99 protein-coding genes and 1 tRNA gene (2 of these 100 running past the window's edge) are annotated in these 115,343 nt (G+C 67.7%); 43 read left to right on the top strand and 57 right to left on the bottom strand.

Annotation, left to right across the window (positions count from 1 at the left end):
- Positions 1–27 carry the 3' portion of a superinfection immunity protein gene (locus ACN8ZM_RS19615; protein ID WP_043181370.1) on the top strand. The gene continues 300 nt to the left of window position 1, outside the view, so the window shows 27 of its 327 coding nt (coding positions 301–327); its start codon lies off the left edge, out of view; its stop codon occupies positions 25–27.
- A gap of 15 nt (positions 28–42) precedes the next feature.
- Here the strand turns inward: ACN8ZM_RS19615 and ACN8ZM_RS19610 are convergent, their stop codons facing one another.
- The 7 genes from ACN8ZM_RS19610 to ACN8ZM_RS19580 form a co-directional block, all read right to left on the bottom strand.
- Positions 43–1,218: a cytochrome P450 gene (locus ACN8ZM_RS19610; protein ID WP_420212109.1), complete on the bottom strand. Its 1,176-nt coding sequence runs from the start codon at positions 1,216–1,218 to the stop codon at positions 43–45.
- 101 nt (positions 1,219–1,319) lie between these two features.
- Positions 1,320–1,586: a YodC family protein gene (locus ACN8ZM_RS19605; protein WP_043180082.1), complete on the bottom strand. Its 267-nt coding sequence runs from the start codon at positions 1,584–1,586 to the stop codon at positions 1,320–1,322.
- A gap of 335 nt (positions 1,587–1,921) precedes the next feature.
- The gene (locus ACN8ZM_RS19600; RefSeq protein ID WP_089452232.1) at positions 1,922–2,782 is read right to left on the bottom strand and encodes an isocitrate lyase/PEP mutase family protein; all 861 of its coding nucleotides are present in this window, start codon (positions 2,780–2,782) and stop codon (positions 1,922–1,924) included.
- Between the two features lie 175 nt (positions 2,783–2,957).
- Positions 2,958–4,625 (bottom strand): ankyrin repeat domain-containing protein, encoded by a 1,668-nt coding sequence (locus tag ACN8ZM_RS19595; protein ID WP_420212108.1) that lies wholly within the window; start codon positions 4,623–4,625, stop codon positions 2,958–2,960.
- 192 nt (positions 4,626–4,817) lie between these two features.
- Complete coding sequence (locus ACN8ZM_RS19590; protein ID WP_043180088.1) at positions 4,818–5,246, bottom strand: GNAT family N-acetyltransferase; 429 nt, start codon at positions 5,244–5,246, stop codon at positions 4,818–4,820.
- Between the two features lie 58 nt (positions 5,247–5,304).
- Positions 5,305–6,165, bottom strand: coding sequence for a MurR/RpiR family transcriptional regulator (locus tag ACN8ZM_RS19585; protein ID WP_011354378.1), 861 nt, complete (start codon positions 6,163–6,165; stop codon positions 5,305–5,307).
- A gap of 55 nt (positions 6,166–6,220) precedes the next feature.
- Entirely contained in the window at positions 6,221–6,574 is a 354-nt protein-coding gene (locus ACN8ZM_RS19580; RefSeq protein ID WP_043180091.1) for a YgiW/YdeI family stress tolerance OB fold protein, read from the bottom strand.
- Positions 6,575–6,805: 231 nt separating this feature from the next.
- Between ACN8ZM_RS19580 and ACN8ZM_RS19575 the strand changes: the two genes are divergently transcribed.
- Together ACN8ZM_RS19575 and ACN8ZM_RS19570 are read left to right on the top strand one after the other, a co-directional pair.
- Entirely contained in the window at positions 6,806–7,468 is a 663-nt protein-coding gene (locus ACN8ZM_RS19575; RefSeq protein ID WP_011354376.1) for a response regulator, read from the top strand.
- On the top strand, positions 7,465–8,841 hold the full coding sequence (locus ACN8ZM_RS19570) for an ATP-binding protein (RefSeq protein WP_043180096.1): 1,377 nt from the start codon (positions 7,465–7,467) through the stop codon (positions 8,839–8,841). The genes ACN8ZM_RS19575 and ACN8ZM_RS19570 overlap by 4 nt, the downstream gene beginning before the upstream one ends.
- A 145-nt stretch (positions 8,842–8,986) precedes the next feature.
- Here the strand turns inward: ACN8ZM_RS19570 and ACN8ZM_RS19565 are convergent, their stop codons facing one another.
- The gene (locus ACN8ZM_RS19565; RefSeq protein ID WP_155291824.1) at positions 8,987–9,544 is read right to left on the bottom strand and encodes a hypothetical protein; all 558 of its coding nucleotides are present in this window, start codon (positions 9,542–9,544) and stop codon (positions 8,987–8,989) included.
- Positions 9,545–9,679: 135 nt separating this feature from the next.
- Between ACN8ZM_RS19565 and ACN8ZM_RS19560 the strand changes: the two genes are divergently transcribed.
- From ACN8ZM_RS19560 to ACN8ZM_RS19550, 3 genes are all read left to right on the top strand, one after another.
- Positions 9,680–10,126: a MarR family winged helix-turn-helix transcriptional regulator gene (locus tag ACN8ZM_RS19560; protein ID WP_043180100.1), complete on the top strand. Its 447-nt coding sequence runs from the start codon at positions 9,680–9,682 to the stop codon at positions 10,124–10,126.
- Between the two features lie 34 nt (positions 10,127–10,160).
- Positions 10,161–10,529 (top strand): antibiotic biosynthesis monooxygenase family protein, encoded by a 369-nt coding sequence (locus ACN8ZM_RS19555; protein WP_043180104.1) that lies wholly within the window; start codon positions 10,161–10,163, stop codon positions 10,527–10,529.
- 572 nt (positions 10,530–11,101) lie between these two features.
- Complete coding sequence (locus ACN8ZM_RS19550) at positions 11,102–11,302, top strand: membrane protein (RefSeq protein WP_043180118.1); 201 nt, start codon at positions 11,102–11,104, stop codon at positions 11,300–11,302.
- A 450-nt stretch (positions 11,303–11,752) separates the two neighbouring features.
- On the opposite strand, the gene blaPEN-bcc is transcribed toward ACN8ZM_RS19550, so the two are convergent.
- Entirely contained in the window at positions 11,753–12,700 is a 948-nt protein-coding gene (gene blaPEN-bcc, locus ACN8ZM_RS19545) for a PEN family class A beta-lactamase, Bcc-type (RefSeq protein ID WP_420212107.1), read from the bottom strand.
- A gap of 128 nt (positions 12,701–12,828) precedes the next feature.
- Here blaPEN-bcc and penR point away from each other — a divergent pair, with 128 nt between their 5' ends.
- Positions 12,829–13,719 (top strand): beta-lactamase transcriptional regulator PenR, encoded by an 891-nt coding sequence (gene penR / locus ACN8ZM_RS19540; protein ID WP_043180120.1) that lies wholly within the window; start codon positions 12,829–12,831, stop codon positions 13,717–13,719.
- 498 nt (positions 13,720–14,217) lie between these two features.
- On the opposite strand, the gene ACN8ZM_RS19535 is transcribed toward penR, so the two are convergent.
- The 5 genes from ACN8ZM_RS19535 to ACN8ZM_RS19515 all read right to left on the bottom strand — a co-directional run bounded on the left by ACN8ZM_RS19535 (position 14,218) and on the right by ACN8ZM_RS19515 (position 28,047).
- The gene (locus tag ACN8ZM_RS19535) at positions 14,218–14,469 is read right to left on the bottom strand and encodes a hypothetical protein (protein ID WP_011354368.1); all 252 of its coding nucleotides are present in this window, start codon (positions 14,467–14,469) and stop codon (positions 14,218–14,220) included.
- Between the two features lie 96 nt (positions 14,470–14,565).
- Positions 14,566–16,788 (bottom strand): amylo-alpha-1,6-glucosidase, encoded by a 2,223-nt coding sequence (locus ACN8ZM_RS19530; RefSeq protein ID WP_089452226.1) that lies wholly within the window; start codon positions 16,786–16,788, stop codon positions 14,566–14,568.
- A 152-nt stretch (positions 16,789–16,940) separates the two neighbouring features.
- Positions 16,941–25,547, bottom strand: a complete 8,607-nt coding sequence (locus ACN8ZM_RS19525; RefSeq protein ID WP_420212106.1) for an autotransporter-associated beta strand repeat-containing protein — start codon at positions 25,545–25,547, stop codon at positions 16,941–16,943.
- A 575-nt stretch (positions 25,548–26,122) separates the two neighbouring features.
- Positions 26,123–26,782 carry a YdcF family protein gene (locus ACN8ZM_RS19520; protein ID WP_420212105.1) on the bottom strand — a complete coding sequence of 220 codons (660 nt, stop codon included), beginning with the start codon at positions 26,780–26,782 and terminating at the stop codon, positions 26,123–26,125.
- Positions 26,783–27,012: 230 nt separating this feature from the next.
- Positions 27,013–28,047 carry a rod shape-determining protein gene (locus tag ACN8ZM_RS19515; RefSeq protein ID WP_043180125.1) on the bottom strand — a complete coding sequence of 345 codons (1,035 nt, stop codon included), beginning with the start codon at positions 28,045–28,047 and terminating at the stop codon, positions 27,013–27,015.
- Positions 28,048–28,317: 270 nt separating this feature from the next.
- On the opposite strand from ACN8ZM_RS19515, the gene ACN8ZM_RS19510 reads away from it, so the two are divergent.
- Positions 28,318–30,711: a patatin-like phospholipase family protein gene (locus ACN8ZM_RS19510; protein ID WP_089452184.1), complete on the top strand. Its 2,394-nt coding sequence runs from the start codon at positions 28,318–28,320 to the stop codon at positions 30,709–30,711.
- 60 nt (positions 30,712–30,771) lie between these two features.
- Here the strand turns inward: ACN8ZM_RS19510 and ACN8ZM_RS19505 are convergent, their stop codons facing one another.
- The 3 genes from ACN8ZM_RS19505 to ACN8ZM_RS19495 form a co-directional block, all read right to left on the bottom strand.
- Entirely contained in the window at positions 30,772–31,395 is a 624-nt protein-coding gene (locus ACN8ZM_RS19505) for an FMN-dependent NADH-azoreductase (RefSeq protein ID WP_420212104.1), read from the bottom strand.
- Positions 31,396–31,704: 309 nt separating this feature from the next.
- Positions 31,705–32,835, bottom strand: coding sequence for an ATP-binding protein (locus tag ACN8ZM_RS19500; RefSeq protein WP_420212103.1), 1,131 nt, complete (start codon positions 32,833–32,835; stop codon positions 31,705–31,707).
- A 64-nt stretch (positions 32,836–32,899) separates the two neighbouring features.
- On the bottom strand, positions 32,900–33,610 hold the full coding sequence (locus ACN8ZM_RS19495; RefSeq protein WP_205823712.1) for a response regulator: 711 nt from the start codon (positions 33,608–33,610) through the stop codon (positions 32,900–32,902).
- A 218-nt stretch (positions 33,611–33,828) separates the two neighbouring features.
- Here ACN8ZM_RS19495 and ACN8ZM_RS19490 point away from each other — a divergent pair, with 218 nt between their 5' ends.
- A complete protein-coding gene (locus tag ACN8ZM_RS19490) occupies positions 33,829–34,743 on the top strand; it encodes a glutaminase (protein WP_205823713.1) in 915 nt (304 codons plus the stop codon).
- Positions 34,744–35,040: 297 nt separating this feature from the next.
- Here the strand turns inward: ACN8ZM_RS19490 and ACN8ZM_RS19485 are convergent, their stop codons facing one another.
- From ACN8ZM_RS19485 to ACN8ZM_RS19475, 3 genes are all read right to left on the bottom strand, one after another.
- The gene (locus tag ACN8ZM_RS19485; protein ID WP_420212644.1) at positions 35,041–35,424 is read right to left on the bottom strand and encodes an ATP-dependent protease; all 384 of its coding nucleotides are present in this window, start codon (positions 35,422–35,424) and stop codon (positions 35,041–35,043) included.
- A 388-nt stretch (positions 35,425–35,812) separates the two neighbouring features.
- Positions 35,813–36,310: an AAA family ATPase gene (locus tag ACN8ZM_RS19480; protein ID WP_420212102.1), complete on the bottom strand. Its 498-nt coding sequence runs from the start codon at positions 36,308–36,310 to the stop codon at positions 35,813–35,815.
- Between the two features lie 717 nt (positions 36,311–37,027).
- The gene (locus ACN8ZM_RS19475) at positions 37,028–37,321 is read right to left on the bottom strand and encodes a GYD domain-containing protein (RefSeq protein ID WP_043181372.1); all 294 of its coding nucleotides are present in this window, start codon (positions 37,319–37,321) and stop codon (positions 37,028–37,030) included.
- Positions 37,322–37,601: 280 nt separating this feature from the next.
- Here ACN8ZM_RS19475 and ACN8ZM_RS19470 point away from each other — a divergent pair, with 280 nt between their 5' ends.
- Positions 37,602–37,817: a hypothetical protein gene (locus ACN8ZM_RS19470; protein ID WP_420212101.1), complete on the top strand. Its 216-nt coding sequence runs from the start codon at positions 37,602–37,604 to the stop codon at positions 37,815–37,817.
- 90 nt (positions 37,818–37,907) lie between these two features.
- Here the strand turns inward: ACN8ZM_RS19470 and ACN8ZM_RS19465 are convergent, their stop codons facing one another.
- Both ACN8ZM_RS19465 and ACN8ZM_RS19460 read right to left on the bottom strand, forming a co-directional pair.
- Entirely contained in the window at positions 37,908–39,644 is a 1,737-nt protein-coding gene (locus ACN8ZM_RS19465; protein WP_420212100.1) for a P-loop NTPase fold protein, read from the bottom strand.
- Positions 39,645–39,886: 242 nt separating this feature from the next.
- Entirely contained in the window at positions 39,887–40,321 is a 435-nt protein-coding gene (locus ACN8ZM_RS19460) for a DUF4279 domain-containing protein (RefSeq protein WP_420212099.1), read from the bottom strand.
- Positions 40,322–40,737: 416 nt separating this feature from the next.
- Here ACN8ZM_RS19460 and ACN8ZM_RS19455 point away from each other — a divergent pair, with 416 nt between their 5' ends.
- On the top strand, positions 40,738–41,268 hold the full coding sequence (locus ACN8ZM_RS19455) for a hypothetical protein (RefSeq protein ID WP_420212098.1): 531 nt from the start codon (positions 40,738–40,740) through the stop codon (positions 41,266–41,268).
- A 259-nt stretch (positions 41,269–41,527) separates the two neighbouring features.
- On the opposite strand, the gene ACN8ZM_RS19450 is transcribed toward ACN8ZM_RS19455, so the two are convergent.
- On the bottom strand, positions 41,528–41,914 hold the full coding sequence (locus ACN8ZM_RS19450) for a VOC family protein (protein ID WP_043181377.1): 387 nt from the start codon (positions 41,912–41,914) through the stop codon (positions 41,528–41,530).
- Between the two features lie 334 nt (positions 41,915–42,248).
- Here ACN8ZM_RS19450 and ACN8ZM_RS19445 point away from each other — a divergent pair, with 334 nt between their 5' ends.
- Entirely contained in the window at positions 42,249–42,884 is a 636-nt protein-coding gene (locus tag ACN8ZM_RS19445; protein ID WP_420212097.1) for an isochorismatase family cysteine hydrolase, read from the top strand.
- 197 nt (positions 42,885–43,081) lie between these two features.
- Here ACN8ZM_RS19445 and ACN8ZM_RS19440 read toward each other — a convergent pair whose 3' ends face one another.
- The 3 genes from ACN8ZM_RS19440 to ACN8ZM_RS19430 form a co-directional block, all read right to left on the bottom strand.
- Positions 43,082–43,813: a ribonuclease T2 gene (locus tag ACN8ZM_RS19440; protein ID WP_205823718.1), complete on the bottom strand. Its 732-nt coding sequence runs from the start codon at positions 43,811–43,813 to the stop codon at positions 43,082–43,084.
- A gap of 204 nt (positions 43,814–44,017) precedes the next feature.
- Positions 44,018–44,596: a hypothetical protein gene (locus ACN8ZM_RS19435; RefSeq protein WP_043180147.1), complete on the bottom strand. Its 579-nt coding sequence runs from the start codon at positions 44,594–44,596 to the stop codon at positions 44,018–44,020.
- A gap of 96 nt (positions 44,597–44,692) precedes the next feature.
- Positions 44,693–46,096: an HdeD family acid-resistance protein gene (locus ACN8ZM_RS19430; RefSeq protein WP_205824776.1), complete on the bottom strand. Its 1,404-nt coding sequence runs from the start codon at positions 46,094–46,096 to the stop codon at positions 44,693–44,695.
- A gap of 344 nt (positions 46,097–46,440) precedes the next feature.
- Here ACN8ZM_RS19430 and ACN8ZM_RS19425 point away from each other — a divergent pair, with 344 nt between their 5' ends.
- From ACN8ZM_RS19425 to ACN8ZM_RS19390, 8 genes are all read left to right on the top strand, one after another.
- Positions 46,441–47,082 (top strand): hypothetical protein, encoded by a 642-nt coding sequence (locus tag ACN8ZM_RS19425; protein ID WP_043180153.1) that lies wholly within the window; start codon positions 46,441–46,443, stop codon positions 47,080–47,082.
- A gap of 53 nt (positions 47,083–47,135) precedes the next feature.
- Positions 47,136–47,702, top strand: coding sequence for a helix-turn-helix domain-containing protein (locus ACN8ZM_RS19420; RefSeq protein WP_420212096.1), 567 nt, complete (start codon positions 47,136–47,138; stop codon positions 47,700–47,702).
- Positions 47,703–47,819: 117 nt separating this feature from the next.
- A complete protein-coding gene (locus ACN8ZM_RS19415) occupies positions 47,820–48,029 on the top strand; it encodes a hypothetical protein (RefSeq protein ID WP_420212095.1) in 210 nt (69 codons plus the stop codon).
- A gap of 108 nt (positions 48,030–48,137) precedes the next feature.
- Entirely contained in the window at positions 48,138–48,719 is a 582-nt protein-coding gene (locus tag ACN8ZM_RS19410) for an HD domain-containing protein (protein ID WP_420212094.1), read from the top strand.
- 72 nt (positions 48,720–48,791) lie between these two features.
- The gene (locus ACN8ZM_RS19405) at positions 48,792–48,989 is read left to right on the top strand and encodes a hypothetical protein (RefSeq protein ID WP_420212093.1); all 198 of its coding nucleotides are present in this window, start codon (positions 48,792–48,794) and stop codon (positions 48,987–48,989) included.
- Positions 48,990–49,285: 296 nt separating this feature from the next.
- Positions 49,286–50,479, top strand: a complete 1,194-nt coding sequence (locus ACN8ZM_RS19400) for an efflux RND transporter periplasmic adaptor subunit (RefSeq protein WP_420212092.1) — start codon at positions 49,286–49,288, stop codon at positions 50,477–50,479.
- Between the two features lie 2 nt (positions 50,480–50,481).
- Positions 50,482–52,539: a MacB family efflux pump subunit gene (locus ACN8ZM_RS19395; RefSeq protein WP_420212091.1), complete on the top strand. Its 2,058-nt coding sequence runs from the start codon at positions 50,482–50,484 to the stop codon at positions 52,537–52,539.
- 13 nt (positions 52,540–52,552) lie between these two features.
- Positions 52,553–53,926 (top strand): efflux transporter outer membrane subunit, encoded by a 1,374-nt coding sequence (locus ACN8ZM_RS19390; protein ID WP_420212090.1) that lies wholly within the window; start codon positions 52,553–52,555, stop codon positions 53,924–53,926.
- A 42-nt stretch (positions 53,927–53,968) separates the two neighbouring features.
- On the opposite strand, the gene ACN8ZM_RS19385 is transcribed toward ACN8ZM_RS19390, so the two are convergent.
- The gene (locus tag ACN8ZM_RS19385) at positions 53,969–55,507 is read right to left on the bottom strand and encodes an MFS transporter (protein WP_301768399.1); all 1,539 of its coding nucleotides are present in this window, start codon (positions 55,505–55,507) and stop codon (positions 53,969–53,971) included.
- 178 nt (positions 55,508–55,685) lie between these two features.
- On the opposite strand from ACN8ZM_RS19385, the gene ACN8ZM_RS19380 reads away from it, so the two are divergent.
- Positions 55,686–56,591: a LysR family transcriptional regulator gene (locus tag ACN8ZM_RS19380; protein ID WP_420212089.1), complete on the top strand. Its 906-nt coding sequence runs from the start codon at positions 55,686–55,688 to the stop codon at positions 56,589–56,591.
- 72 nt (positions 56,592–56,663) lie between these two features.
- Here ACN8ZM_RS19380 and ACN8ZM_RS19375 read toward each other — a convergent pair whose 3' ends face one another.
- The 7 genes from ACN8ZM_RS19375 to ACN8ZM_RS19345 form a co-directional block, all read right to left on the bottom strand.
- On the bottom strand, positions 56,664–57,707 hold the full coding sequence (locus ACN8ZM_RS19375; protein ID WP_420212088.1) for an AbrB family transcriptional regulator: 1,044 nt from the start codon (positions 57,705–57,707) through the stop codon (positions 56,664–56,666).
- Between the two features lie 707 nt (positions 57,708–58,414).
- Positions 58,415–59,554: an enoyl-CoA hydratase/isomerase family protein gene (locus ACN8ZM_RS19370; RefSeq protein ID WP_043180177.1), complete on the bottom strand. Its 1,140-nt coding sequence runs from the start codon at positions 59,552–59,554 to the stop codon at positions 58,415–58,417.
- Positions 59,551–60,342 (bottom strand): enoyl-CoA hydratase, encoded by a 792-nt coding sequence (locus tag ACN8ZM_RS19365; protein ID WP_175022178.1) that lies wholly within the window; start codon positions 60,340–60,342, stop codon positions 59,551–59,553. The genes ACN8ZM_RS19370 and ACN8ZM_RS19365 overlap by 4 nt, the downstream gene beginning before the upstream one ends.
- Positions 60,342–61,241 (bottom strand): 3-hydroxyisobutyrate dehydrogenase, encoded by a 900-nt coding sequence (gene mmsB / locus ACN8ZM_RS19360; RefSeq protein ID WP_011354325.1) that lies wholly within the window; start codon positions 61,239–61,241, stop codon positions 60,342–60,344. The genes ACN8ZM_RS19365 and mmsB overlap by 1 nt, the downstream gene beginning before the upstream one ends.
- 18 nt (positions 61,242–61,259) lie before the next feature.
- Entirely contained in the window at positions 61,260–62,774 is a 1,515-nt protein-coding gene (locus ACN8ZM_RS19355; RefSeq protein WP_205824613.1) for a CoA-acylating methylmalonate-semialdehyde dehydrogenase, read from the bottom strand.
- 110 nt (positions 62,775–62,884) lie between these two features.
- Entirely contained in the window at positions 62,885–64,591 is a 1,707-nt protein-coding gene (locus ACN8ZM_RS19350; RefSeq protein ID WP_420212087.1) for an AMP-binding protein, read from the bottom strand.
- Between the two features lie 154 nt (positions 64,592–64,745).
- Entirely contained in the window at positions 64,746–65,879 is a 1,134-nt protein-coding gene (locus tag ACN8ZM_RS19345) for an acyl-CoA dehydrogenase family protein (protein ID WP_089452448.1), read from the bottom strand.
- Between the two features lie 137 nt (positions 65,880–66,016).
- On the opposite strand from ACN8ZM_RS19345, the gene ACN8ZM_RS19340 reads away from it, so the two are divergent.
- The 10 genes from ACN8ZM_RS19340 to ACN8ZM_RS19295 all read left to right on the top strand — a co-directional run bounded on the left by ACN8ZM_RS19340 (position 66,017) and on the right by ACN8ZM_RS19295 (position 76,454).
- Positions 66,017–67,051, top strand: a complete 1,035-nt coding sequence (locus ACN8ZM_RS19340; RefSeq protein ID WP_043180186.1) for an AraC family transcriptional regulator — start codon at positions 66,017–66,019, stop codon at positions 67,049–67,051.
- Positions 67,052–67,172: 121 nt separating this feature from the next.
- Positions 67,173–68,744, top strand: coding sequence for an NfeD family protein (locus tag ACN8ZM_RS19335; RefSeq protein ID WP_420212086.1), 1,572 nt, complete (start codon positions 67,173–67,175; stop codon positions 68,742–68,744).
- Entirely contained in the window at positions 68,741–69,514 is a 774-nt protein-coding gene (locus ACN8ZM_RS19330) for a slipin family protein (RefSeq protein WP_043180191.1), read from the top strand. Before ACN8ZM_RS19335 ends, ACN8ZM_RS19330 begins: the two co-directional genes overlap by 4 nt.
- A 157-nt stretch (positions 69,515–69,671) precedes the next feature.
- The gene (locus tag ACN8ZM_RS19325; RefSeq protein ID WP_420212085.1) at positions 69,672–70,613 is read left to right on the top strand and encodes an Abi family protein; all 942 of its coding nucleotides are present in this window, start codon (positions 69,672–69,674) and stop codon (positions 70,611–70,613) included.
- 475 nt (positions 70,614–71,088) lie between these two features.
- Positions 71,089–71,988, top strand: coding sequence for a M24 family metallopeptidase (locus tag ACN8ZM_RS19320; RefSeq protein WP_089452116.1), 900 nt, complete (start codon positions 71,089–71,091; stop codon positions 71,986–71,988).
- Between the two features lie 45 nt (positions 71,989–72,033).
- A complete protein-coding gene (locus tag ACN8ZM_RS19315; RefSeq protein ID WP_420212084.1) occupies positions 72,034–73,821 on the top strand; it encodes an SDR family oxidoreductase in 1,788 nt (595 codons plus the stop codon).
- 30 nt (positions 73,822–73,851) lie between these two features.
- Complete coding sequence (locus tag ACN8ZM_RS19310; RefSeq protein WP_043180201.1) at positions 73,852–74,757, top strand: metal-dependent hydrolase; 906 nt, start codon at positions 73,852–73,854, stop codon at positions 74,755–74,757.
- 79 nt (positions 74,758–74,836) lie between these two features.
- Positions 74,837–75,124: a hypothetical protein gene (locus ACN8ZM_RS19305; RefSeq protein WP_043180204.1), complete on the top strand. Its 288-nt coding sequence runs from the start codon at positions 74,837–74,839 to the stop codon at positions 75,122–75,124.
- Between the two features lie 251 nt (positions 75,125–75,375).
- Entirely contained in the window at positions 75,376–75,753 is a 378-nt protein-coding gene (locus tag ACN8ZM_RS19300) for a DUF2917 domain-containing protein (RefSeq protein ID WP_420212083.1), read from the top strand.
- Positions 75,754–76,079: 326 nt separating this feature from the next.
- Positions 76,080–76,454: a DUF2917 domain-containing protein gene (locus ACN8ZM_RS19295; protein ID WP_420212082.1), complete on the top strand. Its 375-nt coding sequence runs from the start codon at positions 76,080–76,082 to the stop codon at positions 76,452–76,454.
- Positions 76,455–76,614: 160 nt separating this feature from the next.
- On the opposite strand, the gene ACN8ZM_RS19290 is transcribed toward ACN8ZM_RS19295, so the two are convergent.
- Complete coding sequence (locus tag ACN8ZM_RS19290; protein ID WP_011354312.1) at positions 76,615–76,893, bottom strand: hypothetical protein; 279 nt, start codon at positions 76,891–76,893, stop codon at positions 76,615–76,617.
- Between the two features lie 790 nt (positions 76,894–77,683).
- Between ACN8ZM_RS19290 and ACN8ZM_RS19285 the strand changes: the two genes are divergently transcribed.
- Positions 77,684–78,985, top strand: coding sequence for an NCS2 family permease (locus ACN8ZM_RS19285; RefSeq protein WP_043180211.1), 1,302 nt, complete (start codon positions 77,684–77,686; stop codon positions 78,983–78,985).
- A 107-nt stretch (positions 78,986–79,092) separates the two neighbouring features.
- Here the strand turns inward: ACN8ZM_RS19285 and ACN8ZM_RS19280 are convergent, their stop codons facing one another.
- The 3 genes from ACN8ZM_RS19280 to ACN8ZM_RS19270 all read right to left on the bottom strand — a co-directional run bounded on the left by ACN8ZM_RS19280 (position 79,093) and on the right by ACN8ZM_RS19270 (position 82,088).
- On the bottom strand, positions 79,093–81,051 hold the full coding sequence (locus tag ACN8ZM_RS19280; protein WP_420212081.1) for a tetratricopeptide repeat protein: 1,959 nt from the start codon (positions 81,049–81,051) through the stop codon (positions 79,093–79,095).
- Between the two features lie 230 nt (positions 81,052–81,281).
- Complete coding sequence (locus ACN8ZM_RS19275; protein WP_039366385.1) at positions 81,282–81,572, bottom strand: DUF1488 domain-containing protein; 291 nt, start codon at positions 81,570–81,572, stop codon at positions 81,282–81,284.
- Between the two features lie 240 nt (positions 81,573–81,812).
- Positions 81,813–82,088, bottom strand: a complete 276-nt coding sequence (locus ACN8ZM_RS19270; RefSeq protein ID WP_342352389.1) for a DUF2964 family protein — start codon at positions 82,086–82,088, stop codon at positions 81,813–81,815.
- Positions 82,089–82,424: 336 nt separating this feature from the next.
- On the opposite strand from ACN8ZM_RS19270, the gene ACN8ZM_RS19265 reads away from it, so the two are divergent.
- From ACN8ZM_RS19265 to ACN8ZM_RS19230, 8 genes are all read left to right on the top strand, one after another.
- A complete protein-coding gene (locus ACN8ZM_RS19265; RefSeq protein WP_420212080.1) occupies positions 82,425–84,347 on the top strand; it encodes a sigma-54-dependent Fis family transcriptional regulator in 1,923 nt (640 codons plus the stop codon).
- 88 nt (positions 84,348–84,435) lie between these two features.
- Positions 84,436–84,738, top strand: coding sequence for a 2Fe-2S iron-sulfur cluster-binding protein (locus ACN8ZM_RS19260; protein ID WP_031398745.1), 303 nt, complete (start codon positions 84,436–84,438; stop codon positions 84,736–84,738).
- Positions 84,739–84,796: 58 nt separating this feature from the next.
- Entirely contained in the window at positions 84,797–85,291 is a 495-nt protein-coding gene (locus tag ACN8ZM_RS19255; RefSeq protein WP_205823504.1) for an SRPBCC family protein, read from the top strand.
- Between the two features lie 92 nt (positions 85,292–85,383).
- Positions 85,384–85,761, top strand: a complete 378-nt coding sequence (locus ACN8ZM_RS19250) for a DUF2946 domain-containing protein (RefSeq protein ID WP_420212079.1) — start codon at positions 85,384–85,386, stop codon at positions 85,759–85,761.
- Positions 85,762–86,063: 302 nt separating this feature from the next.
- Positions 86,064–86,429: a copper homeostasis periplasmic binding protein CopC gene (gene copC / locus ACN8ZM_RS19245; RefSeq protein ID WP_420212078.1), complete on the top strand. Its 366-nt coding sequence runs from the start codon at positions 86,064–86,066 to the stop codon at positions 86,427–86,429.
- Positions 86,430–86,519: 90 nt separating this feature from the next.
- Complete coding sequence (locus ACN8ZM_RS19240) at positions 86,520–86,966, top strand: copper chaperone PCu(A)C (RefSeq protein ID WP_420212077.1); 447 nt, start codon at positions 86,520–86,522, stop codon at positions 86,964–86,966.
- Between the two features lie 31 nt (positions 86,967–86,997).
- Positions 86,998–87,171: a hypothetical protein gene (locus ACN8ZM_RS19235; RefSeq protein ID WP_175021305.1), complete on the top strand. Its 174-nt coding sequence runs from the start codon at positions 86,998–87,000 to the stop codon at positions 87,169–87,171.
- 99 nt (positions 87,172–87,270) lie between these two features.
- On the top strand, positions 87,271–87,900 hold the full coding sequence (locus ACN8ZM_RS19230) for a LysE family translocator (protein WP_420212076.1): 630 nt from the start codon (positions 87,271–87,273) through the stop codon (positions 87,898–87,900).
- Positions 87,901–87,915: 15 nt separating this feature from the next.
- Here the strand turns inward: ACN8ZM_RS19230 and ACN8ZM_RS19225 are convergent, their stop codons facing one another.
- On the bottom strand, positions 87,916–89,241 hold the full coding sequence (locus ACN8ZM_RS19225; RefSeq protein WP_420212643.1) for a leucine-rich repeat-containing protein kinase family protein: 1,326 nt from the start codon (positions 89,239–89,241) through the stop codon (positions 87,916–87,918).
- Between the two features lie 141 nt (positions 89,242–89,382).
- Between ACN8ZM_RS19225 and ACN8ZM_RS19220 the strand changes: the two genes are divergently transcribed.
- Positions 89,383–89,467, top strand: a tRNA-Leu gene (locus ACN8ZM_RS19220).
- Positions 89,468–89,771: 304 nt separating this feature from the next.
- On the opposite strand, the gene ACN8ZM_RS19215 is transcribed toward ACN8ZM_RS19220, so the two are convergent.
- The 8 genes from ACN8ZM_RS19215 to ACN8ZM_RS19180 form a co-directional block, all read right to left on the bottom strand.
- The gene (locus ACN8ZM_RS19215) at positions 89,772–90,191 is read right to left on the bottom strand and encodes an ExbD/TolR family protein (RefSeq protein ID WP_043180240.1); all 420 of its coding nucleotides are present in this window, start codon (positions 90,189–90,191) and stop codon (positions 89,772–89,774) included.
- 9 nt (positions 90,192–90,200) lie between these two features.
- Positions 90,201–90,623, bottom strand: a complete 423-nt coding sequence (locus ACN8ZM_RS19210; RefSeq protein WP_043180242.1) for an ExbD/TolR family protein — start codon at positions 90,621–90,623, stop codon at positions 90,201–90,203.
- Between the two features lie 12 nt (positions 90,624–90,635).
- Positions 90,636–91,535 carry a MotA/TolQ/ExbB proton channel family protein gene (locus ACN8ZM_RS19205; protein ID WP_089452107.1) on the bottom strand — a complete coding sequence of 300 codons (900 nt, stop codon included), beginning with the start codon at positions 91,533–91,535 and terminating at the stop codon, positions 90,636–90,638.
- A 69-nt stretch (positions 91,536–91,604) separates the two neighbouring features.
- Positions 91,605–92,282, bottom strand: coding sequence for an energy transducer TonB (locus tag ACN8ZM_RS19200; protein WP_420212075.1), 678 nt, complete (start codon positions 92,280–92,282; stop codon positions 91,605–91,607).
- Positions 92,283–92,307: 25 nt separating this feature from the next.
- On the bottom strand, positions 92,308–94,644 hold the full coding sequence (locus tag ACN8ZM_RS19195; RefSeq protein WP_420212074.1) for a TonB-dependent receptor: 2,337 nt from the start codon (positions 94,642–94,644) through the stop codon (positions 92,308–92,310).
- 309 nt (positions 94,645–94,953) lie between these two features.
- Complete coding sequence (locus ACN8ZM_RS19190; RefSeq protein ID WP_420212073.1) at positions 94,954–96,270, bottom strand: MFS transporter; 1,317 nt, start codon at positions 96,268–96,270, stop codon at positions 94,954–94,956.
- 171 nt (positions 96,271–96,441) lie between these two features.
- The gene (locus ACN8ZM_RS19185) at positions 96,442–97,917 is read right to left on the bottom strand and encodes a M81 family metallopeptidase (protein ID WP_420212072.1); all 1,476 of its coding nucleotides are present in this window, start codon (positions 97,915–97,917) and stop codon (positions 96,442–96,444) included.
- Between the two features lie 186 nt (positions 97,918–98,103).
- Positions 98,104–99,549: a serine hydrolase domain-containing protein gene (locus ACN8ZM_RS19180; RefSeq protein WP_420212071.1), complete on the bottom strand. Its 1,446-nt coding sequence runs from the start codon at positions 99,547–99,549 to the stop codon at positions 98,104–98,106.
- Between the two features lie 350 nt (positions 99,550–99,899).
- Between ACN8ZM_RS19180 and ACN8ZM_RS19175 the strand changes: the two genes are divergently transcribed.
- The gene (locus ACN8ZM_RS19175; RefSeq protein WP_420212070.1) at positions 99,900–101,078 is read left to right on the top strand and encodes an alpha/beta fold hydrolase; all 1,179 of its coding nucleotides are present in this window, start codon (positions 99,900–99,902) and stop codon (positions 101,076–101,078) included.
- A gap of 17 nt (positions 101,079–101,095) precedes the next feature.
- On the opposite strand, the gene ACN8ZM_RS19170 is transcribed toward ACN8ZM_RS19175, so the two are convergent.
- From ACN8ZM_RS19170 to ACN8ZM_RS19125, 10 genes are all read right to left on the bottom strand, one after another.
- A complete protein-coding gene (locus tag ACN8ZM_RS19170; protein ID WP_175021294.1) occupies positions 101,096–102,169 on the bottom strand; it encodes a helix-turn-helix transcriptional regulator in 1,074 nt (357 codons plus the stop codon).
- A gap of 208 nt (positions 102,170–102,377) precedes the next feature.
- Positions 102,378–103,622: a RhtX/FptX family siderophore transporter gene (locus tag ACN8ZM_RS19165; RefSeq protein WP_420212069.1), complete on the bottom strand. Its 1,245-nt coding sequence runs from the start codon at positions 103,620–103,622 to the stop codon at positions 102,378–102,380.
- A gap of 22 nt (positions 103,623–103,644) precedes the next feature.
- Positions 103,645–105,156, bottom strand: a complete 1,512-nt coding sequence (locus tag ACN8ZM_RS19160; RefSeq protein ID WP_420212068.1) for a PepSY-associated TM helix domain-containing protein — start codon at positions 105,154–105,156, stop codon at positions 103,645–103,647.
- 1 nt (position 105,157) lies between these two features.
- Positions 105,158–105,421: a hypothetical protein gene (locus tag ACN8ZM_RS19155; RefSeq protein ID WP_420212067.1), complete on the bottom strand. Its 264-nt coding sequence runs from the start codon at positions 105,419–105,421 to the stop codon at positions 105,158–105,160.
- Positions 105,421–107,649, bottom strand: coding sequence for a TonB-dependent siderophore receptor (locus tag ACN8ZM_RS19150; protein ID WP_420212066.1), 2,229 nt, complete (start codon positions 107,647–107,649; stop codon positions 105,421–105,423). The genes ACN8ZM_RS19155 and ACN8ZM_RS19150 overlap by 1 nt, the downstream gene beginning before the upstream one ends.
- A gap of 113 nt (positions 107,650–107,762) precedes the next feature.
- Entirely contained in the window at positions 107,763–109,532 is a 1,770-nt protein-coding gene (locus ACN8ZM_RS19145) for an ABC transporter ATP-binding protein (protein ID WP_420212065.1), read from the bottom strand.
- Positions 109,532–111,253, bottom strand: a complete 1,722-nt coding sequence (locus tag ACN8ZM_RS19140) for an ABC transporter ATP-binding protein (protein ID WP_420212064.1) — start codon at positions 111,251–111,253, stop codon at positions 109,532–109,534. The genes ACN8ZM_RS19145 and ACN8ZM_RS19140 overlap by 1 nt, the downstream gene beginning before the upstream one ends.
- A complete protein-coding gene (locus ACN8ZM_RS19135) occupies positions 111,250–111,639 on the bottom strand; it encodes a hypothetical protein (RefSeq protein WP_420212697.1) in 390 nt (129 codons plus the stop codon). The genes ACN8ZM_RS19140 and ACN8ZM_RS19135 overlap by 4 nt, the downstream gene beginning before the upstream one ends.
- Before the next feature lie 123 nt (positions 111,640–111,762).
- Positions 111,763–112,704: a helix-turn-helix transcriptional regulator gene (locus ACN8ZM_RS19130; protein WP_420212063.1), complete on the bottom strand. Its 942-nt coding sequence runs from the start codon at positions 112,702–112,704 to the stop codon at positions 111,763–111,765.
- Between the two features lie 380 nt (positions 112,705–113,084).
- Positions 113,085–113,969 (bottom strand): LysR family transcriptional regulator, encoded by an 885-nt coding sequence (locus tag ACN8ZM_RS19125; protein ID WP_080741481.1) that lies wholly within the window; start codon positions 113,967–113,969, stop codon positions 113,085–113,087.
- Between the two features lie 84 nt (positions 113,970–114,053).
- Here ACN8ZM_RS19125 and ACN8ZM_RS19120 point away from each other — a divergent pair, with 84 nt between their 5' ends.
- Positions 114,054–115,343: the 5' portion of an aspartate aminotransferase family protein gene (locus ACN8ZM_RS19120; RefSeq protein ID WP_420212062.1), read on the top strand. The gene runs 12 nt beyond the window's last position; only the first 1,290 of its 1,302 coding nucleotides appear in the window; the start codon lies at positions 114,054–114,056; its stop codon lies beyond the right edge, outside the window.

Here is a 115,343-nt window from a genome sequence, read left to right as displayed (position 1 = left end):
TGGGCGGAGAAGCAAGGCTGCCGTTAAGTCCCTCTTTCCCCGTTACCGTACCGCGTCGAACTTCGGCATCCTGACATTGGTCGACGCGCGGTAATCCCAAGCCAGCCCGTCGTGCGGCAGCCCGCCGCCCGCACGCAGCCACGCCCCGAACGCCCCCGCCGTCACCGCCCGCGCGATCCGCTCGCCCGGGCAGCCATGCGGCCCCGTGCCGAAGCCGAAATTCGGCCCGGCCGTGCGGCCGGGCATGAACCGGTGCGGATCGCGATGTACCGCAGGGTCGCGGTTCGCCGCGGCGAGCACGACGAGGATCGCGTCGCCGGCTTCGACGGTCACGCCTTCGATCGTCGTGCGCGATGCGACGAAGCGGCGCGTGTTCTGCACCGGTGAATCGAAGCGCCCGACTTCGGCAACGAATGCGTCGAGCGCGGCATCGTCCGGGACGGCGTGCGCGGCGCCCGCTCCCGCTGCCCCGTTCCACGCCACCAGCGCATTGCCGAGCCACGCGGCGGTCGCCTCGCAGGTCTGCGACAGCAGTCCGACGAGATTCGCGACCATTGCGCCGCTCGCCTGCCAGCCCGACGCGCGGGCCGCCTGCTGCACCGCGGCGACGAGCGTGCCGTCGTGCGCATGCGTCTGCGCGACGCGCTCCGTCATCCGGTCGAGCAGTTGCCGCGCGGCGTCGCTCGCGCGGGCCAGTGCGACGGCATCCGACAACGGCGACAGCGCGGCGACGAAATCGACGACCCGCGCCGCGATATCGTCGAGCTGCGTCTCGTCGAAGCCGAGCAGATCGGCAACCGCGCAGACGGGCACCGTCATGCACCATGCGTTCAGCGCGCCGGCATCGCCCGGCGCCGGCAAGCGCCGCGCGGCAAGCTGCGCGGCTCGCTCGCGCAGCGCAGCCGTGTCGATCGGCGCGAACGCGGTGCGCAGCGCCTGCTTCGGCACGTCGTGCCGCAACGCGCCGTCGTTCATGCGCACCAGCTCGCCGAACAGCGCGCCGGCCGTCGTGCCGCGCAACGCGGGCGGCACCGGCGCGTCCAGCGGGCGCACGCGGCAGGCCGGATGGCCGAGCACGGCCGTCACGGCGGCCGCGCGGCTCGCGACCCACAGGCCGAGCGTGGCGTCGAACGCGAGCGGCGGCCCGTCGACGAGCGCCGCATAGTAGGGATAGGGATCGCGGTGCGTGACCGCTGCGATGGGATCGGTCGGGTTCATGCGGACAGTATCGGCGGAGCGCGCCGCCGCATGTTTCGGGCTGGCGTGAAATGTCGCGGCGCGGGCATCACCCGTGGCCGCATCGCGACGACCGGGGAACGTCAGGCCGCCGACCGGTAGCGATGCGACTGCATGCGCATGCGGACGCGCCCGGCCGAAATCGCGCGCGGCTCGGGCACCACCGTGTCGTGATGGAACATTTCCTGCCGGAATTCGCCGTTTTCGTCGAACCACTGGCAGATCAGCCAGTCGCCGTCGTCGAACACGACCGGCCCGGCATAGGTGACGGTCATGCGCGGCCCGCCCGTCTTCAGCGTCACGACATCGCCGACGCGAAGCCGGACGCGTTGATTTTCTCGGATCGTCATCGCTCTCTCAGCATTTTTATATATCGATATTTTCGGCGGCTCACCGACCGTTCTTGCGAAGGTGCCGCAGATTATCAATCAAAAAACCGGCCGGCAACTCCCGCGTAAAAAACTCACGGCGGGGAAAATGCAACAATGCGCGACATCGATGCGCTCGGCGGGCGCCCGCTCGCCCGAGCCGGCGCGGCTTGCGCGCCGGCCCCGGTCGAACGGGCGGAATGCGGAGAATAGACGATGAATTTTGCGTCGTCACCGACGTTTAATTCGGACGCGAAATCGGTTGATTATTGTCAATCAATGTTTCGGCTGGAAACGATCCCACGGTTTATTTGCGCTCATTCCCCGAACAAATCCGGTGAATTATCGGGCGACGCAAACCAGCGGTTGATATCGCGCCCGGGCACGGCTGCTTGCGTGAACGTAAACGTGCCGTCCTGCGCCATCTCCTTCGCGGCGCGCAGGAACGCGCCGAGCGCGGCCCGCGCCAGCGCGCCGCCGACGCTCACGCGCTTCACGCCGAGCGCCGCCAGCGCGTCGAGGCTCAGCAGCCCGCCCTGCAACCCCATCACGACGTTTACGGGCGCGCCGACCGCCTGCGTCACCGCCGCGATTTCGTCCGCATCGGTGATGCCCGGCGCATACAGCACGTCGGCGCCCGCGTCGCGATAGGCAACGAGCCGTGCGATCGTATCGGCGAGGTCGGGCCGGCCATGCAGGTAGTTTTCGCAGCGCGCGGTCAGCGTGAACGGAAACGGCAGCGCGCGCGCCGCGTCGACGGCCGCCGCGATGCGCTCGATCGCCGCTTCGCGCGCGTAGATCGGCGCGTCGGCACGGCCCGTCGCGTCCTCGATCGAGCCGCCGACCGCGCCGGCCTCGGCCGCGAGCCGGATCGTTTCGGCCACCGTGCCGGGCGCGTCGCCGAAGCCGTTCTCGAGATCGGCGCTGACGGGCAGGCCGCCCGCGGCGACGATCTCGGCGATGTGATCGAGCATCGCGTCGCGGTCGATCGCGTTGTCGGGCTGACCTTTCGAAAACGCGTAGCCGGCACTCGTGGTCGCGAGCGCCTCGAAGCCGGCCATCGCGAGCAGGCGCGCGGTGCCGGCGTCCCACGGGTTCGGGATGATGAAGGCGCCGGCGCGTGCATGCAGGGCGCGGAACGCTTCGGCTTGGCGGGCTTGCAGGTCGGAACGGGGCATCGTGGACTCCGGAAGGAAGTTGACGGCTGAGCTTACGCCGGTCGTGCACACGACGTTTCAGTGCTCATCGAAATGTCGTCGCGCGACAGGAAAAAACCGGTGCGCCGACTGCGTGCCAGCAGCCGGCAACGAGCGGGCGGACGCCGCCGTCCGCCCGGTGCCGGCCCGCCGTCGCTTACTTCGCGGCGGCTGCCCCGCCGTCGATGCCGAGCAACACGTCGGTAACGGCCTCGGAGAAACGCATCGCGCGACCGTCGATCAGCACGCCGTCCGGATTCGACGGGTCCCGCGCGGCTTGCGGCACGCCGTGCGCGAGCAGCAGCCGCGCGCACGCCTCCCAGTCGGACGCGCCGACCTGCTCCGGTTCGTTGACGGATGCCCAGGACAAGGTGCCGAGCGCATCGCTCCCGAACCCGTGCAGGTCGCGCCAGTTGGCGCCGTGCGCGAGCAGGAACGCCAGCAAGCCCGCATCGCCGCGGAACACCGCATGATTCAGCGCGCTCGCATCCCAGTCGCCGCCCCGCGCCGCGATCGGCCAGCCCAGTTCGACCATGACCTTCACCGCGTCGCCCGCCCCCCACGCGGCGGCATCCGGCAGCAGCCTCAGCCGCTCGCCGGGCAGCGCACCGGGCAGTTCGGGATGGCGCGCCTGGATGCGCCGCGCCTCGTCGGCATCGGCGCGCGCGCAGGCCGCCACGAACGCGTCTGCCGCGTCGAGCGGCTCGTCCGCGCCGGCCGCCCGCAACAGCGCCGCGACGTCGGACAGCCCGGTCTGCATCGCCAGCCGGTACGCACTGACGCCGGTCGGGGTCCGCGCGCGCGGATCGGCGCCGGCCGCCAGCAGCGCGGCGACATGGCGTGCCGAGCAGCGCACGCCGATCGCCCGCAACAACGGCGCGCCCCAGGTCTGCGCCAGCCCCGCGCCGGGCGGCTCGTTCGGGTCGCCGCCGTGCGCGAGCAGCAGTTCGAGCGCGCCTGCGTCGCGCATGTCGAACGCGCGCCGCAACGCATTCGTGCCGCCCACCCGCGCGCCGTGTTCGAGCAGCAGGCGCGTACAGGCCGGATTTTCCACCGAGTGATACAGCGATTCGCCATCGTTCGGATCGGCGCCGGCTTCCAGCAGCATGGCGGTGAGCACCGGATCGCGATTGACGCCCGCCGCACCGTACAGCGCCGACAGCGGCTCCGCTTCGTCCGGCGCGGCAAGCGACGCCGGCGGAAAGCGGTTGCCGATCCGCTGGTTCGGATCGGCGCCGGCATCGAGCAGAAGACGCGCGCAGGCGCGCAGCCTGGCGGCAAACTCGGGAAGCTGCCCGAGCCGCGAATGCGTAACGGCGACCAGTGGCGGCAGCTTCAGCACGCCACCGGCGCGTGCGATCCAGCCGGGATCGGCGGCCAGCGCCGCCTTCACCGCGTCGAGATCGCCGGCCGCGCATGCGACGGTCGGATCGCCCGCAACGAGATCGGGACGGTCGAGCAGCAGTTGCACGGCAACACGCGGCCGGGGGGCGTCGTAGCCGCCGGTCACGTCGCCGCCGTACGCCAGGTCGAGCCAGCGCCGGATCAGTTGCGACCGCGGTTGCCCCGCCAGCGCATGCGTTTCGACGAACGCGCCGAGATCGGCCCATGACGCAAAACCGTACTCGCGCGCAATGCAGGATTGCGCGTCGTGCAGCCGGAGCCCGAGCGCGAGCGTTTCATCGTGTGTGCGGTGCGCGGCGGCAGGCAGAAACCGGACGAAGCGCGCGACGGCATCGGCGTCGCCCTGCCGGTACAGGCGCAACAATGCCTTGGCCTGCTTTTTCAGATGATCGGAATTGGCCCTGGGGGGCAGCTTTTTCATGCGAATCCTCGTGCAGTATTGGCCGAAGGTCCGCAATACCGCCAGCACAAAGGACAGGTGGAAAGCTGAATTTGCTGCGACAGGTGGGTTCAACCCTTTCCGCGGACCCGGAAGCGACCTGCATCGCTGACCGGTATCCTAGGCGACGGCCGGCGACCTCGTCAACCGCGCCGCGCCATGCGGCGGCGGCGCTCAGCCCGCGGCCAACTTCTTGGTCAGGAAAATGCGCGAGTGTCCGGCTGGATAATCCGGCAGTTCGCCGAAGCGGACATAGCCGCGTTTCTCGTAGAACGGCCGCGCCTGGAAGTCGAACGTGTCGAGCCACGCGCTGTGGCAGCCGCGCGCGACGGCTTCCGCCTCGGCCAGGTCCATGATGCGGGTGCCCGCACCCTGGCCGCGCGCGGCCTCGGGCACCACGAGCAGGTCCACATGCAGCCAGCCGTACGCGGTACTGCCCCACAGGCCACCGACCACCGCGCCTTCGCCATCGGTCACGACCACGGCCAGCGAACGGGCATCGATCGGGCCCGCCTGGCTTTCGTTGAACCGGATGAGCGGCGCGACGATCTGCTTGCGAACGTTCGCGTCGCCCGCGTCCGTCACCTCGTATGTGAACGTCATCGGTTGAATCCGCTTGAATCGAAAATGATAACGAGGCGTTGAAGCCGCACGTACCGCGTCAGACGACGTAAGCGCCCTTCGCGTGCAGTTCCGCTTCCGTGCGTTCGAGCGCGGCGATCGCATCGCTGCCTTCGAGCGCCAGCAACTGCGCGACCAGCGCTTCGGCCATCGCATGCGCGGCCACCAGCGACGGGAAGAACGACGGGCTGTCGTGCGTGAAGATCAGCTGCGCATCCGCGTGCAGCGCGATCGGCGACACCGCGCTGTCGGTGATCGCGACGATCCGGCTGCCCTGCGCCTTCGCGGCCTGCGCGACGCGCGTCGCTTCCGCCGAATACGGCGCGAAGCTGACGACCACGGTCACGCTCTGCTTCGCGATCGTCCGCAGCTCCATCTCGAGCGAACCGGCGACGCCGTTGAGCAGCGACACGGTCGGTCGGAACAGCCGGTAGCCGTACACGAAACCGAACGCGACCGGATAGCACGAGCGAAACCCCGCGACGTGCACATGCGACGCCTTGCGGATCAGTTTCGCGGCATCGGCGAGCGCGTGCTCGTTCTGCGCGGCGGTGGCCGACAGGTTGTGTTGTTGCGCGGCGAGCAGGTCGTGCGCGAGCGACGCCTTCGCGTCGGGCCGCACGAGCGAGCGCGCCCGCTGCGTGAGCGGCTCGGGGCGTGTGCGCACGCGCGCGACGCACAGGTCGCGCAGCTCGTTCCAGCCGGGGAAGCCGAATTGCTGCGCGAGCCGCACGAGCGACGCGGGCTGCACTTGCGCGCGCTGCGCGACCTTGCGCATCGACGAGGTGGCGACTTCGTCGGGATGATCGAGCAGGAAGGCAGCGCCCGCCTGAAATTGCGGGCTCAGCTCGGAAAATTGCGCCCGGATCCGGGACGCGAGTTCGTCGAAATTGGCGGCCATCTTGGTGGGAACGGGAACCGGTCGTCCATGGTATCACCGGCCCCGCGCGCACCGGTCAGCGCAGCACTTCGACGTGATCGGCGTCGACCTTCACGCTGCCCGACCATTTGCGCTCGAATTCGCCGGTCACCTTCACTTCGTTCTTGTCGCTGACGGGCTGGCCGGCCGCCCACAGCTTGTGGTCGATCTCGACGCGGATCGTGCCGGTCGCATCGGCGAATTCGTAATCCTCGCCGCCGACATGCTTGACGATGCGCCCCTGCAACTGCACGTGCTGGTCGTCCTTGCCGTTCGCGAGCAGTTCCTTCACGGTGGTCGTGCTCAACGCGGACGGCCCCGTGTATTGCGCGTAGACGGCGGCGGGCAGCGTGGCGAGTGCAACCGTCAGGATTCTGGCCAGGTGTTTCATGATTTCGTCCTCTTCTTCGATGTGACGCCGCGCCCCGTTGAACGCGACGGCGCCAGATTACGGACCGTAAGATTAAGCAAACCTGAAGGTCGCGCCGAGGCGACACGGTGCCGCATTGGACGAGTACGAAAGCCCGCCGCGCGCCGCCCGCATTTAAGGTCCGCCTAAGGCACGTGCGCTTATCATGGGAACCCCGGGTGCCACGGCGCCCCGTTGAAGAGACACCAATTCATGCGCGTATTGCTCGTCGAGGACGATCCGCTGATCGGCAGCGGGCTCGAACAGGGCCTCAAACAGGAAGGCTTCGCCGTCGACTGGGTGAAGGACGGCGACGCCGCGTCGCTCGCGCTGCGCGCGACCGGCTACGGCCTGCTGCTGCTCGATCTCGGGCTGCCGAACCGCGACGGCCTGTCGGTGCTCGCCGCGCTGCGCCGCCGCGACGAAAACCTGCCCGCGATCATCATCACCGCGCGCGACGGCGTGCCCGACCGCATCGCGGGCCTCGACAGCGGCGCGGACGACTATCTCGTCAAGCCGTTCGAGCTCGACGAACTGCTCGCCCGCATCCGCGCGGTCAACCGCCGCCACGCCGGCCGCGCGCAGACGACGCTCGTGATCGGTCCGCTGCGGCTCGACCCCGTCAAGCACCTGGTCTGGCTCAACGACGACGAAGTGCCGCTGTCGCCGAAGGAGTTCGTGCTGCTGCACGAGCTGATGCGCGACCCGGGCGCGGTGATCTCGCGCGAGCAGTTCGAGGAGCGGCTGTACAGCTGGGGCGAGGAAATCGAGAGCAACGCCGTGCAGGTGCATATCCACAACCTGCGCAAGAAACTCGGCCACGACATGATCCGCACGGTGCGCGGCGTCGGCTACCGGATCGGTGACGGCGCATGACGCACATGCAACGCGCGGTCGTGCGCTGGCGCCGCGCATCGCTGCGGCGGCGCCTGCTGATGTGGCTGCTGCCGGCCGCCTGCGTGATCGGCCTCGTTGCGAGCGCAGGCACCTACTGGGGCGCGCTGCGCGAGCTCGACGACCTGCTGGACGACCAGATGCGCAGCATGTCGAAGCAGATCGTCGTCGGCCCGAACGGCGAGCTGTCGTTCAGCAACCACGCCAACGGCAAGCATGGTTTCGAAGCGAGCGACCCCGACGCCGTGCTGCTGCAGGTCTGGCGCAACGGCACGCTCGTGTATTCGACCGACCGCGATTCGAAACTGCCGCCGCCCGCGCAGAAAGGCATCGCGAGCGTCGACGTCGGCGGCCAGCCGTGGCGCACCTATGTGACCGAGCGCGGCGGCACGACGATCCGGCTCGCGCAGGCACGCCATGCGCGCTGGGAAGCGATCGCGGCCATCGCCGTACACCTGCTGTGGCCGGTGTTCTCGATGCTGCCGCTGCTTGCGATCAGCCTGTGGTTCGGCATCGGCGCGGGGTTGCGGCCGCTGCGCACGATTGCATCCGGCCTCAAACGCAGGAATGCGAATAATCTGGAACCGGTCGACGTCGGTGCGATGCCGAACGAAGTCCGTCCGCTCGCCGAAGCGATCAACGATCTGCTCGCGCGCCTCGACCGCTCGTTCACGCTGCAGCGGCACTTCATCGCCGATGCCGCGCACGAATTGCGCACGCCGATCATGGGGTTGTCGATCCAGTCGCAGTTGCTGCGGCGCGCGTCGACCGCCGAGGAGCGCGAGCACATCCTCGCGCAGATCCAGGCCGGCACGACGCGCCTCGGCCACCTCGCCGAGCAGCTGCTGACGCTCGCGCGCCTCGAACCCGATGCGCAGGCGGCCGCCTCTGCGTCGACGCCCGTCGATCTCGCCGCGCTGTGCCGGTCGGTGGTCTCGGATCGCACGCGCGTCGCCGACGCGCACCGGATCGATCTCGGCGCGATCGTGTCGACGCCCGTGATGACGTCCGGCAATGCCGACACGCTGCGCGTGCTGCTGAACAACCTCGTCGACAACGCGATCCGCTATGCGGGCGACGGCGCGCGTGTCGACGTGTCCGCGCGGATCGACGGCACGACGCCCGTGCTCGAAGTCGCCGACGACGGCCCCGGGATCCCGGAAGCCGAACGCACCGACGTGTGGGAGCGCTTCTATCGCGGCGAGGGCGCGCAGGCCGTCACGTCGTCGGGCAGCGGGCTCGGGCTGTCGATCGTCAAGCGGATCGCCGAACAGCATCGCGCGACGGTCGCGCTCGGCACCACGCGCGGCGGACGCGGGCTGACCGTCACCGTGCGCTTTCCGCTGCCGGCCTGACGCGCGGGCGACGCACGGCTTTTCCACAGATTGTGTTGGCAAGCTTGTGGACAACCTTCCATTAACGGCATCAAGCCATTGATCGGAAAGGGTTTGTCAGGGGTGCGCGGCAAATGCGCCAGCCGGGGGCAGCGCCGCGCCCGGATCAGTTGTCGGTGACGATCCGCTCGACCTGCAGGCCGGTCGACGTTTCGAGGATGCTGGCGTGCTCCCTCACGACGCAGAACAGGCGGCCCTTGGGGTAGTCGTCCGGCCTTTGCCGGGTCCGATCCTCGGTGTGAACGATCACGGTACCGTTGAGCGGATACGCGCCAACATGTTCACCCATGAAATAGAGCTGACCGTTCAGCTGGTAATAGCCATTCCCGAGGTACCAGAACGAATCGCTCCCCGTCGCGATCCGGTCAGCGCCCAGGTAGACCCCGTCGCCCTTCCTGACGATCGGGAAGAACAGCAAACCGATTTTCGATTCGATGATCGTGTAGTGATTGGCGCGGATGTCGTCGATCACCTTGTCGCGCAGTTCGTCTTTCATGCGTTCGGTCTTGCCGAAGTACGCGGTCTCGTACCTGGCCGGGATGCACGCCTGCGCAAGCGTGCCGCATGCCAGCGCCACCCACGTCACGGCGATCGTTTTCCAGATCGTTCTCACTGATTTCTCTCCAGGTTCTTTATTGTCGGCCTGCCATCCGGCGCGGTACATCGCGGTACTTGTTACCGGTGCCGGATCGCGTCGCCAGTTTACCTACCCGCCCTCGTTCAGTGACTTTCATTCCTCACATTGACAACCAGTTGTCCATTACGTAAAGTAGTTGTCAATTCATCACGCATCTCGAACATGACGAAATCCGCCAAGTTGACCGCCGTCGCGCTGTCCGTATTCCGGTTGAACGGCCTGCTGATCGAATGGGGCAACACCTTTGCCGGGCCGCACGGCCTGACCAGTGCGCGCTGGCAGGTGCTGGGCGCCATCTCGCTGGCGCCGGAAACCCCGAACATCCCGCAGATCGCCGACGCGATGGGCATCACGCGGCAGGCCGTGCTGAAACAGATCAACGTGCTGACCGACGAAGGGCTGGTGCAATCACGGCCCAACCCGGCGCACAAGCGCTCCCCTTTGTACGCGCTGACGCCTCGCGGCGAGGCGGCCTATCAGGCCGTGGTCGAGCAGTGGCAACAGCATGTCCGCGACATCGCCGGCGACTTCAGTTCGGCTGACCTGGATGCGGCGATCCGCGTCCTGTCGGCGATGTCCAGCGCGCATGGCGCCGATGCACCGACGTGATGCGCTGAATCCCCCCTCACCCGAAGGAGTTCCCATGCCTCATTTCAAGCCGATGGATCCGGCCTTTCCGATCCAGCAACAGATCGCGATCGACGCGGAGCCGGTCGTCCTCGTCAACGTGTTCACGTTGGCCGCCGCCGACGAAGCGGACTTTCTCGCCGTATGGAAGGACGATGCCGAATTCATGAAGCAGCAGCCGGGATTCATCTCGACCCAGCTGCATCGCGCGCTCGGCGACAGTCCGACCTACCTGAACTACGCGATCTGGGAATCGACCGAAGCGTTTCGCGCGGCCTTCACGCATCCGGCGTTCGTCGCCAAGCTGTCGGCCTATCCGTCGTCCGCGGTCGCGAGCCCGCACCTGTTCCAGAAGGTCGGCGTGGCCGGTATCTGCACTGCGTGAGTGCACGCCCGAAGCGAGGCAACGCGTGGCATTCGCAGGGGTGTTGCGCGTCGCTCGCGCACCCGGACTTCTCCACAGAAAATGTTGGCAAGCTTGTGGATATCCTGCGCACCGCAACGCTAAGCCCTTGATCCGATGGACTTTGGCACGCGTGATGCAGACGAGGCCCCGTTGATGGCCGTCACGGACACCGCGTCGCCGCAGTTCGCGTCACGACGCCACGACGATGCACGCCGCAGTCGACGCACACGTGCCCGCCCTGCGCGGCGCCACTTACCCACAGATTTTGTTGGCAAGCTTGTGGATATCCTGCGCAAGCCTGCGCTAACCCGTTGATCGAGCTACGGTTCATGCGCGGCGTCACGGTTGCGGCAACAGGCGGCCCGGGCAGGCGCGCAGGCGGACGATCCCGCGCAACGGCAGCGCACCACCGTCGCCTTGACGCTCGCGCCCGTCACGCGTCAAGATCACGCGAGCCGCACGCGGCCGCGCATCGCCGGCTGCGCGCGACGGCTCGACGGCCCGGCCGTTCCGCCGGTGCCGCACCACGACACATCACTCCGAGGAAGACCATGGAACACTTCACCGCGTTGCAGTGGGTCGTCTCACTCGTGCTCGTCGCCGTCGTCATCTATCCGTATGTCCGCATCGTGCGGCGTACCGGGCATTCAGGCTGGTGGATCCTGACGATGTTCGTCCCGGTCCTGAACTTCATCATGTTGTGGGTGTTCGCGTTCGCGCGCTGGCCCACCGTCGACGATCGGCAGCCCTGACCGCCACCATCGCGGCCGCGCGGCTTGTCCACAGATTGTGTTGGCAAGCATGTGGATAGCCTGCGCATACCCTGGGCAAGCACTTGATCCGAAAGACTTTGTCCGCGCCGCTTCAAATGCGGCACGCGGCCGGGAAAGTGTTGCTCACACACCCGTTCGCCACGTGACGTCGCACCTTCCGCGCGTGCGAACCGGCTTGTCCACAGATTTTGTTGGCAAGCGTGTGGATAGCCTGCGCATACCGCAGGCAAGCGCTTGATCCGAAAGACTTTGTCCGCGCCGCGCCGAATGCGGCCGCGCACGGGCTTGTCCACAATTTTTGTTGGCAAGCATGTGGATATCCTGAGCATGCGTGACCTAAGTCGTTGATCGCACAACGTTTCGATGCGCCGGTCACGACAGAGTCACGGTGTGCATGCGGATCTCGTCACGCACGCCGCGCCGCCCTGCTCAACCGAACGCCTTGGCCACGATGCGCGCGACCCCGGCAATCACGTCGTCCTTCGACTTCGCATCGGCACGCGCCTGCGTGTAGTACACGACCAGCACGATCGGCGCGCCCGACGTCGGCCAGATGACGCCCGCGTCGTTCGTCGTCCCGTAGTCGCCAGTGCCCGTCTTGTCGCCGACCTTCCACCCGGCAGGCACGCCGGCACGAATCCGCTTGTCGCCGACCTTGTTGCCGCGCATCCACGTGACGAGCTGCGCACGCTGCGCGGCCGGCAGTGCTTCGCCGACCATCAGCTCGCGCATGCTCGCGGCCATCGCGGCGGGCGTCGTCGTGTCGCGCAGGTCGCCCGGCAGCGCGGTATTCAGTTCGGTCTCCCATCGATCGAGCCGGAACGCATCGTCGCCGATCGAGCGCGCGTAGGCGGTCACGGCCGACGGGCCGCCGATCAGCTTCATCAGCAGGTTTGCGGCCGAGTTGTCGCTGTACTGGATCGCGGCCTCGCACAGCGCGGCGACCGTCATGCCCGCATCGACATGCTTCTCCGTCACCGGCGAATAGTTGACGAGGTCGGCCTTTGCGTACGTCACGCGCTGTTGCAGCAATGCCGGACGGTCGACGCTCTGCGCGAGCACCGCCGCACTCAGCATCGCCTTGAACGTGCTGCAGAACGGGAAGCGCTCGTTGACGCGATGCTCCGCGCGCCGGCCGCTCGCGGTATCGATCGCGCACACGCCGAGACGGCCGCCCGCGTCGCGTTCGAGCGCAGCCAGCGCCTCGAACATCTCCGCATCGAGCCAGGCGGCCGTGGCCGCCGCGGCCGCCGCGGTGGCCTCGCTCGCCGGGTCCGGTGCGGCGGTCTGCTGCGCCGCGCACGCGGTGGCGGTCAAAACGAGCGGCGCCGTCGCGGCAGCCAGCAACAGGATTCGACGTTTCGGTGAATGGGTCATGTCGGTTGTCTTGTGGTGGAATGAAGGCGAAAAGGTGGTAAAAACGCCCGGCCGGCGAGACAGCACTATCGACACTTTACGGTTACCTGACAAGCAACGATAATTGAGCGCTGACAATAGAAATTCTTATGACTAAGCTCCGCCCTCATCTTCCGCTCAATGCGCTGCGCGCGTTCGAATCGTCGGCGCGCCACCTGAACTTCACGCGCGCCGGCCTCGAGCTGAGCGTGACCCAGGCCGCGGTCAGCCAGCAGGTGCGTTCGCTCGAGGAGCGGCTCGGCTGTACGCTGTTCATACGGCTGCCGCGCGGCCTCGGGCTCACCGACGAGGGGCGCGCGCTGCTGCCGGTACTGAGCGACGCGTTCAGCCGCATCGAGACGGTGCTCAAGCAGTTCGACGGCGGGCGCTTCCGCGAGGTGTTGACGCTCGGCGTGGTCGGCACCTTTGCCATAGGCTGGCTAATGCCGCGCTTGAAGCAGTTCGGCGATACGCACCCATTTGTCGAGCTGCGGCTGCGAACCAACAACAACGTCGTCGATCTCGCCGCCGAGGGCCTCGACTTCGCGATCCGTTTCGGGGAAGGCAACTGGCCGACGACGCGCAACGAGCGCCTGCTCGACGCGCCGCTCACCGCGCTGTGCGCGCCGGATATCGCGCGGCGCCTCGCGCAGCCGGCCGATCTCGCGAACGAAACGCTGCTGCGCTCGTACCGCACCGACGAATGGCTCGGCTGGTTCGAGGCCGCGCAGCTCGCACCGTGGGCGGTCAACGGTCCCGTGTTCGATTCGTCGCGGCTGATGGTCGAGGCCGCGATGCAGGGCGCGGGCGTCGCGCTCGCGCCGGCGCGCATGTTCGCGCGCGAACTGCAGCTCGGCCTGCTCGCGCGGCCGCTCGACATCGACGTGTGCGCCGGCGGCTACTGGCTCACCTCGCTGAAGTCGAAGCCGCTCACACCGGCCATGACGCTCTTTCGCGACTGGATCGTGGCCGAAGCGGCCGAGACTGCGCAGGCCGAATGACACGGCCCTGCTTGTCCACAGAAAGTGTTGGCAAGGATGTGGATATCCTGGGTATCCGGGACCTAAGCCCTTGATCGCGCACGAATTAGCGTGCCGACGCAGACATCGGGCAGCCCGTGTGCACGGGCTTCGCACGCCGGCCTCCGGCACGCCCGATCCTCAACTGTCACGACGCAATCGATTGCGAGTTATCCACAGAATATGTTGGCAAACCTGTGGATATCATTCCGATGCGGCGCGTAACACCCTGATACAAAAGGGGATTCAATACACGAACCTTACACGGTCAACCGTGTGGCAGCGGACGCGCTTTCGCACGGCCCGCGCCGCGCACCCGGCCGGAGGCCGGCCGGTTCTCCACAGATTGTGTTGGCAAGCTTGTGGATATCCTGCGCATCAGCCGCCTAACTCATTGAGCGCACGGGGTTTTGTGCTTCTTCTGCAGAATCGGGCAGCACCGGCGCAGCCCGTGCGGCAAGCGCCGGCGCCATCCGCGCATCAATGCCGGTCAAGCCCGCCGCGCAATTCGCTCGCCTTGTCGCGCAGCGCCTCGTAGCCGGAGCGTGCATGCTCGGGCAGGTCGGGATCGCCGATCAGCGCGCCGAGCGTTTCGATCAGGCTGAACAGGATGCCCTTCGCCGCGCCGACCGCGATGCTCTGCGATTCGATCGACTTGTGCAGGTGGTCGACCGCCGCTTCCAGATTCTCGAGCTTGTGCTCGCTGTCGTCGGGCCGGTTGTCGGTCGTCATCGTCTACCTCCGCCATCGTTCAAGGGTCATGTCACGATTCTATGCCGCTGCGCGCGAACGTGGCGCGACATCGCGCAACGTTCGCGCAGCACTACGCTACAGCACCGCGACCACCTTCACGCGGCCCGGCTGCTCCGCCGACGCGACCACCTGGCCGTCGACGCGGCGGAACGTGAGCGACACGGTTTCGTCGCCGACGCGCAGCGCGTCGATCCGCAGCCAGTCGACGCCTTCCGGCAGCGCCGGGCGCTCGACCCGCACCTCGTGGCGCGACGCGTCGATGCTCACGCCGAGGCAGGCCTGCAGCATCATGAACGGCGCGCCGGCCGCCCACGCTTGCGGCAGGCAGGCGACCGGATAAGCGGTCGGCGGTTCGCCGCGCCGGCGCGGGAACCCGCAGAACAGCTCGGGCAGGCGCATCTCGAAGCTCACCGCCGCCTCGAACAGCGCGCGCAGCAGGTTCACCGCGGCCGTCTTGTCGCCGTAGCGCGCCAGCCCGCGCGCGATCAGCGCATTGTCGTGCGGCCATACCGAGCCGTTGTGATACGCCATCGGGTTGAAACGCGGCTGGCCGGCCGCGAGCGTGCGGATACCCCAGCCCGTCTGGAACAGTGCCGAGCCGAGCACACCGGCGACCGCCGCGCCGCGTTCGGCATCGGGCAACCCGAACGCGAGCAGGTGGCCCGCGTTCGATGCGAACACGCGGCACAGGTCGCCATGACCGTCGAGCGCGATGCCGTAGAAATCGCCTTCCGGCATCCAGAACAGCGCATCGACCTGCTCGCGCAGCGTCTTCGCGCGTAACGCGTAGCGCGTGGCGTCGGCCGCGTGGCCGCGCCGGTGCGAGCACATCGACATCGCATCGAGCGCCGCGCACGCATACGCCTGCACTTCGACGAGCGCGATCGGCCCGTCCGGGAAGCGGCCGTCCGCGTGGAATACCGAATCGTGGCTGTCCTTCCAGCCCTGGTTCGCGAGGCCGCGCTCCGACGTGCGCTGATAATCGAGCAGTCCGTAAGGATTGCGGTCGCACTTGTCGATCACCCATTGCGCCGCGCGCTCGAGCGCAGGCCACAGCTCGTCGATCAGCGCATCGTCGCCGGTGCGTTCGACATACGCGCCCGCGAGCACGATGAACAGCGGCGTCGTATCGACACCGCCGTAGTACAACGCGAACGGCACTTCGCCCGTCGCGGCCATCTCGCTGCGGCGGAACTCGTGCATGATCTTGCCGGGCTCCGCGTCGCGGAATGCGGACGTCTCGCGCGCCTGGTGCTCGGCCAGGAACCGCAGCACGCCGCGCGCGAGCGACGGCTGCAGCCACAGCATTTGCAGCGACGTGATCACCGCATCGCGGCCGAACGGCGTGGAGAACCACGGAATGCCCGCATACGGGTACGGCCCCGTGTCGAGCTGTGTCGTGAGCAACCCGAGATCCGCGAGCGAACGGTCGAGCCACGCGTCGAACAGCGGATTGCCGGTGTTCACGCGCGCCATCGATTCGCGTCGCGCGCGCATTTCGCGGTGCACGCCGACGAGCGCGGTACGCAGCGCGACCCGGCCGCACCCCGGTGCTTCCGCATGCACCGGGCCGAGCGTCGCATCGACGGTCAGGTAGATCGACACGCAGGCCTGCGCGGCGATCGTCAGCGTGTAGTCGGCACGATCGACCGACAGCGCGTCGGGCGCCGGCGAGAAATGCACGGTCACGTTGCGCTCGACACGGTCGAGGCCGTCGTAGCGCAGCCGCACCGCACCCGCGTCGACGCGCGGAGCAACGACCGTGCCGCGCTTCGGGCGCTGCGTGCCGCGCACCTCGAACATGTCCTTGAAATCGGCCGCGAACGACAGCGACAGTGGCACCTCGGCTTCGCTCGCGCCGTAGTTCGTCAGCGTCAGCGCCTCGTAAAGCACGTCGCCCGCGAGCACGCGCATCCGCTCGATGTGGATCACCCCTTCCGGCGTTTCGTGGCCGCCGAGCGGCGGCAGCGGGCGGTTCGTCAGGTGTGCGGTGAACGATGCGTTGTCGGCGCTCGTCGCACCGGACAGCAGCGACGGCGCGCGGCCGCCGAAGGTCAGGCGCCACGTCGACAGCACGCGCATGTCGTCGACGAACAGGCCGTCGTCGTGACCGCCGATGTCGCCGAGCGCATCGCTGACCACGAACGCGTCACCGGATTTCAGGACGTACTGGTTGTTGCGCGCCAGTGCCTGCGGATCGGCTTCGGGCGCGATGAATGCGGGGACCGACGCTGGGGTCGGGGCAACAGGCGCGGCTTGCGCCGCCTGGGTCGTCGTGGCTTCAGCGTGATTCGGCATCGATGCTCCTGTGTCGGGTCGCAACGCGCGGCGCGTCGCGTGTTTCGCACAGGATAGGACAGAACGGGGGACGTGCGCAGCGACGAAAAAGACGCGATGCCCTGCGACAGGGTCGTCGCCGCAGGGCATCGCGCAGGCACGTCAGGCGCCGGTCAGAACTTCCACAGGATGTTGCCGAGGATCGCGTTGTCGCGCACGCCGCTGCCGTACTGGCCGCTGTACGTGACGCCGAGCGTCAGGCGCTTCGTGATGTTCGCGTCGATGCCGGCCTCGAGGACGGCGCTGTCGCGAGCAATCGGCACGCCCGATACCTGGAACGACGTCCCGCCGTTCGCGAACGTGAACGCCGACGACGGCCGCACGTTGCCGAACGCATGCCGCCAGCCGATCGTCCCGCGCGCGGTGAACGTGCCGCTCGCGATCGCGCCGAGCTGCGACGCCGCGCGCAAACCGAGCGTCGAGAAGCCGACGTGGGTCGTCTCGCCGCCGGCACGCAGCGCGGCCGCGCCACCGGTTTCAGAATAGCCATCGGTATGCAGGTTCACATACGCGAGGCCCGCGAACGGTTCGATCGCCACCGGCCCGACCGGCAGCGCGTAGCCGACTTCGCCGAACACCTGTGCCGAATTCGCGTCGTAGCCGGCCGAGTCGTGATCGGAGAAGCCCGCGAAGCCCGGGGAGCGGTCGCTGTTGATCCGGTACCACGTGTACGACGCGCCGCCGCGCACGCCGAGCGCACCGTACTGCGCGCCGCCGTACAGCGACAGGTAGTAGCTGTTCACCGACGCCGACGAGCTCTGGTCGTTGTCGAGCGAGCTGTGCGTGACACCCGCGGCCAGACCCGCCCGCCACTTGTCGTTGAGCGCCATGTCGGCACCGGCGATGAAGCCGGTCATGCTGCGGTTGATCGTCGACGCGTTGCCGTCGCCGGTGAGCCGGCTGCGGCCGCCGAACGCCTGCCCCCAGACGACCGGCTGGTAAGGCGTACCGCCGTAGCAGCCCTCGCGCGAGCCGATCCGGCGCTCCGGCGGCAGCGTCGGGTCGACCGCGCCGGCCGTGTTGTCGCCGCACAAGGCTGCACCGCCCGACGACAGCGCGGCGAGCGGGCCCGATCCGGGCGCAAGGCCCTGACGGACGCGATCGGTCACCGCGTCGCGCACATAGCGGCTGTCGAGCAGCAGCATGCTCTTCAGGCTCGCCTGCAGTTCGCCGTCGAGCAGCCCGTAGGCGCGGCGTGCGGTGGCCACGTCGGTCGTCAGCACCGCGTCGTACAGCGGGTTGCCGGCGCCGAGCCCGCCGAGCGCGGTCGCGACCGAGCGCTGGTTGGGCGTCGTCGCGACGTCGGGCAGCGACGTGCCGTTCTCGACCAGCCGCAGGTACACGTGATTCGGGTCGTAGCTGAGCGTCGGCGCGAGGAACGCGTAGTTCGCATTCACCTGGCTGAACGCGCCCTGCACGCCCGACGCCGCGGTCACGATCGTGTAGGTCGTGCTCGGCTGGTAGCCGCTCTGGTTCGCGAGCACCTGCACGGTACCGCCGTTCAGCGTCGCCGTGCCGCCCGCCGCGAGGCTGCCGCTTTGCTGCGGCGAGGCCGCGACCTGGAACGTCGAGCCCGGCTGGAACGTGACGTTGCCGCCGACGTTCAGCGCCGCGCCCGGCTGCGGCGCGGCCGCCGTCGCGCCACCCTGCACCACGAGGCCGCCGATCGTGCCGGTGCCCGTGACCGTCGCACCGTTCTGCACGGTCACGGTCGACTGGCCGAGCGAACCATTGACGGCGAGCGTGCCCGCACTGACCGTGGTCGGGCCGCTCAGCGTGCTGGTGCCGGTCAACGTCAGTTGCCCGCTGCCGGCCTGCGTCAGCGAACCCGCACCGGACAGCACGCTTGCCATCGTCACGTTGCCGGATTGATTGACGATCAACGCGCCGTTGTCGACGACATTGCCGGCGACGCTGCCCGACGTGCCGCCGTTGCCGAGTTGCAGCGCGCCACCGGCCGCGATCGTCGTGCCGCCCGTGTAGGTGTTCGCCCCCGTCAGCGTCTGAATACCGGTGCCGGCGATCGTCACGCCGCCCGCCCCGCCGATCGTCCCGCCGAAGCTGCCGTTGCCGCTACCGTTCAACGTCAGCGCATTGGCGCCGAGGTTGACGCTCGCGCCGGCCGCGCCGTTCAACGTGCCGATCGTCTGCGCGCCCGTCGCGCCGCTCACGTCGAACGTCGCCCCCGTGCCCGCGAGATTCACTGCGCTGCCCGATGCCAGGCTGCCGCCCGCGCCGAGTGCCAGCGTGCTGCCGCCGTTGATGGTCGTGCCGCCCGTGTAGGTGTTGGCACCCGTCAGGGTCTGCGTGCCGCTGCCGGCAACCGTCACGCCGCCCGACCCGCCGATCGTCCCGCCGAACGCTGCGCTGCCGCTGCCGTTCAAGGTCAGCGCGTTCGTGCCGAGGTTGACGGTCGTGCCGGCCGCGCCGTTCAACGCGCCGATCGTCTGTGCGCCCGTCGCGCCACTCACGTTGAACGTGGCGCCTGCGCCGGCGAGGTTCACTGCGCTGCCCGACGCGAGGCTGCCACCTGCACCCAGCGCCAGCGTGCTGCCGCCGTTGATCGTCGTGCCGCCCGTGTAGGTGTTCGCGCCCGTCAGCGTCTGCGTGCCCGTGCCCGCGAACGTCACACTGCCCGTGCCGCCGATCGCACCGCCGAACGTGCCGTTGCTACTACCGTTCAGCGTCAGCGCATTCGCGCCCAAGTTCACGTTCGTGCCCGCCGCGCCGTTCAATGCGCCGAGTGTCTGTGCGCCCGTCGCGCCGCTCAGGTTGAACGTGGCGCCCGCGCCGGCGAGATTCACCGCGCTGCCCGATGCGAGGCTGCCGCCCGCGCCCAGCGCCAGCGTGCTGCCGGTGCCGATCGTCGTGCCGCCGGTGTAGGTGTTCGCACCCGTCAGCGTTTGTGTCCCGGTGCCCGCGAACGTCACGCCACCCGTGCCGCCGATCGCACCGCCAAACGTGCCGCTGGCGGTTCCGCTCAAGGTCAGCGCGTTCGCGCCGAGATTCACGTTCGTGCCGGCCGCGCCGTTCAATGCGCCGAGTGTCTGTGCGCCCGATGCGCCGCTCAGGTTGAACGTCGCGCCCGTGCCGGCCAGATTCACCGCGCTGCCCGATGCGAGGCTGCCGCCTGCCCCCAGCGCCAACGTGCTGCCGCCGTTGATCGTCGTGCCGCCCGTGTAGGCGTTCGCGCCCGTCAGCGTCTGCGTGCCCGTGCCCGCGAACGTCACACTGCCCGTGCCGCCGATCGTCCCGCCGAACGTGTTGTTGCCGCTGCCGTTCAACGTCAGCGCATTCGCGCCCAGGTTCACGTTCGTGCCGGCCGCGCCGGTCAGCGCACCGAGCGTCTGCGCGCCCGACGCGCCGCTGAGGTTGAAGGTCGCGCCCGTGCCGGCCAGATTCACCGCGCTGCCCGATGCGAGGCTGCCGCCCGCACCCAGTGCCAACGTACTGCCGCCGTTGATCGTCGTGCCACCGGTGTAAGTGTTCGCGCCCGTCAGCGTCTGCGTGCCCGTGCCCGCGAACGTCACGCCGCCGGTACCGCCGAGCACGCCGCCGAACGTGCCGTTGGTGCTGCCGTTCAGCGTCAGCGCATTCGCACCCAGATTCACGTTCGTGCCAGTGACACCGCTCAGCGTGCCGAGTGTCTGCGCACCCGTCGCCCCGCTCAGGTTGAACGTCGCCCCCACGCCGGCGAGATTCACCGCACTGCCCGACGCGAGGCTGCCGCCCGAGCCGAGTGCGAGCGTACTGCCGGCATCGATCGTCGTGCCGCCCGTGTAGGTATTCGCACCCGTCAGCGTCTGCGTGCCGGTGCCCGCAAACGTTACACCGCCGGTGCCGCCGATCGCGCCGCCAAACGTACCGCTGGCAGTCCCGCTCAACGTCAGCGCATTCGCACCGAGGTTCACGTTCGTCCCGACCGCGCCGTTCAACGCGCCGACCGTCTGCGCGCCCGATGCACCGCTCAGGTTGAACGTCGCGCCCGTGCCCGCGAGATTCACTGCGCCGCCCGACGCGAGGCTGCCGCCTGCCCCCAGCGCCAGCGTGCTGCCGCCGTTGATCGTCGTGCCGCCCGTGTACGTGTTCGCGCCCGTCAGCGTCTGCGTGCCGGTGCCCGCGAACGTCACACCACCGGTGCCGCCGATCGCCCCACCGAACGTGCCGTTGGTGCTGCCGTTCAGCGTCAGCGCATTCGCGCCGAGATTCACGTTCGTGCCGGCGATGCCGCTCAGCGTGCCGAGCGTCTGCGCGCCCGTCGCACCACTCAGGTTGAAGGTCGCGCCCGTGCCGGCAAGATTCACCGCACTGCCCGATGCGAGGCTGCCGCCCGCGCCCAGCGCCAACGTGCTGCCAGCGTCGATCGTCGTGCCGCCCGTGTAGGTGTTCGCGCCCGTCAGTGTTTGCGTGCCGGTGCCTGCGAACGTCACGCCACCGGTACCGCCGATCGCGCCGCCGAACGTGCCGCTGGCGGTTCCACTCAGCGTCAGCCCGTTGCCGCCGAGGTTCACGTTCGTGCTGGCCGCGCCGTTCAACGCGCCAATCGTCTGCGCGCCCGATGCGCCGCTCAGGTTGAAGGTCGCGCCTGCACCTGCGAGATTCACCGCGCCCGTTGCGGCCAGGCTGCCGCCCGCACCGAGCGCGAGCGTCCCGCCGGCACCGACCGTCGTGCCGCCCGTGTACGTGTTCGCGCCCGTCAGCGTCTGCGTGCCCGTGCCCGCGAACGTCACACTGCCCGTGCCGCCGATCACGCCGCCGAACGTGCCGTTGGTGCTGCCGCTCAACGTCAGCGCGTTCGCGCCGAGGCTCACGTTCGTGCCGGCCACCCCGGTCAGCGCGCCGATCGTCTGCGCGCCCGATGCGCCACCCAGGTTGAACGTTGCGCCCGCACCGACGAGGTTCACGGCACCGGTCGCCGCGAGACTGCCGCCCGCGCCGAGTGCCAGCGTGCTGCCGCCGTTGATCGTCGTGCCGCCCGTGTACGTGTTCGTGCCGGACAGCGTCTGCGTGCCCGTGCCGGCCACGGTCAGGCCACCGGTGCCGCCGATCGTCCCGCCGAAATTGCCGCTGGCGGTCCCGCTCAACGTCAGCCCGTTGCCGCCGAGGTTCACAGCGGAGCCAGCGACACCGTTCAGTGCGCCGATCGTCTGCGCCACCATCGCGCCGCTCACGTCGAACGTCGCGCCCGCACCAGCCACGTTCACCGCGCCCGTCACCGCGAGGCTGCCGCCGGCACCGAGCGCCAGCGTGCCCGCGTTGATCGTCGTGCCGCCCGTATACGTGTTCGCGCCCGTCAGCGTCGTCGTCGCCGCGCCGTCCTTCACAAGACCACCCACGCCGGTGATGCTGCCGTTCAGCTTGAGGGCGTTGCTGCCGCCGAGCGTCAGCGTCGCGCCCGTGCCGAGATCGACCACGTTGTTGACCGACAGGCTCGCAGTCGTGTCGAGCGTTGCCGCGCCGCCGACGTTCAGTGCGCCGGAACCGAGCGCCCCGCTGTTGCCGAGCACCAGACCACCGCTGTTCAGGTTCGTGCCGCCCGTATAGACGTTTGCGCCCGTCAGTGTCTGCGTGCCGGTGCCGGCCAGCGTCAGGCTGCCCGCCCCGCCGATCACGCCGCTGAAGGTGCCGCTAGCGGTCCCGCCCAGCGTCAGCCCGTTGCCGCCCATGTTGACGATCGTTCCCGCGACACCCGACAGCGCGCCGAGCGTCTGGGCACTCGTCGCGGTGCTCAGGTCGAGCGCCGCGCCCGCGTTGGCGAGGTTCACCGCGCCCGTCGCCGCCAGGCTGCCGCCCGCGCCCACCGCCAGCGTGCCCGCGTTGATCGTCGTGCCGCCCGTGTACGTGTTCACGCCCGTCAGCGTCGTGGTTGCCGGGCCGTTCTTCACGAGACCGCCCGCGCCGGAAATGGTGCCGCTCAGCGCGAGCGCGTTGCTGCCGCCGAGCGTCAGCGTCGAACCGCTGCCGAGATCGACCGCGTTGGCGACCGACAGGCTCGCGTTCGTGTCGAGCGTTGCCGTGCCTGCGACGTTCAGCGCGCCCGTGCCGAGCGCCGTATTGTTGCCGAGCACCACGCTGCTGCCGGCGTTCAGGTTCGTGCCGCCCGAGTAGGTGCTCGCGCCGTTCAGCGCCTGCGTGCCGGTGCCGGCCAGCGTCAGGCTGCCACTGCCGCCGATCGCGCCGCTGAAGGTGCCGCTCGCGGTGCCGCCGAGCGTCAGCGCATTCGCGCCGAGGCTCACGTTCGTCCCCGCGACACCCGACAGCGCGCCGATCGATTGCGCGCTCGTGGCGGCACTCAGGTCGAGCGCCGCGCCCGCGCCGGCCAGGTTCACCGCGCCCGTCGCCGCAAGACTGCCACCCGCGCCGAGCGCCAGTGTGCCCGCATTGATCGTCGTGCCGCCCGTGTAGGTGTTCGCGGCCGTCAACGTCGTCGTCGCCGCGCCGTTCTTCACGAGACCGCCTGCGCCGGTGATGCCGCCGTTCAGCGTGAGCGCGTTGCTGCCGCCGAGTGTCAGCGTCGAACCGGTGGCGAGGTTGACTCCGTTGTTGACCGACAGGTTCGTGGTCGTATCGAGCGTCGCCGCGCCGCCAACGGTCAGCGCGCCGGTGCCGAGCGCCGCATTGTTGCCGAGGACGAGGCCGCCGGCATTCAGCGTCGTCCCGCCCGTGTAGTTGTTTGCGCCGGACAGCGTCACCGTCGCCGCGCCGTTCTTCACGAGACCACCGCCACCCGAGACTGTACCGCCCAGTCCGAGATTGTTGCTGCCGGCGAGCGTCAGCGTCGTGCCGGTGGCGATGTTGACGCCGTTCGCGAGCGACACGTTGGTGGTCGCATCGAGCGACGCCGGGCCGTTGACGTTCAGCGCGCCAAGGCCAAGCGCCGTATTGCTGCCGACCACGAGGTTGCCGCCGTTCAGGTTCGTGCCGCCCACGTACACGTTCGCGCCGGACAGCGTCTGCGTGCCGGTGCCCGCGAGCGTGACGCCGCCCACACCGCCGATCGTGCCGGCGTACGTCGCATTGCCGCTACCGTCCAGCGTCAGCGAATTGCTACCGAGGTTCACGTTCGTCCCGGCCGCGCCGGCCAGCGCGCCGATCGTCTGCGTGCCCGATGCATTGCTCAGGTCGAACGTCGCGCCGGCACCGCTCAGGTTCACCGTGCCGGTCGCCGCCAGACTGCCGCCCGCGCCGAGCGCCAGCGTGCCGCTGTTGATCGTCGTGTTGCCGGTGTACGTGTTCGCGCCGGTCAGCGTCAGCGTCGCCGCGCCATTCTTCACGAGGCCGCCGTTGCCGTTGATCGAGCCGGCCAGCCCGAGATTGTTGCTGCCGGCGACCGTCAGTGTCGTGCCCGTCGCAAGATTGACGGTGTTGTTGAGCGTGGTGTTCACGCTCGTGTCGAGCGAGGCCGAGCCGTTGACGTTCAATGCGCCCGTGCCGAGCGCCCCGTTGTTGCCGACCACGAGGCCACCGGCGTTCAGGTTCGTGCCGCCCGTGTAGTTGTTCGCGCCCGACAGCGTCAGCGTGCCGCCATCGTTCTTCGTCAGCGCGCCGCCGCCCGACACCGTGCCCGACAGCGTGAGCCCGGTCGAGCCCTGCACCGTCAGGCCGCCCGCGCCGAGGTCCACGTTGTTGCTGACGTTGAGCCCGGCCGTGCCCGCCTGCAGCGCGCCGCCGGTGGCCGTGATGGTGCCGGTGCCGAGCGATGCGTTGTTGCCGATGATCGCGACGCCGCCCGACAAGGTCGCATCCTGCGCGGTCGACGCCCCGTTGATCGTCCAGCTGCCGCTCTGGACGTTCAGGTGATTGAAGTTGATGTAGTTGTTGGCCGCGATCGTGCCGTTCGCGGAGGCGCCCTGCTGCAGCACGAGCGTGTTGTTGCCGCCCGCGCCGCCGTCGACCGTGCCCGTCGTCGCGATGCCGAGCGTGACCGGGCCGATCGTGATGTTGAACCCGCCACCGGTGCCACCCGCCGTGTTGACCGACGAACCCGTCACCGCGGTGAACGAGTTCGTGCTGTTCGCCCCCATCGACACGCTGCCGTTGATGGTGCCCGAGTTGACGAACGAGTTGCCCAGCCCGGGCGTGCCATTCGAACCGAGCGACACGCGGCCGGTGATCGTCCCGCTGTTCGTCACGTTGACCGTGGCGCCACCGTACGCGGCGACCACGGGCGCATCCGCACCGGTGAGGGTCGCGCCGATCAGCGCATTCGAGCCGATCGTGCCGGTGTTGTTGATCGTCGTCATGCCGCCCGTGCCGTTCTGGACCGACAGCGCCATACCGGTCACGCCGCTGATCGCCACGCCGGTCGAGCCGTTCATCGTGCCGTTGTTGGTCACGTTGGTCAGGCTCGCCGCCGCGTTGCCGACCACCGTGCCGCTCGACAGCACGCCGAGGCCGAGGCCGAGCAAGGACGGGTCGATCGTGCCGTTGTTGGTCAGCGTGACGCCGCTACCGGTCAGCGACATCGCGGTGCCGCCGACGCCGAGCATCACGCCGACGCCCGCGCCGGCGTTGACGGTCGCGTTGATGTTGTTTGCGCTGTTCGAGTAGCTCGGCGCAAGCGGGTTCGCGGCGCCGGAGCAGCTCACAGTCGTGCCCGCCGTGACGCAGACCGCATGGGCGGGCACGATACCGGCGCCGGACAGCGCCAGGAAAACGCCCGTCGGCAACAGGATTCTCGGAAACGGCTCGCCGGCTTTTTTTGAACGCGCAAGATTCATGCTTTTCCTCGTTATTGGCTCGTTATTGGAATTGGCATTACCGTGACATCGAACGGCCGGCAGCAGAAAACCTGCGGACAAAAGCGTGCACCCCGGCTGTCGCGATGCGACGTCGGCTTATTCATGGACGAATCGTGAATTGCCCCGGAAGGCAGGCGCGAAACTAGTCGAATGACATGTCGATGGCCCCTGTTTTTCTGCAGCGACTTTCTGGTTGATTTGATTACCGCCCTGCTTTTTGTCAGACAAGGCTAGTTCAAAAAAACAGGCTTTTCCAGTCGATCTTTTCCCCGTCGGGCCGGGGCCTGGCGCGCGTGCACTTTTTACTTATCGACACATTTCAAACAGGTAAATTCTTACGCCTCTTGTCAGCTTATTTAAATCTTTCCCAAAACCAATGTAATTAATTTCCCCGCGAAAACACCGACATAAAATTGATTATCATTCGTGTTTTTGCGGCGCAATATATGCACACCCGGGAAGTATCGGAACAAGATAATCCCCTGGTATTCATCAGACTAAATAAAAAATATCCGGCATTTATCCGATCACGTCGATCGAAACATCGCAGCGCGTTACGAAAACAGGCTCATCAGATAAAGCATCGGCCGGAACGAGACAGGCTTCGCATCGGGATTCACCCACAACCGCACCGCATACACGGCGTAGGCCGGCACTTCGCGCCAGCTCGAATAGATATCGCGCAACTGGAAACGGCCCGGATACGCGGCCGAGATGTTCCCCCGTGCAATGCCGACGCGCTCGAACGCGAGACGCACCCGCGCGAGGTGGTAATACTGGCTGACGATCAGCACGCGCGACAGGCGCTGCGCCTGCAGGTACGCGAGCGTGTGCTGCGCAGTCGCCAGCGTGTTGTCGCCCTGGTCGTCGACGGTGATCCGGTCGGCCGGCACGCCGCGCGCCACGAGATAGTCGCGCATCGCGGTCGCCTCGTTCAGCCCGGGGCCGTCGATCGCGCCGCTGACGAGGAACGCCGGGCACTGCCCGGTGCGGTAGCAGCGCACGCCGACGTCGAGCCGGGCGGCGAGCACGGGCTTCGGCGCGCCGGTCTCGTCGAGCGCGTTGCCGAAAATCACCGCGACATCGGCCGGCTCGCTCGGCATCCGCATTCCGTACGCAACGAGCGCGATGGCCGCGGCAACCCAGAGGCACGCGATGACGGCCAGCAGGCGGCCTGCTCGGGCAAACAAGCCCCGTTTGGTGTGGTTTTTCAAGGTTTTCGGTCTCTCAGGTCGTCGGGTGGATCGGCTTGCCCGGCCCCGCACGGGCGCGTAACGCTAGCACGGTGCGCAATCGGGTGTCCACGCGACGGACCGATGCCGGACGGCAGCCGGCCTTCCGGCAGGTCGACCGGAACAGCGTGCCCGGCGAAGCGGGCAGGCAATACGGAGATCGAAAGAAGATGCATGGCCGCGCCGCGCTGCACGGCCCGGCACGGCCCGAATCAGTCGACCGGGCACATCGCGAGCCGCCCCATCGCCTCGCCGGCGCCGCGCACCGCGCAGGTGGCCGGCTCGTCGGCGATCCGGGCGACGAGCCCCGTCTCGTCGTACAGCAGGCGTTCGAGATCCGCGAGCAGCGCGCCGCCGCCCGTCAGCACCACGCCGCGATGCGCGATGTCGGTCACGAGCTCGGCCGGTGCATTTTCCAGCACCGACTTCACCGCGCCGATCACCTGCTTGAGCGGCGCGGCCAGCGCATCCGCCACATCGTGGTTGGACAGCTCGATCGAGCGCGGCAGGCCGTCGCCGATGCTGCGCCCGACCGCGCGCGTCGAGGTGCGCGGCACCGCGCTGGTGGCCGAGCCGATCGTCTTCTTCACATGCTCGGCCGTCTGCTCGCCGAGCAGCACGCCATACAGGTTGCGGACGTGGTTGACGATCGCCGCGTCGAACTGGTTGCCGCCGACGCGAATCGCCTCGCGGTAGACGATGCCGCCGAGCGCGATCACCGCGACCTCGGTCGTCCCGCCGCCGATATCGACGACCATCGAGCCGACCGGCTCGGTCACCGGCAGGCCTGCGCCGAGCCCGGCCGCCAGCGATTCCTCGATCAGTTCGACCTCCGATACACCCGCCGCGAACGCGGCCTCGCGGAGCGCGCGGCGCTCGACGGGGGTCGCGTCGGACGGCACGCACAACGTGACTTCGACGCGGCGGCCGAAGCGCGAACGCGTGCGCGACATGTCGATGAAGCTGCGAATCATCTGCTCGGCCGCGTGCGCATCGGCGATCACGCCGTGCCGCATCGGCCGCACGGCTTCGAGATGCCCCGGTTCGCGGCCGAGCAGCGCCTTCGCGAGCTCGCCGACGGCCTCGAGCGTCGGCCGCGCATCGGTCGCACCGGCCTTGCGGAAGCAGACGACCGACGGCTGGTTCAGCACCACGCCGCGTTCGTGCGTATAAATCCGCGTACTCGCCGTTCCAGGGTCGATCGCAACGGGTTGCGCAAACAACTTTCCGAACAGCGGTGTCGACATATCAAACCTTTGTAAGCGAACGAACCAGGACAGCCGCGCCGCATTTCCGCAGCGCGTTCATGCAGCCCCATCAAGGCCTTAGCGGCAAATCGTTCCGATACTTTAGGCAATTCCGATGATTATTTCGCGACGAAATTGTCAAAAATGCCGGTCCGGACGCCTCCCGCTACGCAACAGCCTCTCGCATGGTGTCTGTAAAACACGGTAATCTCTCAGTCTTGCCTGCTCCCGGCAGGCCTCAGACGCCCGATCACGCCAGGTATTTCCACCATGACAGCGACCGTTTCCTTCCGCTGGGCGCGGGTGCGCCCGCTTTGCACGACGCTCGTCGCCTTCTGGTGCTGCACGGTCGCAGCACAACCGCTGCCGGCCGCCGAATCCGCCGCCGCCCAGGCCAGCGCCGCCAGCGCGCCGGCCGCCCCGCCCGCCGCATCCGCGCACACCTGCGAGGCCGACGGCGGCCCGGCCGGCCGGCCGTCGATCGGTCTCGTGCTGTCCGGCGGCGGCGCGCGCGGCTACGCACATCTCGGGGTCCTGAAGGTCCTGGAGGACAACCGCATCCCGATCGACTGCATCGCGGGCACCAGCATGGGCGCCGTGGTAGGTGGCCTGTACGCGAGCGGCATGGCTGCCGGCGAGATGCAGAAGCGCCTGTCGGAGGTCAACCTCGCGGACATCGCGTTCGACGTGACGGACCGCGCGGACCTGCCGCAAACCAGCCGGGAAGACGAACGCCTGTACATCAACGGGCTGACGCTCGGCTTCGGCAAGAACGGCGTGAAGGCGCCGGTCGGTCTCGTCCAGGGCAACCGGCTGCAGGCGCTGCTCGCGAACTGGACGGCCGCCGTGCCGACCAACCAGCCGTTCGACCGCCTGCCGATCCCGTACCGCGCGGTCGCGACCGACCTGCAGACGGGCCAGATGGTGGTGCTCGACCACGGCTCGCTGCCGCTCGCGATCCGCGCGAGCATGGCGATGCCGGGCCTGTTCGCGCCCGCCGAGATCAACGGGCGCGCGCTCGTGGACGGCGGGCTCGTCAGCAACCTGCCGGTCGACACCGCGCGGCAGATGGGCGCGAACGTCGTGATCGCGGTGGACATCGGCTCGCAACTGCGCCCGCTCGATGCGCTCGCATCGCCCGCCGACGTGATGCAGCAGATGGTCGGCATCCTGATCCGCCAGAACGTGACCGCGCAGCGCAAGCAGCTCGACGCGCAGGACGTGCTGCTCACGCCGGACCTCGGCTCGCTCGCGTTCACCGACTTCCAGAACGCGAAGCAGGCGATCGCCGCCGGCGCGGCCGCCGCGACCGCGGCGCTGCCGAAACTGCAGCGCTTCGCGCTCACGCCGGAACAGTACGCGGCGTACCGGTCGGCCCACGCGCAGCCGCTGCCGCCACCGATCCGGATCACGCGCATCGAGATCCAGACGAGCGGCGGCGTGCCGAAGCGGGTCGTCAGCAACGCATTGCACGTGAAGCCCGGCGACATCTACGATCCGCAGGAAGTCAGCCAGGACCTGCTCGGGCTGACGACGGGCGGCAACTTCGAAAGCGTCACGCAGCAGATCGTGAGCCACGGCGACGACAACGTGCTCGAAATCAACGCGCGCGAGAAATACTGGGGGCCGAATTTCCTGCTGTTCGGGCTCGGCATGTCGAGCAGTTCGACCGATGAGGGCGGTTTCCGCCTGCACGTCGGCTACCGGCGGCCGTGGCTCACCGATTCGGGGCTCGAATTCCGCGCGGACACGACGATCGGCAGCGACCTGCAATCCGCGCGCATCGAGTTCCGCCAGCCGCTGTCGATGGCCTATGGCGTCTATCTGTCGCCGTACGCGGAATACCAGCGCCGCTACGCGAACCTGTATGACGACAGCGGCAACGTGAAACTGAACCAGTACCTGATGCAGACGACGCGCGCCGGGCTCGATCTCGGCCTGCCGATCGCGCGGCTCGGCGATTTCCGGATCGGTATCGGTTACGTCACCGGGCATGGCTCGCCGACCTACAACCTGCCGTTCGACGACGGCAGCGGCCAGACGCTGCTGTGGCCAAGCTTCACGTCGCAGGCGCTGATCGCGCGCGCGCGGCTCGTCATCGACCAGCTCGACGATCCGTTGTTCCCGCGCAAGGGCTATTTCACCGAGCTGCGTATCGAGCGCTCGCTGGTGTCGCGCAACGGGGGCTCGGCGCAGGCGTTCGACGACAGCATCAACAACGCGCCCTACACCGAGATCTACGGCAAGGCGATGGTGGCGCAGCAGTTCGGCCGGCACAGCGTCAGCGCGACGATCGAAGGCGGCAAGAGCATCGGCGGCACCAACCTGATCAACGCGTTCAACTTCACGCTCGGCGGCTTCCAGCATCTGTCCGCGTATGCGGCCGACCAGTTGAACGGCAACGAGCTCGCGTACGCGCAGGTGACCTACATGAACCAGCTGATGACGTTCAACGCGTCGCCGGTCAAGGCGCTGTCGGTGGGCGCCAGCGCGGAAGTCGGCAACGTCTGGTCGAGCGGCCAGCAGATCGGCGGCGGCGCCCTCAAGCAGAGCTATACGTTCTTCACGAGCCTGTCGACCGCGTTCGGGCCCGTCTACATCGGCGTGGCGCTCGCGCCCGGCGGCCGTCGCAACTTCTACCTGCAGCTCGGCCGCACGTATTGATGAGCGTAAGCGGATGCCGCTTCGGCGGCATCCGCCCATCCGTCGCGCCGCGCGCCCGGATCAGAACGCCGCGGCCATCGCGACCGCCCGGGCTTGCGCCCGCTCGATACTGTCGCTGGCCCGCGCCCCCCACGTGTGTTCGACGGTCAGGCTTCTGACCTCGCTCACGCCAATGAACCTCAACCAGAATTCGATGTAGTCGGCCTGATGCCGGAACCCGGGATTGTCGGCGCCCGCGCCGGCCTCCTGGCTCTGTCCGCGCACATGGATGACCAGCGCGCGCGGAATCTCCAGCAGCGGCGCGTAGGCGTTGCCGTCGAACGTAAACAGCATGTTCCGCTGGCTGACGAGATCGATCAGTTGCTTGAGCTTGTACGGATAGCCGAAATTCCACATCGGCACGCCGACGACGATCCGGTCCGCTTCCTGAAAGCGCTTCACGAGCGACTGGATGCGCCGCCAGATCGACTGTTCCGCCTCATCCATCGGCGCATTTGCGACGCCCTTGTACTTGGCGCCGATCGCGTCGCTGCCAAAATCCGGCAAATCTTCTTCCCAGACATTCAGCGTATCGACGTCGATCGTTGCGCCCGTCTCCCGGTACGCATCGACAAAGGCATTGGCGACCGCGATCGAAGCCGACCTGGCGCCGCGAGGAGAAGACACGATATTCAAAAGCCGCATGATGTATGACCCGGACAGGAATGCATGAACAAGGGGGCGGCCATCATGGCGGCCCCGGCTTCACTGCTGCGTCGCGGGCCACCCGCCTCCGCCTGCACGGACTGGCCCGCCCATATAGTTGCAATTGCAATCGTAATGCAAAGCGCGCTCGCGCTGCAAACGAGTCGTCATGCGACGGCGCGGCGGGAAGGCATCGAGACGGGAAAGGTACGGCGGGACAGGCCGGCGACGCGCCCGAATCCGGCGCGCGCGGCTGTGTGTTGTCGTGCGGTTGCTGCTGTCGACGGTTGGGGCGCGTGCGGCGTAGAACTAGACCGGCCAGCTGATCTCGAAGCGCGCGCCGCCGAGCTCGACCGGATCGACGACCGCGATCCGGCCGTTGTGCGCATGCAGTACCTGCCGCGTGATCGACAGGCCGAGGCCATAGCCGCCGGTACGGCGGTCGAGGCGCACGAATGCGTCGAAGATGCGCTCGCGCTCGCTTTCCGGCACGCCGGGGCCGTCGTCCTCGACGAAGATCCCGATGTTGCCGTGCACGAGCGAGATCCCGACGATGATCCGCGATTTCGCGTACTTGCTCGCGTTGCGCAACAGGTTGCGCATCGCGTACGACATCAGCCGCCGGTCCATCTTCACACGCAGGTCCGACGCGATCGCGATGTGTGCGTCGATCGCCCGTTCCGGATACAGCAGTTGCGCATCGTTGACCTGATGCTCGAACCACGCGACGGGGGCCGTCATCTCGAGGTTCGACTGCAGCGAGCTGTATTCGAGCCGTGCAAACGTGAGGCTCATGTCGATCAGTTCCTCGAGCTCGGTCACGTCCTGCGCGATGCTCTCGAGCGCCGCCTGGTATTCGGCCGCGGAACCCGGCTCGCGCAGCATTTCGAGCGCGAAACGCACGCGCGCGAGCGGCGTGCGCAGTTCGTGCGAGATACCGTTGGTCAGATCGCGCTGCGCGCCGATCAGCCGTTCCATGCGGATCGCGAGCGCATTCAGCGTCCGTGCTAGCGGGCCGATGATCACGCTGTGCGATTCGCGCGCGCGGGTGTTGAAGCGCCCGCCCGTGAAATCGATCGCGCGCTCGCGCACCATCACGAGATCCGACCACACCGGCCGCATCCACCGGTACGCCGCCAGCGCGGGCGCGGCGAATACGAACACGAGCACGATCCAGATGTCGCCAGGCAGCGAGTCGAACGCGTGCCACACGACCTGCGGCGACAATTCGACGCACAACGCGAGCGCCGGCACGAGCGCGGTCAGCAGCACGAGGCCGAGCAGATGCAGGTAAGTGCGCACGTAAAGGCGCGACCAGCTCGGAATGCGGTCGGCGCGCGTGTCGGTCCACGCGCGGCGGAAATGCAGCCAGCGCCATTTGACATAGCGCAGGGTCGGCAGCGGCGGTGCATCGGGGTGCGAACGGGTTCGTCGGATCATCTCGGCTCCCGGCCGGCGGGTGGAATGCCCGCGCGGAACGTGACGGCGTCGCACGAAGGCCGCGTCATTCCCACGCGTGCTTGCTGAATTGATAACCCTTGCTGCGGATCGTCTTGATCCGCTGCGGGTTGCTTGCGTCGTCGCGCAGCTTGCGGCGCAGCTTCGAGATGCGCCCGTCGATCGTGCGGTCGAGGCCGTCGAATTCGACGCCGCGCAACTGCAGCATCAGGTCGTCGCGGCTGACGACTTCGCCCGCATGGCACACGAGCGCCCACAGCAGGTCGAATTCGGCCGACGTCAGGTCGGGCGTGCTGCCGTCGGGCAGCACGACGGAACGGTCGGTGCGGTCGATCGAGAACTTGCCGAACGCGTAGCGCTCGGGTTGCGGCGCAGCGCTCTCGGCCACGCGCGCCGGCGCGCGGCGCAACTGGGCCTTGATCCGCGCGAGCAGGATGCGCGGCTCGACCGGCTTGTGCACGTAGTCGTCCGCGCCGAACTCGAGGCCGAGCAGTTCGTCGAACGGCTCGTCGCGAGCCGTGACCATGATGATCACGCCGTCGTAATGCTTGCGCGCCTCGCGGCAGATTTCGAAGCCGTCCTTGCCCGGCAGGTTCACGTCGAGAATGACGAGATCGGGGCGAATGGACAGGATCGCCGGCACCGCGGCGTCACCATGCAGCACAGTGTCGACTTCATAGTCGTTCTTGCGCAGGTAGCCAGCGATCAGCGTGGACAGGCGGGTGTCGTCTTCGACGAGCAGGATGCGAAAAGACATGGGCAGCGTTCGAATCATCGGGGAAGCCGCGACGGCGCCGGCCGGTGCCGGACGCCGGCCATCGGCCGAAACGTACCGCATGATACTGCGCCCGCCGATTGCCTGTTTAGAGGTCTTGAAAATAAGGGCGCGATAACGGCCGTGCTTGACGAATCGGCGCCGGGACGGTTCCATACGGGCTCGCCTGAATCCGGGCCATGCCCTGCCCGCCTGACTTGATGAATTACCAATCGATCCTCGAACGCATCCACACCGAACTTGCCCCCTGGATTGGCCAGGGGCGGGTCGCCGACTATATTCCCGAGCTCGCGAAAGTGCCCGCCGACAAGTTCGGGATGGCCGTCGTCACGCTGGACGGAAACGTTTGCACGGTCGGCGACGCGCACGAGCGCTTCTCGATCCAGAGCATCTCGAAGCTGTTCGCGTGCACGCTCGCGTTCCAGCTGCTGGGCGACGAACTGTGGGAACGGGTCGGCCGCGAGCCGTCCGGCAACGCGTTCAACTCGCTGGTCCAGCTCGAGAGCGAGCGCGGCAAGCCGCGCAATCCGTTCATCAACGCCGGCGCGCTGGTCGTGACCGACGTGCTGTGCCGCCGCTTCGTGAAGGCCGAGACGGCACTCGTCGAATTCGTGCGGCGGCTGATCGGCACGAACGACATCGACTACGATTCGCGCGTCGCGCAATCCGAGCTGCAGCACGCGGAGCGCAACCGCGCGATGGCGCACTTCATGGCGAGCTTCGGCAACATGCAGATGCCGCCCGACACGGTGATCGACGCGTATTGCCGCCAGTGCGCGATCACGATGAACTGCGTCGAGCTCGCGCGCGCCGCGTTGTTCCTCGCGAACGGCGGCGTAGCGCCGGTCACCGGCGAGCGGATCGTCGATTCGAGTTCCGCGAAGCGGCTGTCCGCGCTGATGCTGACCTGCGGCACCTACGATGCAGCGGGTGACTTCGTGTACCGCGTCGGGCTGCCGGCCAAAAGCGGTGTCGGCGGCGGGATCGTCGCGGTGCTGCCCGGCGAGATGGCCGTGTGCGTGTGGGCGCCGGGGCTCGATGCGAACGGGAACTCGCTGGCGGGCCAGCTGGCGCTGGAGTGGCTGACGACTTATTCGGGGCGGTCGATTTTTTGAGGTGACGAAGGCCAGCGTGCGTCATGTGGCACAACGGCGGCCGATTCGTAGTGGCGCGTGCCGGCGCATTCAATGAGAAATCGGGGCGTCGGCAGCAATCGACCCATTGCTGCCGGTCGAGCCGTTGCACGTCCGAGGGCACGTGTCAGCGCACAACGGTCAAGCGTTCCGGAGATCCGATGGCTTCTGCTCCGTTAGCGGATCGGTTGCAGCAACGGAGCGCCCGGCGCACTGCGTGACTGGTCTGACGCCAGCCCCGCCCCCGGCACGACTCGAACCCCCAATGGCAAGCGATGATCAGAGATCGCCGCGCACTTCACCGGTGCCCAGCGCGCTGCGCTGCCGGTTGACTTCCGCCCACAGCTCGTCGCTGTCGTCATTGCGCAGCACGACCATCCAGTCCAGTTGATCGTCGGTCACGCCGAAGTACTCCAGGATTTCCCGGCGAACCGCATCGACGAACTGCGCGTATTCCGGGGTTGCCTGGGCCTGCGCGTGCAAGGCGTCGTACGCCGCATCGTCCGCGCCGCCGCCGTCCTCGTCGATGTAGCGCGAGATCCACTGATCCAGTTCGCGGTCGTAATCGGCCTCGGCGCGCATCGCTTGCACAGCCGTGTAGAAATCCAGTTGGGCAAACGCGGCGATCGCCGCCGTGGTTGCCTCGTCGAATGGTGTCGTCATTCCATCTCTCATTTCAGTCATCGCACATCGTCGCACGGGCCGCACCCGGGCAGGTGCCGCGAACACGCCGCCTGGCAGCCGGCGTTTGCGCCCCATGCGGGAGGTTCACGCCTTCCCGTGCGTCACGCATCGGGGCCGCCCGGGCGACAGGACACGCATTTTGCTGCACGGCAAGCACGGCGATCAAGACAATCGGGGGCGGTAGACCGCGGAACGAGTTTCGAGCGAATCGCCGCACGCGTCACGCCGACACTCGAGCGCCAATGCGGGCGCCGGTCGAGAATGGCTCATCGTGGCCGGACCGAACGCCGTCGGATACCTCCCCGGTGGTCCGTTGCCGGATCGAAACGACCCGAAGCGGACGCTCACGCTTCCCCAAAGCCGGCCTTTAACAACCGGGGCGGTGATCGCTGATCTGCTGAACGGAATCGAATGCATCGCCGAGAATGACCACTTCACAGAAGCCTTCGCTGAGCGATGGCGGCTCGAAGATTTTGAAGACGTTCTCGACAGCGGCGTCGGGAACTATCTCGTCGATCGGTCGGTTTCTGTTACGGCGAAGCGCGGTCTCCAACTCGACCTTCAGCCACACCGCAGAGATCGGGACCCCGGCTGCTTTTGCAATTGCAATAACGTTCGAGCGGCGATTCGCGGTCGCGAACGTCGAATCAACGTAGATCGTGTCGTTTGATGTCGATACCTGATTCCGGGTCCAGGTTGATTTCCCGGCTCCTTGAACCCCGATCACCATGACTATCCGTCGCCGGTCCGTCAGGAGCGCCGCGGACAAATCCGCGTACAACTGTTCCCATGCCGCAGCGTTACGTTCAATCGTAAAGACCCGGCCGGCATCGGTCTGCAAATAATGGTCCGGATTGAGATGCATCAGATGCCCCTTTTCGATGTCCGTCCGTGATCGGCGATTTTCAACGAAATAGACGCTTCTGTCGAAAGACCGTTCCTGGCCGACTGTCGACCTCCGGAGATGACCCTGATCGCCCCATGGCCGACGGTCGGCTCATCAGACGCACGACGGCGGATATCAGAGCCAAACGGTCGCTCGGTACGGCCACTCGCGGACAAGTATTCGGTGCGGACACCTATCGTCTCGCCGATACGGCGGCGTCTGCGATCGCGTTTCTCGCCAACTCTGGCGAACGTCAGCACGCCAGCACCTGAGCCCACCTGAGCGGCGGCCGATGCGGGCGTGAAAACAGCCCGAGTGCGGGCCGGCAATGGCAACAATGATTAGACGGATGATTGCGAGCGTTTCGTCGCGAGGTGCGCGGATGCCGGCAGTGACCCGGTACCGATGTCGCGCAGGAAAGCTGCCCGCTCATACAAGCTTCCCGTATAAGCGGCGCCGTTCCTTGTCATTGATCGACCACCGGGAGCACAGCAGCGCAGGCATCCGGCTCATGTCGAGGCGCGCGAGCATGGCGTCACGCTACACGCTTGCCGCCCGCATCGTTGGCCTTTGCCTGCGCTATGCGCGTGGCGCGTGAGCCATACCCGTGACGCCACGATGCGACAGCACCCCGCCGGCTTCCAGGACGCCTGCTTCATCTCGGTCGATGGCTGTTGCCTCTCGCGCGTCAAGGCTTCACTTCATGCCGCCGACGATCCTCTCCATTTCCGCCTCGCCGAAAGCACGCATACTGACGGTTCGAACATTGCCTAATTGCGCCACCATCAGTCCCAGCCGCGTCGCGGTTTCGTCGTCGGGCGCATCGAGTGTCGCGACGATGTCGTAAGGCCCGAGCGTCCATTTGAGCGAGCTGACGGTGACCCCCATCGCCTGCGCCCCTTCCTGAAACGATTTCGCTCGCTGGACCGTGTCTTTCACCGACTGCGCGCCCTGGTCGGTCCAATTCATCAATACGATGTATGTCGCCATATTGCCTCCGATGGTTAAGGAGCCCATCCACGTTATCCCGTCCATGCACGGGACGAACTTCACCGACCGGCCGCAAGCGTTTGCGGCAGGTGCAGTTTTCGTTTACCCCGGGATTTGTCGGACGTGTGCGTTGCTGACGCACACATGCCCTTGATAACTCGGCAACGTAAACAGTATAGAAAGCGAATCAGCCGCCAGCGGGCCAATGATTGCGTCGTGTGCGATACCCGCGTCGCCGCAGATCGCATGTCATGTCAGCGCATGTATCGACGTGAAGAGAATGAGCGCAACCCGAACGGTGGAACCGGGTGACCCGGTGCACCGCGTGACGCGCGGCGAGCTTCATCTCGCGCTCGAGATCGGCGCAGGGTGCCGGCCTTTCGCGAAATCTCTCGTCAACACGACGATTGAGCGACGCTCCACCGTCGACGTCCAACGATCGTTTGCGAAGTACGTGCCGACGTCCGAGCGTCCTGACCTCGGACGTCGCGGGTGAATCGTCATGGCCGACAGTCGACCTCCGCAGATGGCCCTGATCGACCCTCACGAGACATTCGGTTTGGACGAGAGCGGACCCTCGGAAATTTCACGAGTCAGGTGCAGACGACTCAGCGGTCACTGCTTCGGACGTATCTGAAGACAACTGAAGATGTTCTCCAACGTGCATAACGAGAAGCTCTGCAAGCCGCGAATGACGCCCTTCTGCCTTGATGGTCCTAGCAGCTTCCAAGAAAACGGCAACTCCTTTAGCAAAGAGCGGTTCTCCGTCCCGCGTTATCGGATCTTTGAGTTCACTCCTGTAGAAAAAAACGAAACGCGCAAAATTGTCGCGATCGAGCGCGTGTATGGTCTCAATCATGTCGTCGACGGTGGCGTCGTTAATCACACGTTCGTGGCGGCGGCTCCAGCCGTTTCCGGACACTTTCAATACCGCTTCCAGCAATGAGGGATCAATTGAGAGTTGACGATTCCCATCGACAAGCACGTCCCTGATCACGGGGAAAAACGCGTCTGCTGAATAAATGGAACTATCCCAAAGCTTTGGATTTGTGCGCCACCGTACGGCCCATTTTTCTGCGATCTCATTGGCAAGTTTGTGCGCACCTCTTTTCGTCAGATCAATCGCAATGGCGCTGATTTTGTCGGCAGGAAGTTTGTCCCACTGTGTTGCGAATTTATGTGCGATCGCGATAAAATCTTGATCCATCATTGACGGATCGAGATATGTCGCTTCGATATAGCGCGCCGCCGCATTTTCCACGTCGTTTTCAGCGGCTCGTCTTTCCCGTGCCTTAATCAAACTCTCAAATTTTTCCCTGAGTCTCTGTCCAGTAAGAAGATGTGTCTGAACGAGATCCAGAAACTCCACGTCATATGTCAGCTTAAAGTTCATGGCAAAGGCTGTCTCATCGGCAATTTGGTCGCCCTCTTTTCCCATGAGTGATGGATGCGCACACCACGCGCGCCATTCGGACAGCAACGTGCCGACGTCCGGCCCTTTCGGAACTGCCTTGAAGTTCAGGGCTGTTAGCAACACGACGGCAGGGACTAGAGACTGAGCTACAGCATCATGTAGTGTCGAAGTCCCCTGAAATACTGTTCCAACGATACGATCGATCCGTTGCACGACACGGATGTTTGTCACACCTAGTCGTTCGAGTGAATCCACAATCGGTTGTCGAAATGGCGTCTGGGGGCTAAGCCCTAGCGCGGCGGCTTCCGCAGGTGCGGTCACTAGAGAAATCTCTCTGTCCACGCACTTCTCTTTCAGCGTGCTCCAATCTGCGGACAATGCCTCCGTCAGCGGTTCCTCATTCAAGATGAGCAGTACTTTGCAATTGTTCCTTTTCAGTGAGTCAATGAACCCAAGTAAGGTATCGATCTTTAGGCTCGTACCACGTCGTTCAATGTCGTCGAGCACAATCAAACGGTCTTGAAGAGTTTTCTCGACGACAACCGATTGCAGAAGTCCGCCGATACTGCCAACGATCGCCGTAACGCCTTCGGCGCCGGGGATTAGTTTTCCAGCGAGCTTTTCGATAGCTCCCTTCGCTGCACTATAGGTTTTCCGCGCAGTAGATACGACACTTTCCGCATTCCCTAACGAACTCCGAAAGAGGGTCTGCTTTAAATCATCAAGAGAGCCCAAGCCAAAACAGGAAGCATACAACGGAATTTTTTCGTTAGCCGGATTGCGTTCGTCTTGAACCTCTTCCCACAAAAAAGTCTTCCCCGTCCCCCAAGAACCCTTAAGCGCGATTACAGGTACTTTGTCGTCGTTTAAGTAATACAGCAGATCATCTTTAGTATCTGTGCGACTCATTGTTTGCTCGGAAATTGATTTGCGATGCCTGGCATGATACTCGACGTGTAGCGCCAGCGACCTTGCTTGCTCTAAAGGATTGACCGGTGATCAACTATGGGTACCCGCCCGCTCCAGTAGAGAGGTGCCGCCGGACAGTGTGAGCTACACACGATCTGAACGCCGACTCGGAAGACCGTTCTTGGCCGACTATCGACCGCCGCAGATGGCCCTGATCGACCCACAAGGGACAGTCTCGTCGCCTATAAACGGACGTTGGAAATTTCGCCCGAACCTTCTGGCTCGCCACTGGCGGCCCCGTATATGTCGAGATCCAGCTGAATGTGTCGTGATCCTAGCGCCAACAAGGAGGCAGCGGAGATGGATTCGCCGTCGTTCCACTGATCCATGAAGAGACCACAAAATAGATCGACTTTGTAGCGTGCGGCAATTGATTGCCACGCATCGAGATCGCTCGTTGTTGCAGTCAACAGCCATGCGACCTGTGCGTCCAGGTTACCCGGTTCTTGTGCCGGAGCCTTCAACGACCAGCGTCCGAATGCAGCGATGCGTGAACGCCCTTCTTTTTTGCCAACCAGTTCGTCACCCTTCGATTGAGACTCTGTCGGGGTACAACGGAGCAGGCTTGTAATTTCATCCGGGTGGAGATCGTCGCCAATGATGCGAATCGATGCCATTGTCTTTCGTAGTCGGCCCATTTTCCCTCTCGTAGCGGGTAGTGCTGCCGCAGGCTCTCTACCCTCAGGTATCCGTGCGGCGCATTGGAAGGAAGCGTTGAGGCGCTCATTGTCGACGATCCAACTGGCGACGTCGACCTTCTGCTCCTGGCCGAACCCGATCGTCGAAGACGGCGTGCCCCTCGTCCGCCGGGTCGGCGCCGGGATAACATGGTCGGTTTATATTGCCGGCGTTCCAGCACGCCGCCGCTGGAGTGACTGCCGACGTATGCGGGGCGGTCGATCTTCCGACGCGCCGGCGCCATGCCCGACTGAGCCGCTGTACCGACGGCCGGCTGAATCGGCATGCGCCAGCATGCTCGAAGGCGGCATGACCCCGCAGCGGCCCGTTCTTATGGCCCATTGAGCCCATGGAGATGGATAGCCTGACGATGCATTCGAATCTGCTCACGCTGCCGCCCGGTGTCCACGCCGGCGTGCAGATCCGGCCGCGCTGGCCCGCGCGACACGTCCACGTGGATGCGCATGTTCTCGGCAAGCTGCAGGCGATCCAGACCGGGCTGCCCGCCGGGATCAGCCTGATCCTGACGCGCGGCTTCGAGCCGCGAGCGTCCGGGCTCGGTTTTGCCCGTCGTCAGTTTCGCGCACTGGGAATCGCCACGTTCCGCCTGCTCTATCCCGCCCGCCGCGACGAACTGGCCGATATTTTCGGCAGCAACGGACACGATGTCGATGGAACGCATATCGACGTTTCATTCAGTTTGAACGGCCGGCGCGTACGGATGCTGCCGCTGGGCGTATTCACGCCGCCGTTCTGGCAGCGGCGCCGCGTGCGGCGATGCGCGTCGGCTCTCGCGCAGATCCGGGCCGCACTGATGCGGCACGGGTTTCAGATTCACCGCAACGCCACCGAAAGTCTGCAGATTCATTGCGATCTGGCGCGCTAGCTGTGAAGCGTCACGAGCTAGCCGATCGTCGAATGTCATTGATTTCGATGCTGCGGTCGCATCGCCCGCGTCAGCTCCGGATTCGAGCCGCCGTCGAAGATGGGGTAGCCCGGCCGGCGTTTGCCGAACCGATTACGTGCCGGTCGATTTTTTCCTGTTTCCGGCACGCCGATGACGGAGCGGTCGCCGTTCCGAAACGATCAGCCCTGGCGCGCGACCGACAACGCATGCGTCGCCCGAAGGCAAACGCCCGGCGCGGTCATTCGGCTTGCGCGAAATTCAACTCGACGCCGTTGCCCGCCGGATCGCGGAAGAAAATCTGCACCTGCCCCGTGAGCGGAACGTGCTCGCGCCTGAATGCCACGTTGGCCTCGGTCAGATGAAGCGCCATTGCGTCGGCGTCTGCGCAGGAAAACGCAACGTGATCGAACGTATTGACGACGTTCGACGGGCGAGACTCGTCCGGCCGCGCTTCCGTCAGATGCAGCACGGCCTGCGTGCCCGCATACAACCAATACCCGAAGCGCTTGAACGGCGGGCGAAACCCTTCCCGCAAGCCGACGATGTCGACATAGAAATCGCGGAGTGCATCGAGTGTCGGCCGATCCGCTCGCAGATTGTAGTGATTGAATCCGGTAACTGGCATGACGTGTAGCTCGTGTTGGCGCAACGTGACATGAAATGGCATCGCGCCGGGCGTGGCCGCTTCGGGCACGATCCGCGCAAAACGGCAAGCCGGCAGCGGCGAGCAGTCGCAGCCGGCCATCGACATCGGAGCCGCACAGCCCCGCCCCGGCCGTTGGCCGATCAAACGCACGCCAGTATATTGCGGCCGCGAGAAATCGTGGCGCCGGTTTGACGGAAGCTGCCGTGCGCCGCAGCAACCTGCCCCTACGAAAATCGCATCGACGGCCGACCCGGTTTTCCGGTACAAATCGGGGACGCTGAAATTCCCCGCGGACGATCGGAGACCCTCGTTCATGACTCGGCAAAACGCACCGGATATCGCAACGGCAGCCCGCACGAACCCCGACGACAGCACGTCCGCGCCGATTCCCGCGATCGTGCCGGCAAGCACCGCGCTGCTCGTCATGCACTACCAGACCGACATCCTCGGCCTGTTTCCGTCGGTCGCGCCCGGGTTGCTCGCCAATACGCGCCGGCTCTGCGATGCGGCACGGGCAAGCGGCATCGGCGTCTGGTTCGCGAACCTCCGGTTCAGCCCTGGCTATCCGGAGGTCAGCCCGCGCAACAAGAACGGCCAGGGCATCAAGCAACTCGGCCTCTTCATCGACGATGGCCCGTCGCCGGAGCTCGGCCGGCAGGCCGACGAACCGCTGATCGTCGCGCACCGCGCCAGCGTGTTCTTCGGCACCGATCTGCAGGCACGGCTGGTCGAGCAAGGCGTCGATTCGCTGATCATGGTCGGCATCGCGTCGACGGGCGTGATGCTGTCGTCGATCGCCCACGCGAGCGACGCGGACTTCCGCCTGTATACGGTCAAGGATTGCTGCTACGACCCGGATCCGGTGGTCCACGAGCACCTGTTCGCCACCGCCTTCGAATCACGCACGACGGTGCTGTCGCTCGCGGACGCGTTGCGGCTGCTCGAGTAAGCGCAACAAGCGTACGCGCGAGCGTGACGGGTCAACGGCGTCGGCCGATTCACGCAGATCGCGCGGATGCAGCCGGGCACCCGCCGCGAATTGGCCAGGCGGCCCGAAGTTGTCGCGCATCCGCGTGGATGCCGTGTCGAATTGCGCGGGTTCAGGCACGCGCAGCCCCTGCCGCTGCGTGCCGCCCCGCTTCCGCGTTACTTCGCGATATACACGCCCGACGTCGGGCACGTGCCCTGCGTATTGCCGTCCGTCACGAGCGATGCGGCGCTCGGGAACTGCGTGGTCGCATTCGTCTTCACCGCGATCCACGCTTCGGTGAAATAGCTGACGCCGTTCGTCTTCGTGCACTTCAGCGACACCGCGCTGCGCGTATTGCTGCCGAACGCGCCTTCGAAGGCCGACAGCAACTGGTTGCGCGTGACCGTCTTGCCCGCGTTCGCCTGCAGGAACGCGTTGAACGACGTGTTGCCGAGCCGGCTGATCATCCCGGACGCCTGGTTCCAGTACGCATCGGGCGATGCCGAGTTCGAGCACGTGCCGTGCTTGAACCATTCGTGCTTGTCGAGGCACGACGCGACACCCGGCATGTACGTCGACAGCGTGTTGCGGGTCGCGCTGCTGATCGGGTAGGCGTCCATGCTGCACCACTGGTGCGCGTTGTCGAGGTCGATGTCGCTCTGCGGCACGCCGCAGTAGAACGGCTGGTTGCCGTCGTAGTTGTTCGGCCACAGGCCATGCAGCGACAGGCTCGTCGCCGCATACGTGCCGGCGAGGTTCGTGCATTCGGGCGTATCGTGCGACGCGCAGAAGCCGGGCTCCCACGACGCGGCGAGCAACAGGTAGTCGTAGCTGGTCTGCGCGGTGGCGGGCAGTGAAGCGGAAGCGACGGCGAGTGCGGCAGCGGCGCGGGCGAGCGTCTTGAGCATGGCGTTTCCTCGGAAAGGGCTTGCGGTCGCGGGATGCGCCGCAAGATTGTCGACTATCTGCCCGCGATTGTTGCCGACGCAACGTGGCATGAATGTGAAGGTGGACGAATCATGTCCCTCGGCACGGGCGCGTGCACGCACCGTCGTGTCGCGCGCTGCTTCACACGGCCGACGCGACCCGCCCTGCCGGCGGCACGCCGTCGCTCACGAGCCGGCGCCCAGCTGCGTGCACGCGCGCGCGGCCGATACGGGGCCTTCGAGCGCGAGGATCTGCCACACGCCGATGCTGACGCGCTGGCGCGCGGCCGTCGACCCATCGGCCAGCAACGCCTCGACGCGCGGCGCGGCGTCCGGCGCCTGCTGCTTCAGCGCCGCGTGATGCCGCGCACGCGACGCCGGCTCGGACTCGTACACATCGCACAGGCGCACCATGCCGGCGAGGCCGGCAAGGTCGTCGTCCTTGTCGATCGCGCCCGGCTCGACCGGCGCGAGCCCCTTGCGCTCCGCCGCCGGCAGCTTGTTGCGCGCGCCTTCGTCGATCGACGTGGCGGAGGCCGGCGGCAGGCCGCCGATCGCCGCGACGATCCGGCTGCCCGCGGCGATCATGTCGCCCTGGCACGCGATCTTCTCGCTGGCCGCGACGTTCGAGCAGAACGACACCGACGTCCGGTACACATCGTTGCTCATGCGCGGCACTTCGTCCGCGCTCGCCTGTGCGAAGCCGGCGCACGTCAGCGCCAGCGCGGCGGGAATCAGGATGCGGAATGCGCTCGTCTTGTTCATTGTTGTTTGCGTAGGTGGGTTCTCGTGGCGGGCAACATCGCGCGGCCGCGTAGTGGCGGCCGCTGTGACGCCGGGCCCTCGTCCGGCGGCACGCGATCACTTCATCGACGCCGCCTCCGGTCCACCGGGCGACAACGCCGCATTGTCCTGCTCGCGCCACGTGCGGCGCGACGCCATGATCGCCTTCACGGCCGAGCGCGCGACCTTCCACCACGCGAACGGCCGCGGGTCGGCAAGCATGCTGAGCGCGCGCGCATAGTCGAGCGTGAGACCGGGGGTCCACGCCATCGTCACCGCGCGCTTGCGGATCTGCGCGGCGACCCACAGCTCGGGCGTGAGCAGCAGCCGCACGAACGCGCCCCACCCGGCACGCGTGCCTTTCAGCCGCCACACCGCGCCGTCGAGCGCGGCTTCGAGCGCATTCGACACGGTGCTCGAGCAGTTGCGATGCGTGAGGTTGTACGTCACGTTCTGCCGGTACGACGACCAGAACGCGTCCAGCTTCGCCGGATCATAGTTGCGGATCCGCACCCGCACGGTCGACGGACACCACGCCTTCGACTCGGTCGCGTAGTCGGGCTGGAACAGGCCCGGCACGTCGTTTTCGCGCGTCGCGCGCAGGATGCGCGTGAATTCGTCCGGAGAACGATCGATTTCGACGCCCGGATACAGGCTGATATAGATGCCCTCCGGCGACTCCAGCGCCGCGTGCCCTGTCGAGATCACACCGTTGACGTCCACCGCCGCGATATAGCGGTCGATCACCGGATAGCGCTGCGCTTCGGCCTTCGACGTGCCGGTCGGCGTCCACACGTGCACGGTGAGCGCATGCTCGCCGTCGGCGGGCGGGCCGTCCCATTCGGATTGCGCGAAATGCGGCGTGTCGCGCACATCGTCGAGATCGGGTGCGAGCGCCGGCGCCGGCGACGTCGCGAACGCCGGATTACGCGTCAGCCGCCGCACGCGCGCGGCGAGGCTCAGCATGTGCATCCCGCCGAACATCAGCAGCAGGCCAAGGCAGTACGGCACGGTGCCCACGTAGTGCGTCGGGTACGGCTGGTAGAAGAAGATCGCCAGCAGGATCTCGACGACACCCCATGCGAAGGCGACGTTCCAGCGGCGATAGCGCACCATCCACGCGGAAGTGCACTGCAGCAGCCCGTCGACGAGGAACAGCGTGCCGAAGATCATCGACAGCAGGAAATGGCCGTGGTGATGGCCCGCAAACACGAGCCCGGCGGCGACCACGACCGCGATCCCCTTGACGTAGCGCAGGATGCGCTGACCGCCGACGCCGCTGCCGGCCACCGCGAGCGTCGCGAGCCCCTCGATCAGGAACAGCCACGCAAAGATCTGGATCGGAAAGTGCAGCGCGCCGTCGAGCGCATCGACGAAGATCACGCCACCCGCGACGACCCACACCCAGCCGAACACGGTCAGCCCGCGCCAGCGGGTGCGCAGATATTCGATACCCAGCAGCAGCAAGACCAGTCGTACCATCGCGCCCTCTCGTCATTTTTTCGGGAAACGCGCTGGTCACGCGTTTCCTGCCGTTTCAACCGAGCGTCGTGCGACGTATCGGTCAAAATGCGGTAATTCGTACCGGCGCGTCATGCCTCGACATGACCGATGGCGGCCGGTACGCCTCCGCACCGGCCAAATAATAAGATATGGCGGTGACGGTTGAAAGCGTGACGAAAACGTTGTCGGCACGGCATGGACAGGGCCGGCCGGCCCCTGCCGAGGCAGATTTCCCGTTCGACAACGCGCGGCGGATACGCGAGAATCCGGCTTCCGAGGGCGAAAGCCGCTGAGCCAAACCGCATCAGACGGGACCACAAGAAATGAGCACATCGATCACGCGCCGGCGCCTACTGGCCGCCGGCGTGGCCGCGAGCAGCCTCGCGCTGTCGGGCTGTTTCACCCGGGCGCTGTACGAGAACCACGACGAGCCCTACGTCGAGCACGTTTCCGCTTTCATGATCACGAAAGACGGCAAGAAGCTGGTGGTGCTGGGCGAACGCTATCACTACATCTTCGATCTGCCGGACAAGCTGCGCCCGGTGCTGGCGGCCAGCTATCGCAAATCGCTGCATACGTCGTTCATCAGCTTCCGCGCCGACGGCAGCGACGTGACCGGCCAGTACGACACCGTGCTGTCGAAGGATGCGCCGGACGACGAGCGTCAGGCGGCAACCGCCGACGGCTTCAGGAACTGGCGCGACCGGCTCGAACTCGACGGCAACGTCGTCGGCAAGCGCTATTCCACCGAAGGCTTCACGTTGAAACCGGACGGCACCGCACAACCGTTCAACGAGCGCTATACGGTCGGCATCGACGAAGCGCCGTCCGCCTTCGCGAAGGGGCTCCGGATCCTGGCCACGCCGGTCACCGTGGCAGCCGACGGCGTGCTCGTGCTGGGCGGGGTCCTGCTGCTGCCGGTCGCGTATTTTTCGTTCAAGGACCGGCCAATCGGCGGGTTCTAGATCGGCCCCGTCCGTCATGGCACCCGGCCGACGCCCGAACGAGGCGCATCGACATGCGTGACCCTTCGCTTCATCCGTCCGCGCTCGGCCCGCAACTCAAGCGCTGGCGCGCGCTGCACCGCGTCAAGCAAAGCCATGCGGCCGACCTGTTCGGCGTCGCGCAATCGACGATCTCCCGCTGGGAAGCCGGCCGCCAGCAGATGTCGCCCGACGAGCGCGCGACGGCCGAGCGGCTGCTCGCCGCGCGCCTCGATTCCGCGGGCGACTACGCGCTCGCGCGGCTCGTCTCGGGCAGCGCGGGCCGCATGCATCTCGTGTGCGACCTCACGCACCGCCTGCTCGCTTCATCTTCGGCACGTGCAGCCGAATTCTCACCGCCGCTGTCGATGCTGCTCGGCACGTCGCTGTGGCGCTACGCGAGCCCGGAGATCGTCCGCATGGAAGCCGCACTCGACACGCTCGGCTGGCATGACCATGCGGGGCCGCCGAGCGTCGAATTCGACACCGGCGCGAATGCGTCGCAGGTCGTGCCGATCCGCGGCAGCATGTGCAGGTGGACGCGGATGACGCTGTCCGATGGCTCGGCCGCACGGCTCGTGGAGACGCTTGAGGATGCGTAATCGCCGGATCGCAACCAAGAACCGCATGCCGGCAGCGGCGCGGCGGACTTCGACGTGCCGCGCACGCGATGCAGAAGATGCCGACGTGCATGGCGGCACGGCCACGGGACATGCCCCATGCTGAGGCTGGTCGTGCGAGAACTCGTGATCGTCTCGCTCATGCTCTATCTGGGCGCCGGCGTGCTGATCGCGCTTCGCTCGGGCGTGGCCAACGCCGGCGGCAGGCGCGTGCCGCGCCGCAGCCGGCCCTACCTGTTCAGCCTGATCGTCCTGGTTCAGATCGGCTTCTTCGCCCTGTTCTGCTGGGCCGGACTGTTCGCGAAGTAGGCGCGCGACAAAGCGCGCCCGATCCCGCGCATGCCACGCATATTTCATGCGTGGACGAACCGCGCACCGCCGCATTACGCTTGACGGCTCATCGCACGGAAACCGACCATGAACTCCGATACGATCCACGCACGGCTCGCTTTCCTGCGCGAAGCCGAACGCCTCAAGGACGTGCTGCGCAGCGGCTATACGTCGTCCGGGCGCGCGGAAAGCACGGCCGAGCACAGCTGGCGGCTGTGCCTGATGGCGCTCGTGTTCGCCGACGCGCTGCCCGGCATCGACGCGCTGAAACTGCTGAAACTGTGCGTCGTCCACGATCTCGGCGAGGCGCTGCACGGCGACATCCCCGCAATCGAACAGGCCGCGCATCCTGACAAAAGCGCGCACGAACGCGACGACCTGCTGACGCTGACCGCATCGCTCGATCCCGGGCCACGCGACGAGATCATCGCGCTGTGGGATGAATACGACGCGGCGGCTACGCCGGAAGCACGCGCGGCGAAGGCGCTCGACAAGCTGGAGACGATCCTGCAGCACAACCAGGGCAGCAATCCGCCCGATTTCGACTACGCGTTCAATCTCGGCTACGGCCGCCGCTATACCGACGCCGCACCGCTGTTCAGCGCGATCCGCGACATCGTCGACGCCGACACGCAACGCCGGATCGACTCGGGCGGGCAGCGCGCGTAAGCTCGGGGATCGGGCGCGCGGCACCGCGCACCCTGCCCGCACGAGGCTCGACACCAGCGTGAAACCGAACGCGTGACCGACCGGCTTGCGTCCGGCGTCGTCAAGCAGCACCGCACGCTCGGCACGCTCGTGAACCTGCCGATCGGCAGCGGCTTCACGCTCACGCACCGGGACGAATGGAGGCCGACGCAGGCGCAGGTCGATGCGCTGCCCGCGCTCGACGAGGCACGCGACCGGCCGATGATGGCGCTCGTCGCCGCGCAGCGTTAACGCACCTGAATGTAGGCCGCAACACGCTCACGAGCCTTCGCCCGGCCTTTTCACAGATCGCCACAATGACGCCGCCCGGCCCCCGCTCCGGGGCGGCGCTCGCACAATTCAGCACAATTTCCACACGATTTGGCGTGATGTCCTCCCTTACCATGAGCGGCTGATTCGATCCGGCACGGCCGCGCGATGCGTACGCGGATGCCGTCGCGGGCACCCTGCCCGACATGCGACGCCGACCGGATCGTCCCGCCCGGCCGCACGCATCGCCGGCATCGCTTCATCCTTGCCGCACGCTCATGACTCAGAAGAACCCTCGCCGCCGGCGCATCGTGCTGACTTCCGTTGCCATCGTCGCGATCGCCGCCGGCGTCACGCTGAAGGCGTGCGCGCCCGACAAGCATCCGCAATACCTGTCCGCGCCCGTCTCGCGCGGCGATCTCGAGAACGCGGTGCTCGCCACCGGTGCGCTGCAGGCATTCAGGCAGGTCGACGTCGGTGCGCAGGTGTCGGGGCAGTTGAAGTCGCTGAAGGTCAAGCTCGGCGACAAGGTCACGAAGGGCCAGTGGCTTGCCGAGATCGATCCCGTGATCTCGGAAAACGCGCTGCGCCAGGCGCGCGCCAGCGAAGAAAGCCTGCGCGCGCAGCAGCAATCGACCGCCGCACAACTCACGCAGGCGGAACTCGCGTTCAAGCGCCAGCAGGCGATGCTGCCCGACGACGCGACATCGCGCGAATCGTTCGAAGCCGCCCGCGCGACGCTCGACGTGCAGCGCGCGACACTCGCGTCGCTCGCCGCGCAGATTCGCTCGGCCCGCATCCAGATCGAGACCGCGCAGGCCAATCTCGGCTACACGCGCATCGTCGCGCCGATCAACGGCGAGGTCGTCGCGGTCGTCACGCAGGAAGGCCAGACCGTGATCGCGCAGCAACAGGCGCCGGTGATCCTGAAGCTCGCCGATCTCGACACGATGACCGTGAAGGCACAGGTGTCGGAAGCCGACGTGATCCGCGTGAGTGGCGGCCAGACCGCGTATTTCACGATCCTCGGCGAACCGGACAAGCGTCACTACGGCAAGCTGCGCGCGATCGAGCCGGCGCCGCAGAACTACGCCGAAGCGCAGAGCCCGCTCGGCGGCGGCGCGGGCGGCGGCACGAAGCCGAATTCGGCCGTGTTCTACAACGCGCTGTTCGAAGTGCCGAATCCCGAGCATCGGTTGCGCATCTCGATGACCGCTCAAGTCAACATCGTGCTCGGCAACGCTCGCAACGCGCTGAGCATTCCGGCCGCCGCGCTCGGCGAAAAACGCAAGGACGGCACCTATGCGGTGCGCGTGCTGCGTGCCGACGGCAGCACGGAAACGCGCAACATCCGCATCGGCATCAACAACAACGTGCGCGTCGAAGTGCTGAACGGCCTGAAGGACGGCGAACGTGTCGTGATCGGCGAAGTGGCCGGGGACGACCATGCGCCGCTGGCGGACGTGGTGTGACGATGAGCCAGCCCCTGCTGAAACTCGCTGCCGTCACACGACGCTTTCCGGCCGGCGACAAGGATGTCGTTGTCCTGAACAACGTCAACCTGTCGATCCACGCGGGCGAGATCGTCGCGATCGTCGGCGCGTCGGGCTCCGGGAAGTCGACGCTGATGAACATCCTCGGTTGCCTCGATCATCCGAGCGAAGGTACCTACACGGTCGGCGGCCGCGACACGCACATGCTCGACAGTGACGAGCTCGCGCAACTGCGCCGCGAACACTTCGGCTTCGTGTTCCAGCGCTATCACCTGCTGCCGCACGTTGACGCGGTCGCTAACCTCGAAATGCCCGCGATCTATGCCGGCACCCCGCGCGCGGAGCGGCATGCACGCGCACGCGAGCTGCTCGCGCGCCTCGGGCTCGCGGATCGCGCGCACCATCGTCCCGGTCAACTGTCCGGCGGCCAGCAGCAGCGCGTGAGCATCGCGCGCGCGCTGATGAACGGCGGCCACGTGATCCTCGCCGACGAACCGACCGGCGCGCTCGACACGAAAAGCGGCCAGGACGTGATCCGCATCCTGCACGAGCTGAACGCGCTCGGCCATACGATCGTCATCGTCACGCACGACAAGGCCGTCGCGCGCCACGCGCGGCGCATCATCGAGATCAGCGACGGCGAGATCGTCGCCGACCGGCCGAATCGACACTATGCGGAAGCGCTCGCGGAAGCAGGTGTCGACGCAGTGGAAGCGAGCGAAGCAGAGGCCAGCGCGCTACCCGCCCGCGATCACCGTGACACACCGCCGCCCGCGGCTGTCGACGCCGATGTGCATGCCGACACCGGCACCGGCACGCGCACGCGCCGCTTCACGGCCGGCTCCGGCCGCTTCGCCGAGGCCTGCCGGATGGCATGGATCGCGCTCGTGTCGCACCGGCTGCGCACGCTGCTGACGATGCTCGGCATCATCATCGGCATCACGTCGGTCGTGTCGATCGTCGCGATCGGCGAAGGCGCGAAGCGCTACATGCTCGACGAGATCGGCAGCATCGGCACGAACACGATCAACATCTATCCGGGCACCGACTGGGGCGACAGCCGCGCCGACGCGATCCAGACGCTCGTGCCCGCCGACGTCGCCGCGCTCGCCGAGCAGCCGTACGTCGACAGCGCGACGCCCGAAACGTCGCGCACGCTGCTGCTGCGCTACCGCAACATCGACGTGAACGCGCTCGTGAGCGGCGTCGGCGACCGCTTCTTCCAGGCCCGCGGGATGCGCTTCGCGCTGGGCGTCGCGTTCGACGAGGACGCGGTACGCCGCCAGGTGCAGGTGGCCGTGATCGACCAGAACACGCGCCGCAAGCTGTTCGGCGCGACGCGCAACCCGATCGGCGAAGTGATCCTGGTCGACAACGTGCCGTGCGTCGTGATCGGCGTGACGGCCGACAAGAAAAGCGCGTTCGGCAGCGTGAAGAGCCTGAACGTGTGGGTGCCGTACACGACCGCGAGCGGGCGCCTGTTCGGGCAACGCTATCTCGACAGCATCACCGTGCGCGTACGCGATGGGCAACCGAGCGCCGCCGCCGAGAAAAGCCTCGAAAAGCTGATGACGCAGCGCCACGGCCGCAAGGACTTCTTCACGTACAACATGGACAGCGTGGTGAAGACCGTCGAGAAGACCGGGCAGTCGCTCACGTTGTTGCTGTCGCTGATCGCCGTGATTTCGCTCGTCGTCGGCGGGATCGGCGTGATGAACATCATGCTGGTGTCGGTCACCGAGCGCACGCGCGAAATCGGTATCCGGATGGCGGTCGGCGCGCGCCAGTCCGACATCCTGCAGCAGTTTCTCGTCGAGGCCGTGCTCGTCTGCCTGCTCGGCGGCACGATCGGCATCGCGCTGTCGTTCGGGCTCGGCGCGCTGTTCTCGATGTTCGTCGCGCAGTGGAAGATGGTGTTCTCGGCCGGCGCGATCGTGACCGCGTTCGTCTGCTCGACGCTCACCGGTGTGATATTCGGCTTCATGCCCGCGCGCAATGCATCGCGGCTCGATCCGATCGATGCGCTCGCGCGCGACTGACGCAAGGCCCGCCATGACGCATTCCTCACCGCTTCACCGCCTGGGCGCCTTCGCGTGCGCGGCCGCGCTGCTCGCCGGCTGTGCGGGCGCGCGCCATGAGCCGCTGCCCGCCGTCGCGATGCCGGCGAACTGGGCGGCGCCGGTTTCCGCCGACGCGCCGGCCACGACGCGCGACTGGTGGCGCAGCTTCGGCGATCCGCAACTCGACGCGCTGATCGACGATGCGCTGCGCGCCAACAACGATCTCGCGATCGCAGCGATCCGCGTGTACCGCGCACAACTGCAGGCCGGCCTCGCGAATACGAACCTGACGCCCACCGTGTCGCTCGGCGCGAACGGCGCCGTGTCGCGCACGCTCGATACGCACCAGATGAGCCGATCGAGCGGCGCGAACGTTTCGCTCAGCTATGAAATCGACCTGTGGGGCCGACTGGCCGCGCTGCGCGACGCCGCGCGCTGGGAAGCCGACGCGACCGCCGCCGATCTCGAAGCCGCACGGCTGTCGCTGATCGGCACGACCGCATCGCTGTACTGGCAGATCGGCTATCTGAACCGTCAGATCGCGCTCGGCGACGCAAACATCGCCTATGCGGTACGCACGCTCGCGGTCGTCCGGTCACGGCACACGGCCGGCGCCGTGTCGGGGCTCGACCTGGCGCAAGCCGAACAGAGCCTCGCCGCGCAACGCGCCGCGCAGACCCGCCTGATCCAGCAGCGCACCGAGAACCGTCACGCACTCGCGATCCTGTTCGACCGGCCGCCGCAGCAACGCGCGGCCGAACCTTCGGCACTGCCCGTCGCGGCACCGCCGGAGGTCGCGGCCGGCCTGCCGGCCAGCCTGCTCGGCCGGCGCCCCGACTTGCGCGCGGCGGAGTTCCGGCTGCGCGAATCGCTCGCGAACGTCGACGCGACGCGCACGAGCTTCTACCCGACCTTCACGCTGACCGGCCAGGCCGGCACGTCGAGCACGAGCCTCGAGCGCGTGCTGATGAATCCGGTCGGCACGCTCGGGCTCGGCCTTGCGCTGCCGTTCATCCAGTGGAACACGATGCAGTTGCAGATCAAGGTGTCGAAGACGCAGTACGAGGAAGCGGTCGTCGGGTTCCGCCAGAAGCTCCACACGGCGCTCGCGGAAGTCGAGAACGCGCTGTCGGCACGCGTGCAGCTCGAACGCGAAGCCGAACAGCGCGCGCTGTCGCTGGCCCAGGCGCAGCGCGCCGAGCGGCTGGCCGCCGCGCGCTTCGCGGCCGGTGCGACCGCCGTGCAGCCGTGGCTCGACCAGCAGCAGCGGCTGCGCGACGCGCAAAGTGCCGACGAACAGACGCGGCTGGACCGGCTCAACAACCAGATGACGCTGTACCGCGCGCTCGGCGGCGGGATGTCCTGACCGGCGCGCGCGCCGGGCTGGCCGCGCCGGCCACGCGCGCTGTCATTCGCACACGGGTGCCCCGCGCCGCGCCGGCGCGAACGCCACCGCGCTTGCCGTCGCGAGTACGGCCACCCCTGCCGCGCCGTACACCATCACCCAGCCGAACCCGTGCACGAGCGCCGCATGCAATGCCGCGCCGGTCGGGTCGGCCTGCGCGAGCGCCGGTGCGATCTCGTGCAGCCCGTCGGTCCGGCCGGATGCAATTTCCTGCGCGAGCCGGCGCAGCGCCGCGTCGCCGATCGTGCCCGCGACACCGGCCTTCAGGCTCGCGACGATCCCCGCGACCAGCACGAAGCCCATCGCCGCGATGTTCAGCGCGAGCGAGATCATCCGCGCGCTCATGTCGATGCCCGACGCCATCCCCGCCCGCGAGCTCGGCACCGCGCCCGTCGTCGTGTTGGTCACCGGCGTGTTCGTGAGCCCGAGCCCGATGCCGGCGATCACGCAGCCAGGCAGCATCGTGATCCAGCTCGCATGGTCGGCCGCGCTGCCGATCCGCATCAACGCGAAACCCGCCGCGATCGTGAACAGGCCGCCCGGGATCACGACGCCCGGCCCGTAGCGCAACGCGAGACGTTCGCCGAACGGCGGCGCGACCAGCGTCGGCAACGTGTACGCGAGCAACGCGAGGCCGGCCGTCACGCTGTCGTAGCCGAGCGCGACCTGGAACCAGATCGGCAGGTAGATCATGAACGGCCAGAAGCTGAAGTTCATCCCCATCGAGCCAAAGATCGCGCCGGTGAACGGGCGGATCCGGAACACCGAGAAATCGAACATCGGCCGCGCGCTGGCGCGTTCCGCGATGAAGAAGCCGGCCAGCGCCACCACGGTCGCGCCGAGCACGCCGAGGCCGGCGGCGCTGGTGAGCCCGAGCTCCGCGCTTTGCGTGATGTAGAACGCGAGGCCGAGCACCGCGAGCGACAGCGTGACGATGCCCGCCACGTCGAGCGAGCCCGCGTGCGGATCGCTCGACTCCTGCACCGCGCCGCCGATCATCACGAGCGCGATGGCCGCGAGTGGCGCATGGACCAGAAACACCCACGGCCAGCTTGCCAGCGCGACGATCGCGCCGCCGACGATCGGCCCGAAACCGAGCCCGATGCCGAACACGATCCCCCAGATCCCGAACGCGCGGCTGCGCTCGCGGCCCTCGCGGAACTGGTGCGACAGCACGGCAATCTGGCAGATCAGCATCGCGCCGCCGCTCGCGCCCTGCAGCAGCCGGCCCGCGACGAGCACCGGCACGTTCGGCGCGAGCCCGCACAGCAGCGACGTCGCACCGAACAGCACGGTGCCGATCACGTACACGCGCTTGCGGCCGAACCGGTCGGCGAGCGTGCCGGCCGCCATCAGCACGGTCGTGCACGCGATCGTGTACGCGTTCATGATCCACTGCATGCCGTTGAAATCGCCGTGCAGCACGTGTTCGAGCGTCGGCAGGATCACCGGCACGCTCGAGATTTCGAGGCCGAACATCAGCGACGTGAGACAGACGGCCGCGAGCGCGACCGCATTCCTGCGGGAGTCGGATAGCGTCATGCGTATTGCGCCGTGGCCCGGCAACGGGCCGCGCGCCTCCAGGTGAGAAGGATTCGCCGCGTGCGGCCGGCGACGCACGCTGGACGGGAATCGGTACTATAGTGAGAATTTCCATCCCCATTGACGCAGCTGCTTCTCCAGACTGGGGAACTGCAGGACTCAATCAACGCACCCTTCCATGATCGACAGACTCGACGGCGTGACGACCTTCGTCCAGGTAGTGGAATCGGGCAGCTTCGCGCTCGCCGCGGAGCGGCTCGACATGACGCGTTCGGCCGTCGGCAAGGCGGTCGCGCGGCTCGAGAAGCGGCTCGGCGCGCGGCTGCTGCAGCGCACGACGCGCAGCCAGAGCCTGACCGACGACGGCCAGGCGTACTACGACCGCTGCGTGCGCGCGCTCGCGGAACTGGAGGCGGCGGAAGCCGACCTCGACTGCGGCCGCAACGAGCCGCGCGGCAAGCTGCGCCTGAGCGTGCCGCTCGCGTTCGGGCACCACTGCGTGACGCCCGTCGTGCTCGACCTCGCGCGCACCTATCCGCATCTGCGGATCGACGTGTCGATCACCGACCGCTTCGTCGATCTCGTCGAGGAAGGCATCGACCTCGCAGTGCGGATCGGCACGCTCGCGGACAGCACGAGCCTCGCGGTGCGGCGGCTCGGCACGCAATACGGCAGCCTCGGCGCGGCGCCGTCGTATCTCGCCCGCTACGGGATGCCGAAGACGCTCGACGATCTGAAGCACCACCGGACGATCGCGTATTCCCGCTCGGGTGTGGTTCAACCGTGGGACCTGCGCGCGCCGGACGGTTCGACGGTACGGATCGACATGCCGCACCAGCTCAGTTTCGACGACGTGCAGGCGATCGCGGCAGCCGGCGCATCGGGGTTCGGGATCGCGTGGCTGCCGAGCTGGCTGCTCGATCACTACGTGAAACGCGGCGAGATGACGGTCGTGCTCGACCGCTGCTTCGTCTGCGAAGGCGACATCCACGCGCTCTGGCCGAAGACGCGCTACCTGCCGCGCAAGACGCGTTGTGTGATCGACGCGTTCGCGCAGGCGATTCCGCCGATGATCGAGCGGTAGGCGGGACGGCGCACGGCGCCAGGGATCGCGCCGCGCCCGCACGGGCACGCGCGACACTCCGCCCTGCCCGCGCTATTTCGCGTTGCCGCCGTCGATCGCCAGCATGCGCCGGCGGCGCGCGCGGGCGAGCGCCGCCGGCGCGAAGTGCAGCACGACCAGCCGTGTCAGATGATGAGACAGCACGAACACGACGTTCAACCCGCCGCCGTAGGCGACGATCGTGATCGTCTCGATGGCGCCGGGCGCATACGAGAGCCACAGCGGCAGCACCCCGTAGCCGGATAGCCGCGCCATCCCCCACGCGAACGCACCGGCCCCCATCAGCATCAGCGCGATGCATGCGAGCCCGGTGCGGCCGTATCGCAGCCCTTCCGCCAGCGTGATCTGCCTGAACTGCGCGCCGATCAGCGCGCCCAGGATGACCGACGCCGCATCGACACACCACGCCGGCACCTCGAAGTCATGCAGCCATCCCGCTCGCACGAACACGCCGGCCAGCACGATGGCCGTGATCATGAACGGTGCCGGAATACCGAGCCCGAGCAACGCCCGCCCGACCAACACGCACAGCGCCACCAACCCGGTCAGCGCCAGCAACGTCCCGACCGGCAGCGCAGCGACAGCCACTGGCTGCGGCGCGCCCACCTGCGCCGGAATGAAACAACTGACCAAGACCGTGATCGACAGGAGCCGCACGAGATGCACGACGATCACCTTGGCCGACGCGCGCTCGGATTCCAGCAGGTCAAATACCGCGGCCAGTGCGCCGGGATAGACGGCCAGCAGTGAATCGGCCAGGTTCCAGCGCGAGACGCGGGACAGCCAAAGACTGCCGACCGCAATCTGCACGGTCAGGCACACGAGCAGCACGCCCAGGCTCGGCACGATCGAGACGACCATCTGCGTGTCCCACGACCGGAACATCAAACCGGTCGCCGTGCCGAGCACGATCTGCACGAACTCGAGGCCAAAGCGCAGCCTGGGCGCGAAACCGAACCGGCTGGTCGCGATCGACGCGGCGAGAATCGCGCCGAGCAGCAGGCCATGCGGGACGCCCGCATACCGCAGTACCAGCCCGACCGCGGTCAGGCAGGCGAGATACGCGAGCGTCTTCATCGGGCAGCGCCCCGGCCGCCGGTCAGGCTTCGGCAAATCCACATGGAAATGTAATTTGAAGTAGTTGAAATGAAATTTCAGGCTCGAAAACAGATCACGCGATTATTCCGGACTCGATCACCCGTTATTCACGAATCCAGTCAAGGCGCGATGACAGGCGTGTCAACTCACGTCGAAACGCCGAGTACGCGACGAATCCATCAGGAAAAACCGTTGATGCACGAATGCCGCCAATCGAGCAACAGCCACGAACCCGGACGCCTATAGATGCCCCGACCGATAGCCGAACTCGTGATTCATCTCGCGCAGCCTGCGCATCCGGCATGGCTCAGCGCCTCAGCCCGTGCACCACGGACGGAATAGCCCCTTCGTCTCATGCTTGCCTCGGATCTTGATCGAATAGCGGCATTTTCATGCACGCCTTCGATAAGGCGACTTTAAATCATCAAACTGACAATCAAATTTTGTTTGATGATATTAATGGCTTTTCAGATTCCGCGACAAGTCGAACCCCTCGCCCACCGCGCTCGAATGGGTAAATGATTATTGAGATTTTCGTCTATTCCCGGCGGTTGTGATTTCAAGCGGCTGATGGTAATGCGCGTCATCGCATATGCGGCGCTGGATACGTGCCGACCTCGAAAAAGAAAAACGGCGCATGCCGAAGCATGCGCCGCCTTGCAGGTTGCCGGCCGCGTGTCGGCCGTTCAATCCGCGCCCAACGCCGCCAGCGGATGCGCGAACAGCTTCCACGGCGACGTGAGGAAATGCCGCACGCGTTCGGCGCGTAGTTCGACGAGCGACGCGGGCGCCCAGCGCGGTTTGCGATCCTTGTCGACGAGATGCGCGCGCACGCCTTCGCAGAAGTCGCCTTCCTCGATCGCGCGCGCAACGATGCCGAGCTCCATCCGGAACGATTCGGCCAGCGTCATCTGGCGGCCGCGCAGCAGCGCCTCGCGCGTCACGTACAGCATCGTCGGCGAGTGGCCGGTGAGCGCATCGAGCGTCGCCTGCAGCCATTGACGGTGCTCGCGCGACAGTTCCTCGCGGGCGAGATCCTGCATCAGCGTCGCGACGATCCGCTCGACGGTCGAGCGCTTGTCGAAGTGACGCACGATCCACGGCATCTGGCTGTCGAGCGCCGCATGCGGCACGACGTTGCACGGCGGCTCGAATACCTTGCGCAGCAGCGGCAACGCATCACCTTCCCACTTGACGCTTTCGATGCGCGTCTCGAACGTGTCGAGCCACGCGGACGGCACGCACAGATCCGCGAGCTTCGCGGTCAGCGCGTCGGCGCCCGACAGCATCGCGCCGGTCAGCCCGACGTACAGTTCGAGTTCGACCGGCATGCGCGACAGGAAATGCGTCGCGCCGACGTCCGGCACAAGGCCGATGCGCGTCTCCGGCATCGCGATCTTGCTGCGCTCGGTCGCGACGCGCAGCGCCGCGCCCTGTGCGAGGCCCATGCCACCGCCCATCGTCACGCCGTCCATCAGCGCGACCACCGGCTTCGGGAACGTGTGGATCGCGTAGTCGAGCCGGTATTCGTCGACGAAGAACGGCAGCCAGGTTTCGCGCTGCGCGACCATCTTGTACAGCGCGCGCACGTCACCGCCCGCGCAGAAGCCCTTCTCGCCGGCGCCCCGCAGCACGACCGCGACGATCTGGTCGTCGTCACGGCAGCGCTCGAGCAGCGCGGCCAGCTCGCCGATCATGGCGTACGACAGCGCGTTGAGCGCCGCCGGCCGGTTCAGCGTGATCAGCGCCACGCGGTTCACCACGCGGAACAGCACCTCGGGGGCCTGCTCCGCGAACGCGTCGTGATTCATGACCGGCGTGCTCATCGTTGCGACTCTCCATCGGTGTGCCACTGCGGCGCGCGCTTGCCGAGGAACGCGGCCACGCCTTCGCGCGGATCGTTCGTCTCGAACAGGTCGACGAAGCGTTCGCGTTCGACCGCGAGCGCCGCACTACGCGGCACGCCGCGGCGCGCGAGGCCGATCAGCTCCTTGCTGTACGCGACCGCGTGCGGGCTCTGCCGCGCGACGTTGCGTGCGAGCGCCAGCGCCGCATCGCGCGCCGCACCCGACTCCACGACGTCCTCGACGAGGCCGATCCGCAGCGCGGTGGCCGCATCGACACGTGCACCGGTCAGGATGATCTTCTTCGCCCAGCCTTCGCCGACGAGCCAGGGCAGCGTCTGCGTGCCGAGCCCGCACGGCAGCAGACCGACCGACGGCTCGGGCAGCGCCATCTGCGCATGCGTCTCGGCAATCCGCAGGTCGCACGCGAGCGCGCATTCGAGACCGCCACCCATCGCGTAGCCGTTGATCGCCGCAATCGTCACGACGCGCGCGTCGTGCAGCGCCTCGAACGCCGCGCCGAAGCGCGATGCCATCGCGCGTGCAACCGCGCGGTCGCCTTCGGCGAACGTGTTCAGGTCGGCGCCCGCGCTGAAGAACTTCGGGCCGTCGCCCGTAATCACCAGCGCGCGCACGCGCGGATTCGCATTCAGTTCGGCGACGGTTGCCTGCAGTTGCTGCAGCCCGTCGGCGGTAAAGGCGTTCGCGGGCGGACGCTTGAGCGTCGCGCACGCGATCGCGCCGTCGTCGACGTAGTCCAGTTCGATCATCACGCGTCCTTCTTCGTTGCCGGTTGATACAGGCGGATCACCGCCGAGAAATCGAGCTGACCGTCGCCACGGCTGCTCATCGTCTGGTACAGCTGCTGCGCGAGTGCGCCCAGATAGACAGGCTGGCGGGCCTGCTTCGCGGCGTCGTTCGCGAGACCGAGATCCTTCAGCATCAGGTCGGTACCGAAGCCGCCCGAGTAGCCGCGCGACGACGGTGCGGTATCGATCACGCCCGGATACGGGTTGTACGTATCCGAGCTCCAGCAGCGGCCCGTCGACGTGTTGACGATGCCGGCGAGCACCTTCGGGTCGATGCCGAGCGCGACGCCCAGCGACATCGCCTCCGACACGGCCGCCATCGAGATGCCGAGCACGAGGTTGTTGCAGACCTTCGCGACCTGCCCCATGCCCGTCGCGCCGCAGTGCACGATGTTCTTGCCCATGCCGGCGAGCACGGGCTTCACGCGCTCGAAATCCGCATCGCTGCCGCCGACCATGAAGGTCAGCGTGCCGGCCGCCGCGCCGCCGGTGCCGCCCGACACGGGCGCATCGACGAACGCGCCGCCGTGCTCGCGCACGAGCGCGCCGAACGCCTGCGCGCTCGCCGGGTCGATCGTGCTCGAATCGATCACGGTCGCGCCCGCGCCGAGGCCGGCGAGCACGCCGTTCTCGCCGGACAGCACCGAGCGCACATGCGGTGCGGCCGGCAGCATCGTGATGACGAACGTCGCACCCGATGCCGCATCGCGCGGCGATGCAGCCACCTGCGCACCGGCGTCCTGCAGGGCGCGCAACGCATCGGCGCTCAGGTCGAACGCATGTACTTCATGGCCTGCTTTCAGCAGGTTCAGCGCCATCGGCGCACCCATATGGCCGAGGCCGATAAAACCGATTTTCATGTTCGTGTCCTCCGCCGCTCAATGCAGCCGGATCGTCGTATTCACCGGGCCGGCCGTCGTGTCGTCGTCGAACCAGCGCGCGGTGACCGTCTTGGTCTGCGTGTAGAACTGCACGACCTGTTTGCCGTACGGGCCGAGATCGCCGAGCTTCGAGCCGCGCGAACCCGTGAAGCTGAAGAACGGCACGGGCACCGGGATCGGGATGTTGATGCCGACCTGGCCGATGTCGATTTCGCTCTGGAACTTGCGGGCGGCCGCCCCGCTCTGCGTGAACAGGCCCACACCGTTGCCGAACGGGTTCGCGTTGACGAGCGCGATCGCTTCATCGAGCGTGTCGGCTTCCATCACGACCAGCACGGGCCCGAAGATTTCATGCGTGTAGACCGACATGTTCGTCTTCACGCCCGAGAAGATCGTCGGGCCGACGAAGTTGCCCTGTTCGTAGCCGGTCACCGTCACGTCGCGGCCGTCGAGTTCGAGCTTCGCGCCTTCCTTCACGCCTGCGTCGATCAGCGACAGGATGCGTTCCTTCGCGGCCTTCGACACGACCGGCCCGACGTCCGTGCCGGCTTCCGCGCCCGCATTGACCTTCAGCGCCTTCGCCTTCGCCACGATGTCCGGCAGCCAGTCGCGCGCGTTGCCGACGAGCACCGCGACCGACGTCGCCATGCAGCGCTGGCCGGCCGCGCCGAAGCCCGCGCCGACGAGCGCGTTGATCGCCTGCTCGCGGTTCGCGTCGGGCAGCACGACCGCGTGGTTCTTCGCGCCCATCATCGACTGCACGCGCTTGCCGTTCGCGCTGCCGAGGTTGTACACGTGCGTGCCGACCGCCGTCGAGCCGACGAACGAGATCGCCTTCACGAGCGGATGCGTGCAGATCGCGTCGACGACTTCCTTGCCGCCGTGCACGACGTTCAGTACCCCTTTCGGTACGCCGGCCTCGACCGCGAGCTCGACGAGCTCCATCGTGGACAGCGGATCCTGTTCCGACGGCTTCAGCACGAACGTGTTGCCGCACACGATCGCCATCGGGAACATCCACAGCGGAATCATCGCGGGGAAGTTGAACGGCGTGATGCCCGCGCACACGCCGAGCGGCTGGCGCAGCGTGTAGGTATCCACACCACCCGCGACGTTCTCGGCGAATTCGCCGAGCTGCAGCGAACCGATCGAGCACGCGTGCTCGACCACTTCGAGACCGCGGAAGATGTCGCCTTCGGCATCGGGAATCGTCTTGCCCTGCTCGGCCGTCAGCGTCTTGGCGATGCGCTGCTGGTTCGTGCGCACGAGATCCTGGAACTTCAGCATGATGCGCATGCGCGCGGCGATCGGCGTGTTCTTCCACGTCGCGTACGCGGTGTGCGCGGCCTGCACGGCCGCGTCGACTTCCGCGACGGTCGCGAACGGCACGCGCGCGAGCACCTGCTGCGTCGCCGGGTTGACGATGTCACGCCACTCGTTCGTGGCGGACTCGACGAAGGCGCCGTCGATCAGCAGCTTGACCGTCGGCACGTCTTTCGAATTCGCGTTCATCGATCCAATCTCCTTGCAGAGGGCCGCGAAGCGCGATATCGCCGCGCGGCCGGTTCAATTCGGCTGCGGGCGGCGGCCGCGACATGCGGCGCGCGCGGCCCGCGGTCACGTCACTTCAGTTCCGCGGCAAAATCTTCTTCCCAGTATTCGCCGGGCATCCGCGCAGACGCATCGTCGCCACGCTCGATCTCGCGGCGGCGCAGCTCGACGCGACGGATCTTCCCCGAGATCGTCTTCGGCAGCTCCGCGAACTGCAGGCGGCGGATCCGCTTGTACGGCGCGAGCTTCTCGCGCGAGAAACGGAAGATCTCCAGTGCCAGCGCCGGGCTTTCCTCGTAGCCCTGCCGCAGCATGATGAAAGTCTTCGGCACCGACAGCCGCACGGGGTCGGGGCTCGGCACGACGGCCGCCTCGGCGATCGCCGGATGCTCGATCAGCACGCTCTCGAGTTCGAACGGGCTCAACCGGTAGTCGGACGACTTGAACACGTCGTCCGCGCGGCCGATGTACACGTAATAGCCGTCTTCGCCGCGCATCGCGATGTCCGACGTGCGGTAGTGACCGTCGCGCATCGCGTAGGCCGTCGCGTCGGGATTGTTCGCATAACCTTTCATCAGCCCCACCGGGCGCGTGACGTCGGCGCCGATCGGCAGTGCGACTTCGCCTTCGGTCACGGGCACACCATCCGGGTCGAGCAACTCGATCCGGTAGCCGGGCAGCGGCCGGCCCATCGAGCCCGCAACGACCGGCTGGCCCGGCGAGTTGCCGATCAGGCAGGTCGTCTCGGTCTGGCCGTAGCCGTCGCGGATCGCGATGCCCCACGCCTTCTTCACGCGCTCGATGATCTCGGGATTCAGCGGCTCGCCCGCGCCGACGATCTCGCGCAGCTTCACGTCGAACGACGCGAGCGGCTGCTGTACGAGCATGCGCCACACGGTCGGCGGCGCGCACAGCGTCGTCACCTGGTATTTGACGAGCGCATCGAGCACCACCTTCGGCTCGAAGCGCGCGTAGTTGAATGCGAACACGCACGCCTGCGCATTCCACGGCGCGAAGAAGCAGCTCCATGCGTGCTTCGCCCAGCCCGGCGAGCTGATGTTCCAGTGGATGTCGCCCGGCTGCAGGCCGACCCAGTACATCGTCGACAGATGGCCGACCGGATAGGTGCGGTGCGTATGCTCGACGAGCTTCGGCTTCGACGTCGTGCCCGACGTGAAGTACAGCAGCATCGGATCGTTCGCGTGCGTGACGGCGTCCGGTTCGAACGCGGCGCTCGCCGCGTAGCCGTCGTTCATCGCGAGCCAGCCCGCGCGCGGCGCACCGGCGACGATCTTCTGCGCGAGGCCGAGGTCGGGCTGTTCGAATTTGGCGGTTTCGTTCTCGTCGACGATCGCGTATTTCGCGCCGCCGATCTGCACGCGGTCGCGCACGTCGTCGGGTGACAGTTGCGTGGTGGCAGGCAGCACGATCGCACCGAGCTTCATCGCGGCGAGCATCGCGTCCCACAGCTCGACACGGTTCGGCAGCATCAGCAGGATCCGGTCGCCGCGCACGACGCCGATCGAACGCAGCCAGTTCGCGATCCGCGACGAACGCTCGGACATCCGCGCGAACGAATACGGATCGCCCGTGCCGGTCGCCGCGTCGACGATCCACAGCGCGGGCTGGTCGTTGCCGCGTGCCATCGGGTCGAAGTAGTCGAGCGCCCAGTTGAACGCATCGAGCACCGGCCACTCGAACTCGCGGTAAGCGGTTTCGTAGTCGGTGCGATGGCGCAGCAGAAAGTCGCGTGCGTCCAGGAATGCCTGTACCGTCATCGTGTCCTCCAGTCTCCATGCGTCGAACCGGGCACGCGCTGCTGCCCATGCCCGGTTGCCTCTGTTGCGGCGCACGGTCACGTCGTTGCGTGCCGCGTTCGCCGCGCTGCCCTCGTGCCCTGCGCAATGTTGTCGCCGGGGCAACCGTCGCGGCTCAAAGCTGCCGCGCGATCACCATCCGCTGCACTTCGCTGGTGCCTTCGTAAATCTGCGTGATGCGCGCGTCGCGATAGTGACGCTCGACTTCGTAATCGACCAGGTAACCGTAGCCGCCATGAATCTGGATCGCGTCCGAACACACGCGCTCGGCCATCTCCGACGCGAACAGCTTGGCCTGCGACGCTTCCGACAGGCACGGCAGCCCGGCCGTGCGCAGCTTCGCCGCGTGATGCACGAGCAGGCGCGCGGCGTTGATCTGCACGGCCATGTCGGCGAGCTTCTGCTGGATTGCCTGGTGTTCGGCGATCGGCTTGCCGAACTGCACGCGCTCGCCCGCATAGCGGCGCGCCTTGTCGAACGCGGCACGCGCGATGCCGAGCGCCTGCGCGGCGATGCCGATGCGGCCGCCTTCGAGGTTCGACAGCGCAATCTTCAGCCCTTCGCCGCGATTGCCGAGCAGGTTCTCTTCCGGAATCGCGCAATTCTCGAACGTGATCGGGCAGGTATCCGACGCACGGATGCCCATCTTCTTCTCGGGTTTGCCGACGATGAAGCCCGGCGTATCGGTCGGCACCAGGAACGCGGAAATGCCGCGCTTGCCGGCGTCCGGGTCGGTCATGGCAAAAACGATCGCGACACCCGCGCGCTGGCCGTTGGTCACGAACTGCTTCGCGCCGTTCAGCACCCATTTGCCGTCGCGCAGTTCCGCACGCGTGCGCAGGTTGTTCGCCTCGGAGCCGGCGTGCGGCTCGGTCAGGCAGAACGCGCCGATCACGCGGCCGGCCGCCATGTCGGCCAGCCAGCGATCCTTCTGCGCCGGCGTGCCGAAGCCGAGGATCGGCCCGCAGCCGACCGAGTTGTGCACGCTCATCATCGTCGCGCACGCGGCGTCGCCGGCGGCGACCTCTTCCATCGCCAGTGCGTAGGCCACGTAGTCCGTATACGAGCCGCCCAGCTCCTGCGGCACGATCATCCCGAGCAGGCCCAGTTCGCCGAGCTGCGCGACGATCGCGTCGGGCAGGTGCGCATCGTGGTCCCATTGCGCCGCGTTCGGTGCCAGCATCTCGGTGGAAAACGCGCGTGCGGCATCGCGGATCATCCGCTGGTCTTCGGTGTAAAGCTCGTCCATGGTGCTGCTGTCTCCCGCGGCCGCCGGGCGCGACCGTCCTTGCGTTTCGATGCAACAAGTGTAGGCAAGCAGGCGCGACTGTTCGATGCTCGCGTCGCTCATTTACACTGAGCGTTTTTGCCACACCGGCGGCACGGATGAAGCAGGAAGACAAGGGAACCGTCGCGATCAGCCTCGTCGCTTACAGCGTCGCGCTCGCGACCCGGCGCGGCGTCGCGGCCGAGCCGCTGCTCGAGCAGGCCGGCATTGCGCCCGCGCTGCTCGGGCAGCCGCGCGCACGGGTATCCGCGCAGCAATACGGCGCGCTGTGGAACGCGATCGCGCGCACGATGGACGACGAGTTTTTCGGGCAGGATCGCCACCCGATGCGCAGCGGCAGCTTCATCGCGATGAGCCAGGCGGCGCTGTCCGCCCGCGACGGGCTGCACGCGATGGCGCGCGCGGTGAACTTCATGCACTGCGTGCTCGACGACCTGCACGCGGAGCTCGACGCGAACCCGCAGCGCGTGCGGCTGCGCTTCGTGCATCGCAACAACGGCGCGACGCCCGCGATGTTCACGTACGCGACCTATTTCATCATCGTGTACGGGCTCACCTGCTGGCTGATCGGGCGGCGCATCCCGCTGCTGCACGCGAGCTTCCGCTGCGACACGCCGCCCGCCGATCACGAATACCCGTCGATGTTCTGCGACGACATGCGGTTCAACGAACCCGATTCGTATGTCGATTTCGATCCCGAATTCGCGACGCTGCCGGTCGTGCAGAACGCGAAGACGCTGAAGACGTTCCTGCGCAATGCGCCGGCCAGCTTCATCGTCAAGTACCGCAACCCGAACGCGCTCGCGCAGCGCGTGCGCGCGGTGCTGCGCGGGATGCCGCCGGCCACGTGGCCCGGCGCGGGCGGAATGGCCGCGCGGCTGCACGTGGCCGAGGCCACGCTGCGCCGCAAGCTGCATCAGGAAGGCCACGCGTACCAGTCGATCAAGGACACGCTGCGGCGCGACCTCGCGTTCGAGGCGCTGGCCGACCCGGCGCGCACGATCGCCGACGTCGCGGCCGCGACCGGTTTCGCGGAACCGAGCGCGTTCTACCGCGCGTTCCGCAAATGGAGCGGGCGCAGCCCGGCCGACTATCGCGACGAAGTGCTCGCACGGGGCGGCGGCGCGGGCTGACGCCGGCCGGCACGGCTGTCGCTTCGCGCTTTCTGCCGAAACCGCCTAATCTTTAAGCATCGGGCCCAGGCCCTTTCCGCCAGCCGGACGGCACGCGGCCGCGCGCCGCCCGGACGTCGCGATGCACTTTCTCCGTCACGGGCCATCGCCGGCGCCTGCCACGCCCGGCGGCCACCCTCGTCACCCGCTGTCCGCGCGGGTCGCGCGCGCCGCGCTGTTCGCGGCGCTGCTCGTCGTGTGCGCCGCGGTCGCCGCGCCGCCGCCCGCCGAAGCACCCGCCGCCGCCCGCCCGGTCGTCGTGATCCCGATCAACGGCGCGATCGGCCCGGCCAGCGCCGATTTCATCGTGCGCTCGCTCGACCGCGCGGCGCGCCAGCACGCACCGCTCGCGATCCTGCAGCTCGACACGCCCGGCGGCCTCGACACGTCGATGCGGCAAATCATCAAGGCCATCCTCGGCTCGCCGGTACCGGTCGCCGCGTTCGTCGCGCCGGGCGGCGCGCGGGCCGCGAGCGCGGGCACCTACATCGTCTATGCGAGCCACTTCGCGGCGATGGCGCCCGGCACCAATCTCGGCGCGGCGTCGCCCGTGCAGTTCGGGATCGGCGGCGCCACGCCGCCGGGCGGGAACCCCGCCGCACCACGGGCGCCGGGCGGCACCCCGGGGGCGTCAGGCGCGTCCGGTGCGTCCGAGGCCGCCATGCAGGCCGCGCTGCCGAACGACACGCAGTCGACCGAGATCCGCAAGGCGATGCAGGACGCCTCCGCGTATATCCGCGGCCTCGCGCAGCTGCGCGGGCGCAATGCCGAATGGGCCGAGCGCGCGGTGCGCGAGGCCGTGAGCCTGTCGGCGAACGAGGCGCGCGCGCAACATGTGGTCGACCTGATCGCGCAGGATCCGGCCGACCTCGCTCGCCAGCTCGACGGCCACACCGCGACGACCACCGCCGGCACGGCGCGGCTCGCGACCGCGCATGCGCCGCTCGTCGTGCTCCAGCCCGACTGGCGCAGCCGCTTCCTGGCGATCATCGCCGACCCGAACGTCGCGCTGATCCTGCTGACGATCGGCATCTACGGCCTCTTCTTCGAATTCGCGAACCCCGGCTTCGTGCTGCCGGGCGTCGTCGGCACGATCTGCCTGCTGATCGGGCTGTTCGCGATGCAGTTGCTGCCGATCAGCTATGCGGGCCTCGGCCTCGTGCTGCTTGGTCTCGGCTGCCTGGTCGCCGAGGCGTTCCTGCCGACCTTCGGCGTGCTCGGGTTCGGCGGGATCGTGTCGTTCACGATCGGCGCGCTGATGCTGATCGACACCGACGTGCCCGGCTACGGGATTCCGTGGCCCGTGATCGCGAGCCTCGCGCTCGGCGGCGGGCTGCTCGTCGCGGGCGTATCGAGCGTCGCGCTGCGCGCGCGGCGCCGCCCGGTCGTGACGGGTGCCGAGGCGATGGTCGGCAGCATCGGCGAAGTGCTCGACGACGGCCTGCTGGCCGACCAGCCGCACGGTGCGGCTGGCGCGGCGCCGTCCGCCGCCGGCTGGGCGCGCGTGCGCGGCGAGCGCTGGCGCGTGGCCAGCAGTGCGCCGCTCGCCGCGGGCTGCCGCGTGCGCGTCACCGGCCGTCACGGGCTGCTGCTCACCGTTGCCCCGCTCTACGACGTACCGGCGCAAGAACAACACCAAGGAGAACCTTCATGATCGGTTACACGTTCGGCTTCAGCAGCGTCCTGATCGTCTTCGTCGTCGTGCTCGTCGCGTCGTCGATCCGTATCTTCCGCGAGTACGAGCGCGGTGTCGTGTTCATGCTCGGCCGGTTCTGGAAAGTGAAGGGGCCGGGGCTCGTGCTGATCATCCCGATCGTCCAGCAGGTCGTGCGGATCGACCTGCGCACCGTCGTGTTCGACGTGCCCGCGCAGGACGTGATCACGCGCGACAACGTGTCGGTGAAGGTCAATGCGGTCGTGTATTTCCGGGTGGTCGATCCGGAGAAGGCCGTGATCCAGGTGGCACGCTTCTTCGAGGCGACGAGCCAGCTCGCGCAGACGACGCTGCGCGCGGTGCTCGGCAAGCACGAGCTCGACGCGCTGCTCGCCGAGCGCGAGCAGCTGAACGCCGACATCCAGAAGACGCTCGACGCGCAGACCGATGCGTGGGGGATCAAGGTGTCGACGGTCGAGATCAAGCACGTCGACCTGAACGAGACGATGATCCGCGCGATCGCGCGGCAGGCCGAGGCCGAGCGCGAGCGGCGCGCGAAGGTGATCCATGCGGAAGGCGAACTGCAGGCGTCGGAGAAGCTGCTGCAAGCCGCGCAACGGCTCGCGCTGCAGCCGCAGGCGATGCAGCTGCGCTACCTGCAGACGCTGACGACGATCGCGGCGGACAAGAACTCGACGATCGTGTTTCCGCTGCCGATCGATCTGCTGGGGGCGTTGCTGGAGCGGTTGGGGGGGAAGCGGGAGGGGTGAGACAGACACTCGGATCCGCACCGGATTCGCCGGACGAGGAACCACAGGAATCGAACCCGACCGGCGCCCGCCATCTGCCGAATGGTATGGAAGGTGGCCGCCCGCGATCCATTGGCGTATACAACGAGATCCGCATGCATGGCAGTACGGATCAACAATGGGCAAGACTCGGACAAGGAAGACGGTATCGGCGACGCCAACCAGGGCTTATGGCAAGGTGGCCCTCAGCGCCGAGGAAACACTGCATCGCTTGTGGCAACGCGGCCTGCGCATCGACGATCGCCCCGCGAATTTGCGCATGCTCCGGTCGATCGGCCATTTCCGGTTGCTGGTCTACATGCGCCGCTTTCAGAACCCCGCTACCAAACGGTTCTGGCCTCGAACCCGCTTCTCCGACATCGTTGAACTCTACGCATTCGATCGACGTCTGCGCTCGGTCACGATGGATGCGGTCGAGCGCGTCGAGGTTGCATTGCGCGCCGCACTCAGCAATCCCCTCGCAATCGACTACGGCAGCCACTGGTATGTCGAGAGGGACCGTTTCGTCGATCTGCGCCACTACGCGCGCGTCCTGGATCAGATCGCCCGGGAATGCGAAACCCGGAAAGGCTCGGCGCTGGCTCACTACTATCGAACCTATGCCAGTCCCGACCTGCCGCCAATCTGGCTGGTCTGCGAGCGGCTGAGCCTGGGCGCGTTGTCACGGATCTTCAGTGCGCTCTCGATGCGCGACCGCAAGGTCGCCGGGCGCCATGCATGGCCGGACATCCCTGATACGGTGCTCACCAGCTGGCTGCAATCGCTCACCGACCTACGCAATGCATGTGCGCATCATGCTCGGCTCTGGGGAACGAAGCTGACGGTATCGCCTCCCGCCAAGCCCGCCGGGCGAAGCCTCATCCGCTATGCCCTGGAAATGACCCGGCCGGAGACGTTCTACGCCCGTGCGACGATGATGAAGGCCCTGCTCGACCCGCTCGGTCATGGCGGCGAATGGCGCGACACCTTGCGAGCGACGTTGACGGGGTGTGAACACGTGGATCCGGCGACACATCTCGGCTTCACGCCCGATTGGCACTCGACGCCGGCGTGGCAGTGAGTTCAGGGCGGACACGACGGAACGTGCGACAAGATGCCCGTCACGCGCCGTCTTCGACGGCGATGCATTTTGACATCCCGTCGATACTTCGCTAGCATCGTGGATGAAAACGCTGGGGACGCCTCTCGACGATGCGCAACACTTCAGACGGCAAAAGGACGCGCAAGCGTCCTTTTTTTATTGCCGAATTTCTATCGGCCTTGCGCGCACTTCTAGTGCCGGATCCGCTCCTTTGCCGGATTCGTCGTCGCCCCGGTACCTGGCGACCATCCCGCGCGCGCCCTCGCGGACGGCCTCCTATCTAGAGCCCCTCCTCCATTTCCCCCTTCCATTAGGACAAATCCTCACTCCCCGGCACCCGGAACCGTCTATGATCATTACATCACTCAATGACACATTAAATGCTGACTGAATAACCCGCGACGGTGACGCCGGCGGGCGCGTTCCGGATCAGCGCCCCAAACGGAGACGCGCCATGGCCGACCACCACCCGCTGCCGGAAGTCCACCTCGACGAGCTGCCGCAATTCCGCGCGGTCCAGCAGCTTGCCTACCGCTGCGTCGAAACCGTCGGCGCGATGCTCTACCCCGGCATCACCGAAAAGGAAGCCGCGCGCCTGCTGACCGAGTGGCTGCAGGACAACGGCGTGCACGACTGGCTGCACAAGCCGTTCGCGTGGTTCGGCGACCGCACCGCGTTCGAAGGCTTCTCGGGCCTCAAGCACATGGGCGGCTTCAATCTCGCGTTCTTCCCGAGCAACCGGCAGCTCGAAACCGACATGCCGGTGATCCTCGACGTCGCGCCGGTGCTCGACGGCATCGTCGCCGACGTCGGCTACGCGCACTGCCTCGGCCACAACCCGATCCTCGAACAGCTGCAGGACGACCTGATGGACCATCGCGACATGATCGTGCGGCTCGTGAAGGAGCGCCGGTCGATGGCCGAAGTCGCGCAGGAGGTCGACGCGCTGTGCCGCCGCCAGGGCGTCGAGCCGCGCCACAAGGCTTATCCGTTCAAGGTGCTCGCGCACCGCGTCGCGAAGATCCACAAGCTGTCGAAGCCGCGCTTCGTCGCGCGCTTCGGGCTGAACGCGACGCGCAACCTGCTGCTCGACCAGGGCCGCGCGGCGAAACAGCAAGGCTGGTCGCCGCTGTGGTCGATCGACCGCCGCTCCGAGCATGCGCCGGTGCCGGGCCTGTGGGCGGTCGAGCCGCATCTCGGCTTCTCTGGCGTCGGCGCGAAATTCGAAGAGCTGCTGGTCATCACCGAAGACGACGCGTACTGGCTCGACGACGACCTGCCGCACGTGCGTCGCTGGCAGCGCCGCCAGGCCGAGCGTGCACAGGCCGTCGCGACCGTGCCGGCCGCCGCCTGACGCGCACGCGCCCTTCCTCCCGACTCCCTGAACGACGGACTCACGATGCAGCCTCTTTCCGACGAAGCGCCGCTGGCCCTGTTCGAATCGGTTCATAGCGAAACGGCGGTCGCCTCCGGCGACCTGACGCTCGCGGTCAAGACCTGGGGCGACCCGGCCCGCTCGCCGGTCGTACTCGTGCACGGCTATCCCGACGACAGCAGCGTCTGGCAGCACGTCGCGCCGCTGCTCGCGCGCAAGCACTTCGTGATCGCGTACGACGTGCGCGGCGCGGGCCTGTCCGGCGTGCCGAAGCGCACGGCCGACTACCACCTCGCGAAGCTGACCGACGACTTCGTCGCGGTGATCGACGCGCTCTGCCCCGGCCGCGCCGTGCACCTGATCGCGCACGACTGGGGCTCGATCCAGGGCTGGGAATTCGTCACCGATCCGCACCTCGCCGGCCGCATCGCGTCGTACACGTCGTGCTCGGGGCCGTGCCTCGACCACGTCGGCTTCTGGCTGCGCGAACGCGTGCTGCGCCCGACGCCCGCGTCGCTCGCCAAGCTCGGCGGCCAGCTCGTGCGGTCGTGGTACGTGTACCTGTTCCACCTGCCGTTCATCCCCGAGCTCGGCTGGCGGCTGTGGCTCGGCCGCGCATGGCCGCGCCTGCTGCGCCGGCTCGAGAAGACACCCGCCGCGCCGCGCCCGACGCAGGCCGACGACGGCGCGCGCGGCGTACGCCTCTACCGCGCGAACTTCATCCGCTGCCTGTTCGCGCCGCGCGAACGCTACGCGCATGCGCCGGTGCAGACGATCGTGCCGCTCGGCGACAAATACGTGAGCCCCGCGCTGTCCGAGAACCTGTCGCGCTGGGTGCCGCAGTACTACCGTCGCGAAGTCGCGGCCGGCCACTGGCTGCCGCTCGCCGATCCGGCGCGCTTCGCGGATCTCGCCGGGCAACTGATCGACGCGGTCGAAGCGGGCAACGAACCGCCCGCGCTCGCGAACGCGCGCCGCCGCGCAACGAGCGGCCGCTTCAGCGGCAAGGTCGCGGTGGTGACCGGCGCGGGCAGCGGGATCGGCCGCTGCGTGGCGCTCGCGTTCGCCCGCGAAGGCGCGACGATCGTCGCGTGCGACATCGATCTCGCGAGCGCCGAACGCACCGCGCTGCTGATCGGGCTGACCGGCGCCCAAGCGCACGCGAAACGCGTCGACGTCGGGTCCGCCGACGAGATGGAAGCGCTCGCGACGTGGGTCGGCAGCGAACTCGGCGGTGCGGACGTCGTGATCAACAACGCAGGCATCGGCATGGCCGGCGGCATCCTCGACACCAGCACGCGGCACTGGGAGCGCATCCTGCACGTGAACCTGTGGGGCGTGATCCACGGCTCGCGGCTGTTCGCGCAGCAGATGGCCGCGCGCGGCACCGGCGGGCACATCGTCAACACTGCGTCGGCCGCCGCGTTCGGGCCGTCGCGCGACCTGCCCGCGTATGCGACGACGAAGGCCGCCGTGCTGATGCTCAGCGAATGCATGCGCGCGGAACTCGCGGAACAAGGCATCGGCGTGACGGCCGTGTGCCCCGGCTTCGCGGAAACCGGAATCATGGCGTCGACGCAATACGCGGGCGCCAATGCACAGGACGAAGCGCGGCTGCGCAAGCGCGCGACGAAGCTGTACCAGATGCGCGGCCTGAAACCCGAAACTGTCGCGCAGGCGATGGTCGACGGCGTGCTGCGCAACCGCCCCGTCGTCGCGGTCGGCGGCGAGGCGCACGCGATGCGCTTCGTCGGCCGCTTCATGCCGTGGCTCGGCCGGATGATCGCCCGCGTCAGCATGGCATCGCATTGACGGCGCATGACGCCGCACAGGGAGACAAAGATGACCGATACCGCCGACTATCACAAGATCAAGGCCCGGCACGTGAAGTTCGACTTCAGCGACACGCCGATTACCTGGGTGCCGAACGACCCGGCCAGCACGCACATCATCAACACGCTGAACCTGCTGTTCCCGGAAGGCGAGCTGTGGTTCTGCCGCGTGTACAACAAGGCATTGCCGCTGATCACCGATGCGCGCCTGCGCGACGAAGCCGAAGGCTTCCTGCGCCAGGAAGCCGTGCATTCGCGCTCGCACGGCGGCGTGCTCAAGCACTACTACGACCGGCACGGGATCGACACGAAGCCGTTCACGCAGAAGCTCAATCGCCTCTTCACGCGCGTGCTCGGCGAACAGCCGCTCGGGCTGAAGATCGGCCACACGCGCTTCTGGCTGCGGCAGCAGCTCGCGGTGATCGCGTCGCTCGAGCATTTCTTCGGCTATCTCGGCAACTGGGTGCTCAACGCGCACGGGCTCGACGAAGGGAAAGCCGACCCGACGATGGTCGACCTGCTGCGCTGGCACGGCGCGGAGGAAGTCGAGCACCGCACGGTCGCGTTCGACATCTACCGGCACATGGGCGGCACCTATCCGGAGCGCTGCGTGCACATGGCGTTCGTGATCCTGCTGCTGCTCTACTACATCACGACGGGCGCGAAGTTCATGTACCGGCGCGACCCGGACGCCGGCCGCTACCCGGGTTTCGTGCTCGCGTGGTGGCATGGCTCGCGGCGCGGGCACCTGCCGTCGTTCTGGAAGGTGATCGGCGCGGCGCTGCGCTATTTCAAGCCGAGCTATACGCCGCACCACGAGGGCTCGACCGAACAGGCGCTCGCCTACCTCGCCCGTTCGCCGGCCGCGCAGGCGGCCGCGCACGGCGGCAACTGGGGCACGGCGAAGGGCGCCTGAGCGGATTTCCAGCCGACTCGGCGGGCGGCGCCCGCCGAAATGCGTACAATCGCGGCTTCAATTTCCCGGAGGTGCCGCGATGGCCATGAAGAAAACCGATCTCGAAAAGAACAAGGCGCTCAAGCTGACGCACGCGATGAAGCAGTCAGGCTCCGCGCGTTTCGGCAAGGGTGCCGACGACGCAGCCAAGCTCGACCGCCGCGCGCAGCGCAAGCTCGACCAGGAACAGGGCCTCGTGCCGTTCGCGTGCAAGCTCAACGCCGAGCTCGTCGAACAGCTGAAGGCACGTGCAGCCACGCACCCGGAAGGGATGACGGGCCTGCTGTCCGAGCTGCTCGTGAACGGGCTCGCGCAACGCGACGCGTGACCGCCACGTATCTCGAAAATTCCGTTGACATTGCTGCGCCGGCGCGACACACTCGTTCGCATGCCTACGCTCAAGCCCGCCGCCATCGCGCATAAAAACCGAGTGAACGCCCATACGGGGCGATCACCGGGGGCGCTTGTGCGTTAGCATCGAGATTCAGCACTGCATGTCACAAGGCCTCGCCGGAAACGGATGAGGCCTTTTTGTTTTGGTGCGCGTCATCCCGCCCGGCTCAACGGATGGAGATGACGATGGACCAAGCAAGCCGGCTGGTTGTCCGCCCCGATCGGTGCCGCACCGATGCGATCGCATTGCCGCGGGTCGTGATGCAATTCACGGTCGCGCCGCGCAAGACGCTGACATGGCGCGCGCAACACGACGCCGAGATCCGCGTGCACGACGCGACGCTGTGGGTCACGCGGCTGGGCAGCGTCGACGATTACTGGATACGCACCGGCGACGTGCTGCGCGTGCAGCGCGGCGATCGCATCTGGATGAGCACCGACGACGACCGTCCGGCCGAAGCATCGATCACGACCGCATACGCGATGAGACGCGACGCGTGGCTCGCGCATGGGCTCGCACGAATACGCAGCTTGCTACGCGAGCGATGTCGAAGTCGATCCTGACGACAGCGCTGCTGCGCACTGCATACGGGTGCGCGGCGGCGTCACGAAATTCCGCACGCGTATGTCGATGCATCGCGCTCGCCTATCCCGAAAATTGTCGTTGACAACGCCGCGCCACGCAGACAAACTCGTTCGCATGCCTACGTACACGCTAATCGCCGTCGCGATTCATTGCTCGATGAACCTTCGATCGCAGGGTTCACGGGAGGCGCTTGTGCGTTAGCAATCGAGCAGTACCGCATGTCACACAAGGCCTCACCGGAAACGGATGAGGCCTTTTTGTTCTGGTGCGCGTCATCCGTCCGGCTCACTGAATGGAGAAGACGATGGACCAGGCAAGCCCGCTGTTTGACCGTCCCGATCGGCGCCGCGCCGGCACGATCGCGTTACCGACTGTCGTGATCCGTTTCGCGATCGCGCCGCGCGCGACGCTGACGTGGCGTGCGCCGCAGGACGCGGAGCTCCGCGTGTATGGCGCGGCGCTGTGGGTCACGCGCCCGCCGAACGTCGACGATTGCTGGGTACAGCCCGGCGACGTGCTGCGCATCGCACGCGGCGAACGCATCTGGCTCGGCACCGATGCCGACCGGTCGGCGGAAGCGACGATCACGACCGCGTTCGTGCAGCGCGGTGAGCGCGTCAGGCGCACGTTCGCGCTGGTGCAACGTTTGCTCTTCGGGGCAGGGAGAAGGAGCGGATGAGCGACGCGCCGTCAGGCGCGTGAGACGCGGAGCGGCCGCGACCGGAAACGGACGCACCTGCGGCGTAACGCGCCGCAGGTGCGCATCGAATGACGCGGCACGCCGGTGCGTGCCGCGCGCGATCGCGCGCCGTGCGCAGCGACGGGATGCAACAGGTGCATCAGGTGCTGGCGGCGAGACGCGGGCCCGTGCTTCGGGGAGTGGACTCGAGGTCGGGGCGTTGCGCTGCCTGCGAGGTCACCCACGGATCGATGCCCTGCTTCTGCACCTCCTCGAGGAATGACACACGTGTGCGCCAGTAATCCGCTTGTAATTTCGCGTCGATGACGCGCTGTTCGGCAGCGAACAGTTCCATGCGCGCCGTCACGAGCATCGACGCAGCGGTTTTTTCCGGCGTGGGGGCGTGTCGCATCGCCCAACGGCTGATCCAGTTCAACATGCTGACCTCCGTGATTTACGGACGAACCCGCATCGGGCAATCGCAATCGGCCGTGCCTGCCCGAACGCGCAACGGCCTTGACCGCACTTCACCGCCCGGCCTGCACGGACTGCGACTCCCCCGCGTCGGCAATTACCGGCCGGCGTGTGCATGCGCGGTGTATCTATCCTAGAAAGACTTGCCGGTTTACGCGATGGGGTCTTGCAATCTTTTACACAGAAACCACAGTCGCCCCCGCTTCGCGAAATGACAGTTGCGGGCGGGACGGCTTCGGCGCACGATAGCCCGATATCTGCCACCGCCTGGACTGACGAATGGCCGCTGCACGCCGCTGCCGGGCATCCGCACCGGCCGCGCACGTGCGTTTGCGCGCACGCGCCGCCCGCCACGCATTCGTGCAGCATGCGGGCACTCCGTTTCAGTCGGATGTCATCCCGCACCTGCCACGCGCGATCCGCCGCGCGTGCCGTGTTGCATGCCGTTGCGCACGCACCGGCCGGCCTCGTTCACGTGCCCCGCTCCCGTTTCCGCCATTTCTTCCGGTTCGCTCCGTCCGAACCGGTAAAATGCGCGCCTTCGCCGCGCGGCCGGGCTGCCAGACCGTTCGCGCGCAGGCAGCCGATCGATCGCGCGATCGTGCCCTCCAACTATATCGTCCGAGCTATCCGCGCTATTACAATCCGCCGATAGCCGGGCAATAGTGGCTGGTTACAGTAAGCCGGCCGCGCGCTGCCTTTACAACAATTCGGCACAACAAGCAACACGACAACCCGACCGGAGAAACGCCTTCATGGAATCCATCAAGCGGTATTTCGGCTTCGCTGAAGCCGGCACCGACTTCCGCACCGAAATACTCGCGGGCGTCACCACATTCCTGACGATGGCCTACATCATCTTCGTCAACCCCGCGATCCTCGGCGACGCCGGCATGCCGAAGGAATCCGTGTTCGTCGCGACCTGCCTCGTCGCGGCACTGGCGTCGCTCATCATGGGGCTGTACGCGAACTACCCGATCGCGTGCGCACCCGGCATGGGCCTGAACGCGTATTTCGCGTACACGGTCGTCAAGGGAATGGGCTTCCCGTGGCAGGCTGCGCTCGGCGCGGTGTTCATCTCCGGCTGCCTGTTCCTGCTCGTCACGCTGTTCCGCGTGCGCGAGGCGATCGTCAACGGCATTCCGAAATCGCTGCGGATCTCGATCACCGCGGGTATCGGCCTGTTCCTCGGCATCATCTCGCTGAAGACGTCGGGCGTGATCGTCGGCAACCCGGCCACGCTCGTCACGCTGGGCGACCTGCACAAGCACGACACGATCCTCGCGATCATCGGCTTCTTCACGATCGTCACGCTCGACCACCTGCGCGTGCGCGGCGCGATCCTGATCGGCATCATCGGCGTCACGATCCTGTCGTTCTTCTTCGGCGACAACCAGTTCCACGGCGTGTTCTCCGCGCCGCCGTCGATCGACGCAACGCTGTTCAAGCTCGACATCCGCGCCGCGCTGTCGACCGGCATCATCAACGTGATCCTCGTGTTCTTCCTCGTCGAGCTGTTCGACGCGACCGGCACGCTGATGGGCGTCGCGAACCGTGCGGGCCTGCTCGTCGAAGGCAAGATGAACCGCCTGAACAAGGCGCTGCTCGCCGACAGCACGGCGATCGTCGCGGGCTCGGTGCTCGGCACGTCGTCGACCACCGCGTATATCGAAAGCGCGTCGGGCGTGCAGGCCGGCGGCCGCACGGGCGTGACGGCGATCACCGTCGCGGTGCTGTTCCTCGCCTGCCTGTTCATCGCGCCGCTCGCCGGCGTCGTGCCGGCGTACGCCACGGCACCGGCACTGCTGTACGTGTCGTGCCTGATGCTGCGCGAGATGGTCGACGTACCGTGGGACGACGCAACGGAAGCCGTGCCGGCCGCGCTGACCGCGCTGCTGATGCCGTTCACGTACTCGATCGCGAACGGTGTTGCGTTCGGCTTCATCGCATACGCCGGCCTCAAGCTGCTGACGGGCCAGGCCCGCACGGTCAAGCCGATCGTGTGGATCATCGCCGCCGTGTTCCTGTTCCGCTTCTTCTATCTCGGCAGCGAGTGACGACGGCGCCTCGGCGCGATGCAGGATGCACGACGAAAAAACGCCACCTTCGGGTGGCGTTTTTCGTTGTGCATGCCATGACTGCCGTACCGCCTTGTCCGCGCGGATTACGGTGTCGCGACGCCCTTGAGTTCGTCGTCGTACAGCCGCTGCGCCAGCGTCGGATCGACCATCTTGACGCGGCGATACAACTGCATCGCGTCATCGACCCGCCCGGTGCGGCGATAAGCGACCGCCAGGTTCGCCATGACTTGCGCGTCATCGGGATACGCGCGGTTCATTTCCTCGAAGATCCCGACCGCCGCATCGGGCCGCTTGCCGCGAATCGCCGCGATGCCCATCGCCTCCCGCGCCAACCGGTTCGACGGATCGATCTTCAATGCACGCGCAGCCGCGGCCGACGCTTCGTCGGGCTGGCCGATCACGTTCAGTTCGCCCGCAAGCACCACCCACCCCGCCGCCAGCGAGTCGTCCAGCGCAACCGCGCGCCGGAACGATGCAACGGCCTGCGCATGCTGGCCCAGTTGCGCCAGCGTCACGCCGTGCATCCGCCATGCCCTCACGTCGCCGTCGTTCAGCTTGATGGCTCGGTCGAGCGCGCTCAACGCATCGACATAGTTCGACTGTGTCATGTACAGCGCACCGAGCCGCAACCAGTATTCGGCATTGTCCGGCGCCGCTTCAACCGCACTGTGCATCGCACTGGACGCGTTGCCGGACTGGCCTTGCAGCGCATACGCCTGGGTGAGCGCGCCCTGAATGCGCGCGGTCGCGGCGGGATCGCCCGCCTTCTGCACCTTCAGCGCGTGCTGGTAACTGGCGATCGCGTCCGCGAGGTGGCCGAGGTCGTATTGCGCACGGCCGAGCGCGTACCAAAGCCGCGCATCGTCGGGAAACGCCTTCAAGCCGTCGTTCAGCACGCCGATGGTGGCCTGGGCGTCCGGCTGCGTCGAGGCCAGCAGCGTCCACGCATCGGCCTGGCGCGACCCGGACAGCGCATGTACGCCCCGTTCGAACAACGGTCGCGCATCGGCCTTGTCGCCACGCCGCAAATACGCGATGCCGAGATTCATCGGCAGCATCGCGTCCGACGGATCGGCACGCATGCCGGCATTGAACGCGTCGAGCGCGCGATCCATCTGCCCCAGCTCGGCATACGTGTTGCCGAGCGAGGCCCAGCCGAATGCGTATGACGGATCGTTTTCGACCGAACGGCGATAGGCGGCCAGGCTGAGCGCGCCGCGATCGGGCAGCCGGCTCGTGCGATAGGCATTGCCGAGGTTGTTCCATGCCCAGGCGCTGTGCGGACGCGCGACCGTCCATGCAAGGTCATGGCGAATCAACCCGTCGACGTCGTTCGCGACCGCGTACGCGCGCGACTGGCTCATCCATGCGGTCGCTTCGAGCGGCAGGTCGACGGCCGGCATCCGCGCCGCCACGGTCGCAATCCACTCGACCGGCAGCACCATATAGAGCGACGCGGCATTGTCCGCGCGGGTGCCCACCATGCCGATCAGATTGCCCTGCTCGTCGTAGACGCCGGCCCCTGGTTCGGGCAGGTGCGGCGCCGCCGGATTCGGCGACGCGAGCACACCGGAATGTATGCCGTCGTCCGCCGCCCATGCATGGCAGCACGCGCGCAGCGCAACGGGATCGCGACGGCCGAATCGCGCGCCCGCCAGATAGGCGGTCGTGGCCGATTCCGGACTTCGCGCCGTCAACGGCACGGCGGCGACGTCGAGATCCGTCGCTTCGATGATGCAGATGTCCCGATCCTGGTTGCCCGCGACGAGACGCGCGGGATGACGGCGGCCATCGGCCGATGCGATGTCGAATGCCGGCCGGCCTGCGAGCCGATGACACGGCGTCGCAACGCGGCCCGGCGCCACGACGATGCCGCCCGTCGTGATGTCGCCCGCGACGACGTCGACCTCACCTGGCGCGAGCTGACCGATCGCGTCGTCATCCGATCGAACCGCCCCATCGGCCATCGTCATGCCGGCTGCGAGCAACCATGCGCCTGCCAGCAGGTGGCGCGCCTTCCCCCATCCCGAACGAGTATCCACGTGCGGTGCCCTCTTTTTATTGTGTTGGTATTCGAATGATTTTCTCTGCGATCCTGACGAATCGAGATGCCGGTTCGTGTCGGCACACTAGCAGCCGCCCCGGTGCAGCAGCAATCCGGTGCGGCCCGCATACGAAAATGCCGCCCGGCCCCGCCGAACGGCATTGCGTGAAAGGCAACGTCTTCGTGTGCGCCGCGTTTAGCGACGCGCGCCGCAAGACGAGCGTCGTGTCATCCGCGCCAGTTGGCCTCGTAGAAGCGTACGTAGCCGCTGCGCAGCGTCACGCATTGCGCGCGCGTCTCCGACAGCAGGCGCCGTGCAGCCGCCTCGATACGGTCGCGGTGCTGGTCGAATGCGCCGACCATGTCCTCGAAACGCGGCGACGCCGCGCCGAAGTGATCTTCCAGCGCCTCGGCGGTGATCTGACACTGGACGCGCTCGCCATTGACCAACGCCGTGAACGCAAGCATCAGGTCGCGCCCCGAATACTCGGGTTTCTCGTTCGTGAAATGGATCTGCATGGGAGCCGCCTCGACCGGTAGAAAACGAATGACCGCGTCCGTCGTCCGCTACCGGCCGGACGAAATGTACGCGGGCTCGCCGACGGAGGCACGGCCCGCGGGGATAGGCGCGGACAATGCATGCCGGTTGTTTTCCACTTTAGACGGTTTCGCGCAGGAGACAAATTTTCCGGCATGCGTCGTTCCGACGCGCATTTCCTCAGATCAGCGCGGCATCCGGCACCGTTTCGGAAACCGGCGTCAGTGAGGATCGGTCGGCCAGACGTTGAGCGCAATGGCAGCGGTCGTGGCGCCCAGCGCAATCGCAGCCGCCCCGTATCGCACCGCATCGGTCAGATCGAACAGCAGCCCGTGGATCGCCACGGCGATGCCGCCCAGCATGATGAAGGTGGCGATGGCCGCCAGCACGACTCTCAGTTCCGTCCGAACCATGATGCCTCTCCCGAACGGATGCATGTCGCGTCGCATGCATGTTGCAATGCGGAACACGGCGCGTGCGTGCTCCATTTCCATCATTGCAGGCGGCCGTTTAAAAGCAAGGGGATTTTGTTCGCGGTCGCGCATCGTACGCAGCGCTTGTATGATGATGCGTACCCGGATGGTTGCCGTTCGCACACCGATGGTGCGCCGCACGCGGGGGCGGGAATCTGTGGAGGATTTCGGCGAGGGTGCGTGTGCCGAATCAGCCAATTTCGAAGAGCATGGGGCCTGGGTGAGCGTTGAAGTGCTAACTGGGGTCGACCGCGAAGCATGGGGCTCGAGTAAGTGCGAAAGCGCTAACCGGGGCCGACCGCGAAGCATGGGGCATCAGTAAGCGCTAAAGCGCTAACTGCTGCCGACAGGAGACAAGTCATGCCGCAACCCTTCGTGCTGCCCGCCACCGCGGGTCGCACCGACCTGCTCGCGCAGGCGCATGCGCGTTCGACCGCGGTCGGCCTGCGCGCGCACGAACGCCCCGATTTCTCGCCGCTGTCGCGCATCGCGCTGCGCGAACTGCTCGACACGAATCACGCGCTGTTCTCGCACGCGCGCCCGGTGATGGAAAACCTCCACGCGCAAATCGCCGACACGCAAAGCCTCGTGCTGCTGACCGACGCCGACGGCGTGATCCTGCACAGCATCGGCGACGCGGACTTCATCGAGAAAGCCAACCGCGTCGCGCTGTGTACCGGCGTCTCGTGGGCGGAAGGCGCGCGCGGCACCAACGCGATCGGCACCGCGCTCGCATCGGGCCAGGCCGTCGCCGTGCACGGCGACGAACACTTCCTGCACGCCAACCATATCCTCACCTGCTCGTGCGCGCCGATCTTCGATCCGTTCGGCCGCACGCTCGGCACGCTCGACGTCAGCGGCGATCCGCGCGGCTCGAGCCCGCATACGCTCGCGCTCGTGCGGATGTCCGCGCAACTGATCGAGAACCACCTGTTCGCGAACCAGTGCGCGGAAGCCTTGCGGCTGCGCTTTCATGCGCACGAGGAATGCGTCGATTCGCTGTTCGCCGGGCTCGTCGCATTCGGGCCCGACGGCGGGCTGCTCGCCGCGAACCGCAGCGCACAATTCCAGCTCGGCGCGTCGTTCGACGCACTGCAGCATCAGGCCAGCGACGCGCTGTTCGGCATGCGCTTCGGCCAGCTCGCGCAGCAGGCGGCACGCGCCCCCGGCGCGCTGTTCCGCCTCACGCTGTCGACCGGCGTACGCGTGCTGGCGCGCTGCGAATACACGGACGCGCACAAGACCACCGTCGCCGTCACGCCGCCCGCACCTGCCGCACGCGTGCGCACGCCGGATCCCGACGCGATCACGTTCGCGACGCTCGACACCGGCGACGCGCGCATGGCCGCCGTGCTCGAACGCGTCGCGAAGATCCGCGGCCGCGACCTGCCGCTGCTGATCCTCGGCCAGACCGGCACCGGCAAGGAATGGCTCGCCCGCGCACTGCACCAGGCATCGCCGCGCGCGGACGGCCCGTTCGTCGCGGTCAACTGCGCGGCGCTGCCCGATTCGCTGATCGAGGCCGAGCTGTTCGGCTACGAGGACGGCGCGTTCACGGGCGCGCGCAAGCGCGGCAGCCCCGGCAAGATCGTGCAGGCCGACGGCGGCACGCTGTTTCTCGACGAAATCGGCGACATGCCGCTCGCACAGCAGGTCAGGCTGATGCGCGTACTGCAGGAACGCGCGGTGATGCCGCTCGGCGGCGCGCGTGCCGTGCCGGTCGACGTGCGGGTGGTCTGCGCGACCCATCGCGACCTGCGCGCGATGATCGCGGAGGGCACGTTCCGCGAAGACCTGTTCTACCGGATCAACGGGCTCGCGGTCACGCTGCCGGCGCTTGCCGCCCGCACCGACCTGCCCGCGCTCGTCGAGCGGATTCTCGCGCGGCTCGCGCGCAGCGAACCGATGCCGCGCCGCATCGCGGCCGACGTGCTCGACGCGTTCACGCGCCACCGCTGGCCCGGCAACCTGCGCCAGATGACCAACGTGCTGCGCACGGCCGGCATGCTGGCCGAAGACGAAGCGGAAATCACGCTCGCCCATTTGCCCGACGATTTCTGGCTCGACTGCGAGGACGCACCGGCGACGCCGGCCGCGCCGGCCGCACCTGCCACCGCAACGCCGCCCGCATCGGCCCGCGCGCGCGAAGGAGCGACGCTGCAAAGCCATCAGGCCGCGGTGATCGATGCCGCGCTTGCGCGGCATGGCGGCAACGTGTCGGCGGCCGCGCGCGAGCTCGGTCTCGCCCGCAATACCGTGTACCGGCACCTGCGCCGCCATTGACGCCAGCGGCTGGCCGGCGCCGGCCGCCAGCCCGTTCGGGTATGCTTGGCGCGTTGCCGCCGAACCGCCGCCCGCCGCTGCCTCCGCCATGACCGATCCGGAACACCCTCCCCTCGTGCGCATCGAGCCGCTCGGCGCGACCTTCGATGCGCCCGATTCGCTGACGCTGCTCGAAGCCGCCGCGTTCGCGCGCGTGTCGCTGCCGCGTTCGTGCCGCAACGGCACGTGCCGAAGCTGCCTTTGCCGGATCGTCAGCGGCAGCGTACGCTACACGATCGAATGGCCGGGGCTGAGCCGCGAGGAAAAAGCCGACGGCTATACACTGCCGTGCGTGGCCGTCGCGACGTCGGACCTCGTGCTCGACGTGCCCGACGCGGTCATGCTCGACTAGACGCGGCGCGCGCTCGCGCGTGCCGTCCTGCCAAGGTTGATCCTGTGTGGAGAACGTCATGACCCAGCAAACCGATCGCATCGAAAAGCAGGCGCTGCTCAACGCATCGCCCGACCGCGTGTGGGAAGCCGTCAGCAATTCCGGCGAATTCGGCCAGTGGTTCGGCGTCACGTTCGACGGGCCGTTCGCGGCCGGCCAGCCGCTGTTCGGCCGCATCACGCCGACACGCGTCGACGATGATGTCGCCAAGGCACAAGAGCCCTATGCCGGCACGGTGTTCGAAATCGTCGTCGATCGCGTCGAGCCGAAGCACCTGTTCTCGTTTCGCTGGCATCCGTTCGCGATCGATCCGAATTTCGATTACACGTCCGAGCCAATGACGCTCGTCACGTTCGCGCTCGCCGCACAGGGCGGCGGCACGCTGCTCACCGTCACCGAAACGGGCTTCGATCAGTTGATCGAAACGCGCCGCGCGAAGGCGCGCGAGATGAACGATCACGGCTGGGCCGCACAGATGACGTTGATCACGAAATACCTGGCGAAGCATGCATAGCGCGCCGCCACGCCGCACGTCCGTGCCGACATGCGCATCGACGTGCGTGGCATAATCCGCTCCATCGTCGTCCAAACGTCGCCGCGCATCGCATGCTGAGTCGTCGCCTCCGGAAGATCGGCAGTCTGATCGGGATGCTCGCCATCCTGATGACGGCGCTCGCGCCGACGATCTCGCAGGCACTGACGACGCAACAGCGCGTCGATACGCTGCTGGCCGGCTACTGCACGGCCGCGCCGGCCACTGGCGAGCGCTCCGCCGATGCGTCGCCGAAAAGCCTGCAGGCCCACCTCCAGGCATGCGGCTATTGCAGCCTCCTTGCTCATACACCCGCACTGCCCGTGCCCGAACTGACGTTCGCGGCCAACGTGCACGTCATTCAGCATCGCGAAGCGACCCGCTTCGAAAGCCTGCGCCGCGCGCTGCCGCTCACGGCCGCGCAACCGCGCGCCCCTCCGTTCCCGTCCTGATTCGTCGTCAACGCCCGTGATGCCGTCGCGCATCGCGTGGCTCGCGCACGCCGCCGGCGTGCGTGACGTGTCACGTTTCGAAGGACGATCATGTCTCACCGTGTTGCGCGCGGCGCCGTGCCGTGCGTGCGGCTGGCCGCTTCCGGTCCGGCGTGTCGCGCCGACCTTCGCCCGCGGGCGAACGTCGAGCCGCGCACGTTCGCGCCGGCATCGGCCGCCATCGGTGCTGCCGAGATGGTGCGTGTGCATCCGTCCGTCGAATCCGTGTTGCTCAATCCGATTCGCCACTCGCACACTCGATCATGAAAACCACCCCCTTCGTTCGCGGCGCACTCGCCGCACTCGGCTTCGTCGCCATCCAGGCCGCCCAGGCCCATGCGCTCCCGAAGACGCAGGAACCGGCCGCCAACGCCACGCTGTCGACCGCGCCGCACGCGGTCACGATCGGGTTCAGCGAAGCGCTCGAGCCGGCTTTCAGCTCGATCGCCGTCACCGACAGCCACGGGCAGTCGGTCGTCGACGGGAAATCGTCCGTCGATGCCGGCAACCGGAAGCGCATGCAGGTCGCGCTGACCAGCCTGACGGCCGGTACGTATACGGTCGCGTGGATCGCGGTGGCCAGTGACGGCCATCGCACGCACGGCCACTACGCGTTCACGCTGAAATGAGGTTCGCGATGCGCATCGGCGTGCCGCGCCGGTCGCGTCGCTGCCCCTACCCGCTGCATCCACTGCATCCATCCATAAGGAGAACCAACCATGAAACGCTCGATTCCGACCGCCCTGCTGTTCGCACTGCTGGCACTGCAAGCCCCCGCCACGTTCGCCGCATCGGCCGTGCAGGCAGAAAACTGCTGGATCCGCGCGATGCCGGCGACCGTGCCGTCGTCCGGCTACTTCACGCTGAAGAACGACGGCGACGCCCCCGTCACGCTGACGGGCCTCGACACGCCTGCGTACGGGATGGCGATGTTGCATGAGACGCAGACGAACGGCAGCACCGCGAAGATGGTTCACGTCGACACCGTCGAAGTCCCCGCGCACGGCACGGTGTCCTTCAAGCCGAAGAGCTATCACGTGATGCTGGAGCAACCGCGCCAGGCCGTCGCGCCCGGCGCGAAGGTGCCGTTCCGGCTGCATTTCGCGGACGGCTCGACGGTGTCCGTGACCTGCGACGCGAAGGCGCCGACCTACGCCGGCCAGTAACACCCATCGCCCCCGATCGAAGGAGACGCACATGAAACACCGCCTGCCGCTGGCCGACCTGATCGTCCGCTACCGGACGCCGCTGAACGTCGCCGTGATGATCGTCTGCGGGATGTGGGCCGGGTGGATCGCGTGGATGACGCGGCCCGCCGCGATCGATACGCCACCGTCGATCCCTGCGTACTGCATGCGCGACGCAAGCTGACACGCTGCGACGGCACGGTTCCGGCGGAAGCCTGCGTCAATTATTGGCGTGGCATCATCGTTTCATCCCGACCGCCGGAACCGCCTCTCGGAGCGCCGCATGTCCCTTCAGACCTGGATGCTGTTCGCCGCAGCCTATCTCGCCACGACGCTGTCGCCGGGGCCGAACGTGCTGCTCGTCATCCGCAACACGGTGCGCTACGGCACGCACGGCACGGCCGCGACGATCGCGGGCAATCTCGTCGCGCAAGGCGTGGTCGTGCTGCTCGTCGCGCTCGGCGTCGGCGCGGTGCTGGCCGCGATGCCGCCGCTGTTCGTCGCGATGAAGGTGGTCGGCGCCGCGTACCTGATGTTCCTGGGGATCCGGCAACTGCGCGGCGACCGCAAGGCCGCCGCTTCGACCGGCGCGGCGGCGATCGCCGTGCCCGACCGCAGGAAACTATTCCGCGAAGCGCTGTTCGTCTCGGGCAGCAATCCGAAGACGATGATCTTCCTGTCGGCGTTCATGCCGCAGTTCATCGTGCACGACCGCCCGCTCGCGCTGCAGTTCGTCGTGATGTACGCGACGATCGCGTGCACCGTCGTGGTCGTTCACAGCGTCTATTCGGCCGGCGTGCGCCGGTTCCATCGCGGCTTCGGCATGAGCCGCGCGGTGCGTACGCTCAAGCGGGCCAGCGGGCTGCTGTTCGTCGGACTCGGGATCAAGCTGCTGACTGCGCGGCAGGCGTAAGGCGCCGCGCTCCCGTCAGCGTGCGTGCGCGGCCAGCTCGGCCGCGATCTCGCCGAACGACGGCCGCGCATCGATGTCTTCATTCAGGCACGCCTCCGCGAGCACATCGAGCGCACTCCTGCCGGCCCACGTGCGCGGCTCGCATCGTGCGAGCAACTCGCCGAGCAGATAGCCGAACGCCCGCACCTCGAGCCGTTCGAACCCGGTGCCGCGCGTGCGATCGTTCGCATCATAGAGCGACGCTGCGCCGAAATCCCCGAGCAGCGCGCCGCCTTCGCCGTCGTGCAGGATGTTGTGCGCGTACAGGTCGCCATGCATGATGCCGCGTGCGTGCAGATGGCCCGCCACCGACGCGATGCCGTGCGCGATCCGCATCGCTGCCGCCGGCTCGAAACTCGCGTCGGCCGCATACACGTCGCGCGTGCAGGACGCGAAGCTCGGCGACCCGGCGAGGTTCGTGAGCGCGGGATCGACCCGTTCCATCACGAGGCCGTGCGTGCCGTCGGGATGCCCGCTCACCTTGCCGATCACCGGGATCATGTTCGGGTGGCGGCCGGCGTGCAGGCACGCGGCCATTTCGCAATCGGGCAGGCCGTCGCTCGTTACCGCCCCCTTGAACAGCTTGACCGCGACCGTCCGTGGCGGATGCCCGTCCGCGCGCCACTGCGCGCGGTAAATGACGCCCGACGCGCCCTCGCCCAGCTTCTGCTCGCATGTCAGCGACGCCCAGTCGACATCCGCGACCTCGGGCCCGGCCGACGCCGCCGCTTCCGGCGCGGCGCCGAACGGGTTGCCTGCGGTGGCGAGCCACGCGAGGCGCGGCAGGCGCAGCAGCCAGTCGGGCAATTCGTCCAGCCGGTTCGCCGACAGCCGCACCAGTTCGAGCGCGCGGCATGCGGCCATTTCTGAGGGCAGCGCACGCAACCGGTTGCCCGCGAGCATCAGCTTCTGCAGCCGCGAGCAGTCGCCGATGTCGGCGGGCAGTTCGTCGATTGCGTTGTCGGTGAGGATCAGCCAACGCAGCGCGCGCGGCAGCGATCCGCGCGGCACCGTTTGAATCCGGTTCGCCTTGAAACCGATCATGTCGAGCTGCTCGCACGCGCCCAGCACGCCGGGGAACGCGGTGAAGCGATTACCGGACGCGAACAGGATGCGCAGGCGGTGCAGCCGCGGCAGGTCGTCCGGCAGCGCGGACAGCGCATTGCCGGTCAAATCGAGCACTTCGAGCGTATCGGCAAGTTCGAAGATCGCGCGCGGGAATTCCGTCAACCCGCATGCGAGCTTGAGTTGCCGTGCGCCGGCGAGTTGCCCGGCCTGCAGTTGTTCGAGGGTGTCTGTCACGCGAAGAAAACGGGTTGCGGTTGCGACGATCGTCGGGTCGATCGCCCGAATTCTACCGGGATCGCCTGCGCGCATCCGACGATCGTGTCACACCCCCTTCACAAACGCGTAACGTCGCGCTAGAATTGCGCCCCTTGCAGTGCCGACGTGGTGAAATTGGTAGACACGCTATCTTGAGGGGGTAGTGGCGAAAGCTGTGCGAGTTCGAGTCTCGCCGTCGGCACCAAATGATGCGCTCCAGCCCGTCAAGTACGGGCCGGCAACGCGCCATCCCTTCCGCAGTGTTCTGCTGCACGCTCCCGTTCGCTGGACTCGCAATAGGTTTCGCCGGACTTGCTCCAGCGCGAAACAGACGCAGTCGCGACCTCGCCTCCAGCCGTATCCGTTCTCGACTACCTCGGTTGCACGAAACACCACGTGGCAGGCGAGAAAGTCGTGCGCCGCGAGCACCTGCCTTCGCCAACGTCTCTCCCGCCCCAAAGCGATCGCATCGGTCTTCACGCGCACGCCGTCCCGCTCGCACGTCGCGCCTACTGCATGTATTGCTCGTTACCCATCAGCCCGATCTTCGTCGCCCCCACGCGCTGCGCGGACGCCAGCACGGCGGCGACGTCGCGATACGGCGCCTGCCGGTCCGGCCGGAGCCGGATCTCGGCCTGCACCGGTTCGGCCGCGACCTGCGCGAGCTTCGCTTCGAGCGCCGCGCGATCGGGCAGGCGCGCACCGTTCCACGACGCCGCACCGTCTGCGGCCACGTCGATCTGCACGATCTCCGGCTTCGCGGCCGGCGGCGCGTCGCCCACCGGCAGATTCATCTTGACCGCATGCATCTGGATCGGAATGGTGATGATCAACATGATCAACAAGACCAGCATCACGTCGATCAGCGGCGTCGTGTTGATGTCCACCATCACGTCCGGCTCGGTGCCCGACGAAACGTTCATGCCCATGACTGTCTCCTAGCTGCCGCGCGCGGGCGGCTCCGTGATGAACGACACCTTCTCGATGCCTGCCCGTTCGCACGCCACGATCACGCGCCCGACGAATTCATAACGTGTGCTTTCGTCGCCGCGCACATGCACGTCCGGCTGCGGCGATTGCCCCGCCACGCCCTTCAGCCGCGTGAGCAACGTCGGCGCATCGACCGGCACCGCATTCCAGAAGAACGCGCCGCGCCGATCGACCGCGATTTCGATACTCGCGGGCTTGCTCTGCAACGGCTGTACGGTCTCCTTCGGCAGGTCCACCGGAATCGTGTGCGTCACCACCGGAATCGTGATCAGAAAAATGATGAGCAATACCAACATCACGTCGACGAGCGGCGTCGTGTTGATCTGCGCGATGACCTCGTCGTCATCGTCCTGACGGACACTGATGCCCATGGCCGTCCCCGCTCAGTCGACCAGCGCCGGCACGCGCGCGCCGTCGCGCTCGGGCCGCTTGCCGCTGGCCAGCACCACGACGTGAAGCTGCGCGCCGAATGCGCGCACCCGCTCCATCACTGCCTTGTTACGACGCACCAGGAAGTTGTAGCCGAGCACCGCGGGTACGGCCACCGCCAGACCGATCGCCGTCATGATGAGCGCCTCCCCCACCGGCCCCGCGACCTTGTCGATCGACGCCTGGCCTGCGACGCCGATCGCGGTCAGCGCATGATAGATGCCCCACACCGTGCCGAACAGGCCCACGAACGGCGCGGTCGACCCCACCGTGCCGAGAAACGCGAGACCATCCTGCAGGCGGTTCGACACGTTGGTCACCGCCCGCTCGACCGACGTGTCGATCCACGTATTGCGATCGACGGCTTCGAGCAGCACCTCGTCGTGATGCTCGCCGGCCTCGATCGCCGTCTCGGCAATGAAGCGGAACGGCGATGCCGGGTCGAGCTGCTGCACGCCTTCCGCGAGTGACGGTGCAGCCCAGAGCTGCGCGTCCGCCCGTTTCGCGCGCCGGTTCGCGCGATACTGCTCGAAGAACTTGGTCACCATGATGTACCAGCTCCCCATCGACATCACGACCAGCAGGATCAGCACGAAACGCGCGACGAAGTCGCCGCCGCGCCACAACGCATCGAGTCCGTAGGGATTGGTGACGGCGCTCGCCGCGGCAGGCGCCGCCTGCGGCGCGGCACCGGCGACGGCCGGCGCTGCCGGCGCAACGGCAACCGCGCTCGCGACCGGTGCGGCCACCGTGCTCGTCTCGGCTCGCGCGTCCTGCGGCGCGACGAGGACCCCTGCCGTACCGCCGGCAATCATCATGCTGGCCGCGAAAGCGGCGATAAGTTGCTTCGTCATGTCTGCTCCATTGATCGATCTGATTAGGCATCCGGCATCCTGGCTGCCGGTTTTCTGGCGGCGCACCGCTCAGTTCAGGTTGAACGAGAACGGCACCTGCACGCGCACCGCCTGCCCCTGCGAAATACAACTGAATCGCCTCACCGCGGCGAGCGCGGCCCGATCGAGGATCGGGTCGGCGGACTGCGCGACGCGCTCGCCCGACACGCGGCCATCGGCATCGACGACGAACTCCACCAGCACGTTGCCGACGATGTTGTTTTCCAGCGCTTCACGCGGATAGCGCAGCGACGCGCGCACCTGATCCGAATTCGGGCATACGACGCCCACTTCGTGGCTCGGTGCAGCCGGTGCAGCAGGTGCGGCCGGTGCCGGCGCGGAGACCACGGGTGCGGTCGTGTGCGCGAGCGTCGACTGCGACGGCGCCTGAACCGGCACCTCCGGCGGCGGCACGAACATCCGCGCCGGCGGCGCAACCTTCGACGGCAACGCCTTCACGATCGGCTTCGGCGGTGGCGGAGGGGGCGGCGGCGGCTTGACCGGCTCGATGATTCGCACGTCGACCGGATGCTGGACGATCTCCGTCACGCGATTGGCGAGACCGTTCAGCAGCGCGTAGATCAGCGCCGCATGCAGCAGCAGGACGGCCGCGATACCGCCGTAGCGGCGCACGGGATGGCGGCTGGTCTGCCGAAACGGGCGCGGTTGGCCGGCAAGCCTGCGGGCCGGGGCGGAATGCGCAAACATGGAAGCTCCTCGAATCGTCCGCGCGTCAGAATGGCGCGCTCAGTTGCACACCGATCGTGCGTGGCTGGATCACCGACGCCCAGACGTTGCCGCCCAGCGGCACATAGCTCGTATTGGCGGACAGCAGCCCTTCGCGGTTGAACAGGTTCCTGACGAAGAACGACAGGCTCGCGTACCGCAGGTCCACGCCCAACTGGAGATCCGTCACCGCGTAGGCGGGCAGGATGAAATCGGGCGAGCCCGTGGCGCCCGCGAAACTCGCATGTCGCTCGCCCACGAAGCGCTCGGCGGCACTGGCCGTGGCCGACCATGGGCCGAGCGGGAAACGCCAGCTCGCCCCCAGCGACGCCGCGAACTTCGCGGTGTTCGGCAGCCGGTCGCCCGTGCGCGCACCGACGCTCGGCGCCCCTTCCGTCAGGTACGCGTCGATCGCGGCGAGCGACGCATTGAACGACAGCGCCGACGTCGGCCGCACCACGCCCGTTGCCTCGAGGCCCTTGATCCGCGCGTTGCCCGCGTTGACGAGCTGCGCGACGCCGTCCACCGCGCCGTATTGCTGGATGTCGTGCCATTCGATGTCGTAAGCCGACAGCGCGACCGAGACGCGGTTGTCGAACAGATCCGCCTTGTAGCCGATCTCGTAGTTCCACAGCGTGTCGGGCTTGTAGGTGGGATTGCCGGCGATCAGTTGCCCCGTCACCGCGCTGACCGCCATGCTGTTGGGGCCGCCCGGGCGATAGCCGCTCGCGACGCGCGCGTAGACGTTGCTGGTCGGCGTGAGCTTGTAGCTGGCCGTGAACATGTACGTCTTGCTCGTATCCGACGACGCGCCCGGCGCGGACAGCGGCGTCGGCACGAGCAGGCCGAACGTCTCCTGCCGGTAGTCCTGACTGTTGTGGGCGATCCGCATGCCGGCCGTCAGCGCGATGCGCGACGTGGGGTTGTAGGTGACGTCGCCGTAGGCCGCCAACTCCTGGTAACTGCCCGAATAGCCGAGCCGCTCCAGGTCTCCAAGCGGGCGGCCGCCGGCCGTCGCGCGATACACCTGCAACGTGTTGCTGTGCTCATGGTCGTAGTAGAGGCCGGCGACCCACTCCAGCGTGCGGTTGCCGGGCGACGTCAGCCGCAGCTCCTGCGTCACCTTGTTGGTGCCGACGGTGGAACTGGGCGTGACGGTGCTGACGTCGAGTCCGCCCGCCGCGAGAATCGGCGCATAGAACGGCGTGAAATCGAGCGTCGTCGACGTGCGCAGCGACTGGTACGCGGAAATCGCATTGAGGCGCGCCCAGCCGAAATCGTATTCGGCATTCGCTGTGTAGAACTGATTGCTCTGGTGATACGGTTCCTGCGAATCCTGCAATTTGGTCAGCGCGCCATACGCGGGCCGGCCGTTCATCCCGTAGTCGACGTAGTTCTGGCCGTTGCTGTTGATGTTCTGAAGCGTGGCCGTGAAGCGGAACGTGAGCTTGCGGGTCGGCGTGACGAGCAGCGACGCACGCACGCCGGTGGTGTCGCTCCGGTTGATGCGCGTGCCGGCGGCCGCGCCCGTCGCATCGACGTAACCGCCGTCGTGGTTGTTGAAGGCGGCGATGCGCATGGCGGCGACGTCGGATTTCAGCGGCACGTTCAGCACGACGTTGGTCGTGTTGTTGAGGCCACCGTGCCAGGTCGACGAAAACATCGTCCCGACGCTGCCGAAAAAGCTCTCGGTATCCGGCTGGTTGGTCACGTATTTCAGCAGGCCGCCCATCGCGCCCGCGCCATACAACGTCCCCTGCGGCCCGAACAGGATCTCGATGTGATTCAGGTCGAGCAGGCCCATGTCCAGGGCCAGCGCGGCCCCGCCGCCCGACACGGTGTTCGAGCCGAGCGGCGTATCGTCGACATACACGCCCACGGTCGGCCCGACGTCCTTGCCGGCCGTCACGCCGCGCATCGAGATCGTGCCCTGGCCCGGGCCGCCGCCGCTGTTGAAACCGACGCCCGGCTGCGTCGACAGGTAGTCGCTCAGCTTCGTGGCGCCCGACTTCTGCAGCGCGTCGCTCGACAGCGTGTCGACCTTCATCGGCACCTCGCGCGCCGGCTCGCGACGCCGGTTGGCCGTCACCTCGACGGAATTGAGCGTGATCGCCGCACCGCCGGCGCGACCTTTGGCGCGGGCATTCCCGTCACGATCCGTGGCGGGCGCCGCGCGCTCCGTGGCGGCGGCGGCGGGCGGCGGCGTACCGGCACCGGGCTGTGCGGGCTCGGTCTGTGCGCATGCATCCGATGCGGCGAGAAACATCCGCATCACGGTCACGGCAACCAGCGTCCGCCTGAAGATCGTCGACTCCGCTGCGACCCCGCCCTTCTTGCTTGCCATCTGCGACTCCTCTTGTCTGTCTGAATGTGAGCGGACCTGTCGGTCTTCCGATGCGGTCCCGCATGCGGACCGCCCGCCCGAATGACTCCAAGGTAAGCGGCCAAATCGGCCGCTGCTTTTGCGAAACGCCGAAAAACATTGGCTACCGTCCTCGGCTGCCGACGCGCCGAAAAACGCGCGCAACGAAGCCGCCGGCGCGGGCGACGCGGCGATCGAACGGGATGCGGGAGCAGGAAAACGACGCGCGCCTTCCGTGCGTGGGTTCGCACGGAAGGCGCGGCAGCGGCGGGAGAAAGGCGTACGGCGGCGTTAAAGCGCCTGCGCGCCGACTTCGCAGTGCGGTTCGAAGCGCGTGCGGAAGGTACGCAACACGAGACCCAGCAGGATCACGCTGAAGACGGCGGCCGGTACGCCGAGCCAGACGATCCCCTTGAGCAGTGCGTACGGCGCGCCGTCGAGGGCATCGGATATCGCGCCGACGGAAGGCACGGACATCGCCTGAAATGCGTAGGTGACGAGCGACGACGTGCCGACGACCCGCCCGCGCAAATGCGGCGGCGCGATGTCCTGCAACAAGGTTGGCGTCAGCGCCGCGCCGGCGATATAGGCGGCGATGATGCCGATCATGCAGGCGAGCAGCATCGCCGCGCTCGTCGCGAACGACAGCATCAGCAGCAACAACGCGGCCAGCAGCGCCATCGCGCAGCCGATCGCGACCGGCAGCAGCCGGCCCCAGCGCGCGCGCAGGCATCGCACGGCCACCACGCTCGCCAGCAAGCCGAGCGCCGAACCGCCGCCCACCGCGATGCCGCTGTACAACCCCGAGCGGGCGACGTCGACGTGAAAGTCGCGGATCAGCGACACCGGCGCCCAGCCCAGGATTGCCCCCACGTAGAAGGCCGCCATCGCATAGCCGACGATCAGGCACGCCAGCATCGCGCCCGAGCGCCGCCAGTAATGCGCAAGCGTCTCCTGCGCACGTTCGTGCAGGTCGGCCGTGCCGCCGCGCGGCGGATGCCCGACCAGCGCGAACAAGCCCGCGACGACCGGCCCCGGGATCGCGACGAGCAGGAACGCGAGCCGCCAGGGTTCGATCGACAGCGCGTGCGCGAGCGGCGCGGCCACGCTGAAGATCGCGCCGGCACCCGCGATCCCGAGCCCCGCGCCGAACAGCGCGACCGCGAAGAAGATCGTGTTCGCCGCCGTGCGCAGCGCCGGCGGAAACAGGTCCGGCAGCATGCTGTAGACGACCGGCCCGAGCCCCGCCTCGCCCACCGCAAGCGTCAGCGTGCAGAGGAACAGCATCCAGCCTTGCGTGACCAGGCCGCAGAGCGCCGTGCCCGCGCTCCACACGAGCACGCAGGCCACGAGCAGCCAGCGCCGGTCGACCCGGTCGGTCAGCCAGCCGAGCAGCGGCGACGCCAACGCGCCGAACAGGATGGGGCCGAAGCCGACGATCGCGCCCAGGCTCGTGTCGCTGAGCTGGAGGTCGCGCTTGAGCGGCTCGACGGCGAGCGTCAGCATCTGACGGTCGGTGATGCCGAGTATCGCGGCCAGCGCGAGCACGGCCAGCGCGAACCACGCGCGTGACAACGACGGCGATCCCCCGGTGATTTCAGTACGCACGCTGCGCCTCCTGCGCTGACGATCCTGCCTGCCCGGCCGACACCGGGCTCATTGGCGGCCGGCCGCAAAGCCAGCCTGCAGACGATAGCCGCTCGACGGCGGCGAAACTTTCGCGGACGGCCGGCATAGTTCAGCCGGCGTCCGCGCGACTGCCCGATGGAACGGGCCGGATCAGACCGCGATTTCGTCGAACGGCCACATCGGGCGCGTCAGGCGTGCGTAATCGTCGACCCGGAAATCGAGACTCAGCGAACCCGGCGTGTCGCAGTAGTAGATGGCGCGCGCCAGCGGGCCGAACAGCGCCTGGAAATGCTGCGTCGACTTCACCACGACGGCCCGGCAACGCCGGAGGTCGATGCCGAGATCGAAAAAGCAGCTCGGGCTGTAGGTCTGCTGCCGGACGGAGTTGACCACCACGAGTACGCCGTCGACGTCCAGCACCGCGGACAGGCCCAGGCCGGGCCCCGGAAACTTGAACGTCTCGTCGTGCTGCGCCAGCCCCTCTTCGACCGCCACGACCCGCGCGACCACGTCGAGCGGGCGGCCCGCGCGCGGGCCGCTCTTGCCGCCGAGGCGCAGCTCGATCGTCGCGCCCACGCCGGCATCGCGCGCGAACACCGCCGCGACGGGATCCCACATCATGCCGATCGTCACCTCGCGCAGCCCGCGCTCGAGGACGGCCTCGAGGATGAAGGTGGAGTCGGAGCCGGCGCCGCCGCCCGGGTTGTCGGCCGTGTCGGCAATCACGAACGGCCCGCCCGATGCGTCGGGCGGCGTCGCTTCGATCTCGTCGAGAATGCGTGCGATCGGCAGACGCAGCGCGTGCGTCTCGTCGCGCACGGCCACGAAGCCGCGCGCCAGTTCGCGCGCATGCGTGCGGGCCGCACCGGGATCGCCGTCGCTCACCACCAGCACCCCGGCACCGGTATCGGGAAAGTCGGACCACGGAAATCCGTGGATCAGCGACACCGACAGGATCCCGTCGCGCCCCTCCCGATCCATCGCGTCCTGGTTGAGTTGCGCCATGCGCGGTTCGGTCGTGAAGAACATGCCGAGCATCGGCACGCGTTCGAAGTGCGTCGTCGGCCGGATCTCGCCGCGCGCGGTGCGTTCGGCAAGATCGATCAGGTCGACCGCCCGTTCGTCGAAGTCGATGTGCGGATAGTGCTTGCACGCCAGCAGGATGTCGCCATGATCAAGCATCGCACGCGTGACGTTGGCATGCAGGTCCAGCTCGACACCGATCACGACGTCGGGGCCGACGAGCGCGCGCGTCTTCGCCAGCAGATCGCCCTCGCAATCGTCATACCCCTGCGCCATCTGCGCGCCGTGCAACAGATACAGCACGATATCGACCGGCTGCGCGGCGCGCAGCCCGTCCAGGATCTCGTCGCGCAGCGTTTCATAGTCCTGCTTCGAGCACGGCGCGCCCGGTTCGGCGAACGCGAAGATCGATGCGCTCACCTCGTGGCCGCGTGCGCGCGCCTCGCGCACGAACGTGCCGTAGCCGACGAGTTCGTCCGCCTGCCCGTCGGGCACACCGCCGGCCGGACGGTACAGCGTGCGTTCCTCGAACGAGTGCAGGCTGGTTGGAATCGGGGAAAAGCTATTGGTCTCGTGCGCAAGCGCCGCAACGAAGATACGCATGGTCACTCCTGCTCGGGTTTGAAATATCGGTCGACGACACGCGCCCGGACGGGCGCGCGGATTTCGCGGTCGCGCCGACGCGTGCCGGCCAACCGTCGATACAATTTGCATGACGAAACAATTTCGTTTCACTGGATCAGGTGGCAGGCACGTGTCGCAGCGGAACGGTGTCCGCCCGAGGGCGCGTCAGCCCTCTCGGCGCAGATAGCGCAGGCGCGTATGCACGCCGTGCGGCCGGTCGCCATCGCCGCGGAAGGACACGAGCGACAGCCGCCCATTGATGCCGCACAGCTGCGCATCAGAGGTGCCTGGCGGCGCGAACAGGTCTTCGGCCAGCGGCGCCAGCTCGAGGACGTAGGTCGAGCCGCCGTCGAATGCATAGCGGGTTTCGCCGTCGCCCGTTTCCACGCCGCCGCTCGGCCACAGCATGGCCCGCCGGCTATCGGCGTCCATCTCGGTCCAGTACGCTTCGACCGACAGCCGCTCGTTGCCCGCCACCGATGCGAGGCGCATCGGATAGTGCCGATAGTCACCGGCATAACGGGACAGCGGCCGGCTCGACGCCCCGCGCTCGAACGGCATGACGGCCTCGTGCCCGAGGTGCGCGAGCGTCGCGAGCAGCACCTGGTCGTGCAACGCGTTGGCGCCCGGGCCCGTGCCGGCGGTAAATACCACGAGATCGAGTTCGGGGCAGACCGCGAAGCTCGACGTCGTGCCATACGTCGTACCGCCATGCCAGTACACGGTCACGCCGCTCACCGGCACCTTCCACCAGCCAACGCAGATCGGCGGCACGCACGGGCGCCCCGCATCGAAGGTCAGGGCCTGCATGGCCGCGACCGTCTCAGGCGCGAGGATCCGCGTGCCGTCGATCGAGCCGCCGGCCAGATGCATGCGCCCGTACGCGAGCATGTCGCGCACCGTCGAAATCGGGGTCGACCCGGCGCCCGCCAGCGACGGCGGCAACAGATACGCACGCGTGGCCTGCAGCTCGCCGCTCGCCGCGTTCGCGAACACGCCCACCGCGTGACGATGCAGGATCGCCTGCTCGGCCGACGTGCACGACTCGTTCATTCCGCACGGACGAAACAGCGTTTCTTCGAGCACCTGGTTGTACGGCTTGCCGGACAGCACTTCGATCAACCGCGCGGCAACCACGAAGCCGGCGTTCGAATAGTGGATCGTCTCGCCCGGTTCGAACAGCGTCCCGAATCCGGCCAGCCGCTCGACGAAATCGCGGGTCGCGCCCGTGCCGGCTTCGGTCATCGGGCTGAAGCTGTCGGCATCGATGCCGTTCGTGTGGTTGAGCAAATGCCGCACGCTCAGGCGTTGCGCGTGGGCCGGATCGGCCAGCGTAAACGACGGCAGATGCGCGACGACCGGATCGTCGAGGCCGATACGCCCCGCCTCGACGTAACGCATCAGCAGGTGCGCCGTCATCACTTTGGTTACCGAACCGATCTGCAAGCGCGTATCGACGGTCATCTCCGCGCCCGTGTTCAGGTTCGCGATGCCGTGCGCCAGTTCGATCTGCTCGCCGCGGTGCCAGACGCCGGCGACATAGCCGGCCGTGGCCGGGCCGGTCACGGCGTTCGCAAGCAGGTCGTCTAGCTGGTGCCTCAGGATTTGCATAGCCGGATTCCATGGTAAGAGGATGGGCGTCGCCGGGCGCCGCGACAGCAAGCGCGGCCGGCACGCATGTCGCCAATGTAACGGCGTTCCACCCTGCATCCTTTTGCCAGCGGCCGGAATGCTTTTGCGTGCGACTGTCGCTCGCGTGCCCGACGCGCGCCGCCGCCGCCGGTCGCCCGTGTTGCATGCACGCGGCACCGAGATGCGCGACAGCGCGGAGGCACGCGACAATTCCCCGGCGGACGGCGAAAGCGCGCCATCCATGCGTCGGGTATGGTGTGAAGTCCATCGGACGGCTCGCCATGACGCGTCGCCGTTTCTTCATGTACTGGCGGAATCGGGGAATTCCAATGTTCAAATGGCTTCCGGCCTTCCTGAGCCGCGACTGGGCGGGCCTGCCCATCGCGTTCGCGATCGGCGTCGCGGGCGCCGGGCTCGCCTGCGCCGGCCTGCCCGTGCCGGGCGGCATCCTGCTCGCTACCGGCATCGCGCTCGCGGCCGGCTCGCTCCATCACCTCGCGTACCTGGCCCGCATGCGCCGAGCCTGCCCGCCGCCGGGCCAGCTCGTGGACGTCGGCGGCCATCGCATCCACGTCCTCGCGGAAGGCCGCGCGAACGACCTGCCGCCGGTCGTCTGGATGTCGGGCGCGCACATGGGTGGCCTCGTCCTGCATCACCTGCATCTGGCATTGCGCGACACGACGCGCTCGATCCTGATCGACCGGCCCGGCAGCGGCTGGAGCGACGCCGGCCCGTATCCGCGCTCGACCGCGCGCGAAGCGGAGGAAGTGGCCGAAGCGTTGCACCGCGCTGGCGAACGCGGGCCGTTCGTGTTCGTCGGGCATTCGTTCGGCGGCCTGCTCGTCGCCAACCTCGTGCGCCGCCATCCGCATCTCGCCTGCGGCCTCGTGCTGCTCGACGCAACCCATCCCGACTTCTTCAACTACGCGCCGCCGTGCCTGCGCCCCACCGCCATGACGGTGGCCGGCAACCTGAGCGGCCTGCTGCATCTGTTCGGTATCCATATCGATCTCGTCGACGTGCTGGGCCGCCGCCAGCCCGCCGTCAAGCGCTTGCTCGAGCTCGTCGAGAGCCGGCTCGCCGAGGCGCTGGCGCTGGGCGCCACGCGCATCGAGATGCATGCGCGTGCCGGGTTCAGCGCCGCGTCCAGCCTCGCCGAACTGGGTGTCGCGCGCAGCCCGCTCGCCGGCTTCGACACGCTGGTTCACGACGGCGAACTCGGCGACCTGCCGGTATTCGTCGTCACCCCGCGCGACGCGTCGGAGATGCGGCCCGAGCAGGCCACCGAGCAACGCAAGCTGTATCGCCGCATGGGCGTGGACGAGGCCGGCTTCGAGCGCTATCTCGCGCTGATGACCGCGTCGCGCGGCCGCTATGTATCGACGTCGTCGCGGAGCGAACTGATCCACGCGCCGGCGGGCGACGGGCACAATTTCCCGTACGAATCGCCGGACTTCGTGGTGCAGGTGGTCGGCCGCATGCTGCGCATGCGCGCGTACGTCGGCTGACGCACGCGTACCGCCGCTCAATCGATGGTCGACACGCGGTCGGCCATCACCGCCCCGCCGCGCGCACGCAACTCGCGCGGCGACATGCCGAAGCGTTTCTGGATGGCGACGGAGAAGCTGCTCGGGTGGTTGTAGCCCACCGCGTACGCCACGTCGGTGACCGGCACGCCCGGCTCGCGCAGGAGTCGCAGCGCCTGCTGCATGCGCAGCTCGTGCGCGTATTCGTGCACGCTCTTGCCGAGCAGCGTGCGAAATCCCGCGCACAGGCTGCTGCGGCTCAATCCGACCTGACGCGACAGCACATCGAGCGAAGGCGGTGCCGCAAAATGCTCCTGCAATACCATCTGTGCTTTCGACACCGCACGCCGCGTCATGCGGCTCACTTCGCCGTGGCCGGCTTCGTCGTCGGCGTGGCGCGAGGCATCGGAGACCGAATCGATTGCGCGCGCCACGATCTCGAGGCTGCGCCCGTGCAGATAGATCGACCGGCTGCGGCCGTCCAGCGAGCAGTCGCCGATGTCCCGCATGCACTCGAACAGCGCCGCTGAAATCGGCCCTGCATGCACGAACGATTCCGTCAGCGTGCCTTCGACGAAATGCCGCAACGGCACCGGTAGCGCCTCTTCCGCGCCGGCATAGAGCGCGCTGAGCGCATTGCGGTGCAGGCAAATGCTCGTCACCTGATGATGTCCGCGCTCGGTCACGTCGCCCGCCGGCATGCCATCGGGCTCGGCGACCAGCACCATCGACGGGCCGTCGAGGCTGATCTCGCGCCCGCCCACCGCATACGACGCCGCCCCGCTACGACCGATGCGGATGCGCAACGTGTTCTGGCCGCGCGTGCGCCGCCGGACCACGCCCGCGAAGCTGACGTCGACGGAGGTCATCCAGAAAGCCGGCGATTGCGCGTGAAATTCGGTCTGGCCGTCCGCATACGCGTTCGCGTATTCGACGCGATAGTGATGCCCGTTGCCGATCTGTCGGATCACCGTGGACGGGAAGTCCGGCACCGACGGATTCGCGGGCGGCACGGCCAGATCGCGACTCAGCGAATCGTAATCGAGGTACGGGGAATAGAGGTTCTGCAACATCGGCGCGGGACTCCGGTGGCTGCCCGCATCCGGCCCGGAAGCGGGGCGCGATTCTCACGATCGCGGCAACGCTCCCTTATATCAAGCCGGAAATACCACGCAAAGAACATGTTTACCCCGGCATCCGGCCGCTGCCGGCCCGTCGGCGGACGCGGCCAGCCGAGTCGATGCGCGACGCCGAAGCCCGTCATTCAGCGCCCACGCGCCGCTATGCAAGCACGTCGCCGGCCACCCCGCGCTGCACCGCCTCCCGCCGCCGCAACCGCATCGCGATCAACGCGGCACACACCGCCAGTGCCGCACCGGCCAGAAACCCGCCCGTATAACCGACCTTCGCAGTGAGCGACAGGATCGTCGACGACGCGATCAGCTCGCCGAGATCGCGCGTGCTCTGCACGGCCGTCACGTCGGTACCGGCCTGGTCGCTGCCGCCCGCGAAGCGCATGCCGGCCGTCATGATCGTCACCGACGTGATCCCGGTCGCCAGCGAACCGAGTACCGTGCACAGCCATGCCCACGACGGCGACACCGGCAGCCACCCGCTCGCCTGCGCGAACCACAGCAGCGCGGCGGCGCCCGCACAGCTCACGCCGGCCGTAAACGCACGCCACAACCCGAGCCGCCTGACGAGCCACGCGCCGCCGCCGCAACCGAGCACGACCGTCACGATGCCACCGGCCATCCCGAGTTTCCCGATCGCGTCGAGCGTCCAGCCCGCGTCGTTGAGGAACAGTTTCGACAGGCCGAAACCCGATACGGCCGTCATCGCCGACAGCAGCGCGAGCGACAGCAGCGACCACGAACGCGGCCGCTTCGCGAAGCGCACGAGGCTCGCGTTGTGTTCGGCCTGCACACGTGCGCGATCCGCATCGCGCGGCAGCACCCACAGCACGCACGCGAGGCTCGCGAGCGGCACGGCGGCCAGCGCGAGAAACGCGGCACGCTGGCCGAACAGGCCGATCAGCGTCAACGTGCCAGCGCCGCCGCCGAAGAAGCCGATCATCACGCCCGCGATCTGGATCGCGTTGATCTTCGCGAGCGTGTCGCCGCTGAAGTGCTCGGCGGCCATCCCGTCGTTCGCGATGTCCTGCGTCGCGCTCGCGAGCGACGCAACGGCCAGCAGGCCGACCGCCCACCCGGCCGTCGCGACCGTCATGCCGATCTGCGCGAGGCTGCCGAGGCACAGCACGACGAGCGTCTGCATCGGCAGCATCCAGCTGCGCCGCCGGCCGATGCGCGGCGACCAGCGGTTGTCGACGACGGGCGCCCACAGGAATTTCACGACCCACGGCAGGCCGACGAGCGGCAGGAACGCCAGCGCGTGAAGCGGCGCGCCGTCGTGGCGCAGCAGGGTCGGCATCGCATCCATCGCGATGCCGATCGGGATTCCCTGTGACAGGTAAAGCAGCGTGATCGTGATGACCAGGCGGCGATGTTCGAGCAGATCGCGCATCGAAGTCTCCAGTTGCATGACATTAAAAAGGTTCGGCGCCGGCCGGCACGCGCGCGGGCCGCATCGCGTCGCGGCGCGGACGGCGCGCGGCACGCAGCAGCAATGCGCCGAATGCGACGAGTGCCACGTCGATCGGCCAGTACACGGGCTCGCCCGCGCCGAGCAGCGCGATCGCGCAGTGCGTCACACCGGCCAGCCCGTACGCGGCGCCGGCCGCACGCATCAGCCTGCGCAGCCAGGCCGCGCGATCGGCCACGCAGGCGGCAAGCGCGACTGCGCCGCCCCACACGGCCCAGAACAACGTTGCGAGCACATGGTCGACGTGCCCGCCATCGGGCAACGCACGCCCGGCGAGCAGCAGCACGCCACCCGCGAGCACGAGCCCGCCGCAGGTGCCGACGGCAATCGCGGCCAGCACGTTCGCGGAGCGATCGTGCTGCGCACGCCGCCGCTCGATCCACAGATGCAGCCCCGTCGCGCAGAGCGCGCACGCGGCGAGCCCCATCAGGAAATGCACGACGCGCAGCACGCCGCCCATCGCCCCCACCCAGCCGTATTGCGCGAAGTGCAGCGGCTGCACCGCGATGAACGCACGCAGCCAGAAACCTCGGCCGCGCGACGTGGCATCCGCGAGCCATTGCCCGTCCGCCGCGCGGTACAGGTGACGCTCGAACACCGCCGTACTCGGCAAGCCGGCAGTCGTGCCGGCGATCTCGACGCGCGCGTTCGCATCGCCCCAGCGATGCAGCACGACGGCTTCGCGCCGGAAATCCGGCACGCGCGCCGCATCGCGCCGCAGCAGCGCATCGAGATCGGGCGCGCGTTGCCACGCGCCGCCGGCTGCGGCAGGCGGCGGCCCGCCGAGCAGTTCGGCGAACGCGCGCTGCGGCTGCCCCGGATACGCGACACCCGCGAGCGACACCGTGCCGAGCGCGCCGATCCCCGACAACGCGCCGGTGAACGCGAACAGCACGAGCCACGGCGAGCCCCACAGGCCGATCCACGCGTGCAGGTCGAACAACGCGGCGCGCAACCCTTTGCCGCGCCGAATGCGCGCCGCGTCGGGCCAGCGCCGGTGATGCACGATCACCCCCGCGACGATGAGCACGAGCAGCGCGATCCCCCACAGGCTCACGAAGATGCGCCCGGGAAAGCCCGCGAACAACGTCTTGTGCAGCGTGACGAGCAACGCCGCGCGTCCGCTGTCGGCCAGCCGCTCGCCCGTCGCCGGGTCGAGCGCCAGCGTGCACGCCTGGCGCGCGTCGCAGAAACGGATCGCCGGATCGTCCGGTTGCGGCAGCACGATGCGCGCATCGCGCAACGGCACGCCGAGCGCCACCGCACGCGCGACGAGTTCATCAAGCGGCAGTGACGGTCGCGCGACGGCGACCGGCGGCGGCCGCCACCAGCCCTGCATCGAATCGGTCGCGAGACTCCAGGTGCCGCTGAACAGCACGACGAACAGCACCACGCCGAACAGCGCACCGGCACCGCGATGCAGCGCACGCCAGCGCGAACGCAATGAAGCGTCCATGTCAGCGCCCTCCCCAGAACATCGCGCACGGCACGAGCATCGCGAGCCAGGCACCCGCGCGCCACGCGGCCTGGCGCCGCCCGGGTGCGACGAGCACCCACAGCAGCGCGACGACGCTCGCGGCAAGCGACAGCAACACGGCCGCATAGAGCCGGTTCAGGCCGTCGGCCGGGTAATGACGGGCCAGCGTGACCGCAAGCGCGACCGCGCCCGGCAGCACGCCGCCGATCGCAAGCGCCGCGCGCGTCCCCCAGCCGCCCGCCATCAGAACTGCCCGCGCACGGTCAGCATCACGTTGCGCGGTTCCCCGTAACGGTTGTTCCAGCCCGGGTTGCTCAGGCTCAGGTAGTACTTGCGGTCGAACAGGTTGTTGACGTTGACCGCCGCGCTCCAGTGCTTGTCGTAGCGGTAGCCGAGCCGCAGGCTCGCGAGCGCGTAGCCGCCCTGGCTCAGCGTGACGCCGTTCGCCTGCGCCGAGTAGTTGCTCTGCACCTGCACGCCGCCGCCGACGCTCCAGCGCCGCTCCTGCCACGGCAGGTCGTAGTTGGTCCACAGCCGGAACAGGTGGCGCGGGTTCAGCAGCGGCGCGAACGAGCCCGCGTTCGCGAGGTTGTCGGCATAGCTCATCGTGTCGTACGTGTAGCTCGCCCACACGCTCCACCACGGCGTGATGCGACCATTCGCCTCGAACTCGAAGCCCTGGCTGCGCACGCTGCCGCCATTGACGTAGTAGCAGTTCGGCCCCGCGCACGGATGCGCGAGATCGACCTGCGGGTTGTTGTCGAGATCGATGCGGAACGCCGCGAGCGACACGTTCAGCTTGCCGCCCGCCAGTTCGCCCTTCACGCCGGTCTCGTAGGTGCGCCCCTTCACCGGCGTCAGGATGCCGCCGCCCCACATCGACTTGGTTTGCGGCTGGAACACTTCCGCATAGCTCGCGTACCACGACCAGTCGTGCGCGAAGTCCCAGATCAGCCCGCCGTAAGGCGTGAACTGGTGGCCGGTGTTGTAGTGCGCGCCGAGGCTGTCCTGGTTCCACCAGCTCATGCGGCCGCCGAGCACGAGCGTGACGGGTTCCGCGAGCTTGATGCGGCCGAGCCCGTACACGCCCTTCTGCGAAACGTCGTTCTGCTGCGACTGCTGGTACGGGCCGACGCCCGGCTCGGGCACGCTGTCCGGGTTCCAGCGGTACACGTTCACCGGCGTGCCGGACACATCGCCGAGCAGCTGCGCCGACATCTGCCCGCTGCTGCTGTTCGCGTAGGTCACGCCGAACATCAGGTCGTGCGTGAGCCCGAACGCATGCACCGGGCCCTGCACGTTCGCATCGAGGCTGCGGCTGTAGGTGCTGAACCGGTACGCGCCGCCCGTCAGCGCGCCGCCTGCGCCGGTCACCGGATCGATCGCGCCGAACGAGCCCGCGTACTTCAGGTCGGAGCGCACGCTCTGGTATTCGCCGCTCACCTTCGCCTTCCAGCCGCCGCCGAGCTTCTGCTCGACCGAACCGAACGCGCGCGTCGTGTCCCAGTCGAAGCTGCCCCACGCGGTGTCGAGGAACGTCGAGCGCGACAGGCCGAGGCTCGATCCGTCGCGCGCCATCGGCACGCCGGACATGTCGGGCACCGATCGGGGCGTCTGGTACTGCGCGCCGAACGTAAGCAGCGTGTCGCGCGTCACGTCGACTTCCGTGACGCTGTAGATCGACCGCGTATCCTGCTTCGCGTGGTCGTAGAAGAAGTGGCGATCCTCGTAGGCGGCGACGAGCCGGCTGCGCACGGTGCCCGCCGCATTGAGCGGCCCGCCGATGTCGGCTTCCGCGCGATAGCGGTCCCAGCTGCCGACGCTCACGCTCGCATTCGCGGAGAACTGGTACTGCGGCCGCTTGCGTACGAGGTTGACCGTCGCGGCCGGGTTGCCCGAGCCGTGCAGCAGGCCGTTCGCGCCGCGCAGGATTTCCACGCGCTCGTACACCGACATGTCCTGCGGCGCGCTCGCCATGTCGCCGATCACGATCGGCACGCCGTCGAATTCGAACGAATCGACCTTGAAACCGCGCACGAAATACGCGGTGGTGAGCAGCACGTAGGGCTGCACCGTCACGCCCGCCGATTGCTGCATCACCTCGTCGAGCGAGTACAGGTTCTGCTGGTCGATCCGTTCACGCGTCGTCACGCTGACCGACTGCGGAATCTCCCGCAACGCCAGCGGCATCTTGCCGACCGTCGCCACCGACGGATCGTCGGCCACGCCGCGCGACGCGGTCACCGAAATCGCTTTCAGCTCACCCGTGGCGGGCTTCACGGCGGTCGCCTCTTCCTTCCGGACTTCCGCGCCGGCCGCCGACGCCGGCACCGTATCGGCGAACGCCGCCGCCGGATGCGCGGCGATCAGCAGGCCGAGATACAGCGACGGACGCCAGCGCCCTCGCCCGAAACGGGCGACGCACGCGCCCTTCGTCCTTGATCTCCCAGGTTCCAGCACCTCGTACCGCATTCACGCCCCCGTATTTGATAATCATTCTCATTATCAAATAGAACCGGCCGGCGATTTTTCGATCGAGGGGCTTTTCCTATCGATTCCGGACACGCCGGATCGCATTGTTCACGTCAGTGCTCGGATTCCGCCGGCCGGGCATCCGCGTCCGTATCCGCATCGGCAGGCGGGACCGAGTCGGGCGACCGCCCGGCGCGGGCGAATGTCGCGTACCACGCATCGGTCTCGACCAGCTGCGCATGCGTGCCGGTCGCCCGCACCCGGCCCCCGTCGAGCACGACGATCGTGTCGGCGGCGGCCGCGAGCGCCGGCTGGTGCGTGACGACGACGCGCGTGCGCTGCCCGCGCAGCGCGACGAGACTGTCGCGCACGCGACGCGCGCTCAGCTCGTCGAGGCTCGCGGTCGGCTCGTCGAACATCAGCACCGGCGCACGCGCCAGCAGCGCGCGCGCCAGGCACGCACGCTGGCGCTGCCCGCCTGACAGCAACTGGCCGCCCGGCCCCACGTCGGATTCGAGCCCGTCCGGCAATCGCTCGGCGTCGCGCAGCAGGCCGACCGCGTCCAGCGCGGCGCGCAGTTCGTCATCGGACGCGTCCGGCCGTCCCATCCGCACGTTCCACGCGAGGCTGCCGCGAAACAGCCCGTTGTCCTGGAACACGAGGTTGCGCGTCGCGGCGAGCGTCGCCTCGCTCAGGTGCCGCACGTCGGTACGGCCGAGCAGCACGCGCCCGGCGCCCGGATCGTCGAGCCGCGCGAGCAGGCCCAGCAGCGTGCTCTTGCCGGCCCCCGTAGGGCCGACGATCGCGACGAAGCCGCCCGCCGGGCAATGGAGGTCGACGCCGTCGAGCAGCGTCGCGCCGGTGGCCGAGCGGTAGCCGACGCGCACCGCGTCGACACTCGCATCGTGTCCCGGCGTGCCGCGCTCGGGGCTGTCGAAACGCGGCGCGTGCAGCACCGCGAGCACGGTGTCAAGCGCGCGCCAGCCGCCGCGCAGCGCCTGGTCGAGCTGCGTGAGCTGTGCGAGCGGCTCGATGAAGCGCACGAGCAGCACGAGCACTGCCACGGCCGTCGCCGCATCGAGCCGGCCGGTCGAGACGGCCCACGCGCCGCCGACCAGCATCGCAACGAACACGCCCTGCACCGCGCCCGCGAACCCGAGCTCGATCTGCAGCGAGCGCCGCATCAGCGCACGCGTGCGGCGATGCTGCTCGTCGAACGCGTGCTGCAAAGCCGCACGCGCGTCGCCTTCCTGGCCCGCGAAGCGCAACAGCCCCTGATGCGCGGCGAAGGTCTGAAGCTGCACGGCCATGTCGCGCTCGCCTGACGCGCGCGATTGCTCGAACACGAGCGTGCGGGTGCCACCGCGTTCGAGCAGCGCGAACAGCAGCGCGGCCGCCGCCGCGAGGCACAGCGCGATGCGCCAGTCGATCCATGCGAGCCCCGCAACGACCGCGAGCGGTGTCACGACCGCGCCGATCAACGGCCCGAGCAGGTGCGCCGGAATCCCCATCGCCTGCATAACCGGCCCGCGCAACAGCCCGGCCGGATGCGTGTCGCGCACGGCCTGCCACGACGCGATGCGCGGCAGGTGCCGCACGAGGCGTTCGACGAGACCGGCCGCGAGCGCGCCGCCCGCGCGATAGCCGCCGCGTTGCGCGACGTACAGCACGAGTGCGTGGCACAGCGTCAGCGCGCCGAGCGCGATCGTCCAGTGCAGCACGGCCGCGTGCCCGCCAGCGAACCATGCGCGGATCAACGGCACGAGCAGCAACCCGCAGGCGCCGTCGAGCAACGCGGCCGCCACCGCCCAGCCGGCTCCGCGCCACAGCGCGCGACGCGTTTCGGATGGCAAGCACTGCAAACGTTTGAGCGACTTCATCATCAGGCGGCCTCCCCGCCTGCGGCGCCGCGTTCGCTCCATAGCCGCGCATACAGCCCGCGCGCGGCCAGCAGCGCCGCATGCGTGCCGCGCTCGACGATGCGGCCGCGATCCATCACGAGAATCTGGTCCGCATGCCGGATCGCATCGAGATCGTGGCTGACGATCACGCGCGTGCGCGCGTCGCCGCGCAACGCATTGCGCAACGCACGCCCGGTTTGCGGATCGAGCGCCGAGGCCGGTTCGTCGAGCAACAGCAACGGTGCGGGCGACAGCAGCGCGCGCGCAATCGCCAGCCGCTGCAGTTCGCCGCCGGACAGCCGCACGTCGCGTCCGCACACACAGTCGTAGCCGCCCGGCAACGCGTCGATGCGTTCGTCGAGACAGGCCGCGCGCGCGGCTGCGCGAATCGCGTTGCGATCGGCGTCCGGCCGGTAAAGCGCGATGTTCGCCGCGATCGACGCGTCGAGTGCGGCGGCCTGCTGGAACACCATCGCCACCTGCTCGCGCCGCGTATCCGACGCGAGCCGCCGCAGATCGGCGCCGCCGAGCCGCACCGTGCCGCGGTCGGGATCCATGAAGCGCGCGAGCAGCATCAGCAGCGTGCTCTTGCCCGCGCCCGACGGCCCGACGATCGCGGTGGTCGTGCCGGCCGCGATCGTCGCGTCGATATCGCGCAGGATCGGCGCGCCGTCGATGTCGACACTCACGCCGCTCAGTTCGACCGACGCGTCGCGCGGCACCTGTGCAACGCCATCGACTGGCTCGGGCAGGCCCGGCTGGGCGAGCAACGCATCGAGGCGTGCGGCGGCCGCGCGCGCTTCTCGCAGTGCGTCGGCACCGTGGCCGAGCGCACGCACCGGTGCGGCGACTGCCCAGATCAGCAGCGCGAACACGCACAGTTCGCCGACCGGCAGACGGCCGGCCGTCAACCACGTCGCACCGAACACGACCCAGGCAAGCAGGAACGGCGTGCCGAGCAGCACCTGCGTGCAGGCGCCCGGCCCGCCGACGCGGCCGACCCACGCTGAAAACGCCTGCTCGAAGCGCCCGGTCGATGCCAGCGCGGCCGCCTCGATGCCGGCGCCCGGATACTGCCGCACGAGCGCCGGGTTCTGCGCGAGCTGCGCGTAATCGCCCATCAGTTGTTCGAGCGCCGCGTTGCGCGCCGCGATGGCCGGTGCGAATCGCGCCGAACGCATCCAGCGGAACAGCGCGGCCCCCGCGACGAGCGGCACGAGCGCCCATGCGAGCAGCACGGGATTCAGGTAAAGCAGGCATGCGAGCGCTGCACACGGCACGACGATCAGTTGCGTGACGTCGGCCGGCGCATGCGCGACGAGCTGGTGCAGCGCGCGCACGTCCTGGTCGACGTGACGCGCGACGCGATCGCTGCCCGCGCGCGCGAACCAGCCGAGCGGCAAGCGTTGCAGATGATCGGCGAGGCGCCTGCGCAAGCGATCGGCGAGATCGGCGTCGACGCGATGCGTCAGGTGCAGCGCGATCGTCTGGCCGCCCAGCCAGCCCACACCGGCCACCACGGCCGCGACGAGCCAGCCGCGCGCCGTCGCGTCGAGCTGCGCCGTCGCGCGCCACGCGTCGGCGACCCGGCCGAGCGCGAGCCACGGCACGAGCGATGCGACGCCCGCCAGCGCCTGCAGCACGACCGCCGCCGCGAGCGGCACCGCGAACGGCCGCAACATCGAAAGCAACGGCCCCTTCATACGGCACGCTCCAGCAGCATGCCGAGCGTGGCCGCGCACGCGTCGCCTGGAGGCGGCTCCGGAAAGCCGAGCTGCGTGGTCAGTTGCCGCCAGACGCGCGTCACGTCGATGCTGCACGGGTTGCACGCCTGCCGCCCTTCGCCCGACTCGAACCGATCGGCCGCGCGCACGGCCGCCTGCGGCCAGCTACGCGTCGGCAGGCACGCGAGTTCGGCCGTGCCCCGCGTATGCGCGACGCGGCTGAAGCGCGGCGCGCGGACCGTTTTCCGCGAACGGGCGAGCGGCAGCGCCGCGATCATCGCGACGAACGGCGCGCGAAAGGCAACGGGAGAAAAACAGGAAGGGCCGGAATGATCGATTCCGGCATCGACAGCGGTCTGGCTCATGAGCACGCCTTGCATAGGTCGTTCGATGGCGGATCCGCTCGGCGGCGGCCACCCGTGGATGAAAATCTATCTCACCCACACCCATGAGCACGGTCGATTGTTTTAGGCTGCCGGTCAGTTGCTTTAGATTGCCGCGCGCTCCAGTTCGACGTCGTCAATCGCGTTCGACGACGCACGAATATCGCTCGGCGAAATCCCGTAGCGCTTGCGGAACGCAATCGAAAAATGCGCGGGGCTGTAGCCGACGCGGTACGCGACGGTCGACACGTTCGCGTCCTCCGCGCACAGCATCGCGTGTGCGGTCCGCAACCGGTATTCCTGCAGGTACGCGTACACGCTCGCGCCGAACACCTTGCGAAAACCGGCGGTCAGCTTGCGCGAATTCATCCCGACGCGGCCCGCGAGCGCGTCGAGCGTCGGTGGATGCTGCAGCTCGCGCGTCAGGATGTCGCTCGCCGCATACACGCGCTCCACGTCCGACGACGTGACGCGTACGTCGGCCGGCGCGAACTGCCGCTGCGTCGCCAGCAACTGCGCGCTCAGCGCGGTCAGCTCGAAGGCCTTGGCCTTCAGGTAGTACTCGCGCACCGCACCCTCGAACTGACACGTTGCAATCTGCACCGCGAGCGCCTGCAGCGCCTTCGACGCCGGGCAACTGACGATGCGCGGATCGCTGCCCGTCGGCGCGAGCATCGTCTCCGGCAGCAGGCTCAGGTCGCGGTCGAGCGCATCGAGGCCGAGCTGCACGATCGTGTAACGCAACGGCATGTCGCGATCGTAGATCTGGTGCGTCGTGAATTCGCCGTCGTTGGCGATCACGCACAGGCCCGGCCCCTTGATGCATTGCTCGGGCTGGCCCGGCACGCGGCAGCGCAACTGCCCGCTCTGCACGAGGACGAGCTTCAGCCCTTTTTCGAGCGGCTCCTCGTACCAGTCGCGGCTGTCCGAACACAGCGTGCCGCTCACGAGTTTCATGCCTGCATCGATGTGCATCACGCCCGGATGATTGCCGGGGACGAGCACCGGTGGATGACGTCGTGACGAAGCGAAGGAGGTCGAGCTCATCGGAGGTCCGTTGGTTAGGCGGCACGCGCGGCACGGCGCGCGCCGGCGGCAACCGGCCGATGGTCCGGCCGGGCCGGGGCCGCGCGACAGGCGCCCGATCGAATGAAATGGCCGCGACATCGAAAGAAACGACGCGGTCGCGGCACTTGCCGCAAATGATAATACCTCTCATTTACATTTTCTGACAACTTGCCGGCACCCCGGGTCAGTGCGTGCCATCCTCCCGTCCTCCGTGGCGCCGGCCGTCCCGGTCAGGTTGTCGGGCACGCAGGCAGCGATCCACGTGCGCGATGGAGCGGCGGAGGCCGATGCTCGCGGCTCGGCAAAGAGATCGGCCTCGTCGACGGTCGAGTGATCCGTCATCGCGGCGGCCGCGTGCTTCACAACAGCGGCAGCGTGAGCCGGATATGTTCGGCGAACGCCGCCGTCAGATGCGACGGCCGCTTGCGGTCGAACCTCAGCGCAATGCCCACGGCCGGCAACGGCGGCAAGCGCGGATCGCCGGTGACGATCGCCAGGTCGGCCGGCACCGCCGTCTGCGTCATCACCGCGAACGCCTGCCCCGAACGCACCAGCGCGATCAGCCCCGCGAGACTGCTGCTCGCATACGCGACGCGGTAATCGCGGCCGGCACGATCGAGCGCATCGCAGGCCGCGACGTGATCGAGCGTGTCGCGATCGGACAGCGCCAGCGGCAACGGATCGAAATGCGCGGGTTCGAGCCCCGGATAGCCGATCCAGACCAGTTGCTCGCGGCGAATGATGTCGTCGTGCTCGCCATCGTCCGGCAATGAAATCATCGCCAGGTCGACCGCGCGTTTCTCCAGCTGTTCGACGAGCCGCGGCGTCGGCCCGCATACGACTTCGACGATCGCCTGCGGATGCTGGCTCGAAAACTGCCGCAGCAGCGAAGGCAGCCAGACCTCTGCGTAATCGTCCGGGCACCCGAAGCGGATCGTCCCCGACAACCCCGTGCCGCACAGGTCGGCCATCGCCTCGTCGTGCAGCCGCAGGATGCGCTGCGCATGCACGAGCAGCCGCTCGCCCGGATGGGTCAGCACCACGCCGCGCCCGGTGCGCTGGAACAACGGCTGATCGACGACCTCCTCGAGCCGCTTCATCTGCTGGCTGAGCGCGGACTGGGTCCGGCCGACCCGCGCGGCCGCGCGGCTGAGCGCGCGCACCTCGGCGATCACGACGAACGAGCGCAGCAGGTCGATTTCGAGCGAAAGCCCCAAGGTATTAGCTCCTTTTCTACCTTGCATAAGAACTATTCGTTTCCATCAAATCAGACACGCGCCTAGACTGCAAGCGCCCCCTGTCCCTTGCCCCTTGTCTGGAGACGCCCGATGTCCCTGAACGACGACCCGACCTTCTGGCGCAACGCCAGGCAGCACCTGGTCCGCTACGGCGGCACGTTCGAGCCGCTGATCATCGAGCGCGCGAAAGGCAGCTTCGTGTACGACGCGGACGGCCGCGCGATCCTCGATTTCACGTCGGGCCAGATGAGCGCGGTGCTCGGCCACAGCCATCCGGAGATCGTGTCCGTGATCGGCGAATACGCGGGCAAGCTCGACCACCTGTTCAGCGGAATGCTGTCGCGGCCGGTCGTCGATCTCGCGACGCGCCTCGCCGACATCACGCCCGCCGGGCTCGATCGCGCGCTCTTGCTCAGCACCGGCGCGGAATCGAACGAAGCGGCGATCCGGATGGCGAAGCTCGTCACCGGCAAGTACGAGATCGTCGGCTTCGCGCAGTCGTGGCACGGGATGACGGGCGCGGCCGCGTCGGCCACGTACAGCGCCGGCCGCAAGGGCGTCGGCCCGGCGTCGGTCGGTTCGTTCGCGATTCCGGCGCCGTTCGCGTACCGGCCACGCTTCGAGCGCAACGGCACCACCGACTTCCTCGCCGAACTCGACTACGCGTTCGACCTGATCGATCGCCAGTCGAGCGGCAACCTCGCGGCCTTCATCGCGGAGCCGATCCTCAGTTCGGGCGGGATCATCGAGTTGCCGGAAGGTTATATGGCGGCGCTCAAGCGCAAGTGCGAGGAACGCGGGATGCTGCTGATCCTCGACGAGGCGCAGACCGGCGTCGGGCGCACCGGCACGATGTTCGCGTGCCAGCGCGACGGCGTGACACCCGACATCCTGACGCTGTCGAAGACGCTCGGCGCCGGGCTGCCGCTCGCGGCCATCGTCACGTCCGCGCAGATCGAGGAACGCGCGCACGAACTCGGCTATCTGTTCTACACGACGCACGTGTCGGATCCGCTGCCGGCGGCCGTCGGCCTGCGCGTGCTGGACGTGGTGCAGCGCGACGGACTCGTCGCACGGGCGAACCTGATGGGCGACCGACTCCGGCGCGGCCTGCTCGACCTGATGGAACGCTTCGACTGCATCGGCGACGTACGCGGACGCGGGCTGCTGCTCGGCGTCGAGATCGTCAAGGATCGCCGTACGAAGGAACCGGCGGACGGGCTCGGCGCGAAGATCACGCGCGAATGCATGAATCTCGGGCTCAGCATGAACATCGTGCAGTTGCCCGGCATGGGCGGCGTGTTCCGGATCGCGCCGCCGCTGACCGTCAGCGAAGCGGAGATCGATCTCGGGTTGTCGTTGCTCGAGCAGGCAATCGCA

It is taken from the genome of Burkholderia aenigmatica (assembly GCF_048627025.1).
Lineage (GTDB): Bacteria > Pseudomonadota > Gammaproteobacteria > Burkholderiales > Burkholderiaceae > Burkholderia > Burkholderia aenigmatica.
This window is presented reverse-complemented; position numbering and strand designations above follow the sequence as displayed.

Coding starts and splice junctions, on each gene's coding strand:
- ACN8ZM_RS19610 (WP_420212109.1), bottom strand. CDS start 1,218: ATGAACCCGACCGATCCCATCGCAGCGGTCACGCACCGCGATCCCTAT.
- ACN8ZM_RS19605 (WP_043180082.1), bottom strand. CDS start 1,586: ATGACGATCCGAGAAAATCAACGCGTCCGGCTTCGCGTCGGCGATGTC.
- ACN8ZM_RS19600 (WP_089452232.1), bottom strand. CDS start 2,782: ATGCCCCGTTCCGACCTGCAAGCCCGCCAAGCCGAAGCGTTCCGCGCC.
- ACN8ZM_RS19595 (WP_420212108.1), bottom strand. CDS start 4,625: ATGAAAAAGCTGCCCCCCAGGGCCAATTCCGATCATCTGAAAAAGCAG.
- ACN8ZM_RS19590 (WP_043180088.1), bottom strand. CDS start 5,246: ATGACGTTCACATACGAGGTGACGGACGCGGGCGACGCGAACGTTCGC.
- ACN8ZM_RS19585 (WP_011354378.1), bottom strand. CDS start 6,165: ATGGCCGCCAATTTCGACGAACTCGCGTCCCGGATCCGGGCGCAATTT.
- ACN8ZM_RS19580 (WP_043180091.1), bottom strand. CDS start 6,574: ATGAAACACCTGGCCAGAATCCTGACGGTTGCACTCGCCACGCTGCCC.
- ACN8ZM_RS19575 (WP_011354376.1), top strand. CDS start 6,806: ATGCGCGTATTGCTCGTCGAGGACGATCCGCTGATCGGCAGCGGGCTC.
- ACN8ZM_RS19570 (WP_043180096.1), top strand. CDS start 7,465: ATGACGCACATGCAACGCGCGGTCGTGCGCTGGCGCCGCGCATCGCTG.
- ACN8ZM_RS19565 (WP_155291824.1), bottom strand. CDS start 9,544: ATGTACCGCGCCGGATGGCAGGCCGACAATAAAGAACCTGGAGAGAAA.
- ACN8ZM_RS19560 (WP_043180100.1), top strand. CDS start 9,680: ATGACGAAATCCGCCAAGTTGACCGCCGTCGCGCTGTCCGTATTCCGG.
- ACN8ZM_RS19555 (WP_043180104.1), top strand. CDS start 10,161: ATGCCTCATTTCAAGCCGATGGATCCGGCCTTTCCGATCCAGCAACAG.
- ACN8ZM_RS19550 (WP_043180118.1), top strand. CDS start 11,102: ATGGAACACTTCACCGCGTTGCAGTGGGTCGTCTCACTCGTGCTCGTC.
- blaPEN-bcc (WP_420212107.1), bottom strand. CDS start 12,700: ATGACCCATTCACCGAAACGTCGAATCCTGTTGCTGGCTGCCGCGACG.
- penR (WP_043180120.1), top strand. CDS start 12,829: ATGACTAAGCTCCGCCCTCATCTTCCGCTCAATGCGCTGCGCGCGTTC.
- ACN8ZM_RS19535 (WP_011354368.1), bottom strand. CDS start 14,469: ATGACGACCGACAACCGGCCCGACGACAGCGAGCACAAGCTCGAGAAT.
- ACN8ZM_RS19530 (WP_089452226.1), bottom strand. CDS start 16,788: ATGCCGAATCACGCTGAAGCCACGACGACCCAGGCGGCGCAAGCCGCG.
- ACN8ZM_RS19525 (WP_420212106.1), bottom strand. CDS start 25,547: ATGAATCTTGCGCGTTCAAAAAAAGCCGGCGAGCCGTTTCCGAGAATC.
- ACN8ZM_RS19515 (WP_043180125.1), bottom strand. CDS start 28,047: ATGTCGACACCGCTGTTCGGAAAGTTGTTTGCGCAACCCGTTGCGATC.
- ACN8ZM_RS19510 (WP_089452184.1), top strand. CDS start 28,318: ATGACAGCGACCGTTTCCTTCCGCTGGGCGCGGGTGCGCCCGCTTTGC.
- ACN8ZM_RS19505 (WP_420212104.1), bottom strand. CDS start 31,395: ATGCGGCTTTTGAATATCGTGTCTTCTCCTCGCGGCGCCAGGTCGGCT.
- ACN8ZM_RS19500 (WP_420212103.1), bottom strand. CDS start 32,835: ATGATCCGACGAACCCGTTCGCACCCCGATGCACCGCCGCTGCCGACC.
- ACN8ZM_RS19495 (WP_205823712.1), bottom strand. CDS start 33,610: ATGTCTTTTCGCATCCTGCTCGTCGAAGACGACACCCGCCTGTCCACG.
- ACN8ZM_RS19490 (WP_205823713.1), top strand. CDS start 33,829: ATGAATTACCAATCGATCCTCGAACGCATCCACACCGAACTTGCCCCC.
- ACN8ZM_RS19485 (WP_420212644.1), bottom strand. CDS start 35,424: ATGACGACACCATTCGACGAGGCAACCACGGCGGCGATCGCCGCGTTT.
- ACN8ZM_RS19480 (WP_420212102.1), bottom strand. CDS start 36,310: ATGCATCTCAATCCGGACCATTATTTGCAGACCGATGCCGGCCGGGTC.
- ACN8ZM_RS19475 (WP_043181372.1), bottom strand. CDS start 37,321: ATGGCGACATACATCGTATTGATGAATTGGACCGACCAGGGCGCGCAG.
- ACN8ZM_RS19470 (WP_420212101.1), top strand. CDS start 37,602: ATGAGCGCAACCCGAACGGTGGAACCGGGTGACCCGGTGCACCGCGTG.
- ACN8ZM_RS19465 (WP_420212100.1), bottom strand. CDS start 39,644: ATGAGTCGCACAGATACTAAAGATGATCTGCTGTATTACTTAAACGAC.
- ACN8ZM_RS19460 (WP_420212099.1), bottom strand. CDS start 40,321: ATGGCATCGATTCGCATCATTGGCGACGATCTCCACCCGGATGAAATT.
- ACN8ZM_RS19455 (WP_420212098.1), top strand. CDS start 40,738: ATGGATAGCCTGACGATGCATTCGAATCTGCTCACGCTGCCGCCCGGT.
- ACN8ZM_RS19450 (WP_043181377.1), bottom strand. CDS start 41,914: ATGCCAGTTACCGGATTCAATCACTACAATCTGCGAGCGGATCGGCCG.
- ACN8ZM_RS19445 (WP_420212097.1), top strand. CDS start 42,249: ATGACTCGGCAAAACGCACCGGATATCGCAACGGCAGCCCGCACGAAC.
- ACN8ZM_RS19440 (WP_205823718.1), bottom strand. CDS start 43,813: ATGCTCAAGACGCTCGCCCGCGCCGCTGCCGCACTCGCCGTCGCTTCC.
- ACN8ZM_RS19435 (WP_043180147.1), bottom strand. CDS start 44,596: ATGAACAAGACGAGCGCATTCCGCATCCTGATTCCCGCCGCGCTGGCG.
- ACN8ZM_RS19430 (WP_205824776.1), bottom strand. CDS start 46,096: ATGGTACGACTGGTCTTGCTGCTGCTGGGTATCGAATATCTGCGCACC.
- ACN8ZM_RS19425 (WP_043180153.1), top strand. CDS start 46,441: ATGAGCACATCGATCACGCGCCGGCGCCTACTGGCCGCCGGCGTGGCC.
- ACN8ZM_RS19420 (WP_420212096.1), top strand. CDS start 47,136: ATGCGTGACCCTTCGCTTCATCCGTCCGCGCTCGGCCCGCAACTCAAG.
- ACN8ZM_RS19415 (WP_420212095.1), top strand. CDS start 47,820: ATGCTGAGGCTGGTCGTGCGAGAACTCGTGATCGTCTCGCTCATGCTC.
- ACN8ZM_RS19410 (WP_420212094.1), top strand. CDS start 48,138: ATGAACTCCGATACGATCCACGCACGGCTCGCTTTCCTGCGCGAAGCC.
- ACN8ZM_RS19400 (WP_420212092.1), top strand. CDS start 49,286: ATGACTCAGAAGAACCCTCGCCGCCGGCGCATCGTGCTGACTTCCGTT.
- ACN8ZM_RS19395 (WP_420212091.1), top strand. CDS start 50,482: ATGAGCCAGCCCCTGCTGAAACTCGCTGCCGTCACACGACGCTTTCCG.
- ACN8ZM_RS19390 (WP_420212090.1), top strand. CDS start 52,553: ATGACGCATTCCTCACCGCTTCACCGCCTGGGCGCCTTCGCGTGCGCG.
- ACN8ZM_RS19385 (WP_301768399.1), bottom strand. CDS start 55,507: ATGACGCTATCCGACTCCCGCAGGAATGCGGTCGCGCTCGCGGCCGTC.
- ACN8ZM_RS19380 (WP_420212089.1), top strand. CDS start 55,686: ATGATCGACAGACTCGACGGCGTGACGACCTTCGTCCAGGTAGTGGAA.
- ACN8ZM_RS19375 (WP_420212088.1), bottom strand. CDS start 57,707: ATGAAGACGCTCGCGTATCTCGCCTGCCTGACCGCGGTCGGGCTGGTA.
- ACN8ZM_RS19370 (WP_043180177.1), bottom strand. CDS start 59,554: ATGAGCACGCCGGTCATGAATCACGACGCGTTCGCGGAGCAGGCCCCC.
- ACN8ZM_RS19365 (WP_175022178.1), bottom strand. CDS start 60,342: ATGATCGAACTGGACTACGTCGACGACGGCGCGATCGCGTGCGCGACG.
- mmsB (WP_011354325.1), bottom strand. CDS start 61,241: ATGAAAATCGGTTTTATCGGCCTCGGCCATATGGGTGCGCCGATGGCG.
- ACN8ZM_RS19355 (WP_205824613.1), bottom strand. CDS start 62,774: ATGAACGCGAATTCGAAAGACGTGCCGACGGTCAAGCTGCTGATCGAC.
- ACN8ZM_RS19350 (WP_420212087.1), bottom strand. CDS start 64,591: ATGACGGTACAGGCATTCCTGGACGCACGCGACTTTCTGCTGCGCCAT.
- ACN8ZM_RS19345 (WP_089452448.1), bottom strand. CDS start 65,879: ATGGACGAGCTTTACACCGAAGACCAGCGGATGATCCGCGATGCCGCA.
- ACN8ZM_RS19340 (WP_043180186.1), top strand. CDS start 66,017: ATGAAGCAGGAAGACAAGGGAACCGTCGCGATCAGCCTCGTCGCTTAC.
- ACN8ZM_RS19335 (WP_420212086.1), top strand. CDS start 67,173: ATGCACTTTCTCCGTCACGGGCCATCGCCGGCGCCTGCCACGCCCGGC.
- ACN8ZM_RS19330 (WP_043180191.1), top strand. CDS start 68,741: ATGATCGGTTACACGTTCGGCTTCAGCAGCGTCCTGATCGTCTTCGTC.
- ACN8ZM_RS19325 (WP_420212085.1), top strand. CDS start 69,672: ATGGGCAAGACTCGGACAAGGAAGACGGTATCGGCGACGCCAACCAGG.
- ACN8ZM_RS19320 (WP_089452116.1), top strand. CDS start 71,089: ATGGCCGACCACCACCCGCTGCCGGAAGTCCACCTCGACGAGCTGCCG.
- ACN8ZM_RS19315 (WP_420212084.1), top strand. CDS start 72,034: ATGCAGCCTCTTTCCGACGAAGCGCCGCTGGCCCTGTTCGAATCGGTT.
- ACN8ZM_RS19310 (WP_043180201.1), top strand. CDS start 73,852: ATGACCGATACCGCCGACTATCACAAGATCAAGGCCCGGCACGTGAAG.
- ACN8ZM_RS19305 (WP_043180204.1), top strand. CDS start 74,837: ATGGCCATGAAGAAAACCGATCTCGAAAAGAACAAGGCGCTCAAGCTG.
- ACN8ZM_RS19300 (WP_420212083.1), top strand. CDS start 75,376: ATGGACCAAGCAAGCCGGCTGGTTGTCCGCCCCGATCGGTGCCGCACC.
- ACN8ZM_RS19295 (WP_420212082.1), top strand. CDS start 76,080: ATGGACCAGGCAAGCCCGCTGTTTGACCGTCCCGATCGGCGCCGCGCC.
- ACN8ZM_RS19290 (WP_011354312.1), bottom strand. CDS start 76,893: ATGTTGAACTGGATCAGCCGTTGGGCGATGCGACACGCCCCCACGCCG.
- ACN8ZM_RS19285 (WP_043180211.1), top strand. CDS start 77,684: ATGGAATCCATCAAGCGGTATTTCGGCTTCGCTGAAGCCGGCACCGAC.
- ACN8ZM_RS19275 (WP_039366385.1), bottom strand. CDS start 81,572: ATGCAGATCCATTTCACGAACGAGAAACCCGAGTATTCGGGGCGCGAC.
- ACN8ZM_RS19270 (WP_342352389.1), bottom strand. CDS start 82,088: ATGATGGAAATGGAGCACGCACGCGCCGTGTTCCGCATTGCAACATGC.
- ACN8ZM_RS19265 (WP_420212080.1), top strand. CDS start 82,425: ATGCCGCAACCCTTCGTGCTGCCCGCCACCGCGGGTCGCACCGACCTG.
- ACN8ZM_RS19260 (WP_031398745.1), top strand. CDS start 84,436: ATGACCGATCCGGAACACCCTCCCCTCGTGCGCATCGAGCCGCTCGGC.
- ACN8ZM_RS19255 (WP_205823504.1), top strand. CDS start 84,797: ATGACCCAGCAAACCGATCGCATCGAAAAGCAGGCGCTGCTCAACGCA.
- ACN8ZM_RS19250 (WP_420212079.1), top strand. CDS start 85,384: ATGCTGAGTCGTCGCCTCCGGAAGATCGGCAGTCTGATCGGGATGCTC.
- copC (WP_420212078.1), top strand. CDS start 86,064: ATGAAAACCACCCCCTTCGTTCGCGGCGCACTCGCCGCACTCGGCTTC.
- ACN8ZM_RS19240 (WP_420212077.1), top strand. CDS start 86,520: ATGAAACGCTCGATTCCGACCGCCCTGCTGTTCGCACTGCTGGCACTG.
- ACN8ZM_RS19235 (WP_175021305.1), top strand. CDS start 86,998: ATGAAACACCGCCTGCCGCTGGCCGACCTGATCGTCCGCTACCGGACG.
- ACN8ZM_RS19230 (WP_420212076.1), top strand. CDS start 87,271: ATGTCCCTTCAGACCTGGATGCTGTTCGCCGCAGCCTATCTCGCCACG.
- ACN8ZM_RS19215 (WP_043180240.1), bottom strand. CDS start 90,191: ATGGGCATGAACGTTTCGTCGGGCACCGAGCCGGACGTGATGGTGGAC.
- ACN8ZM_RS19210 (WP_043180242.1), bottom strand. CDS start 90,623: ATGGGCATCAGTGTCCGTCAGGACGATGACGACGAGGTCATCGCGCAG.
- ACN8ZM_RS19205 (WP_089452107.1), bottom strand. CDS start 91,535: ATGACGAAGCAACTTATCGCCGCTTTCGCGGCCAGCATGATGATTGCC.
- ACN8ZM_RS19200 (WP_420212075.1), bottom strand. CDS start 92,282: ATGTTTGCGCATTCCGCCCCGGCCCGCAGGCTTGCCGGCCAACCGCGC.
- ACN8ZM_RS19195 (WP_420212074.1), bottom strand. CDS start 94,644: ATGGCAAGCAAGAAGGGCGGGGTCGCAGCGGAGTCGACGATCTTCAGG.
- ACN8ZM_RS19185 (WP_420212072.1), bottom strand. CDS start 97,917: ATGCGTATCTTCGTTGCGGCGCTTGCGCACGAGACCAATAGCTTTTCC.
- ACN8ZM_RS19180 (WP_420212071.1), bottom strand. CDS start 99,549: ATGCAAATCCTGAGGCACCAGCTAGACGACCTGCTTGCGAACGCCGTG.
- ACN8ZM_RS19175 (WP_420212070.1), top strand. CDS start 99,900: ATGTTCAAATGGCTTCCGGCCTTCCTGAGCCGCGACTGGGCGGGCCTG.
- ACN8ZM_RS19170 (WP_175021294.1), bottom strand. CDS start 102,169: ATGTTGCAGAACCTCTATTCCCCGTACCTCGATTACGATTCGCTGAGT.
- ACN8ZM_RS19165 (WP_420212069.1), bottom strand. CDS start 103,622: ATGCGCGATCTGCTCGAACATCGCCGCCTGGTCATCACGATCACGCTG.
- ACN8ZM_RS19160 (WP_420212068.1), bottom strand. CDS start 105,156: ATGGACGCTTCATTGCGTTCGCGCTGGCGTGCGCTGCATCGCGGTGCC.
- ACN8ZM_RS19155 (WP_420212067.1), bottom strand. CDS start 105,421: ATGGCGGGCGGCTGGGGGACGCGCGCGGCGCTTGCGATCGGCGGCGTG.
- ACN8ZM_RS19150 (WP_420212066.1), bottom strand. CDS start 107,649: ATGCGGTACGAGGTGCTGGAACCTGGGAGATCAAGGACGAAGGGCGCG.
- ACN8ZM_RS19145 (WP_420212065.1), bottom strand. CDS start 109,532: ATGATGAAGTCGCTCAAACGTTTGCAGTGCTTGCCATCCGAAACGCGT.
- ACN8ZM_RS19140 (WP_420212064.1), bottom strand. CDS start 111,253: ATGAAGGGGCCGTTGCTTTCGATGTTGCGGCCGTTCGCGGTGCCGCTC.
- ACN8ZM_RS19135 (WP_420212697.1), bottom strand. CDS start 111,639: ATGAGCCAGACCGCTGTCGATGCCGGAATCGATCATTCCGGCCCTTCC.
- ACN8ZM_RS19130 (WP_420212063.1), bottom strand. CDS start 112,704: ATGAGCTCGACCTCCTTCGCTTCGTCACGACGTCATCCACCGGTGCTC.
- ACN8ZM_RS19125 (WP_080741481.1), bottom strand. CDS start 113,969: ATGCAAGGTAGAAAAGGAGCTAATACCTTGGGGCTTTCGCTCGAAATC.